This is a genomic window from Variovorax sp. YR750 (genome assembly GCF_900109805.1).
In the GTDB taxonomy this organism is placed as follows: domain Bacteria; phylum Pseudomonadota; class Gammaproteobacteria; order Burkholderiales; family Burkholderiaceae_C; genus Variovorax; species Variovorax gossypii.
Map to the genome: position 1 here is coordinate 1 of NZ_FOBJ01000013.1, position 113,045 is coordinate 113,045.

At 68.2% G+C, this 113,045-nt stretch carries 105 protein-coding genes (1 of these 105 running past the window's edge); 58 read left to right on the plus strand and 47 right to left on the minus strand.

Annotated elements, in window-relative coordinates:
* The coding region (locus tag BMY35_RS24540) for an autotransporter-associated beta strand repeat-containing protein (RefSeq protein WP_093204965.1) at positions 1 to 2,774 on the minus strand (2,774 nt) is incomplete at its 3' end.
* A 172-nt stretch (positions 2,775 to 2,946) separates the two neighbouring features.
* Here BMY35_RS24540 and BMY35_RS24545 point away from each other — a divergent pair.
* The 12 genes from BMY35_RS24545 (at position 2,947) to accD (ending at position 17,057) form a co-directional block, all read left to right on the plus strand.
* Positions 2,947 to 3,795 carry a helix-turn-helix transcriptional regulator gene (locus BMY35_RS24545; RefSeq protein ID WP_093204966.1) on the plus strand — a complete coding sequence of 283 codons (849 nt, stop codon included), beginning with the start codon at positions 2,947 to 2,949 and terminating at the stop codon, positions 3,793 to 3,795.
* A gap of 132 nt (positions 3,796 to 3,927) precedes the next feature.
* On the plus strand, positions 3,928 to 4,872 hold the full coding sequence (locus tag BMY35_RS24550) for a LysR substrate-binding domain-containing protein (protein ID WP_093204969.1): 945 nt from the start codon (positions 3,928 to 3,930) through the stop codon (positions 4,870 to 4,872).
* Positions 4,873 to 4,920: 48 nt separating this feature from the next.
* A complete protein-coding gene (gene leuC / locus BMY35_RS24555; RefSeq protein WP_093204970.1) occupies positions 4,921 to 6,342 on the plus strand; it encodes a 3-isopropylmalate dehydratase large subunit in 1,422 nt (473 codons plus the stop codon).
* Positions 6,343 to 6,362: 20 nt separating this feature from the next.
* Positions 6,363 to 7,013 carry a 3-isopropylmalate dehydratase small subunit gene (leuD, locus tag BMY35_RS24560; protein WP_019654089.1) on the plus strand — a complete coding sequence of 217 codons (651 nt, stop codon included), beginning with the start codon at positions 6,363 to 6,365 and terminating at the stop codon, positions 7,011 to 7,013.
* Positions 7,014 to 7,057: 44 nt separating this feature from the next.
* Entirely contained in the window at positions 7,058 to 8,146 is a 1,089-nt protein-coding gene (gene leuB, locus BMY35_RS24565) for a 3-isopropylmalate dehydrogenase (RefSeq protein WP_093204971.1), read from the plus strand.
* An 89-nt stretch (positions 8,147 to 8,235) separates the two neighbouring features.
* Positions 8,236 to 9,378, plus strand: a complete 1,143-nt coding sequence (gene asd, locus BMY35_RS24570; protein ID WP_019654091.1) for an aspartate-semialdehyde dehydrogenase — start codon at positions 8,236 to 8,238, stop codon at positions 9,376 to 9,378.
* A gap of 169 nt (positions 9,379 to 9,547) precedes the next feature.
* Complete coding sequence (locus BMY35_RS24575) at positions 9,548 to 12,433, plus strand: FimV/HubP family polar landmark protein (RefSeq protein ID WP_093204974.1); 2,886 nt, start codon at positions 9,548 to 9,550, stop codon at positions 12,431 to 12,433.
* Between the two features lie 36 nt (positions 12,434 to 12,469).
* The gene (truA, locus tag BMY35_RS24580; RefSeq protein WP_093204977.1) at positions 12,470 to 13,282 is read left to right on the plus strand and encodes a tRNA pseudouridine(38-40) synthase TruA; all 813 of its coding nucleotides are present in this window, start codon (positions 12,470 to 12,472) and stop codon (positions 13,280 to 13,282) included.
* Positions 13,279 to 13,980, plus strand: a complete 702-nt coding sequence (locus tag BMY35_RS24585) for a phosphoribosylanthranilate isomerase (protein WP_093204979.1) — start codon at positions 13,279 to 13,281, stop codon at positions 13,978 to 13,980. The genes truA and BMY35_RS24585 overlap by 4 nt, the downstream gene beginning before the upstream one ends.
* Before the next feature lie 48 nt (positions 13,981 to 14,028).
* Complete coding sequence (gene trpB, locus BMY35_RS24590) at positions 14,029 to 15,315, plus strand: tryptophan synthase subunit beta (RefSeq protein ID WP_093204981.1); 1,287 nt, start codon at positions 14,029 to 14,031, stop codon at positions 15,313 to 15,315.
* Positions 15,315 to 16,160, plus strand: a complete 846-nt coding sequence (gene trpA / locus BMY35_RS24595; RefSeq protein WP_093204983.1) for a tryptophan synthase subunit alpha — start codon at positions 15,315 to 15,317, stop codon at positions 16,158 to 16,160. Before trpB ends, trpA begins: the two co-directional genes overlap by 1 nt.
* A 24-nt stretch (positions 16,161 to 16,184) precedes the next feature.
* Positions 16,185 to 17,057 carry an acetyl-CoA carboxylase, carboxyltransferase subunit beta gene (gene accD / locus BMY35_RS24600; RefSeq protein WP_019654097.1) on the plus strand — a complete coding sequence of 291 codons (873 nt, stop codon included), beginning with the start codon at positions 16,185 to 16,187 and terminating at the stop codon, positions 17,055 to 17,057.
* A gap of 73 nt (positions 17,058 to 17,130) precedes the next feature.
* On the opposite strand, the gene BMY35_RS24605 is transcribed toward accD, so the two are convergent.
* The gene (locus BMY35_RS24605; RefSeq protein WP_093204985.1) at positions 17,131 to 17,691 is read right to left on the minus strand and encodes a YggT family protein; all 561 of its coding nucleotides are present in this window, start codon (positions 17,689 to 17,691) and stop codon (positions 17,131 to 17,133) included.
* Between the two features lie 49 nt (positions 17,692 to 17,740).
* Between BMY35_RS24605 and BMY35_RS24610 the strand changes: the two genes are divergently transcribed.
* The 6 genes from BMY35_RS24610 to BMY35_RS24635 all read left to right on the plus strand — a co-directional run bounded on the left by BMY35_RS24610 (position 17,741) and on the right by BMY35_RS24635 (position 24,502).
* Entirely contained in the window at positions 17,741 to 18,385 is a 645-nt protein-coding gene (locus BMY35_RS24610) for an LON peptidase substrate-binding domain-containing protein (RefSeq protein WP_240652131.1), read from the plus strand.
* A gap of 124 nt (positions 18,386 to 18,509) precedes the next feature.
* Entirely contained in the window at positions 18,510 to 20,048 is a 1,539-nt protein-coding gene (lysS, locus tag BMY35_RS24615; RefSeq protein ID WP_093204991.1) for a lysine--tRNA ligase, read from the plus strand.
* Positions 20,049 to 20,050: 2 nt separating this feature from the next.
* Positions 20,051 to 21,322, plus strand: coding sequence for an Hsp70 family protein (locus BMY35_RS24620; RefSeq protein ID WP_093205498.1), 1,272 nt, complete (start codon positions 20,051 to 20,053; stop codon positions 21,320 to 21,322).
* A 2-nt stretch (positions 21,323 to 21,324) separates the two neighbouring features.
* A complete protein-coding gene (locus BMY35_RS24625) occupies positions 21,325 to 21,861 on the plus strand; it encodes a YgjP-like metallopeptidase domain-containing protein (RefSeq protein ID WP_093204993.1) in 537 nt (178 codons plus the stop codon).
* Between the two features lie 72 nt (positions 21,862 to 21,933).
* Positions 21,934 to 22,560, plus strand: a complete 627-nt coding sequence (locus tag BMY35_RS24630) for a class I SAM-dependent methyltransferase (RefSeq protein ID WP_126470463.1) — start codon at positions 21,934 to 21,936, stop codon at positions 22,558 to 22,560.
* A gap of 19 nt (positions 22,561 to 22,579) precedes the next feature.
* Positions 22,580 to 24,502 (plus strand): glycosyltransferase family A protein, encoded by a 1,923-nt coding sequence (locus tag BMY35_RS24635; RefSeq protein ID WP_093204997.1) that lies wholly within the window; start codon positions 22,580 to 22,582, stop codon positions 24,500 to 24,502.
* Here BMY35_RS24635 and BMY35_RS24640 read toward each other — a convergent pair.
* From BMY35_RS24640 to BMY35_RS24750, 23 genes are all read right to left on the minus strand, one after another.
* Positions 24,499 to 25,848 carry a glycosyltransferase family protein gene (locus BMY35_RS24640; RefSeq protein WP_093205000.1) on the minus strand — a complete coding sequence of 450 codons (1,350 nt, stop codon included), beginning with the start codon at positions 25,846 to 25,848 and terminating at the stop codon, positions 24,499 to 24,501. The two genes, BMY35_RS24635 and BMY35_RS24640, sit on opposite strands and share 4 nt — an antisense overlap.
* Positions 25,849 to 25,854: 6 nt before the next feature.
* Positions 25,855 to 26,952 (minus strand): beta-N-acetylhexosaminidase, encoded by a 1,098-nt coding sequence (gene nagZ / locus BMY35_RS24645; RefSeq protein WP_093205003.1) that lies wholly within the window; start codon positions 26,950 to 26,952, stop codon positions 25,855 to 25,857.
* Positions 26,949 to 27,341, minus strand: coding sequence for a holo-ACP synthase (acpS, locus tag BMY35_RS24650; protein ID WP_093205005.1), 393 nt, complete (start codon positions 27,339 to 27,341; stop codon positions 26,949 to 26,951). The genes nagZ and acpS overlap by 4 nt, the downstream gene beginning before the upstream one ends.
* Positions 27,342 to 27,354: 13 nt before the next feature.
* The gene (locus tag BMY35_RS24655; protein WP_093205008.1) at positions 27,355 to 28,155 is read right to left on the minus strand and encodes a pyridoxine 5'-phosphate synthase; all 801 of its coding nucleotides are present in this window, start codon (positions 28,153 to 28,155) and stop codon (positions 27,355 to 27,357) included.
* A complete protein-coding gene (gene recO, locus BMY35_RS24660) occupies positions 28,152 to 28,922 on the minus strand; it encodes a DNA repair protein RecO (RefSeq protein WP_093205010.1) in 771 nt (256 codons plus the stop codon). The genes BMY35_RS24655 and recO overlap by 4 nt, the downstream gene beginning before the upstream one ends.
* Before the next feature lie 133 nt (positions 28,923 to 29,055).
* The gene (era, locus tag BMY35_RS24665; RefSeq protein WP_093205013.1) at positions 29,056 to 30,021 is read right to left on the minus strand and encodes a GTPase Era; all 966 of its coding nucleotides are present in this window, start codon (positions 30,019 to 30,021) and stop codon (positions 29,056 to 29,058) included.
* Between the two features lie 7 nt (positions 30,022 to 30,028).
* A complete protein-coding gene (gene rnc, locus BMY35_RS24670) occupies positions 30,029 to 30,715 on the minus strand; it encodes a ribonuclease III (RefSeq protein WP_093205016.1) in 687 nt (228 codons plus the stop codon).
* A gap of 17 nt (positions 30,716 to 30,732) precedes the next feature.
* Positions 30,733 to 31,101, minus strand: a complete 369-nt coding sequence (locus BMY35_RS24675; protein WP_093205019.1) for a DUF4845 domain-containing protein — start codon at positions 31,099 to 31,101, stop codon at positions 30,733 to 30,735.
* Positions 31,102 to 31,143: 42 nt separating this feature from the next.
* Positions 31,144 to 32,115 (minus strand): signal peptidase I, encoded by a 972-nt coding sequence (lepB, locus tag BMY35_RS24680; RefSeq protein WP_093205021.1) that lies wholly within the window; start codon positions 32,113 to 32,115, stop codon positions 31,144 to 31,146.
* Between the two features lie 7 nt (positions 32,116 to 32,122).
* Positions 32,123 to 33,934 carry a translation elongation factor 4 gene (gene lepA, locus BMY35_RS24685; protein WP_093205024.1) on the minus strand — a complete coding sequence of 604 codons (1,812 nt, stop codon included), beginning with the start codon at positions 33,932 to 33,934 and terminating at the stop codon, positions 32,123 to 32,125.
* Positions 33,935 to 34,456: 522 nt separating this feature from the next.
* The gene (locus BMY35_RS24690) at positions 34,457 to 35,935 is read right to left on the minus strand and encodes a DegQ family serine endoprotease (RefSeq protein WP_093205026.1); all 1,479 of its coding nucleotides are present in this window, start codon (positions 35,933 to 35,935) and stop codon (positions 34,457 to 34,459) included.
* A 107-nt stretch (positions 35,936 to 36,042) separates the two neighbouring features.
* The gene (locus BMY35_RS24695) at positions 36,043 to 37,122 is read right to left on the minus strand and encodes a MucB/RseB C-terminal domain-containing protein (protein ID WP_093205029.1); all 1,080 of its coding nucleotides are present in this window, start codon (positions 37,120 to 37,122) and stop codon (positions 36,043 to 36,045) included.
* A gap of 25 nt (positions 37,123 to 37,147) precedes the next feature.
* Positions 37,148 to 37,822 (minus strand): sigma-E factor negative regulatory protein, encoded by a 675-nt coding sequence (locus tag BMY35_RS24700; protein WP_093205033.1) that lies wholly within the window; start codon positions 37,820 to 37,822, stop codon positions 37,148 to 37,150.
* Positions 37,823 to 37,839: 17 nt separating this feature from the next.
* The gene (gene rpoE, locus BMY35_RS24705; RefSeq protein ID WP_093205035.1) at positions 37,840 to 38,511 is read right to left on the minus strand and encodes an RNA polymerase sigma factor RpoE; all 672 of its coding nucleotides are present in this window, start codon (positions 38,509 to 38,511) and stop codon (positions 37,840 to 37,842) included.
* A gap of 10 nt (positions 38,512 to 38,521) precedes the next feature.
* Complete coding sequence (locus BMY35_RS24710; RefSeq protein ID WP_093205038.1) at positions 38,522 to 39,004, minus strand: hypothetical protein; 483 nt, start codon at positions 39,002 to 39,004, stop codon at positions 38,522 to 38,524.
* A 13-nt stretch (positions 39,005 to 39,017) separates the two neighbouring features.
* The gene (fabF, locus tag BMY35_RS24715) at positions 39,018 to 40,262 is read right to left on the minus strand and encodes a beta-ketoacyl-ACP synthase II (RefSeq protein ID WP_093205040.1); all 1,245 of its coding nucleotides are present in this window, start codon (positions 40,260 to 40,262) and stop codon (positions 39,018 to 39,020) included.
* Between the two features lie 99 nt (positions 40,263 to 40,361).
* Positions 40,362 to 40,601 (minus strand): acyl carrier protein, encoded by a 240-nt coding sequence (gene acpP / locus BMY35_RS24720; protein WP_007830471.1) that lies wholly within the window; start codon positions 40,599 to 40,601, stop codon positions 40,362 to 40,364.
* Positions 40,602 to 40,700: 99 nt separating this feature from the next.
* Positions 40,701 to 41,444: a 3-oxoacyl-ACP reductase FabG gene (fabG, locus tag BMY35_RS24725; protein ID WP_093205043.1), complete on the minus strand. Its 744-nt coding sequence runs from the start codon at positions 41,442 to 41,444 to the stop codon at positions 40,701 to 40,703.
* Positions 41,445 to 41,471: 27 nt separating this feature from the next.
* A complete protein-coding gene (fabD, locus tag BMY35_RS24730; RefSeq protein WP_093205045.1) occupies positions 41,472 to 42,425 on the minus strand; it encodes an ACP S-malonyltransferase in 954 nt (317 codons plus the stop codon).
* A 58-nt stretch (positions 42,426 to 42,483) separates the two neighbouring features.
* Positions 42,484 to 43,461: a beta-ketoacyl-ACP synthase III gene (locus BMY35_RS24735; RefSeq protein ID WP_093205048.1), complete on the minus strand. Its 978-nt coding sequence runs from the start codon at positions 43,459 to 43,461 to the stop codon at positions 42,484 to 42,486.
* Entirely contained in the window at positions 43,461 to 44,558 is a 1,098-nt protein-coding gene (plsX, locus tag BMY35_RS24740; RefSeq protein WP_093205051.1) for a phosphate acyltransferase PlsX, read from the minus strand. Before plsX ends, BMY35_RS24735 begins: the two co-directional genes overlap by 1 nt.
* Positions 44,559 to 44,619: 61 nt before the next feature.
* Entirely contained in the window at positions 44,620 to 44,802 is a 183-nt protein-coding gene (rpmF, locus tag BMY35_RS24745) for a 50S ribosomal protein L32 (protein ID WP_007830466.1), read from the minus strand.
* Between the two features lie 170 nt (positions 44,803 to 44,972).
* On the minus strand, positions 44,973 to 45,530 hold the full coding sequence (locus BMY35_RS24750; protein ID WP_093205053.1) for a YceD family protein: 558 nt from the start codon (positions 45,528 to 45,530) through the stop codon (positions 44,973 to 44,975).
* Between the two features lie 83 nt (positions 45,531 to 45,613).
* Between BMY35_RS24750 and BMY35_RS24755 the strand changes: the two genes are divergently transcribed.
* From BMY35_RS24755 to BMY35_RS24765, 3 genes are read left to right on the plus strand one after another with little or no spacing between them, the layout of a single operon-like run.
* The gene (locus BMY35_RS24755) at positions 45,614 to 46,195 is read left to right on the plus strand and encodes a Maf family nucleotide pyrophosphatase (protein ID WP_093205056.1); all 582 of its coding nucleotides are present in this window, start codon (positions 45,614 to 45,616) and stop codon (positions 46,193 to 46,195) included.
* A complete protein-coding gene (locus BMY35_RS24760) occupies positions 46,192 to 46,965 on the plus strand; it encodes an SAM-dependent methyltransferase (protein ID WP_093205058.1) in 774 nt (257 codons plus the stop codon). Before BMY35_RS24755 ends, BMY35_RS24760 begins: the two co-directional genes overlap by 4 nt.
* A 2-nt stretch (positions 46,966 to 46,967) precedes the next feature.
* Entirely contained in the window at positions 46,968 to 48,122 is a 1,155-nt protein-coding gene (locus tag BMY35_RS24765; protein ID WP_093205060.1) for an MFS transporter, read from the plus strand.
* 98 nt (positions 48,123 to 48,220) lie between these two features.
* On the opposite strand, the gene BMY35_RS24770 is transcribed toward BMY35_RS24765, so the two are convergent.
* Genes BMY35_RS24770 through BMY35_RS24785 form a run of 4 tightly spaced genes read right to left on the minus strand, consistent with a single transcriptional unit; the run spans position 48,221 to position 51,388 of the window.
* Positions 48,221 to 49,237 carry a S49 family peptidase gene (locus tag BMY35_RS24770; protein WP_093205062.1) on the minus strand — a complete coding sequence of 339 codons (1,017 nt, stop codon included), beginning with the start codon at positions 49,235 to 49,237 and terminating at the stop codon, positions 48,221 to 48,223.
* Between the two features lies 1 nt (position 49,238).
* On the minus strand, positions 49,239 to 49,610 hold the full coding sequence (locus BMY35_RS24775) for a Rieske (2Fe-2S) protein (protein ID WP_093205065.1): 372 nt from the start codon (positions 49,608 to 49,610) through the stop codon (positions 49,239 to 49,241).
* 16 nt (positions 49,611 to 49,626) lie between these two features.
* Positions 49,627 to 50,298, minus strand: coding sequence for an HAD family hydrolase (locus BMY35_RS24780; protein WP_093205068.1), 672 nt, complete (start codon positions 50,296 to 50,298; stop codon positions 49,627 to 49,629).
* Entirely contained in the window at positions 50,291 to 51,388 is a 1,098-nt protein-coding gene (locus BMY35_RS24785) for an RluA family pseudouridine synthase (protein ID WP_093205071.1), read from the minus strand. The genes BMY35_RS24780 and BMY35_RS24785 overlap by 8 nt, the downstream gene beginning before the upstream one ends.
* 553 nt (positions 51,389 to 51,941) lie before the next feature.
* Between BMY35_RS24785 and BMY35_RS39070 the strand changes: the two genes are divergently transcribed.
* Positions 51,942 to 55,121 carry an Rne/Rng family ribonuclease gene (locus BMY35_RS39070; protein ID WP_093205074.1) on the plus strand — a complete coding sequence of 1,060 codons (3,180 nt, stop codon included), beginning with the start codon at positions 51,942 to 51,944 and terminating at the stop codon, positions 55,119 to 55,121.
* A gap of 56 nt (positions 55,122 to 55,177) precedes the next feature.
* Here BMY35_RS39070 and BMY35_RS24795 read toward each other — a convergent pair whose 3' ends face one another.
* Positions 55,178 to 56,044 (minus strand): LysR family transcriptional regulator, encoded by an 867-nt coding sequence (locus BMY35_RS24795; protein WP_093205076.1) that lies wholly within the window; start codon positions 56,042 to 56,044, stop codon positions 55,178 to 55,180.
* A gap of 118 nt (positions 56,045 to 56,162) precedes the next feature.
* Here BMY35_RS24795 and BMY35_RS24800 point away from each other — a divergent pair, with 118 nt between their 5' ends.
* Positions 56,163 to 57,725: an MFS transporter gene (locus BMY35_RS24800; RefSeq protein WP_093205078.1), complete on the plus strand. Its 1,563-nt coding sequence runs from the start codon at positions 56,163 to 56,165 to the stop codon at positions 57,723 to 57,725.
* Positions 57,726 to 57,741: 16 nt separating this feature from the next.
* On the opposite strand, the gene BMY35_RS24805 is transcribed toward BMY35_RS24800, so the two are convergent.
* Genes BMY35_RS24805 through hemC form a run of 4 tightly spaced genes read right to left on the minus strand, consistent with a single transcriptional unit; the run spans position 57,742 to position 61,825 of the window.
* Entirely contained in the window at positions 57,742 to 59,025 is a 1,284-nt protein-coding gene (locus BMY35_RS24805; RefSeq protein WP_093205080.1) for a heme biosynthesis protein HemY, read from the minus strand.
* 10 nt (positions 59,026 to 59,035) lie between these two features.
* Positions 59,036 to 60,133: a uroporphyrinogen-III C-methyltransferase gene (locus tag BMY35_RS24810; protein WP_093205083.1), complete on the minus strand. Its 1,098-nt coding sequence runs from the start codon at positions 60,131 to 60,133 to the stop codon at positions 59,036 to 59,038.
* A complete protein-coding gene (locus tag BMY35_RS24815) occupies positions 60,130 to 60,903 on the minus strand; it encodes a uroporphyrinogen-III synthase (RefSeq protein WP_093205086.1) in 774 nt (257 codons plus the stop codon). The genes BMY35_RS24810 and BMY35_RS24815 overlap by 4 nt, the downstream gene beginning before the upstream one ends.
* A 16-nt stretch (positions 60,904 to 60,919) precedes the next feature.
* A complete protein-coding gene (gene hemC, locus BMY35_RS24820) occupies positions 60,920 to 61,825 on the minus strand; it encodes a hydroxymethylbilane synthase (RefSeq protein ID WP_256229484.1) in 906 nt (301 codons plus the stop codon).
* A gap of 103 nt (positions 61,826 to 61,928) precedes the next feature.
* Between hemC and ppc the strand changes: the two genes are divergently transcribed.
* The 4 genes from ppc (at position 61,929) to BMY35_RS24840 (ending at position 67,257) form a co-directional block, all read left to right on the plus strand.
* The gene (ppc, locus tag BMY35_RS24825; protein ID WP_093205091.1) at positions 61,929 to 64,772 is read left to right on the plus strand and encodes a phosphoenolpyruvate carboxylase; all 2,844 of its coding nucleotides are present in this window, start codon (positions 61,929 to 61,931) and stop codon (positions 64,770 to 64,772) included.
* A 111-nt stretch (positions 64,773 to 64,883) separates the two neighbouring features.
* The gene (locus tag BMY35_RS24830; protein ID WP_093205094.1) at positions 64,884 to 65,285 is read left to right on the plus strand and encodes a GFA family protein; all 402 of its coding nucleotides are present in this window, start codon (positions 64,884 to 64,886) and stop codon (positions 65,283 to 65,285) included.
* Positions 65,282 to 65,827: a hypothetical protein gene (locus BMY35_RS24835; protein ID WP_093205097.1), complete on the plus strand. Its 546-nt coding sequence runs from the start codon at positions 65,282 to 65,284 to the stop codon at positions 65,825 to 65,827. Before BMY35_RS24830 ends, BMY35_RS24835 begins: the two co-directional genes overlap by 4 nt.
* 179 nt (positions 65,828 to 66,006) lie before the next feature.
* Positions 66,007 to 67,257 (plus strand): MFS transporter, encoded by a 1,251-nt coding sequence (locus BMY35_RS24840; protein ID WP_093205100.1) that lies wholly within the window; start codon positions 66,007 to 66,009, stop codon positions 67,255 to 67,257.
* 15 nt (positions 67,258 to 67,272) lie between these two features.
* On the opposite strand, the gene BMY35_RS24845 is transcribed toward BMY35_RS24840, so the two are convergent.
* Positions 67,273 to 68,199, minus strand: a complete 927-nt coding sequence (locus BMY35_RS24845) for a LysR family transcriptional regulator (protein WP_093205103.1) — start codon at positions 68,197 to 68,199, stop codon at positions 67,273 to 67,275.
* A gap of 49 nt (positions 68,200 to 68,248) precedes the next feature.
* Here BMY35_RS24845 and BMY35_RS24850 point away from each other — a divergent pair, with 49 nt between their 5' ends.
* The 3 genes from BMY35_RS24850 (at position 68,249) to BMY35_RS24860 (ending at position 70,597) form a co-directional block, all read left to right on the plus strand.
* A complete protein-coding gene (locus BMY35_RS24850; RefSeq protein ID WP_218153007.1) occupies positions 68,249 to 68,782 on the plus strand; it encodes a GNAT family N-acetyltransferase in 534 nt (177 codons plus the stop codon).
* An 11-nt stretch (positions 68,783 to 68,793) separates the two neighbouring features.
* Positions 68,794 to 70,047, plus strand: coding sequence for an MFS transporter (locus BMY35_RS24855; protein WP_093205106.1), 1,254 nt, complete (start codon positions 68,794 to 68,796; stop codon positions 70,045 to 70,047).
* Positions 70,048 to 70,135: 88 nt separating this feature from the next.
* The gene (locus BMY35_RS24860) at positions 70,136 to 70,597 is read left to right on the plus strand and encodes a winged helix-turn-helix transcriptional regulator (RefSeq protein ID WP_093205109.1); all 462 of its coding nucleotides are present in this window, start codon (positions 70,136 to 70,138) and stop codon (positions 70,595 to 70,597) included.
* Positions 70,598 to 70,619: 22 nt separating this feature from the next.
* Here BMY35_RS24860 and BMY35_RS24865 read toward each other — a convergent pair whose 3' ends face one another.
* From BMY35_RS24865 to BMY35_RS24885, 5 genes are all read right to left on the minus strand, one after another.
* The gene (locus BMY35_RS24865; protein ID WP_256229487.1) at positions 70,620 to 71,978 is read right to left on the minus strand and encodes an OprD family outer membrane porin; all 1,359 of its coding nucleotides are present in this window, start codon (positions 71,976 to 71,978) and stop codon (positions 70,620 to 70,622) included.
* Positions 71,975 to 73,156, minus strand: a complete 1,182-nt coding sequence (locus BMY35_RS24870) for an acetyltransferase domain-containing protein (RefSeq protein WP_093205112.1) — start codon at positions 73,154 to 73,156, stop codon at positions 71,975 to 71,977. Before BMY35_RS24870 ends, BMY35_RS24865 begins: the two co-directional genes overlap by 4 nt.
* Before the next feature lie 106 nt (positions 73,157 to 73,262).
* A complete protein-coding gene (locus BMY35_RS24875) occupies positions 73,263 to 74,534 on the minus strand; it encodes an AI-2E family transporter (RefSeq protein WP_093205114.1) in 1,272 nt (423 codons plus the stop codon).
* Complete coding sequence (locus BMY35_RS24880; RefSeq protein ID WP_093205117.1) at positions 74,531 to 75,277, minus strand: LytR/AlgR family response regulator transcription factor; 747 nt, start codon at positions 75,275 to 75,277, stop codon at positions 74,531 to 74,533. Before BMY35_RS24880 ends, BMY35_RS24875 begins: the two co-directional genes overlap by 4 nt.
* Before the next feature lie 157 nt (positions 75,278 to 75,434).
* Positions 75,435 to 76,520 carry a sensor histidine kinase gene (locus BMY35_RS24885; RefSeq protein ID WP_240652159.1) on the minus strand — a complete coding sequence of 362 codons (1,086 nt, stop codon included), beginning with the start codon at positions 76,518 to 76,520 and terminating at the stop codon, positions 75,435 to 75,437.
* A 56-nt stretch (positions 76,521 to 76,576) separates the two neighbouring features.
* On the opposite strand from BMY35_RS24885, the gene argH reads away from it, so the two are divergent.
* From argH to BMY35_RS24900, 3 genes are read left to right on the plus strand one after another with little or no spacing between them, the layout of a single operon-like run.
* Complete coding sequence (gene argH, locus BMY35_RS24890) at positions 76,577 to 77,974, plus strand: argininosuccinate lyase (RefSeq protein WP_093205120.1); 1,398 nt, start codon at positions 76,577 to 76,579, stop codon at positions 77,972 to 77,974.
* 28 nt (positions 77,975 to 78,002) lie between these two features.
* Positions 78,003 to 79,478, plus strand: coding sequence for a rhomboid family intramembrane serine protease (locus BMY35_RS24895; protein ID WP_093205123.1), 1,476 nt, complete (start codon positions 78,003 to 78,005; stop codon positions 79,476 to 79,478).
* 4 nt (positions 79,479 to 79,482) lie between these two features.
* On the plus strand, positions 79,483 to 80,151 hold the full coding sequence (locus tag BMY35_RS24900) for a hypothetical protein (protein ID WP_093205126.1): 669 nt from the start codon (positions 79,483 to 79,485) through the stop codon (positions 80,149 to 80,151).
* 12 nt (positions 80,152 to 80,163) lie between these two features.
* Here the strand turns inward: BMY35_RS24900 and BMY35_RS24905 are convergent, their stop codons facing one another.
* Complete coding sequence (locus tag BMY35_RS24905; RefSeq protein ID WP_093205128.1) at positions 80,164 to 81,486, minus strand: hypothetical protein; 1,323 nt, start codon at positions 81,484 to 81,486, stop codon at positions 80,164 to 80,166.
* A gap of 44 nt (positions 81,487 to 81,530) precedes the next feature.
* A complete protein-coding gene (locus tag BMY35_RS24910) occupies positions 81,531 to 82,070 on the minus strand; it encodes a hypothetical protein (protein WP_093205131.1) in 540 nt (179 codons plus the stop codon).
* Positions 82,071 to 82,225: 155 nt separating this feature from the next.
* On the opposite strand from BMY35_RS24910, the gene BMY35_RS24915 reads away from it, so the two are divergent.
* The 3 genes from BMY35_RS24915 (at position 82,226) to BMY35_RS24925 (ending at position 84,461) form a co-directional block, all read left to right on the plus strand.
* A complete protein-coding gene (locus BMY35_RS24915) occupies positions 82,226 to 82,801 on the plus strand; it encodes an RNA polymerase sigma factor (RefSeq protein ID WP_371287192.1) in 576 nt (191 codons plus the stop codon).
* A 34-nt stretch (positions 82,802 to 82,835) separates the two neighbouring features.
* Positions 82,836 to 83,588: an anti-sigma factor gene (locus BMY35_RS24920; protein ID WP_093205507.1), complete on the plus strand. Its 753-nt coding sequence runs from the start codon at positions 82,836 to 82,838 to the stop codon at positions 83,586 to 83,588.
* Positions 83,589 to 83,702: 114 nt separating this feature from the next.
* On the plus strand, positions 83,703 to 84,461 hold the full coding sequence (locus tag BMY35_RS24925) for an SGNH/GDSL hydrolase family protein (protein WP_093205136.1): 759 nt from the start codon (positions 83,703 to 83,705) through the stop codon (positions 84,459 to 84,461).
* A gap of 15 nt (positions 84,462 to 84,476) precedes the next feature.
* Here BMY35_RS24925 and opgC read toward each other — a convergent pair whose 3' ends face one another.
* Entirely contained in the window at positions 84,477 to 85,619 is a 1,143-nt protein-coding gene (opgC, locus tag BMY35_RS24930; RefSeq protein WP_093205139.1) for an OpgC domain-containing protein, read from the minus strand.
* Between the two features lie 186 nt (positions 85,620 to 85,805).
* Here opgC and BMY35_RS24935 point away from each other — a divergent pair, with 186 nt between their 5' ends.
* The 19 genes from BMY35_RS24935 (at position 85,806) to BMY35_RS25025 (ending at position 105,329) form a co-directional block, all read left to right on the plus strand.
* On the plus strand, positions 85,806 to 91,829 hold the full coding sequence (locus BMY35_RS24935) for an alpha-2-macroglobulin family protein (protein WP_093205142.1): 6,024 nt from the start codon (positions 85,806 to 85,808) through the stop codon (positions 91,827 to 91,829).
* A gap of 122 nt (positions 91,830 to 91,951) precedes the next feature.
* On the plus strand, positions 91,952 to 92,689 hold the full coding sequence (locus BMY35_RS24940) for a hypothetical protein (protein ID WP_093205145.1): 738 nt from the start codon (positions 91,952 to 91,954) through the stop codon (positions 92,687 to 92,689).
* A gap of 78 nt (positions 92,690 to 92,767) precedes the next feature.
* Positions 92,768 to 93,577: a class I SAM-dependent methyltransferase gene (locus tag BMY35_RS24945; RefSeq protein ID WP_093205147.1), complete on the plus strand. Its 810-nt coding sequence runs from the start codon at positions 92,768 to 92,770 to the stop codon at positions 93,575 to 93,577.
* Positions 93,578 to 93,638: 61 nt separating this feature from the next.
* Positions 93,639 to 94,022, plus strand: a complete 384-nt coding sequence (locus tag BMY35_RS24950; protein ID WP_093205150.1) for a 2OG-Fe(II) oxygenase family protein — start codon at positions 93,639 to 93,641, stop codon at positions 94,020 to 94,022.
* 43 nt (positions 94,023 to 94,065) lie between these two features.
* Positions 94,066 to 94,425 carry an NIPSNAP family protein gene (locus BMY35_RS24955; protein ID WP_093205152.1) on the plus strand — a complete coding sequence of 120 codons (360 nt, stop codon included), beginning with the start codon at positions 94,066 to 94,068 and terminating at the stop codon, positions 94,423 to 94,425.
* Position 94,426: 1 nt separating this feature from the next.
* Positions 94,427 to 94,957 (plus strand): MolR family transcriptional regulator, encoded by a 531-nt coding sequence (locus tag BMY35_RS24960; protein WP_093205154.1) that lies wholly within the window; start codon positions 94,427 to 94,429, stop codon positions 94,955 to 94,957.
* A gap of 75 nt (positions 94,958 to 95,032) precedes the next feature.
* Entirely contained in the window at positions 95,033 to 95,401 is a 369-nt protein-coding gene (locus tag BMY35_RS24965) for a nuclear transport factor 2 family protein (protein ID WP_093205157.1), read from the plus strand.
* Between the two features lie 132 nt (positions 95,402 to 95,533).
* Complete coding sequence (locus BMY35_RS24970; RefSeq protein ID WP_093205159.1) at positions 95,534 to 96,682, plus strand: serine hydrolase domain-containing protein; 1,149 nt, start codon at positions 95,534 to 95,536, stop codon at positions 96,680 to 96,682.
* A gap of 54 nt (positions 96,683 to 96,736) precedes the next feature.
* Complete coding sequence (locus BMY35_RS24975) at positions 96,737 to 97,654, plus strand: LysR family transcriptional regulator (RefSeq protein WP_093205162.1); 918 nt, start codon at positions 96,737 to 96,739, stop codon at positions 97,652 to 97,654.
* Positions 97,655 to 97,798: 144 nt separating this feature from the next.
* The gene (locus tag BMY35_RS24980; RefSeq protein ID WP_093205164.1) at positions 97,799 to 98,482 is read left to right on the plus strand and encodes a DUF4286 family protein; all 684 of its coding nucleotides are present in this window, start codon (positions 97,799 to 97,801) and stop codon (positions 98,480 to 98,482) included.
* Positions 98,483 to 98,537: 55 nt separating this feature from the next.
* Positions 98,538 to 99,866, plus strand: coding sequence for an MFS transporter (locus BMY35_RS24985; protein WP_176947578.1), 1,329 nt, complete (start codon positions 98,538 to 98,540; stop codon positions 99,864 to 99,866).
* Between the two features lie 3 nt (positions 99,867 to 99,869).
* Positions 99,870 to 100,613 (plus strand): DUF2848 domain-containing protein, encoded by a 744-nt coding sequence (locus BMY35_RS24990; RefSeq protein WP_093205167.1) that lies wholly within the window; start codon positions 99,870 to 99,872, stop codon positions 100,611 to 100,613.
* The gene (locus BMY35_RS24995; protein ID WP_093205170.1) at positions 100,610 to 101,962 is read left to right on the plus strand and encodes an amidase; all 1,353 of its coding nucleotides are present in this window, start codon (positions 100,610 to 100,612) and stop codon (positions 101,960 to 101,962) included. The genes BMY35_RS24990 and BMY35_RS24995 overlap by 4 nt, the downstream gene beginning before the upstream one ends.
* A gap of 48 nt (positions 101,963 to 102,010) precedes the next feature.
* A complete protein-coding gene (locus BMY35_RS25000) occupies positions 102,011 to 102,622 on the plus strand; it encodes a GNAT family N-acetyltransferase (protein ID WP_093205172.1) in 612 nt (203 codons plus the stop codon).
* Positions 102,619 to 103,110, plus strand: coding sequence for a GNAT family N-acetyltransferase (locus BMY35_RS25005; RefSeq protein ID WP_093205174.1), 492 nt, complete (start codon positions 102,619 to 102,621; stop codon positions 103,108 to 103,110). Before BMY35_RS25000 ends, BMY35_RS25005 begins: the two co-directional genes overlap by 4 nt.
* Positions 103,111 to 103,141: 31 nt before the next feature.
* A complete protein-coding gene (locus BMY35_RS25010; RefSeq protein WP_093205177.1) occupies positions 103,142 to 103,423 on the plus strand; it encodes a DUF2277 domain-containing protein in 282 nt (93 codons plus the stop codon).
* 55 nt (positions 103,424 to 103,478) lie between these two features.
* A complete protein-coding gene (locus BMY35_RS25015; protein WP_093205179.1) occupies positions 103,479 to 104,168 on the plus strand; it encodes a class I SAM-dependent methyltransferase in 690 nt (229 codons plus the stop codon).
* A gap of 77 nt (positions 104,169 to 104,245) precedes the next feature.
* On the plus strand, positions 104,246 to 104,647 hold the full coding sequence (locus BMY35_RS25020; RefSeq protein WP_093205182.1) for a GFA family protein: 402 nt from the start codon (positions 104,246 to 104,248) through the stop codon (positions 104,645 to 104,647).
* A gap of 55 nt (positions 104,648 to 104,702) precedes the next feature.
* On the plus strand, positions 104,703 to 105,329 hold the full coding sequence (locus BMY35_RS25025) for a LysE family translocator (protein WP_093205184.1): 627 nt from the start codon (positions 104,703 to 104,705) through the stop codon (positions 105,327 to 105,329).
* Between the two features lie 101 nt (positions 105,330 to 105,430).
* Here the strand turns inward: BMY35_RS25025 and BMY35_RS25030 are convergent, their stop codons facing one another.
* Positions 105,431 to 105,643 carry a thrombospondin type 3 repeat-containing protein gene (locus tag BMY35_RS25030; RefSeq protein WP_093205187.1) on the minus strand — a complete coding sequence of 71 codons (213 nt, stop codon included), beginning with the start codon at positions 105,641 to 105,643 and terminating at the stop codon, positions 105,431 to 105,433.
* Positions 105,644 to 105,922: 279 nt separating this feature from the next.
* Between BMY35_RS25030 and pbpC the strand changes: the two genes are divergently transcribed.
* Positions 105,923 to 108,184 (plus strand): penicillin-binding protein 1C, encoded by a 2,262-nt coding sequence (gene pbpC / locus BMY35_RS25035; protein ID WP_093205189.1) that lies wholly within the window; start codon positions 105,923 to 105,925, stop codon positions 108,182 to 108,184.
* A 15-nt stretch (positions 108,185 to 108,199) separates the two neighbouring features.
* Here pbpC and BMY35_RS25040 read toward each other — a convergent pair whose 3' ends face one another.
* Positions 108,200 to 109,093 (minus strand): LysR family transcriptional regulator, encoded by an 894-nt coding sequence (locus BMY35_RS25040; RefSeq protein WP_093205192.1) that lies wholly within the window; start codon positions 109,091 to 109,093, stop codon positions 108,200 to 108,202.
* Between the two features lie 349 nt (positions 109,094 to 109,442).
* On the opposite strand from BMY35_RS25040, the gene BMY35_RS25045 reads away from it, so the two are divergent.
* Both BMY35_RS25045 and BMY35_RS25050 read left to right on the plus strand, forming a co-directional pair.
* A complete protein-coding gene (locus BMY35_RS25045; protein ID WP_093205194.1) occupies positions 109,443 to 110,123 on the plus strand; it encodes a FadR/GntR family transcriptional regulator in 681 nt (226 codons plus the stop codon).
* Positions 110,123 to 111,415 (plus strand): CynX/NimT family MFS transporter, encoded by a 1,293-nt coding sequence (locus BMY35_RS25050; RefSeq protein ID WP_093205196.1) that lies wholly within the window; start codon positions 110,123 to 110,125, stop codon positions 111,413 to 111,415. The genes BMY35_RS25045 and BMY35_RS25050 overlap by 1 nt, the downstream gene beginning before the upstream one ends.
* 21 nt (positions 111,416 to 111,436) lie before the next feature.
* Here BMY35_RS25050 and BMY35_RS25055 read toward each other — a convergent pair whose 3' ends face one another.
* On the minus strand, positions 111,437 to 112,621 hold the full coding sequence (locus tag BMY35_RS25055; protein ID WP_093205513.1) for a M20 aminoacylase family protein: 1,185 nt from the start codon (positions 112,619 to 112,621) through the stop codon (positions 111,437 to 111,439).
* Between the two features lie 26 nt (positions 112,622 to 112,647).
* On the minus strand, positions 112,648 to 113,045 hold the end of the coding sequence (locus tag BMY35_RS25060) for a M81 family metallopeptidase (protein WP_093205199.1). 1,105 nt of this gene lie beyond the right edge of the window; the window shows 398 of its 1,503 coding nt (coding positions 1,106-1,503); the start codon falls outside the window, past its right edge; its stop codon occupies positions 112,648 to 112,650.

Here is a 113,045-nt window from a genome sequence, read left to right on the forward strand (position 1 = left end):
CCGCTGTCGCTGGTGTAGGTGCCGTACACGCCCAGGTACTGGCTGCGCAGGTCGTTGCGGCCCACGCCCAGGTTCTGGATGCCGCTGGCAAAGCCTCGCACGCTGGAGTCGCCGTCGAGCTGGCCGACGTAGACGCCCGCGCGCCAGTTGGGCATGGCCAGCAGGTCGGTGCCGGCCTGGAAGCCGGTGAGACGGCCCTTGCTCGACGGCGATACCGCGCCGCCCTGCTGGATGTCGATGTCGGTGGAGAGCACGCGGGCCCAGGCGCGGCGATCGGAGCCGGTCGGGGTGGTCGCTGCGCCCTTCACGTCGTCGTCGCCCACGCGCTTGCGCAGGTCACCCAGCATCGCGAGGTTGCCTTGGCGCAGCTGGCCGGGGAGCGCGGAATAGAGCGAGGCTTCGGCGCGATAGGTGATCACGGGCGTGGAGGGCGTGGGAGCCGCGGGCGGCACGGTGGTGCTCGAGCGCAGGTACCAGTTCTCGCCCGCACCGCTGGCATCGGCGGCGTACAGGCGGTACTCGTAGGCGCCGGCATCCACATGGCCGTTGGCCAGGCTGAACGCGTCCTTGGTAGTCTGGGCCGTCGTGGTGGCGCCGTTCTTCGCGGTGACCACCTCGATGCCGTTGCCGCTGGTGAGCGCGCCCAGGCCGCCGAGGTTGGTGATCTGCACCGTCGTCCTGCCGCTGGCGGAGGCGGTGGCGCCGTCGAGCACCAGGCGGTCCGATGGACCCGTGCCGTTGAGCACGGCGCCTAGCCTGAGCACGCCGTTGTTGCCGACGTATGCGCCTGTCACCGTGAGCGTGGTGCCCGCAGTCGCGCCCACGAGCGAGACGGTGCCGCTGTTGGCCAGCGAAGCGACTGTCTGGTTGAACCCCGCGAGGTCCAGCGTGGCGCCCGAGGCCACGCTGTGTGCGGAAGCCGCGCTGAAAGTGTTGGCGGCGCCCGCCTTGAGTGTGCCCTGCGCGACGTTGGTGGCGCCGGTGTAGTCGTTTGCGCCGGACAGCGTCAGCGTGCCCGTGCCTTCCTTCGTGATGAAGCCGCCACCGCTGATGGCCCCGCTCAGGGTCGCGTTGAACGCGCCGGTGTCGATGACCGGATCGGTGCTGCCCGTGAGCCGGATCGCGTTGGCGATCGTCAGCCCGTCTGCGCTGAAGCCCAGGGTGGTGTCGTCGTCCATCGACAGCGTGCCGGTGCCCAGCGCCTGGCTGTTGCCGAGGTTCAGGCGCCCCTGGCGCAGCGCGGTGCCGCCGCTGTAGGTGCTGGCGCCCGAGAGCGTCAGCGTGCCGGTGCCTTGCTTGACCAGCGAGCCGCCGGTGCCGGTCAGGCTGCCGCCGAAGGTCTGCGACGTGTTGTCGGTCAGGGTGAGGGAGTTGGCGCCGAGCGCCACCACGCTGCCCGCCACGCCCGACAGATGCGCCACCGACTGGCTGATGCCGGTCGACAGATCGAACACCGCGCTGGCGCCTGTCAGCGAGACACCCGTCGCCCCGGCCAGCGTGCCTGCGCCGGCCAGCTGCAGCGTGCCGTTGCCGACGATGGTCTCGCCCGTGTAGGTGTTCGCGCTCGTCAGCGTCAGGGTGCCGGCACCGGTCTTCGTCAGGCCGCCCGTACCGCTGATGCCGCTCGCCAGCGTCACGTTGTTGCCGTTGGTGTCGAAGGTGCCGCCGTTTGCGCCCAGCGCGTTCAACCGGCCGGAGATGTCCGTGGTGTTCGCCGCGGCCCATTGCAGGCCACCGCCGTTCAGGGTGATGTTGCCGGTGCCGAGGTTGGCGCCGTTGCTGAAGTTGATCAGGCCGGCATTGACGAGCGTGCCGCCCGAATAGGTGTTCGCGCCGGACAGGACGGTGATGCCGCTGCCGTTCTGCGCCACCGTGCCGGTGCCGGCGATGGCCGTGCCGAAGGTGTAGCTGGCGTCGGACTGGTTGAAGTTGATCCTGCCCGCGTTGTTGATGCTGCCGGCCAGCCCGGTGACGACGCCGGAGGTCGTGCCGTTGGCCGTCGCGTTGCCGATGTTGAGCGTGCCGCCTCCGTTGATGGTGAAGGCGGCGCCTGTCAGGTTCAGCGTGCTGCCGCCACCGAGATTGAGCACGCCCGCACCACCCGCACCGCCGTCGCCGGAGCAGCCGCAGTTGCCGCCCGTGCCGCCCAGACCGCCGATGTAGAGCTGCGTGCCAACCGTGATGGTCGCGCCACCGGTGGCCGTGAGAGTTCCGCTGCCGCCCGTGCCGCCGTTGCCGCCGCGCGTGGAGCCGGCGCCCCCGGAACCCCCTCCGCCACCGGCGCCGCCGATCAGCAGCGTGTTGGTGACGTTCAGGGTCGTCGCGTTGAGATCGAGCACACCCGCGCCCCCGTCCCCTCCGCGGATGCCGCCCAGGTTGGCCCCGTCCCCGCCACCGGCGCCGCCCCCGATCCCGACGTATTCATAGGTTGGCAGGAGGCTGCTGCCACTGGCCGGGCTCGCGAGGGTCTGCGTCGGAGCGGGAACGAAGCCGGCGCCGCCATAGCCCCCCAGGTAGAAGTCCTGCCCGCCATTGCCGCCGCTGATGCTTCCGTTGCCGCCGTCACCGCCGCCCACGCCGCCGGTACCGACGAGGAGCACGTCGGCCGCATGCGCAAACGGCGCGGCGAGGCCCAACGACAGCGCCAGCACCGCACTCGCCGTAGCACGGCCCCCATCCACGGCAGCGCCCTTGACGGCGGACACCGCCAGTTCCGAGACAGCCTGCCAGACGCCCAGCCGCCGGTTCCACACGACCCTGAAAGTGCGATTCATCCTGTTGATCCCGTATTGTTTTGGTGCATTCGGCTGCATGGCCGCAGCCGCGTCTCGCGGAATACCGCTCGGCGGAGGTACTGCCCGCGATGGCAATACCTGCTTTCCGGAGACATGGAGGAGGCACTGTAAGATTTGCAACAGGACGATTCAATTACCCGAAAGAGTAGTCATGAACACCGACCCGATCCTTCTGCAGGAGATCGTTCGCCTCTACGAGGCCGAGCCCGATCTGCTGACGCTGCCTCCCCTCCTCTTCGAAGGCGTTGTCCGCCTGACGGACTCCGACGTGGTCGGCTGGACGGAGGTGCACCACCGCAGCGGCGAGCTGCGCGCATTGCTGTCGGTGGAAGACGACCCGGCCCGCCGCGCGACTGCTTTCCAGGCCTATGCGCGCCACGCGGGCAGCCACCCTTTCTGGCAGAAGGACCCGGCCTTCTACGGCGAGCGCGCGGTGCGCGAGTCGGACGTCTTCACCGACGAGGAATTCATGGCGCTGCCCATGGCCCGCGAGGTGTTCCTGCCGTCGAACGCCCACCGCATCATGGGCGTGCTGATGCTGCACGGCGAGTACTCGCTGGACCTGAGCGCGCACCGCGTCGTCGGGCGGCCGGCCTACAGCGATGCGGAGCGCGACCGGCTCCAGGTCTACCGGGGGCATGTGCTGCGGGCCTACCGCCAGGCCCAGCAGCGCACCGTCGACAAGCTCCCCGCGGCCGACCGCCTGCGCTACGCCTTTCCGGAACTGACGCAACGCCAGGTCGAGGTTGCCGTGTGGATTGCCCAGGGCAACTCGAACGAGGCCATCGCCACCGCCATGAGCGTCAGCCTGGACACCGTCAAGGCGCACCTGAAGGCGATCTTCAGCAAGATCGGCACCGACAGCCGGCTCGCCCTGGCCAAGCTGGTTCATACCGTGCCTCCGTTCTCGCAGATGCCGCCCTTGTGGAGGCTGCCGCTGGAAACCTGGAAGACGCATACAGGGCCCGGCACCGGCGAAGCGCTCGCCGCCGCGCGGTAGGCGGGCAGGCGCCCTCAACGACATCCCGTCGCCACCTGGCAACGATGCCATCGCGCATCGCGATGGATGCTGCCCAAAAACAAGGGGAAAATAGCGACCTCATCGCAAAACGCGATGACTCCCCGCAACCCCATGAGCACGTCCGAACGCAACTTCGCCCGCCGCATCGACCTCACGTCGCTGCAGTTGTTCGTGGCCGTCTGCGAACTGGGCAGCATCGGGCGCGCGGCGGAGCGCGAATTCATCGCGGCCTCGGCCATCAGCAAGCGGCTGTCGGACCTCGAGGCCACGCTCGGCACCACCCTGCTCTACCGCCATGCGCGCGGCGTCGACCTCACGCCCGCCGGGGAAAGCCTGCTGCACCACGCGCGCTCGGTGCTCTACAGCCTCGAGAAGATGCAGGGCGAGCTCAGCGAATACGCCGACGGCGTGCGCGGCCACGTGCGGGTGCACGCCAACATCTCGGCGATCGTGCAGTTCCTGCCGGAAGACCTGGGCGTGTTCACGCGCGCCCACGAGGCCATCAAGATCGATCTTGAAGAACACCTGAGCAGCGAAGTGATCCGCGCGGTGCAGGAAGGCGCGGCCGACCTCGGCGTGTGCCACGTGGCCGGCGGTGCGGGCGAACTGCAGAGCCTCTCGTACCGGCACGACCGGCTCGCCCTGATCGTGCCCACGGGGCACGCGCTGGCGGCGCAGGGCAGCATCGACTTCGTCGATTCGCTCGACTTCGACCACGTCGGCCTGCACACCAACAGCTCCATCTACGTCGCGATGCACGAGGCCGCGCTGGACGCGGGCCGCAGCATCAAGCTGCGCATCCACGTGACGGGCCTGGACGCCATGTGCCGCATGATCGAGAACGGCCTGGGCATCGGCGTGATGCCGCAGCGCGCCTTCGAGCTCATGCGCAACGGCATCGGCCACGGCCTCGCGAGCGTCGCGCTCAACGACGCCTGGGCCGCGCGCGAGATCAGGCTGGTGGCGCGCGACTTCTCCACCCTGCCCGTGGCGGCGCGCTCGCTGGTGAATCACCTGCACGCGGCCGCGGATGCCGGCGAACAGCTCGCGGCCTAGGCCGCAACGACAGACAATTCCATTTCCCCACGAAAGACAGAGACCGACATGGCACGCACGCTCTACGACAAGATCTGGGACGAACACGTCGTCCACACCGAGGAAGACGGCACCGCGATCCTCTACATCGACCGCCACCTGGTACACGAAGTGACCAGCCCGCAGGCATTCGAAGGCCTGCGCGAGGCCGGCCGCAAGCTGTGGCGCATCAGCTCGGTGGTGGCCACCGCCGACCACAACACGCCCACCACCGGCTGGGAGCGCGGCTACGAAGGCATCGCCGACCCGACCAGCAAGGAACAGGTCACCACGCTCGACCACAACATCGCCGAATTCGGCGCCGCCGCGTTCTTCCCCTTCCTGAGCAAGCGCCAGGGCATCGTGCACGTGATCGGCCCCGAGTCGGGCGCGACGCTGCCGGGCATGACTGTCGTGTGCGGCGACTCGCACACCTCCACGCACGGCGCGTTCGGCGCGCTCGCGCACGGCATCGGCACCAGCGAGGTCGAGCACGTGATGGCCACGCAGACGCTGCTGGGCAAGAAGGCCAAGAACATGCTCGTGAAGGTCGAGGGCAAGCTGCCGCTGGGCTGCACGGCCAAGGACATCGTGCTGGCCATCATCGGCAAGATCGGCACGGCCGGCGGCACGGGCTACACCATCGAGTTCGCGGGCTCGGCCATTCGCGACCTGAGCATGGAAGGCCGCATGACGGTCTGCAACATGGCCATCGAGGCCGGCGCGCGCGCCGGGCTGGTGGCGGTCGACGAGAAGACCATCAGCTACGTGAAGGGCCGCCCGCTCGCGCCCACCGGCGTGGAATGGGACCAGGCCGTGACCTACTGGCGCACGCTGCAGTCCGATGCGGGCGCGAAGTTCGACGCCGTGGTCGAACTCGACGCGACGCAGATCCAGCCGCAGGTGACCTGGGGCACCTCGCCCGAGATGGTGGTAGAGATCAACGGCCGCGTGCCCGATCCCGACAAGGAAAAGGACGCCAACAAGCGCGGCGCCATCGAGCGCGCGCTGGTCTACATGGGCCTGGAGCCCAACAAGGCCATGAACGACATCTTCATCGACAAGGTGTTCATCGGCTCGTGCACCAACAGCCGCATCGAGGACATGCGCGAAGCCGCCGCCGTGGTGAAGAAGCTCGGCCAGAAGGTCGCGAAGAACGTGAAGCTCGCGATGGTCGTGCCCGGCTCGGGCGTGGTGAAGGAACAGGCCGAGCGCGAAGGGCTCGACCAGATCTTCAAGGCCGCGGGCTTCGAATGGCGCGAGCCCGGCTGCTCGATGTGCCTGGCGATGAACGCCGACCGCCTGGAACCCGGCGAGCGCTGCGCATCGACCAGCAACCGCAACTTCGAAGGCCGCCAGGGCGCCGGTGGCCGCACCCACCTCGTGAGCCCGGCCATGGCCGCGGCCGCCGCGGTGCACGGCCATTTCGTCGACGTGCGCACCTTCGCCTGAACAGAAGAAAAGAGATCCCCATGAAGCAATTCACCGTGCACAAGGGCCTCGTGGCCCCGATGGACCGCGAGAACGTCGACACCGACGCGATCATCCCGAAGCAGTTCCTCAAGTCGATCAAGAAGACCGGCTTCGGCGTGAACCTGTTCGACGAGTGGCGCTACCTCGACCCGGGCCTGCCCGGCCAGGACCCGGCCAGCCGCAAGCCGAACCCCGACTTCGTGCTGAACCAGCCGCGCTACGCGGGTGCATCGATCCTGCTGGCGCGCCAGAACTTCGGCTGCGGCTCGTCGCGCGAGCATGCGCCGTGGGCGCTCGACCAGTACGGCTTCCGCGCGATCATCGCGCCGAGCTACGCCGACATCTTCTTCAACAACAGCTTCAAGAACGGCCTGCTGCCGATCGTGCTGCCCGCGGCGCAGGTGGCCCAGCTGTTCGACGAGACCTTCGCCTTCCCGGGCTACACGCTGACCATCGACCTGGAGCGCCAGGTGGTCGTGAAGCCCGACGGCCAGGAATTCGCGTTCGACGTGCAGGCCTTCCGCAAGTACTGCCTGCTCAACGGCCTGGACGACATCGGCCTCACGCTGCGCCACAAGGACAAGATCAAGGCCTTCGAGGCCGAGCGCCTGGCTCAGAAGCCGTGGCTCGCGCATACGATGATCTCCTGATCGATCGCGCGCATATCCGTTTTCAAGAAACCTCAGACCAACTTATGAAAATCGCAGTTCTCCCGGGTGACGGCATCGGCACCGAAATCGTGGCGGAAGCCGTCAAGGTGCTCGACGTGCTCGACCTGAAGTTCGAGACGGAATCGGCGCTGGTCGGCGGCGCGGCCTACGAGGCGCACGGCCATCCGCTGCCGGAATCCACGCTCAAGCTCGCCAAGGAAGCGGACGCGGTGCTCTTCGGCGCCGTCGGCGACTGGAAGTACGACAAGCTCGACCGCCCTCTGCGGCCCGAGCAGGCCATCCTGGGGCTGCGCAAGAACCTGGGCCTGTTCGCCAACTTCCGCCCGGCCATCTGCTACGAGGAGCTGGTGGGTGCCTCGAGCCTCAAGCCCGAGCTGATCGCGGGCCTGGACATCCTGATCATCCGCGAGCTGACCGGCGACATCTATTTCGGCCAGCCGCGCGGCCGCCGCACCGCTGTCGACGGGCACTTCCCCGGTGCCGAAGAAGCGTTCGACACGATGCGCTACTCGCGCCCCGAGATCGAGCGCATCGCCCGCGTCGCCTTCGAGGCCGCCCGCAAGCGCAGCAAGCGCGTGACCAGCGTGGACAAGAACAACGTGCTGGAAACCTCGCAGCTGTGGAAAGACGTGATGCTCGACATCGCGAAGGAATATCCGGACGTCGAACTCGACCACATGCTGGTCGACAACGCGGCCATGCAGCTCGTGAAGGCACCCAAGAAGTTCGACGTGGTGGTCACCGGCAACATGTTCGGCGACATCCTCTCGGACGAGGCCGCGATGCTCACCGGCTCCATCGGCATGCTGCCCTCGGCATCGCTCAATTCGAGCAACCAGGGCCTGTACGAGCCCAGCCACGGCAGCGCGCCCGACATTGCCGGCAAAGGGGTTGCCAATCCTTTGGCTACAATCCTGTCCGCTGCCATGATGCTCCGTTTCTCACTCAACCAGCCCGAAGCTGCCGACCGTATCGAGTCGGCGGTCAAGAACGTGCTCGCCTCCGGGCTGCGCACGGGCGATATCTGGTCTGAAGGTACCAAGCGCGTCGGCACCCGCGAGATGGGCGACGCGGTCGTTGCAGCAATCACCAAAAAGACGATTACCGGCTAACCGCAGCCCGCTTCGTCACGCCCCTCCCCGGCTCGACGAGTCGGGCGCAAAAAAGACAACTTTTCTTTTTTTCATAAGGGCAAACTGAAATGGCGAACGCATCTCAACCTCTGGTCGGCCTCGTTGGCTGGCGCGGCATGGTCGGCTCGGTCCTGATGGACCGCATGCAGGCCGAAGGCGACTTCGGTCTCATCGAGCCGGTCTTCTTCTCGACCTCCAACGCCGGCGGCAAGGCCCCGGCCATGGCCAAGAACGAAACCGCGCTGAAGGATGCGAACGACATCGAGGCGCTGAAGAAGTGCGACATCGTCATCACCTGCCAGGGCGGCGACTACACCAGCGAGGTGTTCCCCAAGCTGCGCGCCGCCGGCTGGAACGGGCACTGGATCGACGCCGCCTCCACCCTGCGCATGAAGGACGACGCGATCATCGTGCTCGACCCCGTCAACCTGCCGGTGATCGAGAACGCGCTCGCCAAGGGCGGCAAGAACTGGATCGGCGGCAACTGCACCGTGAGCTGCATGCTCATGGGCGTCGGCGCCCTCTACAAGGCCGGCCTGGTCGAGTGGATGACCAGCATGACCTACCAGGCTGCCTCGGGCGGCGGCGCGCAGCACATGCGCGAGCTGCTGACCCAGTTCGGCACCCTCAACGCCGAAGTGCGTGCCCTGCTGGACGACCCGAAGTCGGCCATCCTCGAGATCGACCGCAAGGTGCTGCACAAGCAGCAGACCCTCAGCGCCGCCGAGACGGCCAACTTCGGCGCACCGCTGGGCGGTTCGCTGATCCCCTGGATCGACAAGGACCTGGGCGACGGCATGTCCAAGGAAGAGTGGAAGGGCGGCGCCGAGACCAACAAGATCCTCGGCCAGGGCGCGGGCTTCGGCACCGCCGCCGTGCCGGTCGACGGCTTCTGCGTACGCATCGGCGCGATGCGCTGCCACAGCCAGGCCCTGACCTTCAAGCTCAAGAAGGACGTGCCGGTGGCCGACATCGAGGCGATGATCGCCGCCGACAACCCCTGGGCCAAGGTCGTGCCGAACACGCGCGAAGCCACGGTGAAGGACCTGACGCCGGTGGCCGTCACGGGCACCATGGACATCCCGGTCGGTCGCATCCGCAAGCTGGCGATGGGGCCGGAGTACGTGGGCGCCTTCACCATCGGCGACCAGCTGCTGTGGGGTGCCGCGGAACCGCTGCGCCGCATGCTGCGCATCCTGCTCGAAGCCTGATGCGGGTTGCTCAGGCCCTTTTGAAACACGAATTGTTGCCATCTGGCAACAGAAGATGTGTGCGTAAGTATGCGCGCACTGGGTAGAACAAGCGCATTGCCTTGTCAGTGCCCAGTGATGATGCTAACGTCCTCTTACAAATTCCGGGCCTGAGCCGCCCCCTATCAGCATGACAAGACATCTGTTGCCTGCGGCCAGCCCATCGGCCGCTCGCCCGCCTCTTCCGTCGAACGGTTGGCGCCTTTCCATTCTCGGCGCGGCGGCAGCCGTGGCCCTGGGCCTCGCGAGCACCGATGCCAGCGCCTTCACGCTGGGCCAGCTGAAGGTGCAGTCGGCCCTCGGCGAACCCTTGCGGGCCGAGATCGATGTGACCGAGATGGCCGCCAACGAAGCGGAAGGCCTGAAGATCAACATCGCCACGGCCGAGGCTTTCAGGAACGCGGGTGTCCCGTACAACTCGGCGCTCAGCGACGTCAAGGCGACGCTGCAGCGCCGCGCCGGCGGCCAGTACGTGGTGCGCCTGAGCGGCAACCGCCCGCTGAACGATCCGTTCATCGACCTGCTGCTCGAAGCCAACGGCGCCTCCGGCCGCATCGTGCGCGACTACACGGTGCTGCTCGATCCGCCGGCCACGCGCCAGGCGGCGACCAGCACGCCGGCCGCCCCCATTTCCCCCCAGATCGCGACTCCGGTCGAACGCACGGCCCCCGCGGCCCGCGCTCGCCGCGAACGCGCCCCCGTGGTGGCCGCGCCTGCGGCTGCAGCCCCGGCACCGGCACCTTCCCCGGCACCCGCAGCTGCGGCACCCGCCCCTGTCACCGCTGCAGCCCCCGCTCGCAGTGCTGGCGGCGGCGAACAGGTCACGGTGCAGCGCGGTGATACCGCCGGCAAGATCGCGGCCACCTACAAGCCGGCCGACGTGTCGCTCGACCAGATGCTGGTCGCGCTGCTCATGGCCAACCCCGACGCCTTCGTCGGCGGCAACGTCAACCGCATGCGTGCCGGTGCGGTGCTCGATCTGCCGAGCTCCGCCGAGGCATCCGCCGTTCCGCCGGCCGAAGCCCGCCGCACGATCACCGCGCAAAGCCGCGACTTCGGCTCTTACCGCCAGCGTCTGGCCGACAACGCTCCGACCTCGAACGTCGCAGCAGCGGGCCGCAAGGCCTCGGGCAAGGTGCAGGCCAACGTCGAAGACCGCAATGCAGCGGCCAGCTCGCCCGACAAGCTCACGATCTCCCAAGGCAATGCGGCCACCCGCGCCGCCGACGAGAAGGTCGCGCAGAACCGCCAGGCGCAGGACAGCAGCAACCGCGTCGCGGAACTGTCGAAGAACATCAGCGAGCTGAACAAGCTCAAGACGGCAACGGGCACCGGCTCTTCCGCGGCCGCACCCGCCGCTGCACCGGCTCCGGCAACGCCGGGCATCCCGGTTCCGGCCCCCAACACCAGCGCGACGGTCGCGCCTCCGGCCGCGAGCCCCGCACCGGCTCCCGCGCCTGCAGCAGCTGCTCCGGTCGCCGCACCAGCACCAGCACCCGCTGCTGCGGCGGCACCTGCAGCGGCTCCCGCCGCTCCGGCTGCAGCCGCGCCCAGCACCCCGCCGACACCCGAAGCCACCCAGGCAGCTCCCGCTGCCGCGGCCACCCCTGCAGCCGATGCGCAAGCCGCGCCTGCCGGCACGCCGCCGGTGGCTGCAGACGCCACTGCTGCTCCCGCAGCTGCGGCAGCGAGCGCCGCAGCTGCCGCCGCGCCGAAGCCCGCCGTGAAGAAGGCAGCTCCGCCGCCCCCGCCGCCGGAGCCCACCTTCCTCGAAGAGCTGATGGACAACCCGCTGATGCTGGCGGGTGCCGCGCTGATCGCGCTGCTGGTCGGCTTCCTGCTGTACCGCGTGCTGGGCCGCCGTCGCGAGGAAATGAGCGAAAGCGTGTTCCTCGAAAGCCGCATCCCGAAGGATTCGTTCTTCGGCGCCAGCGGTGGCGAATCGGTGGACACCAAGCACCGCGGCGACTCCACCGTCTCGTCGCTGTCGTACTCGCCGAGCCAGCTCGACGCGGGCGATGTCGACCCGGTTGCCGAGGCCGACGTGTACCTGGCCTACGGCCGCGACCTGCAGGCAGAGGAAATCCTGCGCGAGGCGCTGCGCCTGAACCCCGATCGCACCGCCATCCACCTCAAGCTGCTCGAGATCCACGCCAAGCGCCGCGACGTGCGTGCCTACGAAAGCCTCGCCACCGAAGTGCACAAGCTGACCGGCGGCCTGGGTTCCGACTGGAATCGCGTGGTCGACATGGGCAAGGACCTCGATCCGGGCAACCCGCTGTACGAATCGGGCTCGCCCCGCAGCGGCGGTAGCGGTGGCGCCAGCGCCGCCGAAACGGCTGCCTTCGCCGGTGCCCTGGCGGCGGCCGCCAAGCCGGCAACGCCTGCTCCGGTGGTGGCGCCTCCGGTGGCCGTGGCACCGCCCGCCTTCGTGCCCTCGGTCGCACCGCTGGACTTCGACCTCGACTTGACCACCCCGCCGGCGCCCGCCCCGGCACCGGCGCCTGCCCCGCAGCACGCGCCCGTCGGCGCCAGCCTGCCGAAGTCGGCCTACGCGCCTGCTCCGACGACGGCACGCCCGGCCGCCCCGCTGTCGAACGGCCACGCCCATGCGACGCCCGTCGACCTCGAGAACGACTTCGACACCGCCCCCGGCGCCCTGTCGGCCGACACGCTCCCCGGCTCGCTGAGCCTGAGCGATCCGGAGCACAACACCCGCCCCGCCATGCTGCGCAACGCGCTGCCGGCCGACTCGGGCTTCATCGAGTTCGACATGAGCGCGCTGGCCGGCCTGCCGGCAGCCCGTCCGGCCGAAACCGCCAAGCCGGCGGCAACGGCTGCCGCGCAGAACGACGAAGGCGACGACAGCCCGCACGCCGTCAAGCTCTCGCTGGCCCGCGAACTGCAGGCCATCGGCGACGTCGAAGGCGCCCGCTCGCTGGTCGAGGAAGTCGAGGCCGAAAGCGCCGGCGATCTCAAGTCGCAAGCCCGTCAACTCCTTGCGGAACTGCGCTGAGCGAGCGTTGCCGCTTTTCCCGGGCTTTCTGAATTCGTGAGGCTGGCGCTAGGCATCCGGTACAACGGCCAGGCGTACGACGGCTGGCAGAGCCAGCCCTCCGGCCGCACGGTTCAGGACAAGCTCGAGGCGGCCCTCTCGAAGTTCGCCGACCAGCCCATCCGCACGCTGTGCGCCGGCCGCACCGACGCAGGCGTGCATGCGCTGATGCAGGTGGTGCACTTCGACACCGCCGTCAAGCGCGAGCCCTTCTCCTGGATGCGTGGCACCAACCGCTTCCTGCCCGATGACATCGCGGTGCAGTGGGCGCACCCGGTGCTCGACGAATTCCACTGCCGCGCCAGCGCCCTGGCGCGTCGCTACGTCTACGTGCTCTCGCAGTCGCCCGTGCGGCCCAGCCTCGATTCGGGCAGGGTCGGCTGGTCGATGCACCCGCTCGACGGCGATGCGATGCGCGCGGCGGCCGCGCTGCTCATCGGCCAGCACGACTTCAGCTCGTTCCGCGCCTCTGCCTGCCAGGCACGCTCGCCGGTCAAGGACCTGCGTCGCATCGAGATTACGCGCGTGGGCAGCGGCGAGCGCTGCCGCTGGCATTTCGAATTCGAGGCCGACGCCTTCCTGCACCACATGATCCGCAACCTGATGGGCTGCCTGGTGCGCATCGGCCGCGGCGACGAGCGGCCCGAATGGATCTCCGAAGTGCTCGAGGCGCGCAGCCGCAAGATTGCCGCGCCCACCTTCTCCGCCGACGGCCTGTATTTCATGGGCCCGTTGTACGACGCCAAGTGGGGTCTGCCGGACGAAGCCACGCTGCAGACCGGCGGGGCTCCGTATGATGGCCCGCCATGAGCGCGCCTCCCCTGCCCCGCACCCGCATCAAGATCTGCGGCCTGACCCGTGAAGCCGATGTCGACGCGGCAATCGAAGCGGGAGCCGACGCGATCGGCTTCGTCCTGTATCCGAAGAGCCCCCGTGCGGTGACGGCCGACCGTGCGGCCGCACTGGCCTCGCGCCTGCCGCCGTTCATCACGCCGGTCCTGCTGTTCGTGAACGAGGATGCTCCCAAAGTCATAGCATCGCTCGCCCAGGTGAAGGGCTCCATCGCGCAGTTCCACGGCGAAGAGACGCCGCAGCAGTGCGAGGAAGCCACCGGCCCGGGCCGCTTCCGCTACATGCGCGCCGCCCGCATTCCGCTGGGGGATGCCGGGGCCGGCTTCGACCTCGTAAAATACGCGTCCGATTACTCCCACGCCCAGGCCATCCTGCTCGACGCGCATGTCGACGGTTATGGCGGTGGCGGCAAGGCATTCGATTGGTCACTTCTTCCACCCGCCGTCGACGCTCACCTCGTCTTGAGTGGTGGGCTCACACCTGCAAACGTGGGCGATGGCATTCGCATCCTGCGGACGTGCTGCAAGACGCTGTCCGTTGATGTGAGCTCGGGCGTCGAAATCGACGGTCCCGGGAACAAGGGCCTCAAGGACGCCGGAAAGATCCGGCAATTCGTCGCAGCAGTCAGGGCTGCCGACGCGTCCTTCTCCAGTTAGCCGCCGCAGCCGATCGTTTGTCGGGCTGCGGCCCACCGATCGAGAACCATGCAAAGCCAATTCCAGGACTACCAGCAACCCGATGCCACCGGCCACTTCGGCAACTACGGCGGCACCTTCGCGAGCGAGACGCTCACCCACGCGATCAACGAACTGCGCGATGCATACGCCAAGTTCAAGGACGATCCGGCGTTCCTCGCGGAATTCCACTACGAGCTCAAGCACTTCGTCGGCCGTCCCTCGCCGATCTATCACGCGGCGCGCACCAGCCGCGAAATGGGCGGCGCGCAGATCTACCTGAAGCGCGAAGACCTGAACCACACCGGCGCCCACAAGATCAACAACGTGATCGGCCAGGCGATGCTCGCGCGGCGCATGGGCAAGCCCCGCGTCATCGCCGAGACCGGCGCCGGCCAGCACGGCGTGGCTACCGCCACCATCTGCGCGCGCTACGGCCTCGAGTGCGTGGTCTACATGGGCAGCCAGGACGTGAAGCGCCAGAGCCCCAACGTCTACCGCATGAACCTGCTCGGCGCGACCGTGGTGCCCGTCGAGTCCGGCAGCAAGACGCTGAAGGACGCGCTCAACGAAGCGATGCGCGACTGGGTCACGAACGTCGAGAACACCTTCTACATCATCGGCACCGTCGCCGGCCCGCACCCCTACCCGACCATGGTGCGCGACTTCCAGAGCGTGATCGGCACCGAGTGCATCGAGCAGATGCCGGCCATGCTCGCGGCCGACGGCATCACAGGCGAAGCCGAGGGCAAGCAGCCCGACGTGGTGATCGCCTGCGTGGGCGGTGGCAGCAACGCCATGGGCATCTTCCACCCCTACATCCCGTTCGCGGGCACGCGCCTGATCGGCGTCGAGGCGGCAGGCGAAGGGCTCGACAGCGGCAAGCACTCGGCTTCCATCCTGCGCGGCAGCCCCGGCGTGTTGCACGGCAACCGCACCTACCTGCTGCAGAACGAGGACGGCCAGATCACCGAAACCCACAGCATCAGCGCGGGCCTCGACTACCCCGGCGTGGGCCCCGAGCACGCGTACCTGGCCGACATCGGCCGCGCCGAGTACGTCGGCATCACCGACACCGAGGCGCTGGACGCCTTCCACTACCTGTGCCGCACGGAGGGCATCATTCCCGCGCTCGAATCCAGCCACGCCGTGGCCCACGCGCTGAAGCTCGCGAAGACCATGCGCCCCGACCAGTCGATCCTGGTGAACCTCTCGGGCCGCGGCGACAAGGACATCGGCACCGTCGCCGACCTGTCGGGCGTCGACTTCTACGACCGCCCCTCGATGCGCGGCCTGAGCGTGAAGGGAGGCAAGTGATGAGCCGCATTGCCGCCACTTTCGAGGCCCTGAAGAAGGAAGGCCGCCGCGCCCTCATTCCGTACGTGACCGCGGGCTTCCCCTTCGCCGACATCACGCCCGATCTCATGCATGGCATGGTCGAGGCCGGCGCCGACGTGATCGAGCTGGGTGTGCCCTTCTCCGACCCCATGGCCGACGGCCCCGTGATCCAGAAGGCCGGCGAGGCCGCGCTGGCGCTTGGCGTGGGCATGAAGCAGGTGCTCGCCATCGTCGCCGCCTTCCGCAAGGCCGACACGACCACGCCGGTGGTGCTGATGGGCTACGCCAACCCGGTCGAGCGCTACGACCTCGTGCACGGCAAGAAGTCCTTCATCCGCGATGCGGCCGCGGCCGGCGTCGACGGCCTGCTGGTGGTCGACTACCCGCCGGAAGAGTGCGAGGACTTCGCCGCCGAACTCAAGGCCGCCGGCATCGACCTGATCTTCCTGCTGGCCCCCACCAGCACCGACGAGCGCATGGCGCAGGTCGCGCGCATCGCCAGCGGCTACGTCTACTACGTGTCGCTCAAGGGCGTGACGGGCGCCGGTCACCTCGATACCGAGGCCGTCGGCCGGATGATCCCGCGCATCCGCGAGCACGTGAGCATTCCGGTGGGCGTGGGCTTCGGCATCCGCGACGCGCGCACGGCGCAGGCCATTGGGTCGGCCGCCGATGCGGTCGTGATCGGCACGAAGATCATTCAACTCATCGAAGACCAGCCCCGCGAAAAAGTCGTGCCGGCGGTGCGCGAATTCCTCGCGGGCATCCGCGAGGCGCTCGACGCCCTGCCCGCCGCGACGGCCAAGAACGCGGCTGGTCGATAATCACCGCCAACACAAGGAGCCCCCATGAGCTGGCTTGAAAAACTGCTACCCGCCAAGATCGCCCAAACCGACCCGTCCGAGCGCCGCCAGGTGCCCGAGGGCCTGTGGATCAAGTGCCCCGCCTGCGAGACCGTTCTGTACAAGACCGACCTCGAGCACAACCAGAACGTCTGCCCCAGCTGCAGCCATCACCACCGCATCGGCGCCCGCGCGCGGCTCGATGCGTTCCTCGACGCCGAGGGCCGCTACGAAGTCGGCCAGGAAGTGCTGCCGGTCGACGCCCTGAAATTCAAGGACAGCCGCAAGTACCCCGAGCGCCTGAAGGAAGCCCTGGAAAACACCGGCGAGACCGACGCGCTGGTCGTCATGGGCGGCTCGGTGCACAGCATCAGCGTGGTCGTGGCCTGCTTCGAGTTCGAGTTCATGGGCGGCTCCATGGGCAGCGTGGTCGGCGAGCGCTTCGTGCGCGGCGTCGAGACCGCCATCGAGCAGAAGGTGCCGTTCATCTGCTTCACCGCCACCGGCGGCGCGCGCATGCAGGAAGGCCTGCTCTCGCTGATGCAGATGGCCAAGACGAACGCCGCGCTCACGCGCCTGGCGAAGAAGGGTCTGCCCTACATCAGCGTGCTGACCGACCCGACCATGGGCGGCGTGTCGGCCGGCTTCGCCTTCGTGGGCGACGTGGTGATCGCCGAGCCCAAGGCGCTGATCGGCTTCGCCGGCCCGCGCGTGATCGAATCGACCGTGCGCGTGACGCTGCCCGAAGGCTTCCAGCGCGCCGAGTTCCTGCAGACCAAGGGCGCCATCGACTTCATCAGCGACCGCCGCGAACTGCGCAAGACGATCGCCAACACGCTGGCGATGCTGCTGCGCCAGCCGGCCGATGCTGTGAGCTGAAGAACGAACGGCAATCAAGGCAAAAGGGCCCGGGTGCGATGCATCCGGGCCCTTTTGTTTGGGGTTCAGGAACTCAGAAGGTCAGCTGATAAGCAAACACCAGCAGGTTGCCCAGCACGATCGCGATCACCTGCAGCACCACGATCGCAGCCAGGGGCGAGAGATCGACCCCGCCGATCAGCGGAATGAAGCGGCGGAACGGTCGCACCAGCGGCTCGGCCAGGCGGGAGATCAGGTCGAGCAGCATCGGCGACGCACCCGGAATCCACGACAGCACCGCATAGACCACCAGCAGCGCGGTCAGCCCCGAGATGGCCAGCTGCATCAATCCCACCAGCGACACCAGCGGCAGGGTCGCGATGCGCCCCAGGTTGCCGACCAGCAGCCACAGCAGCAGGAACTTCAGCATCACCAGCAGCCATGCCGCGATCAGGCTGGCCAGGTCCCAGCGCTTCACCGCGGGCACGATGCGCCGCAGCGGCAGCACGATCCAGTCGGTGATGGCGAACACGAAGCGCCCGAGCGGGTTGCCGAAGGGCACCCGGTGGTACTGCATGTACAGGCGCAGCAGGCAGGCGCCGCCGAGCAGACCGACGATCACGTCGAGAAGAAACGAGGGAATCTGGTAGAGCATGAGGCGCGGCCGTGAGGGGAATGCGATGATAGCCACGCAAGGCTTTTCGATGACGACACAACCCCTTTTGCATTCACTGCCATTGTTCCCGCTCGGTACGGTGCTCTTTCCCGGCGGCCTTCTTCCATTGCGCATCTTCGAGGTTCGCTATCTCGACATGATCGGCAAGTGCCGCAAGGCCGACGCCCCCTTCGGCGTGGTGAGCCTCACCAGCGGCAGCGAAGTTCGCAAGGCCGGCGCCGACGCCGAGAGCTTCGCCGCCATCGGCACGCTGGCCACGATCCGCGAGTTCGAGTCGCCGCAAAGCGGCCTGCTGCAGATCGAGTGCATCGGCACGCAGCGTTTTCGCGTTCGCAGCAACGAGCTGCAGAAACACGGCCTCTGGGTTGCCGAGGTCGAGGCCGTGAACGACGACGTCGCGCTCGAGATTCCCGACGACCTGCGGCACACGTCCACCGCGTTGCAGCGCCTGGTCGGCACCCTCGAGGAGCGGCGCCGCGCGCAAGGCGGATCGGTGCGGCTGCCCATCGCCGAGCCCTACCGCTTCGACGATTGCGGCTGGGTGGCCAACCGCTGGTGCGAACTGGTGCCGATGCAGCTCGAGCTGCGGCAGCGCCTGATGGAGCTCGACAGCCCGCTGATGCGACTGGAGCTGGTCAGCGATCTGCTCGCACGCACCGGCATCACTGAATAGATCGCTATCCTTTTTGTAGCTCATCCCGCAGGATTGACGGGCGCTGGGGGCGGGTTTTATTCGAACCCGATCGGCTAAAATGCCAGCCCCGCGCACGCTCCCGGTTGCGCGCCACCCGCCTCCCATGTCCGATCAAAAGAACTCCCCGCCTCCCCCGCCCCCCGTCGACGAAAACCAGCTCATCGCCGAACGTCGCGAAAAACTCAAGCTGCTGCGCACGGCACAGGCCGAGGGCAAGGGCGTCGCGTTCCCCAACGATTTCAAGCCAGGCCACCGCGCCGCCGCACTCGTCGAGGCGCACAGCGCCACCGAGTCCGAAGCGCTCGAAGCGCAGGCTGTCGAAGTCAGCGTGGCCGGCCGCATGATGCTCAAGCGCGTGATGGGCAAGGCCAGCTTCGCCACCCTGCAGGACGCCACCAGCCGCATCCAGCTCTACGTGACGCGCGACGCTGTCGGCGAGGAAACGTATGCCGAGTTCAAGCGCTGGGACCTGGGCGACATCCTCGGTGCGGAAGGCACGCTGATGAAGACCAAGACCGGCGAGCTGTCGGTCAAGGTCACGAAGCTGCGCCTGCTCACCAAGAGCCTGCGTCCGCTGCCCGACAAGTTCCACGGCATGGCCGACCAGGAGCAGAAGTACCGCCAGCGCTATGTCGACCTGATCACCGACGAGACAGCGCGAGTGCGCTTCACCGCACGCAGCAAGGCCGTGAGCGCCCTGCGCGAGTTCATGGTGGGCAACGGCTTCCTCGAAGTCGAAACGCCCATGCTCCACCCGATTCCGGGCGGCGCGAACGCCAAGCCCTTCAAGACGCACCACAACGCGCTCGACCAGGAGATGTTCCTGCGCATCGCGCCCGAGCTGTACCTCAAGCGCCTGATCGTCGGCGGCTTCGAGCGCGTGTTCGAGATCAACCGGAGCTACCGCAACGAGGGCATCTCGGTGCGGCACAACCCCGAGTTCACGATGATGGAGTTCTACGCGGCCTACTGGAACTACCGCGACCTGATGGACTTCACCGAGACGCTGATCCGCACCATCGCCGACAAGGCCGTGGGCACGCAGCAGCTCACCTACCAGGGCAAGCCGGTCGACCTGACGCAGCCCTTCGAGCGTCTGACGATCCGCGAAGCGATCCTGAAGTACACCGACGCGGGCGACGGTGTCGACGACGGCGCCTGGCTCATCAACGCCCTGCGCAAGATCGGCCTGAGCGAAGAGAAGGACAAGCTCTCGCAGCGCAGCCTCGCCAGCCTGCAGGTGATGTACTTCGAGGAAACCGTCGAAGAGAAGCTCTGGCAGCCGACCTTCATCATGGAGCACCCGACCGAGATCTCGCCGCTGGCGCGCGCCAACGACGAGCGCCCCGAGGTCACCGAGCGCTTCGAGCTGTACATCACCGGCCGCGAGTTCGGCAACGGCTTCAGCGAGCTGAACGACGCCGAGGACCAGGCCGCGCGCTTCAACGCGCAGGTGGCCGCCAAGGACAGCGGCGACGACGAGGCCATGTACTACGACCACGACTTCGTGCGCGCCCTCGAATACGGCATGCCGCCCACCGGCGGCTGCGGCATCGGCATCGACCGGCTGATGATGCTGCTGACCGATTCGCCGAGCATCCGCGACGTGATCCTGTTCCCGGCGCTGCGCAGGGAATCTTGATCGTGAAGGCACCGTCGTCGTTGCCGACGATCGGCATCGACTTCGGCACCTCCAACTCCGCCGTCGCCTGCCGGGTCGACGGCGAAGCACGCCTGCTGCCCATCGAGGGCGCGGCTACCACCCTGCCCACCGCGATCTTCTTCAACGCCGAAGACCGCACGACGCACTTCGGCCGCGACGCCATCGGCCAGTACCTCTCGGGCACCGAAGGCCGCCTGATGCGCTCGCTCAAGAGCCTGCTCGGCAGCGCGCTGATGCAGGAGAAAACGGCCATCCACGACGGCCTCGTGAGCTTCGAGGACATCATCGCCCGCTTCCTGCGCGAGCTGGCCGTGCGCGCCAGCCGCGAGCTGGGCCAGATGCCCGAACGCGTGGTGATCGGCCGCCCGGTGCATTTCGTGGACGACGACCCCAAGCGCGACGAGCGTGCCGAGGAAAGCCTGCGCGTCGCAGCGCGCGCCGCGGGCTTTCGCGAGATTGCGTTCCAGCTCGAACCCATCGCGGCCGCCTTCGACTACGAACAGCGCGTTGCCAAGGAGTCGATCGTGCTCATCGTCGACATCGGCGGCGGCACCTCCGACTTCACCGTCGTGCGCGTCGGCCCCGAGCGTGCCGCGCGAGAGGATCGCAGCGACGACGTGCTGGCCACCAGCGGCGTGCACATCGGCGGTACCGACTTCGACCAGCGCCTGAACCTCGAGCGCGTGATGCCGCAATTCGGCTTCCGCCACCACGGCCCGCAGGGGCGCGAGGTGCCCAGCAAGGTGTTCTTCGAACTGTCTTCGTGGCACCTGATCAACTGGCTCTACGCCGCCAAGGCAGTGAGGCAGGCGAAGGAACTGCGCACCAGCTACAGCGACACGCGGCTGCACGACCGGCTGATGGCCGTGCTCGAGGAACGCCACGGCCACCGCATCGCGAGCGCGGTAGAAACGGCCAAGATCGACGTGTCACTGAACGACGCGCCGACGGCCATCGACCTCGGCTGCGCCGAGCGCGGCCTGACGGTTTCGCTCTCCCCCGCCGACATGGCAGAGCAGCTGGCCTCCCCGCTGGAAAACGTGATCGCATGCGCGCACGCCTGCGTCAAGCGCGCGGGCCTGCGCAGCGGCGACCTCGACGCGATCTACCTCACCGGCGGTTCTTCCGCGCTGCGGCCGTTCCAGCACGCATTGCGCAGGAGCTTCGCGGGCGTGAACCTGGTCGAGGGCGACCTGTTCGGTGGCGTGGCCACGGGGCTGGCCTGCGCGGCCAGCACGCAGGTCGGGGCCTGACGGTGAAATACCTGGCGGGCTATCCGGCGCCCCTGCTGGAACAGGTCCGACAGCTGATCGCCGGGGACAAGCTCGGCGCCCTGCTCGGCCAGCGCTACCCGGAGGGCGTGCACGACATCCAGACCGACCGGGCGCTCTACGGGTACGTGACCGAGCTCAAGAGCGAGTTCATGCGCAAGGCCGAGCCGCTGTCGAAGGTAATGTTCGACAACAAGCTGCACGTGATCCGCAATGCCCTGGGCACGCACACCACGGTGTCGCGCGTGCAGGGCGGCAAGCTCAAGGCCAAGCGCGAAATCCGGGTGGCGAGCCTGTTCAAGGAGGTGCCGCTGGCGTGGCTGAGGATGATTGTTGTGCACGAGTTGGCACATATGAAGGAACGTGAGCACGACAAGGCGTTCTATGCACTGTGCATGCATATGGAGCCGGACTATCATCGCCTCGAGTTCGATCTCCGACTGTATCTGGAGCACTTGGGCATGGGCGGGAAGCGCTTGTGGGCGAATGCAGCAACTGCCTCCGCACCCGGCGAGGAATGACTTTGCGCAGCGGGTGTTCCGGCATGTTCCCCTTGCTTCAGCCGCAACGCCAATCCAACGCAGCCACGTTCCATGTCACATCCCCAACAAAGGTTCTTCGTCGCCGGCGTGAAGCAGTTCCTGCCGTCCTATTTCAGTGCGCGGGCGGTGATCGAGATCGGCAGCCTCAACCTCAACGGCTCGGTCCGTGAGTTCTTCCAGGACTGCAACTACCTGGGACTCGATGTAGGGGAAGGCCCGGACGTCGATCTCGTCTGCCACGGTGAAAACTATGGCGGCGCCGCGAACGGCACGGATGTCGTGATCTCGTGCGAGGCGATGGAGCACAACCCCCAGTGGAAGAAGACCTGGCTCAACATGCTGCGGCTGGTGAAGGAAGACGGCCTCGTCGTCATGACCTGCGCGACCCCGGGCCGGCGCCAGCACGGCACCGTGGAGTTCAACCCCTCCGATTCGCCGCTGACCATCGACAAGAGCCAGAACTACTACCGGAATCTCGCTGCCTCCGACTTCACGGACCTGCTCCAGCACGACGCCTGGTTCTCTGTGTGGGGATTCTTCGAAGACCGCAGCAGCCACGACCTTTACTTCTTCGGCGTGGGCAAGGAGGCTGGCGAAGAAACCCGCGCGCAGGCACTGCAGCTGCATGCCGCGTTGAAGGACCATTACCACAAGGTCAACGTGCTGGGCCACTACTGAACCGGACGGGCACCGCCCTATGACGACACTGCCCCGGCTCAATTTCACGTCGCTGTCCTCGCACGAGACCTGCGGCGACATCGTCGAGGCCTTCAGGTTGGCGGCAGAACGCCTCGGCTACCCGACCCGCTTCACCCACTGCTACATCGAGCCCGGGGAAATCAACATCCTGTTCTTTTTCTGGGATGTCCCGTGGGAGCACATCGAACAGCATCACCCTGATTGCATCGTCGTCAACTTCGAGCCGATGGTGCATGGCACACATGCATGGAACGATCGCTACCTCGACGTTCTCAAGCGCTGCTACCTCTGGGAATACAGCAAGACGAATTTCCAGCGGCATCGCCAGCTCGGCTATCGCAACGCGGACTATGTCGCGCTCGGCTGGGAGCCTGAAGCCGCGGCAATCCTGCCGCTGGAGGACATCCTTCCCGACGAGCAGCAGGACATCGACATCGTCTTCTTCGGCTCGCTGACGCGCCGGCGCATCGACATCCTCGAGGGCCTGATGGCGCGCGGACTGCGGGTCGAGGTCAACCGGGGCCGGGCCTGGACGCTGGAGGAACGCAACGGTTTCATGCGCCGCGCGAAGATCGTGCTCAATCTCCACAACTGGGAAGAATCACGCATCGTCGAAGTGCCACGGCTGTCGATCCTGTTGAGGCACCGCAAGGCCGTGGTCTGCGAGCTCTACCCCGACAGCGAGATCGAAGCCTCGATCCGCAAGGCGGTGGTTGGCGCGCCCTACGAAAAGCTCATCGAGACGATCGAGCAGTTGCTTGCCGATGCGCCTCGCCGCGCGAGGCTCGAACGTGAAGGCCTGGATGTGTTCGTCCGCGCCTTCGCGCCTCCGCTGGTAGGGCCAGCCATCGAGCGCTTCCTGAGCTGGCGCGCGCAACAACCCGACCGCTTCGTGCCCGCGCCGACACTGCCACGCGTCACCGTCTGCCTGTTGGCCGGAGATTCGCCGCAGAGCCTGGAGCAGAGCCTCCAGGCCTGGGCAGCCCAGAGCGCTGTGGCAATCCACCTCGTGCTGGTCGCCGAAGCTGGCGTCGATGGTCTTGAAGCCATGCTGGCGAGATCAGGCCTCGCCAGTTCCCGCCTGCTCTCGCTTCCTTTCGCATGCGACCGCTCCACCGCTCGCAACCTTGCATTGGCGCAGGCGCAGGGCGACTACATCGTCTTCGCCGACGTCGGCGACGTTCCCGCAGCGGAGCGCCTGCAGCGCCAGGCCGCCCTGCTCGAGGCTTGCTCCGACGTCGACATCGTCGGCAGCTGGTGCGAGACGCACGAAGGCCCGTTCGAGTTCTCCGAGCGGCATCAGGACATCCTCGTGGAGTTCTTCGGCTCGCGCCCGCTGCTGCTGTCGGCCTGCATGGTGCGTCGCAGTTTCCTGGAACGCAGCGGCGTGCGCCACGACCCCGAGTTCACGGTGCACGACGACTTCCACATGCTGTGCAAGAGTGCAGCCGCCGGTGCGCGCTTTGCCGTGATTCCCGAGCTTCTTCACAAGCCGGTCGCGCCGGCCACCATCGTCGACACGGCCCGCGCGGCAACCCTGGCCTCGCGGGCGCGCGCGCTGGTACTGGCCTACCTGCTGCCCCAATCGAGCGTCGAGCATGTGCAGGAGATCGCCAGGCTGTACGACCTGTACTGGCCACCGGTTCTCGACTTCGCCGAAAGACTGCTGCTGATCCTCGCGCGCGCAAGCTTCAGACCCTCCGCCGCGTCGGAGCTGCAACTGGTCGAGCATGAAACGCTGACACGCGCGCTGCGGCACGAAGCCTTGCGGCTGCTCCGGATCTTCTTCAATGCAGGCCTGGCGGACAAGGCATGGCTGGAGCGCCAGTTCACGGTGCCCGAGATCGCCCAGTTCCTCGCTCCCGCGTCCGGCGAGTTGCCGGTGCGGGTCTTCAGGCTGGAGCCGGCTGCGGCCAGCTAGCGCAGGCGCTGCGAGAGCGCATCCATCGAGGCCATGTAGGCCGAACGGTAAGGCTCGTCGAGATTGATGAAGTGCACCAGCAGAGTCTCGTCGGAGGCCAGGTGCGGCGGCGTGTTGATGCTCAGGTTGTCGACGACGGCACGCTCGTCCACCAGCCCTGCTCCGGACAGCACCTCATTGGTGTAGTACTGATCGCCCTGGCTGCTGTAGACCGCCGACTTGTCGTCGACCTCGCCGATGCGCTGCCAGATACGTGCCAGCAGTTCGGCGTTGCCCTCGGTGTTCAGGAAACCCATCACACCCGAATTGAAGGCCCAGCCGCCCACATCCTTCGCAAGCAGCAGTTCGCGCCCTTCGAGCAAGGCGTCGATCCGGCGACTCTGGTTGAGGAAAAGCACGTCGGCGTCGATCCAGATCACCCACTTGTGGTGCGCGATGTGCTGCTGCAGAAGCCAGCTGCGCACCCACGACCCACCGATGCCGGTGTCGATCGCCTCGGGAATGGCGCGGTACACGTGGTACGCGTAGCCGTGCCTGTCGCAGTAGCGCTTCACGTTGTGCTCGGACACTCGCGCGTAGCTGCCGACGTGATGCGTGTAGAGCGTGACGAAAGCTATGTCGGCGCCGGCGTTGTAGCTCGACATCGGCTCTTCCGACAACGCCGGATAGGCTGCGGGCTGCAACACGGGCTGGCCGTGGATCAGCGCATTGTTGACCTGCGCCACGAGCAGGTCCTGCAGGGTCTGGTCGTGAAGCAGCGCATCGCGCCACCCGCCTTCCGGCGCCACGATGGGCTGCGGCCCGAGATTGACGACGAAGACGCGCGCCAGGAACCACTGCGGAATGCGCCACGAGACATTGACATAGATGTCACCGGCCATCGCGTTGCATCCAAGCAGGCCGGCCGGGCGCAACCGGGCGGCTTCATCGATGGCGCGGCTCACCAGTGCGACGACATTGCCCGCATCGTCCATCAGTCCGAGCAGCATGGCCCGATTGGCGGGCGTATTGCGCAGCACCATCATGTTGGTCATTGCCGGACCGGGCCGATCGCCGCTGGGCGGGCCCTCGACGAAAAGCGAGTCCCGGCCTTGCATCAGCGCTTCGATGGCAACCGCGTGGAACACCACCGAATCGCCATCGAGGAACAGAAGCCAGTCGTTCTCGGGCAGCTCGCGCAGATGGCGAAGAATCTGCCCGTATTTCGTACTGTCACGCAACGCCGGGTGGCGAATGCGGTCGGCCTCGATCCATTGGTGCGGATAGCCGAACAGGCGGCAATAGTGCGCGTGATTGCGCAACACGGCCTCGTCCTTGCGCGGGAAGAAACTGAGGCACAGCGGCATGCGCGTCTATTCCGTCAGGCCATCGCGCGACAGGGTGCGCCTGGCGCCGCTGTACCGGGTCGAGCCTGCAAGAGCGTCCCATGACGACGGTGCGGCCGTATCGGGAAGCAAGGCCCGACGGCGCGTTTCGCTGTCCGGATTGCCAACCCAGCGCCCCGCATCCCTGGCCGCAGCGAAGCCCTGCAGCAATTCATCGAGCGGCGCGCCTTCGCCGATGCTCTGATTGCACAGCAGCGCCATGTCGCACCCGGCCTCCAGCGCCGCCAGCGCCGCATCGGTAAAACTGAGCAGCTCGCCATCGATGTAGCGCCCCGCTTCCATGCTCAGGTCGTCGCTGAACACTGCCCCATCGAAACCGAAGCGCTTTCGCAGGATCTCGCCGAGCCACTTCGACGAAAACCCCGCCGGCCGCTTGTCGACCTTCGGGTAGATCACGTGCGCCGGCATCACGGCCGCGAGCGAGCCCGACAGCCAGTCGTACGGCTTCGCATCGTCGGCCAGGATGGCCTTGAGGCCGCGCTTGTCCACCGGGATCTCGACGTGCGAGTCGGCCTGCACGAAGCCGTGCCCCGGAAAGTGCTTGCCGCAGTTGCGCATGCCCATCTGCAACATGCCGTGCATCACGCTCTTGGCCAGCAGCGCGACCACGCGCGGGTCGCGGTGGAAGCTGCGGTTGCCGATCACGCTGCTGCCGCCGTAGTCGAGGTCGAGCACCGGCGCGAAGCTGAAGTCGACGCCGCAGGCGCGCAGTTCGCCTGCGAGCACCTGCCCCACGGCCGTGGCGGCCTGGGTGGCGCGCATGGCGTCGCGCATCCAGAGCTCGCCGAGCGCGCGCATCGACGGCAAATGGGTGAAGCCGTCGGTGCGAAAGCGCTGCACCCGCCCGCCCTCGTGGTCGACGCAGATCAGCATGTCGGGTCGGATCGACTTGATCTCGGCGTTGAGCGCGGTCATCTGCGCGCGGCTTTGCCAGTTGCGGGTGAAATGGATCACACCGCCGACGAGCGGGTCCGCGAGGCGGCGGCGGTCGGCGGCGGTGAGCTCGGTGCCCGCGACATCGACGATCAGCGGCGCATGAGGGCGGTCGGCAAGCCCGGCGGTCATATCTTCTCCACCACCACGAAGCTCGCGGCGTATTCGGTTTCGTCGGTCACGGTCACGTGGGCGGTGAGGCCCTGGGCCTCGAACCAGTCCTTCAGGCCGCCATGCAGCACGATGACGGGCTTGCCGCTGCGCAGGTTGGCGATCTCGCACAGGCGCCAGCTCATGGGCATGCGCATGCCCAGCCCGATGGCCTTGCTGAAGGCCTCCTTGGCGGAGAAGCGGGTCGCCAGGTAGCTCAGGCCGCGCTTCGGCCAGCGCGCGCTGCGGGCCTGCCAGACCTTGAATTCGGCGTCGCTCAGCACCTTGCGGGCAAAGCGCTCGCCCTGGCGCTCGAAGGTCGCGGCGATGCGACGCAGGTCGCAGATGTCGGTGCCAATGCCGTAGATCATGCGGCGCCGGCGTTCATTGTTGTTGCTGCTGTTGCTGCTGCTGGCGCGCCTCGGCGATGCAGCGCAGGTAGTCGCGCGTGGCAGCCGTGTAGCCGAGCTCGAGTGCGTCAGCGACGAAGGCATGGCCGATGGACACTTCCTGCACACCCGGCACGGCGCGCAGGAAGGCCGTGAGGTTGTCCCGGCTCAGGTCGTGCCCGGCATTGACGCCCAGGCCCGCCGCGATGGCGGCGCGCGCCGACTCGGCATAGCGTGCGAGCACTGCCTGCTCGTTCGGGGTGCCGCGAGAGGCCGCGTAGCCTTCGGTGTAGAGCTCGACCCGGTCGGCGCCCACGGCCTTGACGGCGGCCATCATCTCGGGAATCGGGTCCATGAACAGGCTGACGCGCACGCCCAGGGCCTTGGCTTCGGCGATCAGGGGGCGCAGACGCTCGGCGTCGTCGGGGAAGGTCCAGCCGTGGTCGCTGGTCGACTGGGTCTCGCTGTCGGGCACGAAGGTGGCCTGGTGCGGCTTCAGCGTGCGCACGAAGTCCATCAGGTTCTGGAAGGGATTGCCCTCGATGTTGAACTCGACGCCCGGCCAGTCCTTCGCGAGCAGTGCGGAAAGGTCGCTCACGTCGTGCGCGCGGATGTGGCGGGCATCCGGGCGCGGGTGCACCGTGATGCCGTGCGCGCCGGCCGCCAGGCAGGCCTGCGCGGCCTTCACCACGCTCGGAATGCCCAGGTGGCGCGTGTTGCGCACCAGGGCGACCTTGTTGAGGTTGACGGACAGCGAGGTGGCGGCGGTGGTGCCGGCTTGGCCCGGAGTGCTCATAGTGCTTGCAGGTCTCTCATCATTTGCCGCGTGCGCAGCGTGGACACGCCGCAATGGTAGTTGAGCAGTGCGCGCAGCTGGTTTCTCAGGGCACTGTTGCCGCCGGCGCTCATGGTGGCAATTTCACGCAATGTGGCAGTAAATGGGGCGCGGTCGTCCAGCACGGCCTGCAGGGCGAGCCAGTCGGCACCGGCCAGCGCGGCCTCGTCGTCACCGGCCTGGCGCAGGCCGGCCTCGGGCACGAGGCTGTAGCGCTCTTCGGCGGCAAGCGGTTCCAGCGTGAGAGTCTGGGCGTCGAGCGAGGGCAGCAGGCCGACTTCGCGCAGCAGCAGCAGTTCGAAGGCCCGCAGCGCGGCCGCCTGGGTCGCGGCCTGGGCGCCGGCGTGCTCGCTCGCGAGCACCTGGACGACCCCGGCGTAGGCGTCGAACAGCGCCTCATGGGCATCGTCCCGCGCCAGCAGGCGCAGCAGCAGCTCGTTGACGTAGTAGCCCGACAGCAGCGCCTCGCCGGTCGGCATGACGTGCCCGCCCATCCATTCGGCGCCCTTGAGCGTGCGGATCTCGGCGTCGCCGCCGTAGTTGACCTGCAGGGGCTGCAGCGGCAGCAGCACCGGCCGGAAGTTGGAGCTCGGCCGCTTCGCCCCCTTGGCCACGAGCGCGATGCGCCCGTGGTGGCGGGTGAAGACTTCGAGGATCAGGCTCGACTCGCTCCAGTCGTAGCGGTGGAGGACGTAAGCCGGCTCGTGCGAAACGCGGTGGGTGGCCATGTCAGAGCGCAATGAGGCATCGAGGGTTGAGGCCGGCAAAAACTGCGGGACCGGCTTTGCCTGGCCGCGGGCGTTGCCCCCGGCAAGGGGGTTGGCGGCTACGCGAAGCGAGCAAGCCTGGGGGTTTGCCTATTCATTCATAGCCGAACGAGCGGACGCGGGCTTCGTCGTCGGCCCAGCCCGAGCGCACCTTCACCCACAGCTCGAGGAACACCTTGGCGTCGGCCAGCTTCTCGAGCTCGACGCGGGTTTCCATGCCGATGCGCTTGATGCGCTCGCCCTTGTCGCCGATCACCATGGCCTTGTGGCCGTCGCGCTCGACCACGATGGTGGCGGCGATGCGCAGCAGGCGCTTCTGGCCCTTCTTCTGCGGCGGCTCCTCCTCGAACTTGTCGATGACGACGGTCGAGGTGTAGGGCAGCTCGTCGCCGGTGAGGCGGAACAGCTTCTCGCGCACCAGCTCGCCGGCGAGGAACTTCTCGCTGCGGTCGGTCAGCTCGTCCTCGTCGTAGAACCAGGGCTGTTCGGGCAGGTACTTCTCGCAGATGCCGAACAGGCGCTCGACGTCCTTCGGGTTCTTGGCCGACATCGGCACGTATTCGGCGAACTCGTGCTTCTCCTGCATGCTCTTGAGCCAGGGCGCGATGTCGCCGCGACGGTGCACGTTGTCCAGCTTGTTGGCCAGCAGCACCGTGGGAATGCCCTTGCCGAGCAGCTTGAGCACGCGCTCGTCGGCCTGCGTGAAGCTGCCGGCCTCGACCACGAACAGGATCAGGTCCACGTCGCCGACCGCGCCCTGCACGGTCTTGTTGAGCGACTTGTTCAGCGCGTTGGCATGCAGGGTCTGGAAGCCCGGCGTGTCGACGAACACGTACTGGGTGGCGCCCAGCGTGCGCATGCCGGTGATGCGGTGGCGCGTGGTCTGCGCCTTGCGCGAGGTGATGCTGATCTTCTGGCCGACCAGCGCGTTGAGCAGCGTCGACTTGCCCACGTTGGGCTTGCCGACGATGGCGATGAGACCGCAGTGCTGGGGACCAGCGGCGCCCTCGCCGCTTGCGGCGTCTTCGGGTTCCGCTACGGGATTGATAGCATCGTTCATTCTGATTTCACGCGGCGCCGCGTGCCTTGAGCCGGATCAACATGGCAGCGGCCGCCGCCTGCTCGCCGGCGCGGCGCGAGCCGCCGATGCCGCGTTCGCGAAAGCCCAGCTCGGGCACTTCGCACTCGACATCGAAAGTCTGCTTGTGTGCCGCGCCCAATGTGGCGGCCACGCGGTACACCGGCAGCTTCATTTTGTGACCCTGCAGCCATTCCTGCAATTCGGTCTTGGGGTCCTTGGCCGCGGCTTCCATGCGCGGGTTGATCTCGACCGACTCGTAGAGCCGGTGCACCAGCGCCTGGGCGGCGGCAAAGCCGGCATCCAGATACACCGCGCCGATCAACGCCTCGAGCGCGTCGGCCAGGATCGACGGCCGGTTCGGCCCTCCCGAACGCGCCTCGCCCTCGCCGAGCCGCAGCAGCGGCGACAGCGCCAGCCCCACCGCCAGGCGGTGCAGGGTGTCCTGCTTGACGAGATTGGCCCGCACGCGCGACAGGTCGCCCTCTGGCAGGGCCGACAGGCGCATGTACAGCAGGTGCGATACCGCCAGGTTCAGCACCGAGTCGCCGAGAAACTCGAGGCGCTCGTTGTGATCGGCCGAGAAGCTGCGGTGCGTGAGCGCGAGCTGCAGCAGCCGCGGATCGGAGAAGGTGTGCTGCAGGCGCGCCTGCAATGCGGCGAGGCTGCCGTCCACCTTTTTAGGCGCCGTGTTCAGCGGGATTCGCCCTTGTACTTGAGCGTCAGGTAGGCCGGGCCGAAGAGCGGAATCTCGCGCTCGTACGAGTACGACACGACCACCTTGTCGCCGACCTTCTTGATTTCGAGGTCCTTGCCGCTGACCGACTTGAAGTCGTCGATGGCCTGGGCGCGATCGAAGATGGCGCGCACCTCGGGCACGGTCGTGCCTTCCTTGGCCTTGTTGGCGGCCTTATCGATGGCCTGCCACTCGATCAGCGTCGGGATGACCTGCGCGATGACCACGCCCAGGCACCCGAGCACGGCCGCGACGAACACCAAGCCGATGAACGAAATGCCACGTTGCTGCGCAGCCCTGCTGCGAACGGACCGATGTGCTCTCATGCCCTCATACCCCTCGAACTATGCTTGCCGATGAATGCTTGTTTATTGAAACGGACCGATGCGTCCCAGGTCGCCGAAGTTCATCCAGACGAAGAAAGCCTTGCCCACGACGTTCTTGTCCGGCACGAAGCCCCAGAAACGCGAGTCGGCCGAATTATCGCGGTTGTCGCCCATCATGAAATAGCTGCCGGGGGGTACTTTGCAGACCACCCCTTCGGCCGTGTAGCGGCAGTTCTCGATGCCCGGGAAGTTGAAGCCGCCGGCGCCGGGAATGAACGACGGCGTGGTTTCGTCGTTGAGGATCTTGTGCTCCTTGTCGCCCAGCTTCTCGTCGTACTGCTTGAGCAGGCGCATCGACTCGCTGTCGAGGTAGTCGGCGGCCGGCGCCTTGGAAACCGGCTGGCCGTTGATCGTGAGCTTCTTGTTCAGGTAAGCCACCTCGTCGCCGGGAATGCCGACCACGCGCTTGATGTAGTCCATGCTCGGCTTGGGCGGGTAGCGGAACACCACCACGTCGCCGCGCGCCAGCGGCGTGCCTTCGGTGATCTTGGTGTTGACGACCGGCAGGCGCAGGCCGTAGGTGAACTTGTTGACCAGGATCAGGTCGCCGGTCAGCAGCGTGGGCATCATCGAGCCCGACGGGATCTTGAAAGGCTCGTAGAGGAACGAGCGCAGCAGGAACACCACCAGGATCACCGGGAACAGGCCGGCGGTCCAGTCGAGCCACCAGGGCTGCATCAGCAGGCGCTCGCTCGCCTTCGCGTCGGCCGTGTCGACCTGCTTGATGCCCTGCTCGGCCAGGCGCGCATTGCGGTCGATCAGCGAGGACTCCAGCTTTGCGGCCGCCTGCTCGCGACGGGGCAGGAAGTAGAAGCGCTCGGCCAGCCAGTAGATGCCGGTGACAACCGTGGCAACGAACAACAGCAAGGCGAAGTTGCCTTCGATCATGTTGAAGTACCAGGCGCCGACATAGGCGGCGAAGGCCGCGAGGACCAAGGAGGTGATGAATGCCATTTTTCGATCAGTCTTCGACTTGCAGAATGGCGAGGAAGGCCTCTTGCGGGACCTCGACGGAGCCGATCTGCTTCATTCTTTTCTTGCCCGCCTTCTGCTTCTCGAGCAGCTTCTTCTTGCGGGTGATGTCGCCGCCGTAGCACTTCGCCAGAACGTTCTTGCGAAGGGCCTTGATTGTCTCACGCGCAATGATGTTGACCCCGATGGCGGCCTGGATCGCCACGTCGAACATCTGCCGCGAAATGATCTCGCGCATCTTCGAAGCCACCGCCCGGCCGCGGTACTGCGACTGGGAACGGTGCACGATGATCGACAGCGCGTCGACCTTGTCGCCGTTGAGCAGGATGTCGACCTTCACCACGTCGGAGGCGCGGTACTCCTTGAACTCGTAGTCCATCGAGGCGTAGCCGCGGCTCACCGATTTGAGCTTGTCGAAGAAGTCGAGCACGATCTCGCCGAGCGGCATCTCGTAGGTCAGCATGACCTGGCGGCCGTGGTAGGCCATGTTCATCTGCACGCCGCGCTTCTGGTTGGCCAGCGTCATGACGGAGCCCACGTATTCCTGCGGCATGTACAGGTGCACGGTGACGATCGGCTCGCGGATTTCCGCCATCTTGCCCACGTCGGGCATCTTGGACGGGTTCTCGACCATGATCACTTCGCCGTCGTTCTTGACCACCTGGTAGACCACGCTCGGCGCGGTCGTGATCAGGTCCTGGTCGAACTCGCGCTCCAGGCGCTCCTGCACGATTTCCATGTGCAGCAGGCCGAGGAAGCCGCAGCGGAAGCCGAAGCCGAGCGCCTGGCTCACCTCGGGCTCGTAGTGCAGCGAGGAGTCGTTGAGCTTGAGCTTCTCCAGCGCGTCGCGCAGCGAGTCGTACTCGCTTGCTTCGGTCGGGTAGAGACCCGCGAACACCTGCGGCTGGATTTCCTTGAAGCCCGGCAGAGGCTCGCTGGCGGTGGCGGCCGCACCGCCGGTGCCAGCGCGGATCAGCGTGACAGTGTCGCCGACCTTCGCCGCCTGCAGCTCCTTGATGCCGGCGATGATGAAGCCCACCTCGCCCGCTTCGAGCGACTGGCGCGGCTCGGTGTGGGGCGTGAACACGCCGAGGTTGTCGGCGTTGTACGTTGCGCCCGAAGCCATCATCTTGATGCGCTCGCCCTTGGCGAGGCGGCCGTCGACCACGCGCACCAGCATGACGACGCCGACGTAGGCATCGAACCAGCTGTCGATGATCATCGCGCGCAGCGCTGCATCGGGATTGCCGCGCGGCGGAGGCACCTTGGCGACGATCGCCTCGAGGATCTCGTCGATGCCCATGCCGGTCTTCGCGGAACAGGGAATCGCATCGGACGCGTCGATGCCGATCACGTCCTCGATCTCCGCCTTCGCGTTGTCGGGGTCGGCCTGCGGCAGGTCCATCTTGTTGAGCACCGGCACCACTTCGACACCGAGATCGAGCGCGGTGTAGCAGTTGGCCACCGTCTGCGCTTCGACGCCTTGCGATGCATCGACGACGAGCAGCGCGCCTTCGCATGCCGACAACGAACGGCTCACTTCATACGAGAAGTCGACGTGGCCCGGCGTGTCGATCAGATTGAGGTTGTAGACCTGCCCATCGCGTGCCTTGTACTGCAGCGCGGCGGTCTGGGCCTTGATGGTTATCCCACGCTCTTTTTCGATGTCCATCGAGTCGAGAACCTGCGCTTCCATCTCGCGCTCCGCGAGGCCGCCGCAACGCTGGATCAAACGGTCTGCGAGCGTCGACTTGCCATGGTCGATGTGCGCAATGATCGAAAAATTTCTGATGTGATTCATCAACGGGAACGCTTAAGTACTTGAATTGGCTCGTACGCAGAGTGCTACAGGCAAGAAAAAAGGGCGCGTCTTCTGGAGACGCGCCCTGAACCAACAAGCAATGGCAACTGCAGTAGTTGGAGCTTCATTGTAGGCAAAAAGGGAAGCGCGTACATCCGGGAACAGGGTCCAAAGGGGTCGTTGCAGGTCCACAACATCAAAGATATGAACAGGTTATCAACAGGATCAGTGAAGCAGTTACTGAACAACTTGTGGGCGATCTGTGGAGCACCGGTGGACTGCTATCTGACATCTCGCATGGTGAAGGTCGGGCGACTCCTTATGCGCCGACCAGCCGCCGAGAGTGCCCTATTCTACCGAAATCCGTCCTTAGCCCTTCTAAAAGTTAGTGATCGCAAACAAAAACCGGCGTTTTCGAGGCCTATGATTTTTTTAGAGGCCGGCGTCGGAACGTCGTAAACACCTCAAAAAAACGGCCCCAAACCCGACTGCCGGGTGGGGCCACTTGACGCCAGGGCCGGATCAGCGTGTCTGCCGGATCAGCGCGTACTGCGCCCAATCGCCGCGGCGGAACAGGATGCTGAGCGACTTGCTCTTGTCGGACTTGGCAACGGCGGACTCGAATTCGCGCGCATTCGACACGTCGGTATTGCCGACCGCCATGATGATGTCGCCCTCGCGCAGACCCGCACGGGCCGCGGCTTCGCTGGCGGCATCGACCTTCACGCCGCCCTTCACCTTCAGCTCCTTCTTCTGTGCATCGGTGAGGTCGCTCACGGTCAGGCCCAGCGACTTGGCGGCGGCGGATGCCGGCGGCTTCTGCGCCTGCTCGTCGCGATCGCTCGCGCGCTTGCTTGGCTTGTCGGGCTCGATCTCTGCAATGGTCACGTTGAGATCGCGCGAGGCGCCACGGCGGAACACCGTGAGCGTGCTCTTGGTGCCCGGCTTGGTGTTGCCCACCAGACGCGGCAGGTCGCTCGGCTTCTCGATGGGCTTGCCGTCGAACTTGGTGATGACGTCGCCCGGCTCGACACCGGCCTTCTCGCCCGGCGAACCGGCCTCGACGCCTCGCACCAGCGCGCCCTGCGCCTTGCCCAGGCCGATGGCCTCGGCCACGTCCTTGGTGACCTGGTCGATCTGCACGCCGATGCGGCCACGCGAGACGCGGCCCGAGGTGCGCAGCTGGTCGCTCACGCGGATCGCTTCGTCGATCGGGATCGAGAACGAGATGCCCATGAAGCCACCCGAGCGCGAGTAGATCTGGCTGTTGATGCCGACCACCTCGCCGCGCATGTTGATCAGCGGGCCGCCCGAGTTGCCGGGATTGATGGCCACGTCCGTCTGAATGAACGGCAGGTATTCGCCTGTGTCACGCTGCTTGGCGCTCACGATGCCGGCAGTGACGGTGTTCTCGAGGCCGAAGGGAGAGCCGATGGCCATCACCCACTCGCCCACGCGCAGCTTGGAGATGTCGCCGACCTTCACCGCGGGCAGCCCGGTCGCTTCGATCTTGACGACGGCGACGTCGGTGCGCTTGTCGGCACCGACGATCTTTGCCTTGAACTCGCGCTTGTCCGGCAGCGTGACCAGCACCTCGGACGCGTCCTCGACCACGTGCGCGTTGGTCATCACGTAGCCGTCGGGCGTGAGGATGAAGCCGGAGCCGACGCCGCGCGGGCGCTCTTCCTCCTGAGGCTGCGGACGATTCTGGCGCGGCCCCTGCCGCGGCTGGCCCGGCAGGGGCTGGCCGAAGAAGCGGCGGAAGAACTCCTGCATTTCCTCGTCCATCTCGCCGTTGCCGCCGCGCTGCGCGACCTTCTCGACAGTACGGATGTTGACCACGGAAGGGCCGACCTGATCGACCAAATCGGTGAAGTCGGGCAGCGTGCGTGTCTGCGCGTGGACCGGCTCGACCGGAAGGAAAGTGGCGCCAGCCGTCAGGGCGAGCGCGAAAGCCAGCAGACCGGAACGAAGCTTGTGTCCCTCGACTTTGAAGATCATCGGTTTTCTTTCAAAAGAACAGAGCGGCTGAAAAACAAGTGCTATGAGTCTGCGCCGAGTGCTTGGTTCAGCGCAATCGGCGCCCGTGCGATCTGCCTGCCGGCGAATCAGCGCGTTCGCGCGAGGCTCTGGGCGAATGCATTGAGCGTCTGCTGCGGCACCTCGCCGACTGCCGTCAGCCACCAGTCGCTGGCCGGCTCGGGCAGGCGACGGCGGATGGCGTTGGTCGCGCCGATGGTCAGCACGCCATCACGCGGCGCGCGCGCCGGGTCGTAGCGTTCGATGAAGAGCGACACCGAAGCGAGTCCGTCGGAGAAGGTCCACTGGACCGTGCCCGCATCCTGCTTCGACTTGCCGCCGCCGTCGTCACCTGCCACAGGGCGACGGAAGAAGCTTCGAGGCTTGAATCCGGCCACGGGCGTGCGCAGGGTCCAGCCTTCGTCCTGCGCGTTGCTGCGCTCCAGCTCGAGCTTCTCGATGCGGTAGCCCGACGTGTTGGACATCATCTGGGCGAGCGCCTGCGCCTTCACCGGCGCGTCGAGTTGCAGCTCGGAAAACGCCGACTGCTCCACCACGCGGGAGTCGCTGTCGACGGTCTGCAGCTTCACCACCAGGCCGGAGCGGCGCTCGCTCCAGATCCGGTAGCCGAAGCGCAGCCCGTCATGAGGCACCAATTGCACTACGTCGGCATCGAAGCCGGCGACACGGTCCTTGCCGATCGCGCGCACGTCGTAGAAATCGCCGATGGACGAATCGGGCTTGTCCGGCAGGTTGGGGAAGAGATCGAGGTTCTCGCGCTTCTCGACCTTCACCACCTTGGCCTCCGGCAGGAAGGTCATGACGTTGCGGTTGCGCCGGAAGGTCGAACGCGGCGGCCCCGACAGAGCCTCGATGCGCTCGATCTGGTGCTCGCCATCGCGCACGTGCCAGATGCGCGCGCTCGACAGATCCCCGCCCGGCGCCGACACGACGAAGGTGCCCACGTAGTTGCGCTGCCGTGCGCCGGTGTGCATGCGCTGCAGCCACTCGGTCACGCTCATCGCCGGCGGCTCGTCCGTCTGCGCCGTTGCCGCGCTCTTCGCATTCGCAGTGCTCGAGCGGGTCTGCGCGGTGGCAGCCTGCGCCAGGCAGAAAGCGGCAAACACAAGCACGAAGGCGCGTGCGGAGATCGGCATCGGAACGGTCATTACGGGCGGCTACGGGTGCGCGCGCTCAGCGCGTCGGGCCCTCGAAAGTGGCATTGCGCAGGAAGCCGGAAGGCATTTGCGAGGCACCGCCAGCCTGCTGGTGCGCTTCGAGAAGTTGATCGAGACGGGGATCACGCAGCATCACCTGCGGGTTGCCGTTGCCCACGATCACGCGCGTCGGGGTCAGCGTATTGCTCGCCGCCTGCGGACCATTGACCGCAGCCGCAGCCAGCACCGAATTGACGGCCGGCTGCTGTTGCTGCTGGACGGAAGCCAACTGCGCACCGCCCTGTTGCACGGCCGAGCCATTGCCGACCAGAGTCCAGCTGATGGCGGCAACGGCCATCAGCGATGCTGCGCCCGCCACCAGCTTCCAGCGGAACACCGGCTCGTTCGCCGCTTCCGCCCTGCGCTGCACGGGCACCGCCACCGGCACTGCGACGGGCTCCGATACCGGAGTCACCATCACCGGCTCCGCTGCCAGCCGCTGCTGGAAGCGCGCCAGGAACGCGGAGGTGTCGCTGCACGGCGAATGGGAACCGGAACGCAGCACGTCGCCCACCACGTGGTAGGCCTGCCAGGTCGCACGCGATTCGCCTTCGGCGCAGACAGCGTCGATCGCCTGCGCGAACGCCTCACCCTGCAAATGACCATCCGCAAGTGCGGACACCTGTTCCCGAACCGTCATCGTCTGATTCATTTCATTCACCTGCTTACTTACCAACGCTTGCCGGACTGGTTGTCCAGCAACGGCTTGACCCTGGCCGAAATGGCCTCGCGCGCCCGGAAAATACGCGAACGCACCGTGCCGATGGGGCAATCCATGACCTCGGCAATCTCTTCGTAACTCATGCCCTCGATTTCGCGCAGCGTGACTGCCTGCCGCAGCTCGGCGGGAAGCGCTTCCATGGCTGCCTCGACGGCACCGGCGATTTCGTTCGCCGCCATGACCGATTCGGGGGTTTCGTCGCTGGTTGGTTCGTTTCCAGGACGGTAAGTTTCATCATCGTCCTCGGAAGAAGGCCTCAGGGCCGCCTCGGAGACAGTCGGATCGCGCTTCATGTCCACCAGCGCCTTCTTTGCGGTGTTGACGGCGATCCGGTAGAGCCAGGTATAGAACTGCGCCTCGCCGCGGAACTGGTGCAGGGCCCGGTACGCGCGAATGAAGGTTTCCTGCGCGATGTCCTCGATCAGGTCGACATCGCGCACCATCCGCCCGATCAGGCGTTCGATGCGGCGCTGGTACTTGATGACCAGCAGCTCGAACGCCTTCTGGTCCCCGGCGACCGTGCGCTGGACCAGCTGGAAGTCGACCTCGCCCGGACGCGGCGCCACGGCGGGCGCGTCGGTCAGGCCGGAATCCGGCGGCACGGGCGGGGAAGTGGTCATCGACGAAGGTTCAGGGCGCGTCGGCCGGAGCGGTCGCACGCCAGGTGTCGGCCGCGGGTGCCGCGGACGGGGGGCGCGAATATACCGCGCGGCGCAGGTCGCGCCAGCGCTCCGGCATGGCCCGCTGCTCGATCCAGATCCAGCGGCGGGCACGCCCCGGCTCGTTGAGCCGCACCAGCATCAGGGACTGGAAATCGAGCGCCACGAATATCTGGGCGGCATGTACGGCGCGAGTGGCGCGGCCACCCGTCAGCGACCAGTAGAGGCCGTCGAAATGCAGGACGCCCGCACCCTCCTGCCGCAGACCGAAGCCCGCAGCCACACCCGCGAAACCGACACTGAGAACCAGCAGCAGCTGGCGCCATCCGACGCTATCGAAGAGATAGCAGGATGCGCCCGCACAGATGGCCCCGAGGGCCCAGAGAACGACAAGAATCCGGGTCGCGCCACGCGAGCGCCCCACCGGGTAGGTCACCGACGGCGCGCTGTGCATGGCAGAGCAATGCTCAAGCGCGCTTGAACACCAGCGTACCGTTGGTGCCGCCGAAGCCGAAGTTGTTCTTGACCGCGACGTCGATCTTCAGATCGCGCGCCTCGTTGGCGCAGTAGTCGAGATCGCACTCCGGATCCTGGTTGAAGATGTTGATGGTCGGCGGGCTCTTCTGCTCGTGCAGCGCCATCACCGTGAACACCGATTCGATGCCGCCCGCGCCGCCCAGCAGGTGGCCGGTCATGGACTTGGTCGAATTGACGACGAGCTTCTTCGCGTGATCGCCGAACGCCAGCTTGACCGCATTGGTCTCGTTGACGTCGCCGATCTGCGTGGAAGTGCCGTGCGCGTTCAGGTATTGCACCTGGTCGGCGTTGACGCCTGCGTTCGACAGCGCCATGGCCATCGAACGGCGCGGGCCGTCGACGTCGGGCGCGGTCATGTGATACGCATCGCCCGTCAGGCCGAAGCCGGCGACTTCGGCGTAGATCTTGGCGCCGCGCGCCTTGGCGTGTTCGTACTCCTCGAGCACCAGCACGCCGGCACCCTCGCCCAGCACGAAGCCGTCGCGGTCCTTGTCCCACGGGCGCGAGGCCGTTGCGGGATCGTCGTTGCGGGTGCTGAGCGCACGGGGCGCGGTGAAGCCGCCGATGCCGAGCGGGGAAATGGTCGACTCGGCGCCGCCGGCGATCATCACGTCGGCGTCGCCGTATTCGATCATGCGCGCCGAGGTGCCGATGGCATGCAGGCCGGTGGTGCAGGCGGTCACGACCGCGATGTTCGGGCCCTTGAAGCCGTACTTGATCGAGACATGGCCCGAGATCATGTTGATGATCGATGCCGGCACGAAGAACGGCGACACGCGACGCGGGCCGCGGTTTATCAGTTCACCGTGCGTTTCCTCGATCATCGGCAGGCCGCCGATGCCGGAGCCGATGTTGCATCCGATGCGCACGGCCTCTTCATAGGAAAGCGCTTCGCCGGTCGGCAGTCCGCTGTCCTGCACCGCCTGGATGGCGGCGGCAAGCCCCAGATGAATGAAGCGGTCCATGTGACGCGCTTCCTTCTCCGAGATGTATTGGGTGATGTCGAAACCCTTGACCTCACCTGCGAACTTGCAGGCGAAGGCGCTTGCATCGAACGCGGTGATGTTCGCAATGCCCGACTTCCCGGCCAACAGGTTGGCCCAGGATTCGGTTACGGAGTTTCCGACAGGAGCGATGCAACCGAGTCCGGTAACGACGACGCGGCGTTTGGTCATGCCGGCAAACCTTTCTGGAAGCGCTGAACAGTTGCCTGTCGGCGCGTGCGGTTCAAGAAAAAGCCGCCGGCCGCAGTTGCAATCTTGTCAGCTGGCCTATCAGGCCTTTTGATTCTTGGTGGCGTAGTCGACGGCGTTTTGCACCGTGGTGATCTTCTCGGCATCTTCGTCGGGAATTTCGATGCCGAATTCGTCTTCGAGTGCCATCACGAGTTCGACCGTGTCGAGAGAGTCGGCGCCGAGGTCGGCCACGAAAGCCTTTTCGTTCGTCACTTGGGACTCTTCCACGCCGAGCTGCTCGGCGATGATTTTCTTGACACGTGCTTCGATATCGCTCATTTGGTTCCCTCTGAGGGTTGTAGGTAATCGGTGGATTTTAGCCGGGCGCATTGTGGCATTTGCCGTGCCCCCGGGACGGAGAAAACTTGCGCCTTGCGGCTACATGTGCATGCCGCCGTTGACGTGCAGCTCCTGCCCCGTGACGTAAGACGCCTGGGGCGATGCGAGGTACGCCACTGCGTGCGCGATGTCGGCCGGCTTGCCCAGATGGCCCAGCGGGATCTGCTGGAGCAGCGCCTGTTGCTGGGCTTCGGGGAGGCTGGCCGTCATGTCGGTTTCGATGAAGCCGGGTGCGACGCAGTTGACGGTGATGTTGCGGCTGCCCAGTTCGCGGGCCAGCGCGCGGGTCATGCCCGCGACGCCGGCCTTGGCGGCCGCGTAGTTGGCCTGGCCGGCATTGCCGGAGGCGCCCACCACGCTGGTGATGCTGATGATGCGGCCATAGCGCTGCTTCATCATCGGGCGGATCACCGCGCGAGAGAGCGAGAAGACGGCCTTGAGATTGGTGTCGAGCACCGCATCCCAGTCGCTGTCCTTCATGCGCATGGCGAGCGTGTCGCGCGTGATGCCGGCGTTGTTCACCAGCACGTGGATGGCGCCGTAGGCCTGCACGATCTCGTCGATCAGGGCCTCGACGGCGGCGCCGTCGTTGACGTCGAGCGCACGGCCGCGGCCGTCGTATGCGCTCAGGGCCGCGGTGATCTTGGCCGCGCCATCGTCGGTGGTACCGGTGCCCACGACCTTGAGGCCGCGCTGCGCCAGCTCCAGCGCGATCGCCGCGCCGATGCCGCGCGTCGCGCCGGTGACCAGGGCAACCTGCCCTTCGAATTTGGGAATGCTCATAAGAAAAGTATGGGAGCCTTGCGCCGGTCAGCCGGCGAGCGATTGTCGGGTGTCCGCGAGCGTTGCCGGGTCGTACACCGACGCGGCCTCGAGATCGGGAGCGATGCGCTTCACCATGCCGGCCAGCACCTTGCCGGGGCCGCACTCGATGATGGCGGCTACACCGCGCAGTTTCAAGGCCTGCACGCTCTCGACCCAGCGCACCGGACCGGCGGCCTGGCGCACCAAGGCATCGCGGATGCGGTCGGCGTCGGTTTCGATGGCGACGTCGATGTTGTTCAGCACCGGGATCTGCGGCGCGGCCAGCGTGACGGAAGCCAGCTTCTCGCGCAGCGCTTCCGCGGCCGGCTTCATCAGGCTCGAATGGAACGGGGCGGAAACCGGCAGCAGCAGAGCGCGCTTGGCGCCGTTGGCCTTGAGCAGCTCGCAGGCCTTGTCCACCGCGGCCTTGCTACCGGCAATCACCGTCTGCACGGGATCGTTGAAGTTCACCGCCTCGACGATTTCCGTGCTGCCGGGGCCGAAACTCGCCGTGACCTCGGCGCAGCCGGCCACCACCTTGCCCGACTCCATGCCGAGCACCGCGGCCATCGCGCCGACGCCGACAGGCACTGCCTGCTGCATCGCCTGTGCCCGGAAACGCACGAGCGGCGCGGCCTGCGCGAGCGTCAGCACGCCCGAAGCAACCAGAGCCGAATACTCGCCGAGCGAATGCCCCGCCACGACGGAAGGCGTTGCACCGCCCTCGGCCAGCCAGGCACGCCATGCGGCGACACCGGCCACCAGCATCACGGGCTGGGTGTTCGTGGTGAGCGCCAGTTCTTCCTTCGGGCCGCTCTTGATCAGCGCGCCGATGTCTTCGCCGAGCGCCTCGGATGCTTCGCGCAGCGTTTCGACCACTGCGGGGTGATCGCCCCAGGCGTCGAGCATGCCGACTGCCTGCGAGCCCTGTCCCGGAAAGACAAATGCAAAGGATTTCATTGTTTTACGCGTCGTCTCGCATTGCGGGCGCCCTCCAGAGGGCACCGCAACGCACTCACTACAGATTCAATAGCACCGCGCCCCAGGTGAAGCCGCCACCCACGCCTTCGAGCATGAGCGTGTCGCCTTTCTTCACCTTGCCGGAGCGCACGGCCTCGTCGAGCGCCAGCGGGATCGACGCGGCGGAGGTATTGCCGTGCTCGTTGACCGTGACGATCAGCTTCTCGCGCGGAAGCTTCAGCTTCTTGGCCGTGCCTTCCATGATGCGGATGTTGGCCTGGTGCGGGATGAGCCAGTCGATGTCGGAGTCGAGCTTGCCGGCCTTGGCCAGCGTGGCGCGCGCCGCCTCCTCGAGCACGCGGACCGCGAGCTTGAAGACAGCCTGTCCATCCATGTGCAGCAGCGGCGTGCCCAGCACGTTGCCGCCCGACACATGGCCCGGCACGCAAAGAATGCCGACGTGCTTGCCATCCGCGTGCAGGTCGCTGGCCAGGATGCCGGGCTCCTCGCTCGCCTCGAGCACCACCGCGCCCGCACCGTCACCGAACAGCACGCAGGTGGTGCGGTCGTTGAAGTCGAGGATGCGGGAGAACACTTCGGCGCCCACCACCAGCGCGCAGCGCGCGGTGCCGGTGCGGATCATCGCGTCGGCAACGGTCAGTGCGTAGACGAAGCCGCTGCAGACCGCCTGGACGTCGAACGCCGGGCAGCCGGCAATGCCGAGCTTGTTCTGGAGAATGGCGGCCGACGACGGGAACACCATGTCGGGCGTGGAAGTGGCGACGATGATCAGGTCGACGTCGCTGGCCTTGCGGCCGGCGGCCTCCAGCGCGTGCCTGGCCGCATGAAGGCCAAGGTCGCTGCTGGTGACATCCGGCGCGGCGAAATGCCGGGCGTGAATACCGGTGCGCTCGACGATCCACTGGTCGGAGGTTTCGATGCCTCGCGTTGCCAGATCCTTGGCGAGATCGTCGTTGGTCACGCGGCGTGGGGGCAGGTAGCTGCCGGTGCCGGTAATGCGTGAGTAAGGAGTCATCAAACGTGAAGGGCCGTCGCGTCGACCGGCGCCGCCGGCTCCTGCCGCGCGAGCAAAGGCGCGGCGTGGGCGATGCGGGCCCGCACGCGATCGAGCAGGTTGTTGCGAGCGGCATCATAAGCGCGATCCAGGGCGTGGCCGAAAGCCACTTCGTCGGCCGAGCCATGGCTCTTGAAAACCAGCCCGCGCAGGCCCAGCAAGGCCGCGCCGTTGTATCGACGATGGTCCAGCCGACTTTTGAACGCTTTTAGAACCGGGTAGGCAACAATTGCCGCCAGTTTGGTGAAAACGCTTCGCGAGAATTCGACGCGAATAAACTCCCCGATCATCGAAGCCACGCCTTCACTGGCCTTCAACGCCACATTTCCGACGAAACCGTCACAGACGACGATGTCGGTCGTGCCCTTGAAAATATCGTTGCCTTCCACGTTTCCGTAGAAGTTCAGATCCTTGGAATTGGCAGCCGTACGCAGCAGTTGGCTTGCCTTCTTGATCGTTTCGCTGCCCTTGATGGCTTCTTCGCCAATATTGAGCAGGCCGACCGAAGGCGCCTCGTTGCCGGTCAGCGCCGACACCAACGCCGAACCGAGCACGGCAAACTGAAGCAGGTCTTCCGCGTCGCAATCGACGTTGGCGCCCAGGTCGAGCACGGTCGTCGCCCCGCCCTTGGCATTGGGAAGCTGCGGCGCAATGGCCGGGCGATCGATGCCCTCGAGCGTCTTGAGCAGATAGCGTGCGATCGCCATGAGGGCGCCGGTATTGCCGGCGGAAACGGCCGCCTGGGCGGCGCCGTCCTTGACCTGCTGGATCGCGACGCGCATCGAAGAATCCTTCTTCTTGCGCAAGGCGATTTCGACCGGATCATCCATGCCCACGACCTCGCTGGCTGCGACGATGCGGGCACGCGGATGCGAGGCGAACCCCGCCAGCGCGGCCGGCGCACCGACAAGCAGCAACGAGGCTTCGCTGTGCCGCTCGAGAAACGCGCGGCAGGCCGCGAGCGTGACGCGCGGCCCATGGTCACCCCCCATGCAATCCACGGCGAGCGTGATTGCGGAAGGCGCAGCAGTGATTTCGGGAGAAGAAGGCGTAGCCATCAAAACAAAGGCCCGACGCTACGACAAAAGTAGCTTCGGGCCTTGGCCTTGGGATGCGGGATCAGGCTTCGGACTTGTTCTTGAGCACCTGGCGGCCACGGTAGAAACCGTTGGGGCTGATGTGGTGACGCAGATGCGTTTCGCCCGTGGTCGGCTCGACGGCAATGCCGGGAACGACCAGTGCGTTGTGGGAACGGTGCATGCCGCGCTTGGAAGGCGACTTCTTGTTTTGCTGGACGGCCATGATGGCTCCTGGACTGTTAGGTTGGTGATTGGATGCGGGCTCAAGCGGTGGCAATACAAGAAACCGGGCGGCATGCATGGAATGCCTTTTTCCCCTTGGTCGTTTCTCGTATCGCTGCTCACGGCGGCGCGCGCGAAGCCCATGATTATAGCCCAGCCTGCGGGAAAGGGCTACTTTCCCTCTTCCGGCTTGCGCGAACGCAACGCGCCGAGCACTGCGAAGGGGTTCGGCTTGGCCTCTTCAGCCGCCTTGAAGTCCTCGTCGCTGGAAGAAAGCTGCACCGGCGTGGGGCAGACATCGTGGGCCGGCATGACGGGGATTTCCATCAGGAGCTCGTCCTCGATCAGCGCATGCAGGTCGAAATCCCGGCTCACGACGAGCAAGTCCTCCTCGGATTCCTCGTCTTCCGCCTCGGCGACGGCCTCGTTGGCCACGAAGCGGAACCAGCGGTCCACGGCGATCGGGGTGTCGACCGGCGACAGGCAACGCTGGCAAACCAGCGGCACGACAGCCTCTGCTTCCAGGTGCAGCCACGGCACGGGCTTGCCGTCAGCGCCGGGGCGATCTTCGCCATGGGCGGTCCAGTGGACCACCGCATCGGGCGCGGGAACCGCCAGTTCGGCGACCAGGCGTTCGTATTTCGGGACCGGATCGGCGGCTTCCAGCGTGGCGCCAGCGGCGGCGAAGCCGGGCACGTTGAGCCGTTCGGGGGCGAATTCTCTCTTCATCCGCGCCAGTCTAGCGCGCCGGCCGCTTCGCCGGGCATGGGGCATGCCTGAGGGTTTTAGGCGGCTCACGCACAATCGTCCCCATGCAACGCACCGTGATCCTTGCCTCTACCTCGCGCTACCGCCGCGAACTGCTCACCCGCCTGCGCCTGCCCTTCGACGTGCACTCGCCGGAGGTAGACGAAACCCCGCTGTCCGGCGAAACACCGCACGACCTCGCCCTGCGCCTCGCACTGGAGAAAGCCAACGCCGTGGCTGTCCGCTTCCCTGAAGCCGTCGTCATCGGCTCCGACCAGGTGGCCGACCTCGCCGGAGAAGCGCTCGGCAAGCCCGGCGACCACGCCCGGGCCACCGCCCAGCTGCGCCGCATGCGCGGCCAGACGCTGATCTTCCAGACGGCCGTGGCCGTCGTCTGCAAGGCCACCGGCTTCGTCCAGCGCGACATCGCGCCCGTGCGCGTGGTGTTCCGCGACCTCAGCGACGCGGCCATCGAGCACTACCTGCAGGCCGAGCAGCCCTACGACTGTGCCGGCAGCGCCAAGAGCGAAGGCCTGGGCATTGCCCTGCTGGACTCCATCGACAGCGACGACCCGTCCGCCCTGGTCGGCCTGCCGCTGATACGAACCAGCCGGATGCTGCGCGCCGCGGGAGTCGACCTCCTATGACCCAGCAGGAAAAAGGAAAGCTCTATCTCGTCCCCGCGCCGCTCGACTTCGGCTGCGAAGCGCAAGCCCCGCTGCAGGACGCGCTGCCGCTCGGCACGCTGCAGACGGCCGCCGGCATCACGCACTGGATCTGCGAGAACGCGAAATCCGCGCGCGCCTACCTGAAGCGCATCGACGCCGTCGCGCCGATCGCCGCGCCCCTGCAGGCGCAGAACATCCAGGAATTGCCGCGCGAAGTGCACAAGAAGGGCGACCACACCGGCCATTTCGACGCCCGCCCCCTTCTGGCCGCCGCACTCGAGGGCCACGACGTCGGCCTTCTGAGCGAAGCCGGCATGCCGGCCGTGGCCGATCCGGGCTCGTCGGTGGTGCGCGCCGCGCACGAACTCGGCCTTGTCGTGGTGCCGCTGACCGGCCCCGTCTCGCTGCTGCTCGCGCTGGCCGCGAGCGGACTCAACGGCCAGAACTTCGCCTTCGTCGGCTACCTGCCGCAGGACGCCGGCGAGCGCCAGGCCCGCATCCGCGAGTTGGAGGCGCTGGCACTCAAATCGGGCCAGACGCAGCTTTTCATTGAGACGCCCTATCGCAATGCAGCCCTGCTGCAGGCACTGGTGCAGACGCTGCAGCACAACACCCGCCTCGCCGTGGCGCGCGGACTGACGCTCGCCAGCGCCCACGTGCGCAGCGAGACGGTCAAGTCCTGGCGCGCCGCGAAGCCCCAGGCCACGACAGACGAACGCCTGCCCGCAGTGTTCGCGATCGGCCGCTGACGATGGTGGCCATTACCGCAGCCACGCGCTGGGCATCGCGCGCGCAGTTCTTCGCAGCCGGCTTCATCTTCGCGACCTGGGGCGTGCACGTGCCCACGGTCAAGGCGCACTACGGTATCGACGAGGCACAGCTCGGCCTGGCCATGCTCGCAGCCGGCGCCGGCGCCATGTTCGGCCTGACCAGCGCGGGCCGCTGGATCGGCCGCCACGGCCCGCGCCGCGTGGCCGGCATCTGCGGCACCGTCTATGCGCTGCTGCTGGCCGGCCTGATCGTCATGCCGGGCTATGCCGCCCTGCTGCTCCTGCTGGCCGCCTTCGGCCTCGTGACCAGCGTGTTCGACGTGTCCATCAACACCGAGGCGGCACAGCTCGAACTGCACGGCGACACGCCGCTGATGAGCGGCATGCACGGCATGTTCAGCCTCGGCGGCATGGCCGGCGCCGCCAGCGGCAGCGCCGCGCTCGCGGCCGGCCTGGGTGCGCAGGCGCACCTGCTGCTGGTCGCGGCCACGATGATGCTGCTCGTCGCCCTGGCCTCGCTGCGCATGCTGCCCAGGCCCGCCACCAGCGGCGCCACCGAAGTCGACCATGGCTTCCTGCTGCCCCGAGGCACGCTCGCGGTGCTGGGCGTGCTTGCTGCGCTCGGCCTGATCGCCGAAGGCGCGATCTACGACTGGAGCGTGCTCTACATGCAGCAGGAGATCGGCAGTCCGCAGCAACAGGCCGCGCTGGCCTACGCGAGCTTCTCGGCCGCGATGGCTGCCGCGCGCTTCGGCGGTGACGCGCTGCGCGCCCGCTTCTCGCCGGCTGCGTTGCTGCTCGGCAGCGGCTTGCTGGCGGCGGTGTCCATGGCGCTGGTGCTCATCACCGACCTGCCCTGGCTCGCGCTGGTCGGTTTTGCCGGCGTGGGTGTCGGCTTCGCGAACGTGGTGCCGATCCTGTTCTCCGCCTCGGCGAAGGTGCCAGGCATCGAGCCCGCGCGCGGCATCGCGTCAGTCTCGGCCGTGGCCTATCTGGGGTTCATGGCAGGCCCGGCCGTGATCGGGCTGCTGGCGCGGGCGACCTCGCTGACGGCCGCGCTCTATGTGGTCGTAGTGTTCGCCGCGGCGCTGGCGGCATCGGCGCGCTACACCGCCGGCAGCAACCACAGTAGATAAGAGAGACGCCGGATCTTTCTCGAAACACCGAGGAACCGGCTTCGCCGGGCCTCCGGTGTTGCCCCCTGCAAAGGAAAAGGCGTGCGAAACCTGGAGGCTTACCTCAGTGCCGGCGTGGTGTGCATCAAGCGCACAGTGGTCTCGGCCATCGCCGCGCCGAACTTCTTGGCCAGCTTCTCGGCCACGTTGTCGCGCCGGGTGTAGTCGATCACCTCTTCGGCCTTGATGACCTCGCGCGCCACGTAGTCGACATTGCCGAGCTGGTCGGCCAGGCCGTACTCGACGGCCTGCTCGCCGCTCCAGAAGAGGCCGCTGAACAGGCCGGGCGTGTCGAGCTTCAGGCGATCGCCGCGGCCGGTCTTCACCACGTTGATGAACTGCGCGTGGATCTGGTTGAGCATGGTCTGCGCGTGCGCGCGCTGCGCGTCGCTCATCGGGCTGAACGGATCGAGAAAGCCCTTGTTCTCGCCGGCCGTCAGCAGGCGGCGCTCGACGCCCACCTTTTCCATCACGCCGGTGAAGCCGAAGCCGTCCATCAGCACGCCGATGCTGCCGACGATGCTGGCCTTGTCGACGTAAATTTTGTCGGCCGCCGCGGCAATGTAGTACGCCGCCGAGGCGCAGGTCTCCTCGACCACCGCATACACCGGCTTCTTGTACTTGGCCTTCAGGCGCTTGATCTCGTCATTGATGATGCCGGCCTGCACCGGGCTGCCGCCGGGCGAGTTGATCAGCAGGACCACGCCCTTGGCGCCCTCGTCCTCGAAGGCCGTCTTCATCGCGGCGACCACGAACTCGGCACTCGCGTCGCCGCCGTTGGCGATTTCGCCCTTGATCTCGACGACGGCCGTGTGGGCCGTGCTCTTTGCCGCGCTCGGCGTGCTGCGTGAGAACGCGGCCCAGGCCAGGAAGACGAAGAAGGCCAGCCATGCCAGGCGCGTGAAGGTCTTCCAGCGGCGCGCGGCCTTCTGTTCATTCAGCGATGCGAAGGCGAGCTTCTCGAGGGTGGCGCGCTCCCAACCGGGACGCTGCGTGGGATCTTTGGCCATGTTCGTGGAAGGGGCCCGCTCAAATGGTTCGAATCCCGAGGGTTCGGTTCGGTTCGGGTCGGTCATGTCAGAAAGTCAGGGGGTGAAGGTTCCAGTCAGTATGCCAGTGCACCACGCCGTCATGCTCGCTCAGCGCGATCTTCACGAGGCCGCCGCGGCACGGGCCACCCGCGCACTCACCAGTGTCGGGCCTGTAGACCGCGCCGTGCGTCGCGCACAGCAGCCACTGGCCGGTGTCGTCGAAGAAGCGGTCGGGCTGGAAGTCGAGCTCCATCGCGACATGGCTGCAACGGTTCAGGAACGCATGCGGCTGGCCCTCGAAGCGTATGGCGAAGGCCCGGCAGGTCTCTCCGCCGTAGACCACGTCGAAAGGTACCGCCAGGCCGCCTTCGGCCAGGTCGGAGGCGTTGCACAGCGGAATGCGTTGCTGATCGCTCATGGCGGCATCTTCAGTTTCAGGCGTTGTCGAGGAGCCAGCTTTCCAGGTCGGCGACCGAGTGCGCGACGTGCAGCGGCTTGAATTCGTCGAAGCTCGCCGGCTCGTGCGCGCCGTAGCTCACGCCGACGCAGGCGCAGCCGGCGTTCTGCGCGAGCTGCAGGTCGTGCGTGGTGTCGCCGATCATCAGGGTGCGCTCGGGCGGCACGTCGAGTTCTTCCATCAGCTCCAGCAGCATGCGTGGATGCGGCTTGCCGAAGGTTTCGTCGGCGGTGCGCGAGGCGTCGAAGCGGTCGCGCAGCGCGACGGACTTCAGCGCCTCGTTGAGGCCGCGACGCGACTTGCCGGTGGCCACGGCCAGCTTGTGGTCGCGCGCGCGCAACGCATCGAGCATCTGCAGCACGCCGTCGAACAGCACGAGGTCGTCCTGGTGCTGCAGGTAGTGATAGCGGTAGCGCGCGCCGAGCTCGGGGTATTTCTCCTTCGGCACGTCGGGCGCCGCGCGCGCGAGAGCCTCTGCCAGGCCGAGGCCGATCACCCAGGCTGCGTCGTTCTCGCTCGGCTTGGCGCCGCCGACGTCGATCACCGCCGCCTGGATGCAGCGCACGATCAGGCGGGTGGAGTCATAGAGCGTGCCGTCCCAGTCGAATGCGATCAGGTCGAAGCGTAGGGGTCTGTTTGAATCAGTCATGGGCCGTGGGTGTGGGGTGTTGGGCCATCGCCTCGAGGGCGGCGGGAGGCATCAGCGCGAGCAGTTCGGGCGGCAGGCCGGCCTGCAGCGCCACGCGTTCGCCGCTGGCCGGGTGATTGAACTGCAGCCGCCAGGCATGCAGGAACATGCGCCGGAGCCCGAGCTTGTGAAACGCGCGCTGGCGTCCGGATTCGCCGTATTTGTCGTCGCCCGCGATCGGATGACCGGCCGAGGCGAGGTGGACTCTGATCTGGTGCGTGCGGCCGGTCTTGATCGTCACCGCCAGCAGCGACATCGGCGATGCGTCTCCCGGCAGCGAAAGCCGCGCCAGCACCCGCACCAGCGTGACGGCGCGCATGGCGTCGGGGTGGTCCTTGGCGACCACGCGCACGCGGCGCTCACCCGCGCCGGCCGAGCCGTCGGGCAGCAGGTACCTGGCGAGCGGGGCGTCGAGCACCTTCTTGTTGGCCGGCCAGTCGCCTTCGACCAGCGCCAGGTAGGTCTTGCCGGTCTCGCGCTCGCGGAACTGGTCCTGCAGCGAGACCAGCGCGCTGCGCTTCTTGGCCACCAGCAGGATGCCGGAGGTCTCGCGGTCGAGCCGGTGCACCAGCTCCAGGAATTTCGCCCCGGGCCGCGCGGTGCGCAGTTGCTCGATCACGCCGAAGCTCACGCCGCTGCCGCCGTGGACGGCCACGCCGGCCGGCTTGTCGACGGCCAGGAGGGCCTCGTCTTCGAGCAGCACCGGGAATTCGCGCGCCGGCGCGGGCGGGGCCGCGCCCTCCTCCGCGCGCTGGGAAATGCGGATCGGCGGCAGCCGCAGGACGTCACCGGCCTCGATGCGGGTCTCGGCCTGCACCCGGCCCTTGTTGATGCGCACCTCGCCCGACCGGATGATCCGGTAGACGTGCGTCTTCGGAACGCCTTTCAGATGGCGGAAAAGGAAGTTGTCCAGCCGCTGCCCGGCGGATTCGGCGTCGACCGTGAGGAATCTGATGGCCGAATGCGGCGCCACCGGCTCTCCGGAGGCCTCGGGGCCTGCGGGATTTCGAGCAGCCGCGGGGCTTTGCTTCGCACCTATAATGTTTTTCACCAGCGCGGTCGTGTAAGTGCTTGATTAGACAGAAGTTTAGTCCACTGCCATCAAATACCCAGGGCGGCGTTGGGAGGTCGATGCCGCTTTGGCGCCGAGCTGCAAACCCCGCGCAACCGCGCAAAGTGGCAGACCAGGCGTCCAAGTCAAGCCGACACCCACGAAACACCGATACGGAATACCCCAGCCTGCAGCTTCCAAGCTGCCGGCGGATCGAAGCGAGTCCCTTGTTGTGTTGATGCTGCTGATTCGAATGTGCCTGCACTGGCTCCTGCCAGTGGCTTCGGGCATTGGATCATCCGCAGCGCGAGTCATCCTCGCGCAACCTGCTATCGAAAAGATAGCCACCCAACACCGAATCTGGCTCGCGCCCATCCACGCGCCCCCACCCCGGCTGTCTTCTTGAGCTAACGCTCGAGGAGCCTGCCCGCGCCTTGCGCGGCAGTGACAGCATCCGGGGCCCAAGCGGCAATTCCCTGGTTTCGCGGGCGTCGTCCGTGCATCGTTGGCTCGTCAAGGGCCTGTAGAACGATACATATAAGGACAACGCATCATGAAGCGGATGCTGATCAATGCCACGCAGGCCGAAGAACGCCGCCTGGCAATCGTCGACGGGCAGAAACTGCTCGACTACGAAATCGAAATCGAAGGGCGCGAACAGCGCAAGGGCAACATCTACAAGGCGGTCGTGACCCGCGTCGAGCCTTCGCTCGAAGCCTGTTTCGTCGACTACGGCGAAGACCGCCACGGCTTCCTGCCGTTCAAGGAAATCTCCAAGCAGTACTTCGCCGAAGGCGTGTCGGCCAGCCAGGCCCGCATCCAGGACGCGATCCGCGAAGGCCAGGAACTCACCGTCCAGGTCGAAAAGGAAGAGCGCGGCAACAAGGGCGCGGCCCTCACCACCTTCATCTCGCTGGCCGGCCGCTACGTCGTGCTGATGCCGAACAACCCCCGTGGCGGCGGCGTCTCGCGCCGCATCGAGGGCGACGACCGCGCCGAACTCAAGGAGGCGATGGACCAGCTCGAGTACCCGAAGGGCATGAGCATCATCGCGCGCACCGCCGGCATCGGCCGCTCGGCGCCCGAACTCCAGTGGGACCTGAACTACCTGCTCAAGCTCTGGAGCGCCATCGACGGCGCCGCCAAGGGCGGCAAGGGCGCCTTCCTGATCTACCAGGAATCCTCGCTCGTCATCCGCGCCATCCGTGACTACTTCAATCACGACATCGGCGACATCCTGATCGACACCGACGACATCTACGACCAGGCGCAGCAGTTCATGGCGCACGTCATGCCCGAGCATGCCTCGCGCGTGAAGCGCTACCGCGACGACGCGGCGCTGTTCAGCCGCTTCCAGATCGAGCACCAGATCGAGTCGGCCTACGCCCGCACCGTGCAGCTGCCCTCGGGCGGCGCCATCGTGATCGACCACACCGAGGCGCTGGTCTCGGTCGACGTGAACTCGGCCCGCGCCATCAAGGGCGGCGACATCGAAGAGACCGCCACCCGCACCAACCTCGAAGCCGCCGACGAAGTGGCCCGCCAGATGCGCCTGCGCGACCTGGGCGGCCTGATCGTCATCGACTTCATCGACATGGACGAGTCGAAGAACCGCCGCGAAGTCGAAAGCCGCCTGCGCGACGCGCTGCGGCAAGACCGCGCCCGCGTGCAGTTCGGCTCGATCAGCAAGTTCGGCCTGATGGAAATGAGCCGCCAGCGCCTGAAGCCCGCGCTGAGCGAAGGCTCGTCGATCCCCTGCCCCCGTTGCGGCGGTTCGGGCCACATTCGCGACACCGAATCGAGCGCGCTGCAGATCCTGCGCATCATTCAGGAAGAGTCCATGAAGGACAACACCGCCGCCGTGCACGTGCAGGTGCCGGTGGAAGTGGCCTCGTTCCTGCTGAACGAGAAGCGCACCGAGATCGCCAAGATCGAGCTCAAGCAGCGCGTGAGCGTGCTGATGGTGCCCAACAAGACGCTCGAAACGCCGAACTACAAGCTCGAGCGCCTGAAGCACGACGACCCGCGCCTCGACCACATCGAGGCCAGCTACAAGATGGCCGACGAGATCGAGGATCCGACCTCGGTCACGCGCCGCTCGCAGGAGCCCACCAACAAGCAGACGCCTGTCATCAAGGGCGTGCTGCCCGACGCGCCGGCTCCCGTGGTGCCGCCCAAGCCCGAAGCCGTGCGCGCTCCTGCCGCACCGGCACCGGACGCACCGCCCGTGGTGAGCGCGCCGGTTCCGGCGCAGACCGGCTTCTTTGCCTGGATCAAGAACCTGTTCGGCGGCACGCCGGCTCCTGCCGCCGCGCCCGCACCGGCCCCCATCCCGGTCGAGGCACCGAAGCCCCGCCGCGACGGTCGCCCCGGCCGTGACGGCGAAGCACGCGGCGGCGCGCGCGACGGCGAACAGCGCCGTGGCGGCCGCAACGGCGAAGGCCGCGGTGAAGGCCGTGGCGAGAACGGCGGACGCCAGGGCGGCCGCGACGGCGAACAACGCCGCGGTGGCCGTGGCGGCGAGCGCCGTGAAGGTCGCGGCGAGGGCCGTGGCAACGAACAGCGCAACGAGCAACGCAACGAAGGCGCCAACAACCAGCAGCGCGAACAACGCGAGCCGCGTGAAGCGCGCGCCCCGCGCGACGGCGAGCAGCGCCGCAACGGACGCGGCGAGCGCCGCGAAGGCGAAGGTCGCGAAGGCCGCAACAGCGTGCTGCCGGCCGAGGCGCTCGACGGCGTCAACCTCGAAGCCCAGCAACTGGCCGGCGCCGCTGCAGGCGACGAAGGCAACACGGCTGAACGCGCACCGCGCGCCCGTGGCGAGCGTCGCGAACGCGGCGAGCGCAATGAGCGCAATGAGCGCGGCGAACGTGGCGAGCGTGGTGAGCGCAATGCCGCCGAAGCCGGCGAAGGCTCCCCACAAGGCGAGCAGCGCCAGCCCCGCAACGGCCGCGACGAGCAGCGCGGACCGCGTGGCGACCGCAACGACCGCAACGACGGTCGCCGCGAACGCCGCAACGACGCCGTGCAAGCCGAAGCGGATGCACGCGGCGCCGAAGCCGCCGCAGCCGATGTCGAACAAGGCAGCGAAGCTGCCATCAACGGCAGCGGCGAACAGGCACCGCGCCGCGACGGCGAAGAGCGCCGCGGCCGTTCGCGCGACCGCTACGGCCGCGACCGCCGCGAGCGTGGTCCGCGCGAAGAAGGCGATGCAGGCGCAGCAACGGCTGGCGAAGGCTTCTCTTCGCAAGAGCCCCAGCAGCAACTGCCGCTGGCGTCCGAGCGCGTCGAGGCTGTCGAAGCCGTTGCCGTCGCCACGGAAGTCCGCGAGGCACCGCAGCAGCAGGTTCGCGCCGAGCGCCCCGCGCCGGTCGTCGCAGTTGCAGCAACTGCCGAGCAGATCGTGGTCGCCGAAAGCGCCGCCGCTGCCAAGGCACCCGCAGTCGCCAACGGCCGCGCGCTGCCCAAGGTCCAGCCTTTCGAACTGCCGCTGGCCGAGCTCGCGCAGATCGCCGAGAGCTCGGGCCTGCAGTGGGTCAACTCGGACGCCGAGCGCATCGCCCAGGCGCGCGCCGCCATCGAGGCGGAGCCGAAGCCGGTGCACGTGCCGCGCGAGCGCCCGCCGGTGGTCGTGCTCGACGAAGGTCCGCTGGTGCTGGTCGAAACCCGCCGCGACCTCGGTTCGATGTCGCTGCCGTTCGAGCAGCAGCAACAAGGGCAGCGTCCGCTCTGAGCGACGCCCCCTCGCAAATGAAAACGGCGCCTCCGGCGCCGTTTTTTTATGCCCCGCTAAACCTTGTCGCGTGCCGGTAGCTCCGGCATCTCCAGGATCAGCTCGCCGAACCTGCAGGCGCACTCGGTCCTGCCGTTCTCGCTCCAGATCAGCGAGAAATCCACGCTGGGCAATGACGGCAATCCGTAGCGGCCGTCGACGATCTTCATGCCCGGTTCCACGTCCTCGCGCGTGAGCACCGTGACGGCCAGCCCCGCCAGCACTGCAGCGCGAATGCCGTGCTGGCTCGCCGAAGTGAAGACCACGTGCCAGTCGCGCGGCGTGGCGTCCAGCGCCCCGGCCGCCACCTCGCGGTTGACGCAAGGCTTCGGAAAGAAGGCCAGCGGCAGCGATGCGCCCGGCTTCGGCTCGAAGCATTCGGCCGCCGCCCACACCAGCTGCGTGCGACGCAGGCGCGTGCCCTCCTCGCAGCCGGGCGGCGACATCACCACCGCCAGGTCGAGCTCGCCCGCGCGGATCATGGCGCGGAAGTCGAGGTGCATGCTCACGCTGACCTCCATGCGCGTGGCGGGAAACGAGCGCGCGAACTGCGAGAGCAGCGGCGGCAGCCGCTCGCCCATGAAGGTGTCGGGCGCGCCGAAGCGCACCACGCCCGCGATCGGCGACGGCTGGAAGCGCCGCGTCATCGCGTCGAGCGTCTCGAGGATCTGCTGTGCGTAGCGGAGAAAGTCCTCGCCGTCCTCCGTCACCGTGAGGCGGCGCGTCGTGCGATGCAGCAGCGGCCGGCCCACCTGCTCCTCGAGCCGCCGGATCTGGTGGCTCACGGCCGACTGCGTCAGGTGCAGCCGCTGGGCGGCGCGCGTGAAGCCGCCGGTTTCCTTGACGGCAACGAAGGCGCGCAACAGTGCGGGGTCGAAATCCATGGCAACAGATAAATGATGACTGTTCATGGATTCTAGGAAATTAAATCATTTCCATCATGAAGAGGCTTTCCCCAGAATCGCCCGGACTTCCCGACCAGGGACTCTTCGAAAGACTCAGATGCCTCTCTCCCACACCGGCAAGAACCGCGTCGCGCTGGCCGCGATCTGCCTCATTGCCATGATGTTCGGCCTGGAGATCTCCAGCGTGCCGGTCATTCTTCCCACGCTCGAGAAAACACTGCATGGCGACTTCAGCGACATGCAGTGGATCATGAACGCCTACACCATCGCCTGCACCACGGTACTGATGGGCGCCGGCACGCTGGCCGACCGCTATGGCCGCAAGCGCATCCTCGTCGTCAGCGTGGTGCTGTTCGGCCTCACTTCGCTGGCCTGCGGGCTCGCGCAGAACGCAGCGGTGCTGATCGTCGCGCGCTTCCTCCAGGGCCTGAGCGGCGGCACCATGCTGATCTGCCAGCTCGCGGCGCTCTCGCACCAGTTCCAGCAGGGCAAGGAGCGCAGCCGGGCCTTCGCCACCTGGGGCGTGGTCTTCGGCATGGGCCTGGGTTTCGGGCCGATCATCGGCGGCGCGATCGCGGCGCTGTCGAGCTGGCAGTGGGTGTTTTTGGTCCATGCACCGCTGGCCGTGCTGGCGGTGGTCCTCGTGCTCGGCAGCGTGCAGGAGTCGCGCGACCCCGACGCGCAGCGGCTCGACCTGCCCGGCATCGTCACGCTGTCGCTCGCGGTGCTGGGCCTGACCTGCTTCATCACGCAGGGGCCGGGCCTGGGCTTCTCGAGTCCGCCGGCCATCGGCATCGCGGTCGCGTCGGCCGCGAGCTTCGTTCTCTTCCTGTGGGTGGAGAAGATCAACCCGCACCCGATGTTCGACTTCTCGGTCTTCAGGATCCGCAACTTCTCGGGCTCGATCATCGGCTCCATCGGCATGAACTTCAGTTTCTGGCCGTTCATGATCTACCTGCCGATCTACTTCCAGGGCGCGCTGGGCTACGACGCGGTCGTCGCCGGCTCGGCGCTGCTGGCCTACACGCTGCCCACGCTGGTGCTGCCGCCGCTGGCCGAACGGCTCTCGCTGCGCTACCGCCCGGGCATCGTCATTCCCGCGGGCCTGTTCGTGATCGGGCTCGGCTTCATCGCGATGCGCTACGGCAGCGGCATAGCCCACGCGAGCTGGATGACGATGCTGCCGGGCTGCCTGCTGGCCGGCATCGGGTTGGGCCTGACCAACACGCCCGTCACCAACACCACCACCGGCTCGGTGCCGAGCGCACGCGCGGGCATGGCGTCGGGCATGGACATGAGCGCGCGGCTCATCACGCTGGCCATCAACATCGCGCTGATGGGCTTCGTGCTGCTCGAAGGCGTTCATGCGCATCTGCGCGGCGCGCTTTCCGCATCGCTCGACGCGCTCCAGCTGCGCTCGCTGGCGGAGAAGATCGCGGCCGGCAGCTTCTCGTCGCTTGCGGATGGCTTCCCGGTGCTGTCGCAGGCCGACCCGTCGGGCGCCACGGTGCATGCGGCGCTGGTGCATGGCTTCGGGCTGGTGATGCTCTACGGCGGCGTCGGCGTGTGGGTGCTGGCCGGCATCAGCTGGCTCGTCTTCGGCAGCGGAAAGCAGTCGACGCAACCAGCGCCGGGCCTGAAAAAGCCCGCGTGCCCCTGAAGAGCCCGACGGAGACTCAGCTGTTCTCGACCTGAGCCGCGCGCTTCCAGGCCTCGGCTGCCTGCTCGGCGTCGTCGCGGTCTTCGGCCAGCTTGGCGAGCGCCAGCCAGGCACGGCGATACAGCTCCGTGTCCTGCAGCCCGAGCCCGGCCTGCATCAGCAGCTGCTGTGCCTTGCCCCAGAGCTGGCGCTTCATGCAGGCCATGCCGGCGAGGTACTGCAGATTCGGGTCGCGCGGGTTGTTGCGCTGCGCGGCCTCGATGCGCGCCAGCCATTCGGCGTCCACGGAGTCGAGCCCCGCTTCGAGCGCGCGCGCCAGCTTGACGCGCAATGCGTCGCCCAGGCCGCGCGGATTGGCCACCATGCGCTCCCACGCCGGCAGGAGCCAGCCGCGCGCAAGGGCGAGGTCTCCACGCAGGGCGACCATGCGCTGGGCAGCGTGGATCGCCACCTCGGGCATCTCGCGCTCGTTGGCGTCGAGTTCGCTCCACGCACGCAGCAGTTGCGCAGGGTCGTGCGCGCCCGACAGCAGCTCGGTGGCGAGGCCGCGCACGATGCTCTGCGCAGCCGCTTCCGAGAAGGCGCGGTGCTTGGCCAGCAGGCGCGCGGTTTCGAGTGCTTCGAGCGTGCGGCGATCCTGGCGAGCCGCCTTCAGACGCAGGCGCAATGCGAGCGTGCGGCGCTGCGCGCCCTGCGGCAGCTCTTCGAGCCGTGCGAGCGCGGCGGCCGCGTCGCGGTCTTCGAGCGCCCAGCGCGCCGCGCGCAGCTGCACGCCTTCGCGCGTCTCGGGGCTGGCGAGCACGGTGCGGTCCACGCTCTCGTTGAGGGCCTGCTGAAGATGCGCGTCGCGCGCCGCCTTGTCCTGCAGCGCCTGCGCGCTCTCGGCAGCGAGCAGGTGCGAAAGCACGCGCACCTGCTGCGCCTGCGGCAGGCTGGCGCCGAGCGCGGCCAATGTCTTTTCCTGCGTGAGCGCGGCCTGCGCAGCCTTGCGCGCACGCGAGAAGCGGCCGGAGATCAGCTGCACCATCGCGTCGAGCAGGGCCGCATGCAGCGTGCGTTCCTTCTGCTGCAGGCGCCACTGGCGCGCCTGCGTCGGCAGCGAGAACAGCGCCGCGAGCGCCCGCAATGCCGCATGCAGCAGCACGAAGGCCACCAGCAGGATCACGAGCACGAGGTTCAGCGAAAGATCGACGCGCCACGGCGGCCAGAACACGGTGATCGTGCCCTGGTTGTTGCCTGCGAACAGTGCGACTGCCGCTGCGACGGCGAAAAGGGCGAGGAGCCAGATTGCTGCGCGCATGGATGTCCGATCAGCGTCCTGCCGCTGCGGTGGCAAGTGCCGACAGCGTGTCGTCGATGCGGACCGGCTCGGTCGTCTTCACCAGGGACTGCAGCTGCTGCAGCAGCGTGGCCGCGGCCTGGGTGCGGCGCGACGCGGGGTCGAAATAACGGTTGAGCGAAGCCGTTACCTGCGACAGCTCGCTGCGCGTGGCTTCCATCTGCCGCGACAGCAGCGACAGGCGCGCATTGAGCAGCTTGAGCTTGAGGTTCTCGCGCAGGAAATACGACTGCTCGGGCGCCAGCAGGATCGCCTCGGGGCTCTGGATGCGGCCCACGCGCACCAGCGAGCGCGCCTCGCCGCGCACCGTGAGCAGCACGCGGCGCCACCACGGCGCGTCGGCCGGAATGGGCTCGGCCTGCCAGGCGTTGGTGCCGGTGCCGCGAACGGCCACCGCGTTGAGCGTGGGCAGGTCGTCCACGTTGCGCATCAGCTCGTCGAGCTTCTGCAGCGCCTCGCCGCCGTCGTTGCTGGTGCTGACCCGCAGACGATCCGCGTCGCGCTGCATGGCCCGCTGCAGGGGTGCGAGCCGCGGCTGCGCGGCGCGTGCGATGCGGGTGTCGCCGGCCTTCAGCGCGGCCAGCAAGGGCTCGACGCTGCCGGTGACCTGCGCCTGCTGCAGGGCCAGGCGCACGGCCGAGTCGATGTCGACCACGAGGTTCTCGTCGCGCGAACGCGAGAGGCTTTGGATGAGTTCCTCGAGCTGCGAGCGCTGCAGCGCGATCTCGGTCACGCGGGTCTCGACCAGCGCCACGCGGGCCGATGCGTCGCGCACCGTGTCGCTCGCCTGGCGTGCCAGCGTGCGCGCCTCCATCGACTGCGCGATGGCGTCGGCGCTCTGGCGCGCGAGCTGTTCCTTCATGCCGCCGACCTTCTGCCACAGCGCGATCGACATCAGCAATGCGGCCAGCGCCACGAGGGCGACGAGGGCGAATCCGATGCGGGAGAGAAGCAGTGCTCCGGCGGCCTGCGCGGCAGGTGTCTGGTGGGGTGCCAGCGGGGCTGGCACCGGCGCCGTGGCAGCGGATGGGGAAGATGGAAGATCGTCTGTGGGGGACGCGGCGCTCATGCCAAGGATTCTATAGACGCGACCAACGCCTCCAGCAGCGGTGTGCATACACGCAACGTCCCGAAACCCGCTGCCCGCGCGGCTTCGCCGATGCGCGCATGCGTGGCGACCGCGCTCGCGGCATGCCACTGCACGCCGGGCATCGCGCGCTGCAGATTGCCGATGGCTTCGGAGCTGCTGAAGAGCCAGATCGCGCGGCCTTCGGCGCCGTCGATGGCGAGCTTGCGTTGTACGACGTCCAGCGACGGCTGCAGCCGGCGATAGGCCACCACCGTGTCGCGACGACCGCCCGCGGCATCGACCTCATTGGCCAGCCAGTCGCGTCCCGCGGGTCGCCCGGCTTCGTCGCCGCCGCGCACGATCAGCACGCGAACGCCCGTCGACACCTGCGCGTGGACGCGTTCCCACAGCGCCTCGGAATCGAAGCGCGTGGCCTCGGGCGGCGGCGCGTCGATGGACTCCGGCGGCACGCCGGCACGCAGCAAGGCGCGCTTGGTGCCAGGGCCCGTGGCCCAGAAGCGGCAACCGGCCTGCGAATCGGCGGTGCCCCTGTGCTGGAAGAAATGCTCGACGGCCGTGGCGCTCACGAACATCAGCGCGGCGTAGTCCGCGAGCTTCCGCCATGCCGTGCGCAGCGGCTCGATGTCCGTGGCGGGCTCGATCACGATGAGCGGCAGCGCCACCGCATCGAGCCCCGCACCGCGCAGGTCGCTCACCCATTGCGCGGCCTCGCGCGCCGGCCGCGTGACGATGACGGGACGGCCGGTCATACGATGACCACCGGTATCAGTGGGCCCCGGCGGCACGCAGCAGCGCCGCGGCATGCTCGCCGAGCGCGTCGGCTTCGGCGAAGTCGCCGGCCTGCGCCAGCGCATGCACCTTCACCAGCGGCACATTGCCTTCCGGGTCGCCCCAGGCGGCATCGATGCGCAGCGCACCGTCGGCCTGCCAGCGGGCATGGGCCGCCAGCGGCATGGAGCAGCTGCCGCCCATGGCTCGGCTCACGGCGCGCTCGGCGGCGGTGGAAAGCCAGTCGCCCCTGTGGGCCAGCGAGCCCAGCAGTTCGATGAGGTCCTTGCGGTCGGCGCGCACCTCGATGCCGAGCGCGCCCTGCCCGGCGGCGGGCAGCATGGTGTCGGCGTCGAAGGCCACGCGGATGCGGCTTTCCAGCCCCAGCCGCTTGAGACCGGCAGCGGCCAGCACGATGGCGTCGTACTGCCCTTCGTCGAGCTTGCGCAGCCGGGTGTCGAGGTTGCCGCGCAGCGGTTCGATGCGCAGGTCGGGCCGCAGCGCGCGCAGAAGCGCCATGCGGCGCAGGCTGGAAGTGCCGACGACAGCGCCCTGCGGCAGCGCGTCGAGCGATTCGTAACGGGGAGAGACGAGCGCGTCGCGCGGGTCCTCGCGCTCCAGCACGCAGGCCAGCACGAAGCCTTCGGGCAGGTCCATCGGCACGTCCTTCAGCGAATGGACGGCGATGTCGGCGCGCCCTTCCTCGAGCGCCAGTTCGAGCTCCTTCACGAAGAGCCCCTTGCCGCCCACCTTGCTGAGCGTGCGATCGAGGATCTGGTCGCCGGTGGTCGTAAGGCCCAGCAGGCTGACGGTGTGGCCTCTTTCTTGCAAAAGCGACTGCACGTGTTCGGCTTGCCACAGTGCCAGGCGGCTTTCGCGCGTGGCGATGACGATATTGCTCAAGACCGGTCCCAAAAGTACGTGTTCCAAACCGCGGGAATGCTAGCATGTTGCGCCGCAACAACGAAGACGGCACTCCATTCAAGAAGTCCAGGACAAACATCGAATGAAAGCCAGCAAGACACCTGCTCCGCCCAAGCGCCGTCAGGCCGAAGACCAGCCTCTGATCGAAGACATCCGGCTGTTGGGCCGGATCCTCGGCGACGTGATCCGCGAGCAGGAGGGAGACGAGACTTACGCACTGGTCGAGAAGATCCGCACCCTGTCCGTGGCTTTCCGCCGCGATGCGGACCACGCGGCCGACCGGGCGCTGAAGAACCTGCTCAAGGGCCTGAGCGCGGTGGAGACGGTGCGCGTCATCCGTGCCTTCACCTACTTCAGCCACCTGGCCAATCTTGCCGAAGACCGCCACCAGATCCGCCGCCGCACCGAAACCGAGCGCGCGGGCGAAAGCGTGGAAGGCGACCTGCAGACCGCGCTCGCGCGCATCCGCAAGGCCGGCGTGAAGCCCGACGACATCGTCTCTTCGCTGGCCCACAGCTATGTTTCGCCGGTGCTCACCGCGCACCCGACCGAGGTGCAGCGCAAGAGCATCCTCGATGCCGAGCGCGCCATCGCGCAGCTGCTCACCGTGCGCGACGAGATCCGGCTGCGCCAGAGCGCCTACGCGGGCGGCAAGGACACGCTCACCCCGCTCGAGTTCGCCGAGAACGAAACGCAGATGCGCATCCGCGTCACGCAGATCTGGCAGACGCGCATCCTGCGCTTCTCCAAGCTCACCGTGGCCGACGAAATCGAGAACGCGCTGAGCTACTACGAAGCCACCTTCCTGCGCGAGATCCCGCGCGTGTACGCCGACCTCGAGAAGGCGCTGGCGCAAGGCGGCCAGGCGCCGTCGGTCGCGCCCTTCCTGCGCATGGGCCAGTGGATCGGTGGCGACCGCGACGGCAACCCCAACGTGACGGCCCAGACGCTCGAATACGCCCTGAGCCGCCAGTGCGAGCTGGCGCTGCGCCATTACCTCACCGAGGTGCACTACCTGGGCGGCGAGCTCTCTCTCTCAGCCACGCTGGTCGACGTGTCGGTCGAGATGCAGGCGCTGGCCGAGCGCTCGCCCGACACCAACGAACACCGCAAGGACGAGCCCTATCGCCGCGCCCTCACCGGCGTGTACGCGCGTCTTGCCGCAACGCTGCGCGAGCTCACCGGCGGCGAGGCCGCGCGCCACGCCGTCGCGCCGCAGAACCCGTACGCCAACGCCGAGGAGTTCCTGGCGGACCTGCGCACGGTGGCCGAGTCGCTCGAGGAAAAGCACGGCAGCGTGCTCGCCGCGCCGCGCCTGCTGCCGCTGATCCGCGCCGTGGAGGTGTTCGGCTTCCACCTCGCCACGGTCGACCTGCGCCAGAGTTCCGACAAGCACGAGGCCGTCATCGCCGAGCTGCTGGCCACCGCGCGCATCGAGCCCTCGTATGCATCGCTGGCCGAAGAGGCCAAGCAGACGCTGCTGCTGAGGCTGCTCGACGACGCCCGCCCGCTGCGCGTGCCCGACGCCGACTACTCGCCGCTCGCGAAGAGCGAGCTGGCCATCTTCGCCGCCGCACGCACCGCGCGTGCGCGCTACGGCGCAGCGGCCATCCGCCACTACATCATCAGCCACACCGAGACGGTGAGCGACCTGCTCGAAGCCCTGCTGCTGCAGAAGGAAGTGGGCCTGCTGCGCGGCGCGATGGACAGCAACGCCACCTGCGACCTGATCGTGGTGCCGCTGTTCGAGACCATCGAAGACCTGCGCAACGCCGCACCCATCGTGCGCGCCTTCTATGCGCTGCCGAACATCCAGGCGCTCATCGAGCGTTCGGGTGCCGAGCAGGACGTGATGCTGGGCTACTCCGACAGCAACAAGGACGGCGGCATCTTCACCAGCAACTGGGAGCTGTACCGCGCGGGCATCGCGCTGGTGTCGCTCTTCGACGAGCTGAACAAGAAGAAGGCCAAACCGATCCGCCTGCGCATGTTCCACGGCCGCGGCGGCACGGTGGGCCGCGGCGGCGGTCCGAGCTACCAGGCCATCCTGGCGCAGCCGCCGGGCACGGTGCGCGGGCAGATCCGCCTGACCGAGCAGGGCGAAGTCATCGGCTCGAAGTACGCCAACCGCGAGATCGGCCGGCGCAACCTCGAGACGCTGGTGGCCGCCACGCTGGAAGCCACGCTGCTGCCGCAGGGCAAGTCGGCGCCCGCCAATTTCCTCTCGGCCGCGAGCGAGCTGTCGGCCGCGAGCATGGCGGCGTACCGCAAGCTGGTCTACGAGACACCGGGCTTCGGCGACTACTTCTTCGGCTCCACGCCGATCCGCGAGATCGCCGAGCTCAACATCGGCTCGCGCCCTGCCTCGCGCAACCCCAGCCACAAGATCGACGACCTGCGCGCGGTTCCATGGAGCTTCAGCTGGGGCCAGTGCCGCCTCACCATTCCGGGCTGGTTCGGCTTCGGCTCGGGCGTGGAGCAGTTCCTGGCCGCCGCCGGCAATGCCGCGGGCAAGAAGGAACGGCAGGCGCTGCTGCAGCACATGTACGCGCAGTGGCCCTTCTTCCGCACGCTGCTGTCGAACATGGACATGGTGCTGGCCAAGAGCGACCTCGCGCTGGCTTCGCGCTACGCCGAGCTGGTCACCGACCGCAAGCTGCGCCAGAAGGTGTTCTCGATGATCGATGCCGAATGGCACCGCACCTCGGACGCACTCACGCTCATCACCGGCGCGAAGCAGCGACTCGAAGGCAATGCCGAGATGCAGCGCTCGGTGCGCCACCGCTTCCCATACATCGACCCGCTGCACCACCTGCAGGTCGAGCTGATGCGGCGCTACCGTGCGGGCGACGGCGGCGAGCGGCTGCAGCGCGGCATCCACATCTCGATCAACGGGGTGGCGGCGGGGCTGCGCAACACCGGCTGACGACGCGCCGCACGGCGATGTGAAGACGGGCCCTGAACGGGCCCGTCCTTTCTTGCGGCGGGCATAGACTCGCAGCCCCGCTCACCCATCGCGAACGAAAAAGGAAAAGCCATGAAAGGCTCCTGCCTCTGCGGCACCGTCCGGTACGAAGCCGCGCGCCTCGCCGGCCCCGTCATCCACTGCCATTGCCAGACCTGCCGCAAGGCGCACAGCGCGGCCTTCACGACGACCGCGCGCGCCGACAGGGCCGACTTCCGCTGGACCGCAGGCGAGGAAGCCATCGGCTCCTTCGAGTCGACGCCCGGCAAGCTGCGCCACTTCTGCACCCGCTGCGGCACGCACCTCGTGGCCGAATGGGTGGCGCAGCCGCAGGTGATCCTGCGCCTGGGCTCGCTCGACGACGACCCGGGCCAGCGCCCCACGGCGCACATCTGGACCTCGCACGAAGTGCCGTGGCTCGACCATGCCACGGCCATCCCCTCGTTCCCCGAAGCGCCGCCGCCGAAGGCATGAGCACCACGAAGATCCAGTCCAGGCGCAGGCTCATCGTGGCTGTGCTGCTGTGCGTGGCCGTCGGCGGCGCGGTCGTGCGGCACTACGCGGCGCCCGGCTCGACCACGCGCGACATCGCCACGCTGCTGATGGTGCTGTGGGTGCCGATCATCGGCAACGTCATCGCATGGCTCATCGGCAAGCGGCCGCGCCGGGCTCCTCCGCCGGCACCGCCGGGCTTCGACGACCTGGGCGCCTTCACGCCCAGCGTGCTCGCCGAGATCACCTTCCGCAAGCCGGCCCTGCCCTCGCAGGACATCCCCATCGCGCCGGGCGAGTACCGCTGCGCGCTGGTGCTCGACAAGGAAGGTTTCTCGGCGCGCTGGGTCGTGCCGCCGGGCGATGCGCTGGAGCGCGGCAAGCCCGCTACGCTGGAGATCGAGTTCCTCTCGCCTGCCGTCGCGCTGCCGCGCTTTCCGGTCGGTGAATCCTTTCGTGTGCTGATCGGCGATTCGTTCGTCGCCGACGGGCGGATATTGCAGCTGCGGCCAGCACCGGCGTAACGGGCATCAGGGGCGCATTGATGGCGATGGCCATCAAAAGGGCCGATTGTTCGCCCCAGGGAAACTGACTACTGCTCCCCGGTCTCTTTGTCGCGGAGGCGATGGCTCGCACACTTCGATGCCTCTTCAACGGCATCGGTGCGCGTCGCCTCCGGTGCTTCCAAGGACCGTTTCCCACCATGATGAATTCCCCAAGCAGCAACCCGTGCATCGACGACCTCGGCGCACCGGTGCAGGCCTCCGCGCCGGCGCCTGCGTCCCGCTCCGCATGGCTCGCCGTCGGCTCCATCGCCGTCGGCACCTTCGCGATGGTCTCGACCGAGTTCATGCCCATCGGCCTTCTCACCGACATCGCGCGCGGCCTCAACGTGTCCGACGGCACGGCCGGCCTGATGGTCACCATGCCCGGCGTGCTGGCCGCGTTCGCGGGCCCGGCACTCATCGTGGCCTCGGGCAAGCTCGACCGCCGCACCGTGCTGATCGCGCTCACCACGCTGCTGATCGCTTCGAACCTGCTGGCGGCCTTCGCGCCCAACTTCGCCACCATGCTGGTGGCCCGACTGCTGCTCGGCCTGTGCGTGGGCGGCTTTTGGACCTTCGCGCCCGCTGCCGCCACGCAGCTGGTGCCGCATGCCTCGCAGGCGCGCGCCATGTCGATCGTGCTGGCCGGCGTGTCGGCCGCCACGGTGCTCGGCGTTCCGGCCGGCTCCTTCCTGGGCACGCTGTTCGGCTGGCGCGCATCGTTCGCCGTGACGGGCGCGCTCGCCGCCGCGGTGCTGGTGGTGCAGCTGTGGTTGCTGCCCGCGATCCCGCCGGTGCGCGCCATCGGCGCCCGCGACCTGCTCACGCCGCTCACGCGCCGCATGGCGCAGGTCGGCCTGCTCGCGGTGCTGTTCTTCATCGCCGGCCACTTCGCGGCCTACACCTACCTGAAGCCGCTGCTGCAGCAGGTGTTCGGCCTCGCGCCCAACTCGGTCTCGACGCTGCTGCTGGTCTACGGCGCCGTGGGCTTCATCGGCACCTTCCTCGGCGGCAGCCTGGTGGCTCGCAGCGTGCGCACCACCACCCTGCTGGCAGCGCTGATGCTCGCCACCGCCCTGCTGCTGACGACGGTGATCGGCTCCGGCTTCGTGCCCGGCGCGGTGGTCGTCGTGATCTGGGGCGTGGCCTTCGGCCTGATCCCGGTGGCGCTCACCGGCTGGATGATGGAAGCCGTGCCCGACGCGCCCGAGGCCGGACAGGCCCTGCTGGTGAGCGGCTTCCAGGTGGCGATCGCCTCCGGCGCGCTGATCGGCGGCGTGACGGTCGACAGCTTCGGCATCTCCAGCGCGATGGTGCTCAGCGGCGTGCTGGTGCTGATCGCGGCGCTGATCGTCGGCACGCTGGGCCGCGCACGCGGTGGTGCAGCGCTCGCGGCGGTTCCGGAATAACGCGGCAATGATCGATCAGCGGCTGCCGGGCTTCTTCCCGGCAGCCACGATCGCATCGAGCACCACGCGCAAGGCCTTGTTGACGGGCTTGTCCCGCCGGATCACGACGGCCAGCGTGCGGTGCATGCGGGGATTCAGCCGGCTTGTCTTCAGCTCGGGATGGGCGCCCCGCCCCACCATCGACATGCCCGGCACGATGGCATAGCCCAGCCCCGCGGCCACCATCTCCTTCATCGCCTCGACGCTGCCCAGCTCCATCACGGGCTGCGGATGCAGTCCCTCCGCGGCGAACCAGCGGTCGACCAGCTTGCGCGTGTTGGCCGCGGGCTCGAACAGCACCAGCGGCAGCGCGCCCAGGTCGGCCGGCGTCACCCTGGCCTTCAGCGCTTCGAGGTCCGTCCGCCCGATGGCCACGAACTCGTCGTCGAGCACCGGCATCACCGTCAGCGAACGCCCGGCCGCCGGCAGCGTGACCAGCGCGAGGTCGAGGCTGTTCTCTTCCACCTTGCGCGCCTGGTCCTCGGTATTGCCGGTGCTGACCACCACGCCGAGTTCGGGAAAGCGCTCGCGCAGTCCGCGCAGCACGGCCGGCAGGAAATGCAGGCAGGCCGTCGCGCCCGTGCCCAGCCGCACGCGGCCCGCGACGCCGCTGGCGTGATCGGCGAGCGCGTCGATGGCGTTCTCCACCGCGGTCTCGATGCCCTGCGCGTGGCGCAGCAGTTCCATTCCGGCTGGCGTGGCCTGCGCGCGCTTGCCGACGCGCTCGACGAGGCGCACCGACAGGCGGCGTTCGAGCTGCCGGATCTGCAGGCTCACGGCCGGCTGCGAGACGCCGAGCCTGTCAGCGGTGGCGGAGAAGCTGCCCGTTTCGATCACCAGCGCGAAGGACCTGAGCTGGTCGAGATTCAGCGATTTACCCAAAGTCTTCCTTATGCCTTGCATAGGCAGGCCAAGCTTCACTTATCGATGGTGCATCGTCAAGATCGGGGCCATGTCATCGCATTCCCCTGCTCCGCTCGCTTCCGCCACGGTCGAGGTCCTCGACGCCATGCCGCATCACATGGCCGCCGTGCAGTCCATCTACAGCCACTACGTGCTGCACGACCTGTGCTCCTTCGAGGAAGAAGTGCCTTCCGTCGACCAGATGCAGCAGCGCCGCGCCGACGCGATCGCGCGCGGCATGCCCTACCTCGTGGCGATGCTCGATGGCGAGGTCGCCGGCTATGCCTATGCCACCGCCTACCGCGCCCGCTCGGCCTACCGGCACTCGGTGGAAGACTCGGTCTACGTCGCGCAGGGCATGCACGGCCACGGCATCGGCAAGGCGCTGCTGGGCGAGGTGATCCGGCGCTGCACCGAAGCCGGATTCACCCAGATGGTCGCGTGCGTCGGCAACAGCGCGAACACGGGTTCGCTGCGGCTGCACGAGAGCCTGGGCTTCCGGCAGGTCGGCGTGCTGAGCGACATCGGCTTCAAGTTCGGCCGCTGGGTGGACACCGTGCTGATGCAGCGCGCCCTGCGCTGAGGCCCGTCGTCATGTCGGGCAACACCGCCGGCCCCGCGCGCGGCTGGCTGGCGCTGCTGTGCGCGAGCCGGCTGCTGCAGTCGATGATCGTCACCGCCTACTCCGGCGTGCTGCCGTTCGCAATGGCCGACTGGCACATGACGGCCGCGCAGGCCGGCTCGATCCAGAGCGCCTGGCACGTGGGCTACATGAGTTCGCTCTTCGCGGTGGGCCTGCTGGCCGACCGCTACGGGCCGCAGCGCATCTTCTTCGCGGGCAGCGCGGTGAGCGCGGCGGCGGCGCTCGCCTTCGCGCTCTTCGCACGCGACCATCTCTCGGCGATGCTGCTCTACGGCCTGGCCGGGCTGTGCGCGGGCGCCTCGTACACGCCGGGGCTGCAGCTGCTGGCGCACAACACCGAGCCCGCCGTACGCGGACGCGCGATGGGGCTCTTCATCGGGTCGTCGTCGATGGGCTATGCGCTCTCGCTCGCGGTGGTGGCGACTTTCAGCCATCTGCAGCACTGGCGGCTGGGCCTGCTGGTGGCGGCCGGCTGCACGGTGGCGGGCGCGCTGCTGACGATGCAGGCACTGCGGCGCATGCGGCCGCCCTCGCCCCCCGTGCCGGGCTCGGCGCGCGAAGGCACCTTGCACGCACTGGCCGCCACTGTGCGCGACAAGCCCGCCATGGCAGGCAACTGGGCCTACGCCTTCCACTGCTGGGAGCTGATGGCCCTGTGGGCATGGCTGCCGGCGTATCTGGTCGCCTCTTCGGGCGCGGCAGCATCGTGGCAGGGTGCGGGCATCGCGCTGGCGGCGCTGGCGCATCTGGTCAGCGTGTTCGGCAGCATCGCGGGCGGCGCGGCTTCCGACAGGCTCGGCCGCGCGCGGGTGATGATGATCGCGACCGTCGCGAGCCTGTGCATGTCCTTCGCCTTCGGCTGGATGTGGAGCTGGCCGCTGTGGCTGCTGGCGGCGGCCGCCGCCGTCTACAACCTGCTGGCCATCGCGGACTCGTCGGTCTATTCGACCGCGCTGGCCGACGTGGTGGCGCCGCACCGGCTTGGCGTGGCCTTCTCGGTGCGCTCGGTGATGGGCTTCGGCGCGGGCGCGCTCAGCCCGTGGGTGTTCGGCCTCGCGCTGGACTGGGGGCAGATGCGCTTCGGCCTCGGCAGCACGCACGCGTGGGTGGCGGCATGGAGCTCCGCCGGGCTGGGCGCGCTGCTCGGGCCGTTGATGATCGCGCGCTTCTCGCGGCTGCACCGTGCGCACATGGCGGCCCGCTGAGTGCACGCCCGGTCCTGGGTTTTAAAATAAAACTGACATCGGCAACCGCTGCCGAACCCACCCCGATCCGGAAAGAACACCGCCCCTCATGGCCCAACGAAAAAGCCTCAAGGCCGACACATGCCCCATGGCACGCGCGCTCGACATCGTCGGCGACCAGTGGTCGCTGCTCGTGATCCGCGATGCCTTCGACGGCATGAAGCGTTTCGGCGAGTTCCAGCAGAGCCTGGGCGTCGCCAAGAACATCCTGTCGGACCGGCTGAAGAACCTGGTGCAGGAAGGCGTGCTGGAGCTCGTGCCCGCCTCCGACGGATCGGCCTACCAGGAATACGTGCTGACGGCCAAGGGCAAGGGGCTGTTCCCGGTGGTGGTGGGCCTGCGGCACTGGGGCGAGGCGCACCTGTACGCCAGGGGCGAGCCTCACTCGGTGCTGCTCGAGCGCGACAGCGGCAAGCCGGTGCCGAAGATCGAGCTGCGCACGCGCGACGGCAAGCAGCTCGACCCGGACGCGACCTTCGTGAAGAAGCTGCCGGCCAAGGCCGCGCGCTGACGAAGCCGCGCCGCCCGCCCCCTCAGTTGCCCAGCGGGTACTCCATGGCCACGCGGATCTGCCGCGCATTGAGTTCGGCCTGCGCCTTGTTGTTGCGGTGCTCGCCGTAGCGCAGCAGGAAGGCCAGCCCCTTCGCGCTGCCATGCCGGACCGTGTAGCGCAGCCAAAGGTCGCGCTCCCAGTGCCTGCCGTGCTCGCCGTAGCCCAGCCAGGCATAGCCTCCGCGTGCCGGCACGCGGCTGCCGTCGATGCCGCTGCCGCGGATGTAGGCAGCCCCCAGCGAGAGCCCCGGCACGCCCCAATGCGCGGCGTCGACTTCGTAGCGCAGTTGCCATGACTGCTCGTGCGGCGCGTTGAAGTCGGAAAGCTGCGCCGCATTGCCGAGCCAGACGGCGCCGCGCGTGACGTAGTCGAACGGGGTGTCGCCGGCCACCTTCTGCCAGCCGAGGCCGACGCGGTGCGGACCGTGGCTGTAGGTGCTCATCAGGCTGGCCGTGGTGTTGTCGACCGGTCCCGCCAGCGCGCGGCCCGTGTCCCTGCTGCGATAGAGCTGCAGGTCGAAGGAGAGCGCGCGCTTCTGCTCTTCGTGGAGCGGCACCGTGTAGTGGGCGCCCAGGTAGCCGGTGCGCCAGGTGTCCTTCAGGCGGCCGAGATAGGCCGTGAGCGAGAGCGAGGGAGTGCTCTTCCAGGTTCCGCCGACGAAGTCGAACGCGTCTCCGCGAGGCGACTTCGGATCGAGGTAGTTCACGACCAACGGATTGTTCGTGCCGCGCGCGTTGCGGTCCGTCGAGCCGGTGAAGCGGCCGGCCTGCAGCGTGAGTCCGTCGAACTCGTTGCTGGTGACGAGCCAGCCGCGCATGGTCTCGGGCAGCAGGCGCGTGTCGGACGAACTGAAGATCGGCGTCTTCACGCGCTGCTCGCCCACTTTCAGCACGGTGGAGGAAACGCGCGCCTTCAGCGCGATGCCGCCGCGCGCGATGCCTTCCTGCGCGTAGCCGGCGGCATCCACCGGCAGCATGCGGATCTTGCCGACACGGAAATCGTCGCCGTCGAGGTTGCGCGCTAGCGAGACATGCGCGTCGGCGCCGAAACCGATCGGGCCCGGCGTGAACCCGGATTCGACCGTGCCCATGAGGCCGTAGCCCCATTCGCGCGCGTAGTCGCTGCGTTGTGCTCTCGGCAGCGTGGCATTGCGTCCGCCGTTGCTACGGTCGCCATGCAGATAGGTGCGGTTCTCGTAGACGCTGCGCTGGAGCAGGCTCCAGCGCGTGTCCTCGACGAAGCCGCCGGCCTCGCCCGCCATCGATGCGCCGCCCAGCATGGCAAGGGCCGCACCGAAGAACCGGCCCGCGGCCGGCACCCGAGTCTCGACGGCGCTCACAGGTACTTGAGCCAGGCGATGTCGCGGCGCCGCGCCTTCAGCGCCGCGAACGCACGCACCGCGGGATACAGCGCGAAGGCCAGCACGATGGCCGCGAGCCACACGGCCCAGACGGCATCGAAGCCGAAGAACTTGCCCTGGTTGGCGCCCCAGGCAGCTTCCCCGCCAAGGTAGAGGAACTTGAGCACGTAGAGGTGCAGCACGTAGAAGAACATCGGCGCCGCGCCGTACACGGCCAGCGGCGCGAGCCAGGCGGCTCCCTGCCTACGCTCGAAGGCGCGCAACAGCAACAGGCCGACTCCCAAGGTCAGCGCAATGAAGAGCAGCGACGGCGGGTACTTGGTGATGTTGAGGAAGGACATCAGGGTGGCCAGGCCGCTGTCGCCGGCCGCCCACGGCCCGTCTCCATAGACGTTCGCGGCCCGCAGCAGCACGAAGCCGGCCAGCAGCGCCAGGCCCCAGGCGAGCAGCAGCCGCTGCCGCCGCGCCTCGTCGGCGCCCTGGCGGAACCACGGGCCGGCGGCATAGCCCAGCGCGATCACGCCGATCCACGGCAGCAACGGATAGGAGGTGCGCAGGCGCAGCGCGTCGGACACCTCGATCCAGCCCCTGTCGTGCAGCACGGCCCAGGGCACGTGCAGCACATGGCCTGCGGGAAAGTGCACGCCGTCGAGCAGGTTGTGCCCCGCCACGAGCACGACGCCCAGCGCGAACAGCGCCTTGCGCGGCAGCCACACCAGCGCGGCCAGCGCCAGCATCGACAGGCCGATCACCCAGATCACCTGCAGGAACACCTTGGCGGGCGGGAACTGGAAGGTCCACGCGAAATTGATGACCGTGACCTCGAGCACGACCAGGAAGAGCCCCCGCTTCCACAGGAACGACGACGCGGCCGCCCGGCCGTTCGCATGCTTTGAGCCGTAGAGGAAGGCCGACAGCCCCGTGAGAAAGACGAACACCGGCGCGCACAGGTGAGCCAGCAGGCGGCTGAAGAAGAGCTCCGGCGGTGTCTCGGCCACCACCATCGGGTCGGGTACCTGACGGTGCAGGTAGAAGGTTTCGCGTACGTGGTCCAGCAGCATGAACAGGATCACGAGGCCGCGCAGCGCGTCGATGGAAAGCAGCCGGCCGCGTGAGTCTGCGCGAGGCGGCAAGGGAATGTTCGGGGATTCGGTCATACGGTTATTGAGAATCGAATCCCAATATCGTATCGACCGAAAAGACACCCTTTGTTAATGTCCTTGCCGATCCGAGCCCATGGCCAGGACCGGCGAGGCAGGCGCCCTACTCGCCCAGCAGTTCCCCGATCGGCTGCAGGTCTTCCACCCGGTCGCAGATCGACTTGATCACCATCGTGATCGGAATGCCCAGCAGCAGGCCCCAGATACCCCAGAGCCAGCCCCAGAAGATCACGCCCACGAACACCGCCACCGGGTTCATGCGGCTGGTGCGGCTGGTGAGCCAGGGCATCAGCAGGTTGCCCACGATGGTGTGGATGCCCAACGAGATGCCAGCCACCACGAGCCCCATCTGCAGGCTGTTGAACTGCAGGAAGGCCACCAGCCCTGCCGCCGCCAGCACGATCACCGAGCCGATATACGGAATGAGGTTGGTCACGGCCGCGATGATTCCCCAGACGGCCGCGTTCTCCATGCCGATGGCCCAGAACGCGAGGCCCGTGGTCACGCCGACGATGGCGCTCACCAGTATCTGCACCAGCAGGTAGCGCTCGATGTTGCGCGTGATGTCGTCGAGCACGTGCACCGTCACCTTCTTGCGCTGCAGGCTGGAGCCGGTGATCTTGATGAGCTTGCGCCTGAAGGTGTCGCCCGAGCACAGCGCGAAGTACGTGAGGAAGGCCACCAGCGTGAGCTGCCCCATCGCGCTCAGCAGCCCGACGGTGCCGCTGAGCAGGTAGTCGCGCACGTTGAAGCTCGGGCGCTCGATGATGACGCGCGCCACGCCCTTGCGCGATGCGACGCGGGCCGAGTTCTCCTCGGCCGCCTTCTCGAGCTGCGCCGCGGCCTGCTGCACATTGTCCAGCGGCGTGGCGCTGGCGCCCTTGTCGCGACGCATGGCCTGGCCCAGTTTCTGCGCGGCCACCGGCAGCGAATCGAGCAGCTGCGTGGCGCTGCCGGAGAGCGAATAGCCGGTCCACCCCAGGCCGCCGAACAGCCCCGTGAGAATCAGCGCCGCGCCGATCCAGCGCGGCAGCTTCCAGCGATGGAGCAGGTCCACCAGCGGCGACAGCGCATAGGTCAGCAGCAGGCTCAGCATCAGCGGGATGAAGACGGCCTGCCCCCATTGCAGCGCGAACACGCTGGCCAGCACCGCGAGCACCACCAGCGAGGCGCTGCGCACGTCGACGGGCATGTGCAGCAGCAGGCGCTCGCGCGCCGGCGCGGGCGGCTCCGGTTCGGGCTCGGGCTCAGGCGGCCCCTCGGGAACGGACGCCGGCGCGGGCTCGGATTCGGGCGCGACCGGATGCGGCTGCGGCTCCTCGGCCGCCTGCTCCGGCGGCGGGGCTTGAGTGGGCGCGGGCTTGTCGTCGCTCATCGCGATTCCTTCAGCACCTCGCGCACGGCCGCCAGCTGGCGGCGCGACACGGCCACCGGTTCGGGAATGGCGTCGAGCCGCAGGGCCCAGCCCTCGGCGTCCTCGCCGTCGTCGTACTTCTCCAGCGCGCGGATCGCCGAGCGCGCCACCAGCGCGTTGCGGTGCACGCGCAGGAAGCGGTGCGGATAGCGCTCCTCGAACTCGTTGAGCGAGCCGTCGAGGATGTGGCTGCGCGTGGCGGTGCGCACCGTGAGGTACTTGTATTCGGACTTGAGGTAGAGCACCTCCGACAGCGGCACCCGCTCGGCGCGGCCCCGGTCCTGGATCAGCACCGTCTCGGGCACGGCCTCGGCCTGCAGCGCTCGGCGCTCCTTCAGGAAGCGTTCGGCCTTCTGCAGCGCCTGCTGCAGGCGCTCGGCGCGCACGGGCTTGGTGAGGTAGTCGACCGCTTCGAGGTCGAAGGCCGTTACCGCATGCGCCGCGTGCGCGGTCACGAACACCACGGCCGGGGCGTCGGAGCGGGCGCGCAGCTCGCGCGCCACCTCGATGCCGTCGATGCCGGGCATGTGCACGTCGAGCAGCACCAGGTCGAGCGCCAGCTTGCCCAGCTGCTGCAGCGCCTCGGCGCCCTGCGAGGCCTCGGCCACCACTTCGGCTGGGGGCGAGGTGCAATCGCGCAGCAGCGTGCGCATGCGGGAGCGCGCCAGGGCTTCGTCGTCAACGATGAGTGTCCTCAGGGTCATACGGGTTCTTTTTTCTCAACCGGAATTCAACTAACTCGGCATGCGCCTTTTCGGGGAACACCGCGGAACCGGCTTTGCCGGGCCGCAGGTGTTGCCCCCGGTAGGGGGTTGGCGCAGCGACACGAAGTGCGCGAAGCCTGGGGGCGAGCCTGGTCCGTCATGGTGATTCGGCGGGTATCGCAATGCGCACCCGGTAGCTTTTCTGATCCATGCCCGCGCTGAACTGCATCTGCATGTCGTGCAGCAGCCGCAGGCGGTCTCGCACGTTGGCCAATGCGATGCCGTGGCCGCGCGGCAGCGGCTCGTCGGCCCAGCGCAGCGGCGGAAGGCTGTTGACCACCTCGATCACCACCATGCTGCCGCGCCGCTCGGTGCGGATGCGCAGCTTGGCGCCCTCGGGGCTGGGCTCCACGCCGTGCTTGATGGCGTTCTCGACCAGCGGCTGCAGCAGCAGCGGCGGCAGCCGCGCGTTGCTGGCGGCGGCATCGAGGTCCCAGCGGATGCGCAAGCGGTCGCCGAAGCGCACCTGCTCGATGGCCAGGTAGCGCTCGGCCAGCGCGATCTCGTCGGCCAGCGTGCCCGATTCGCCGGGGTCGGCCAGCGCCTGGCGGAACAGCTCGGCCAGGTCTTCGAGCATGGTCTCGGCCTTGGCCGGCTCCTCGCGCACCAGGGCGATGGCGCTGTTGAGGGTGTTGAAAAGAAAGTGCGGGCGGATGCGCGACTGCAGTTCCTCCAGCCGCGCCGTAGTGGCGGCCGGCGTCTGGCCCCGGGCGCGCAGCACCATCGCGGCCATCACGAGCCCCGCGAACAGGGCGCCGGCCAGGGCGCTGGCCAGCCACGGCGCGCTGGCCAGCACGCCCGTCAGGCGCAGCAGGCCGCAGCCGTAGATTGCCGACAGGGAGCCGAGCAGCGCGCCGGCCGTGTACTGCCAGTGCTTCGGCAGCCGCCGCAGCGGCTTCTTGAGGCCGCAGGCGCTCACCAGCCACAGGAGCGTGGCGGGCAGCGCCCCGCCGGTGATGGTGGCCGTCTGCACCAGCCATTCGCCGGGCGTGGAGACCACGAAAAGAGCGGCGATGGCCACCACCGCCTCGACGAACACCACCGTGCGCAGCACCACGCCGATCTGGCAGGCGTCGAAGATGGACGGGTCGCCGCGCGCGGAGGACACGGCCGCGCGCGCCCTTTCCGACGACGGCGGGGGCGTGGGGGAAGAGCTGGCCGATAAAATCGCCGGGTTGCGCATCGCAGACATCTGATCCATCGGGTAACCAACCCATTATTGCCTCCAGGACGGCTCCCATGACCCAAAACCAACTCGACAAGAAATCCGAAGCCTGGTCGGCCCTTTTCTCCGAACCGATGAGCGACCTCGTGAAGCGCTACACCTCCAGCGTCTTCTTCGACAAGCGCCTGTGGCAGGCCGACATCCAGGGCTCGCTGGCGCATGCCGGCATGCTGGCCGCACAGGGCATCATCAGCGTGCAGGACCACGCCGCCATCGAACGCGGGATGGCGCAGATCCGCTCCGAGATCGAATCCGGCGCCTTCGAGTGGAAGCTCGACCTCGAGGACGTGCACCTGAACATCGAGGCCCGCCTGACCCAGTTGGTCGGCGACGCCGGCAAGCGCCTGCACACCGGCCGCAGCCGCAACGACCAGGTCGCCACCGACGTGCGCCTGTGGCTGCGCGGCGAGATCGACCTGATCGGCGACCTGCTGGTCGAGCTGCAGAAGGAGCTGGTGAACATCGCCGAGAAGAACGTCGACGTGATCCTGCCGGGCTTCACCCACCTGCAGGTGGCGCAGCCGGTGAGCTTCGGCCACCACATGCTGGCCTACGTCGAGATGTTCAGCCGCGACGCCGAGCGCATGAGCGAGATCCGCAGGCGCGTGAACCGCCTGCCGCTGGGCGCCGCCGCGCTGGCCGGCACCAGCTACCCGCTCGACCGCGAGCTGGTCGCGAAGACGTTGAACATGGACGGCGTCTGCCAGAACAGCCTGGACGCCGTGAGCGACCGCGACTTCGCCATCGAGTTCACCGCCGCCGCCAGCCTGTGCATGGTGCACGTGAGCCGCATGAGCGAGGAGCTCATCCTCTGGATGAGCCAGAACTTCGGCTTCATCCAGATCGCCGACCGCTTCACCACCGGCTCGTCGATCATGCCGCAGAAGAAGAACCCCGACGTGCCCGAGCTGGCGCGCGGCAAGACCGGCCGCGTGGTCGGCCACCTGATGGCGCTCGTCACGCTCATGAAGGGCCAGCCGCTGGCCTACAACAAGGACAACCAGGAAGACAAGGAGCCGCTGTTCGACACCGTCGACACGCTCAAGGACACCCTGCGCATCTTCGCCGAGATGATCGGCGGCATCACCGTGAAGCCCGAGGCCATGGAGGCCGCCGCGCTGCGCGGCTACGCCACCGCCACCGACCTGGCCGACTACCTGGTGAAGAAGGGCCTGCCCTTCCGCGACGCGCACGAGACCGTGGCGCACGCCGTGAAGGCCGCCACCTCGCACCAGGTGGACCTGTCCGAGCTGCCGCTGGCCGTGCTGCAGCAGTTCAACCCGAACATCGAGAAGGACGTGTACGACGTTCTGAGCCTGCGCGGTTCGCTGAATGCGCGCAACGTCCTGGGCGGCACCGCCCCGGCGCAGGTGAAGGCGCAAGTGGCGCGTCACCGCGCACGCCTCGGCTGAGCGCGGCGGCAACAGCGGCAGCCGCACCGTGTTCTACGCCATCCCGCTCGAGAACAAACCGAGCTGGCGCAATCCGCCGTGGATGACGGTGCTGCTGATCCTCGTGAACATGATCGTGTTCTGGGGACCGCAGAGCAGCGAGGAGAAAGGGCAGGAACGCGCCGCGGCCTTCTACGTGAAGAGCGCGCTGCCCGCCCTGGAACTGCCGCCCTTCGTCGAGTGGCTCGAGAAGACCGATCCCAAGCGCGGAAAGCTGGCCCGCCGCATGCTGCGGCACGAGGAGGCCTATCCGCAGCTTCTCGAGGGCCTGCAGAACGAACGCAAGTTCCTGCAGAAGCTGCGCGCCGACGAGGTCATCACGCCCGCCAATCCGCAGTACGGCGACTGGAAGCGCGCCCGCCAGCAGTACGAGGCGATGCTGCCCGCGCCCTTCACCGAGCGCTGGGCGCAGAGCTACGCGACGGACGCCGAGTTCAGGCCCTGGACCTGGATCACCAACGCCTTCCTTCACGGCAGCACCGGCCACCTGCTGGGCAACATGCTGTTCCTCTTTCTGTTCGGCTTCTCGGTCGAGCTGGCACTGGGCCGCGGCACCTACCTGGCCTTCTACCTGCTGGGCGCCGTCGGCGCCTCGGTGCTGGCCGGCTGGGCCTATGCCGGGGGCACCTACGGGCTGGGCGCCTCGGGCGCGGTGTCGGCGCTGATGGGCATGTACGCGGTGATGTACCGCCTGCGACGCATCCGCTTCTTCTACCAGCTGCTCTTCTATTTCAACTACGTCTCCGCGCCGGCCCTGCTGCTGCTGCCGGCCTGGATCGCCAACGAGCTGATGCAGCACTGGCTGGGCGGCAAGGGCATCGCCTACATGGCCCACCTCGGCGGCCTGCTGACGGGCGCGGCGCTGATGGCCGGCGCCATGCTGCTGGGCCGGGTGAAGACGCCCGAGACCGTCAAGTCGGAGATGGCGAACGACGACGACGGCTTCGACGAGCACGTGGCCGCCGCCCGCAAATACGGCGCCGCGATGAAGTTCGACCGTGCCTGCGCCGAGTGGCGCGCCGCCGCCGCGCTGCGCCCCAACGACGCCGACACCCTGCGCGCCTGGTTCAACACCGCGCGCCTGCAGCCCGCGAGCGACGACTTCCACCAGGCCGCGCGCCGCATCTTCCGCCTGCCCGCCACCGACCCCGACACGCTGGCGCTGCAGCACGCCAGTTTCCAGACCTACCTCGACCAGGCCCGGCCCGGCGTGCGGCTCAAGCCCGAGGACATGGCCCGCCTCGCGCGCCGCTTCGCCCGCATCCGCCAGTTCGACGACGCCGACCGGCTGTGCCGCATCCTGCTGAAGACCGCGCCCGACCACCCCGAGCTGGCCGACACGCTCTCGACCTTCGCCAACGGCCTGCTGCATGCTGGCCTGCGCGACAAGGCGCTCCATCTGCTGCCCGAGCTGCTGCGCCTCGCGCCGAACGACATGGTGACGCGCGCGCTGCAGAAGGCCTGAGGAAATGCTTTCGCCCGAACAGCGGAACTGGCAGCGCCACTGGCACGAAGTCTTCGACGCGGCGCTGGGCCCCGACAGCCCGCCCGGAGAGCCCCTGCCCGACGACATCGACACCGATTTCAGGCTGCAGTTCGAACTCTGGGACCTGCCCGCCGAGGCCCGTGCGCGGGCTTTCTCGGTCTTTCCGAATGCCGCGGGAATGCTCGCGAGGATCGACGCGCACCGCTCCGCCCCGCCCTCGGCCATCGATGCCGATGAAGCCACCCGCATCCTGCGCGATGGGCTGAAGCTGCTGCGGCGGCTCGGCATCGAGTCACCCGAGCCCGATGCCGCCGTGGCCGTGCTCGACACAGGCAAGGTTTCGCTGCACGACGCCTTCTCCAGGGCCGACAGCCCCTTCATCGAGCTCCACGACGCCCTGCACGACATGGCCCTGCGGGAAACCGGCGAAGCCGGCAAGGACGCGTACTTCTTCCTGTCGGAGCCGCTTTACCGCCTGGCGGCCTCCTACGCGGTGGCCCACTGGATCTGCTGGCCGCTGTGCGCGCAGCCTGGCGCGCCTGACGCCACCGAAGCCGAGTACCGACTCTGGCGAGGCGGCTGGTCGTCCGGGTGGAGCGAGGAAGGCGTGTTCCTCTTCGATCGCAGGGAAGAATTCGGCCTGACGGGCTGACCCGCCGGCTCCTCAGGCCGTCTGGGCCGGCGGCGCCGCCGGGCGCAGCAGCCAGCGCACTTCCTGCGTCTGCTCGCTGTCGGGGTAGCGCGCTTCCATCGTCGTCAGGATGGGCTGGGCCATGTCGGCGCGGCCAAGCCCCTGCACCAACGCGCGCGCCGCGAGCTCATAGGCCTGCGGGATCGCCTCGTTGCCGCGGAAGCGCTTGTCGAAACCCGACAGCAGCGCCAGCGTGGCGTGCGCATCGCCATTGCGCCATTCGGCGCGCGCCATGGCGATCACCATGGCCGGGTCGTCGAGCGCGAAGGCCTTGTCGCGCTCCTTGCAGGCCTTGAAGACCTTCAGCGCCTCCGAAGCCAGGTCGCGGCGCATCAGCAGCGGAATGAAGCGCTTCGCCTGGTCGAGCATGGTGTCCTTCTTCTCGGGCATCAGCGCCAGCACGCGGTGGTAGCGGCGCTGCGCGGCGAGGTCGTTGGAATCGGCCGTGCGCTGCGCCTCGTAGGCCGTGCCCAGCGCGGCGGCGAGGTCGCCTTCGGTGACCAGCTGCGCCACTTCCGCGTCGATGCGCTGCGCCTCGATCTGCGCGGGCGTGCGGCGGTCGACCGGCGCGCCGTCGGGCAGCTCGCTGCCCGGCACGGCGTCGAAGCCGAAGGCGTCGTGGTGCTGGAACATCACGTAGCCCAGCAGGCTGGCCATCACCCAGCCGAAGTAGATGAAGGCGAAATTGATGATCGGCAGCACGATGCGCCCGTCGAACATCGGCAGCACCATCGCCAGCGCCACCTGCGCGCCGGTGCTCAGCAGGAACAGGAAGAAGCACAGCAGCGCATACGGCCAGCCGATGGTGCGCATCGCGTCCATCACGTGGCCGGGGTTCATCGCCTGGAAGAAGCTGGCCGACTGCACCAGCACGATCACCGCCGCCGGGAAGGTGAAGGACATGACGAAGAGCCCCACCGTGCCCAGGATGGGCGCGTACCAGGCGAGCCAGCCAATCAGGAAGGCCTGCACCAGCGAGATGGCGAACAGCTTCCAGGGCATGTAGGTCCAGTCGTCGCTGGACTCGCGGCCGAAGTCGGCCGAGTCGCGGATGCCGCGCGCGCCCAGCGCGATGATCTTGAAGCCGTAGCGGCTTGCCGCCAGCATGATGCCGACCTCGATGACGAACAGGGCCAGCCCCTGGGGCAGGAAGAAGATCGCGTCGAACAGCAGGCTGCAGAAGGACAGCAGCAGGCCGTAGGCGAACGGCCGCATCTGGAACGGAAATGCGAAGAAGCTGTTCAGGCGGTGCCAGAACGGCGGTGGCGGCGGCAGCGCATCCTTGGTGGCGATCATGTCGGCTCCCCAGTCTCTTTTCTCTTGTTTTCCTGCTCTTCTTCCTACTTGCGGAAGAACTCGCTCTGGCTCATGGCGCCGCGCCCGCCCAGACGGACGACGGAGGCCTCCTGCGCGTGCACCAGCCGCATCTGGCCGAGTTCGCGCTCCAGGCGCTGGGTGAAGCTGGTCTTCACCTGGAAGGCCGAGTCGCCCATCTGAAGCACGCTGGTGCCCTTGACGACGGCGCTCTTGCGGTCGGGCGCCACTTCGACGGAGTCGATGTGGTAGTCGTAGCCGAAGGAAAGGACCGCGCCCATGCGGTCGCCCACCATGCGCAGGGTCTCGAAGGTCTTGCGCTGCGCCTCGCAGGCTTCTTCGCGGTTGTGCGAAGCCTCCTCGGTGCGTCCCATCATGGTCGTCTTGCTCTCGATGACGGCGTTGCGGGCGAGCTGCTTGCACAGCTTGTCGGCGTCGCGGTCGGAAATGGCGCGCGCCTCCTTGCGGTAGTAGTCGTGGACCATCGGCTCGTCGAGCTTGCGCCCGCCGACAAAGAAGTACCACGCCCCCACGCAGAGCACGATCGCGATCGCAATTTGCTTCATTCTTCCCGTCCGCGCGGTGCGCGGTCCCTCGTTTTATGCGCGGCAGTATACGTTCACAAATGTTTCCAAAAGACTTCATTCGAGCGATGCATTGAATCCGGCGGGCGGGCCGCCCCGTATACCGGGCATGCGCATCGATGCCCCACAATCCGCGGATGCCAGCACCCAGCCCCGACGCCGAATTGATGGCGCTGATCGACCGGATCGGCCATCGCGACGAAGCCGCCTTGCGCCTGCTGTACGACCGCACCTCGCCCCGCCTGATGGGCCTGGCGATGCGCGTCGTCCGGCAGCGCGAATGGGCCGAAGACGTGCTGCAGGAAAGCTTCCTGACCGTCTGGCGGGTGGCCGGCGACTACCGCGCCTCGCTGAGCCCGCCGCTGGCCTGGCTCGGGCTCATCGTGCGCAGCCGGGCACTCGACCTGCTGCGCCGCCGCACCGCCGACCGCGCACAGCTCACGCAGGAATTCGACGAGCAGATGGCCGACCAGCTCGAATCGGACGCGCCCGACCCGGCCGCCAGTGCCGATGCCAGCGAGCAGGCCTGGGCGCTGCACCAGTGCCTGAGCCAGCTCGAGGGCCGCCAGCGCGAGGTGGTCAGCCTGGCCTACCTGCGCGACATGAGCCACGGCGAGCTGGCCGAGCAGCTCAAGCTGCCGCTGGGCACGGTCAAGACGTGGATACGGCGCGGGCTGGAAAAGCTGCGCGTCTGCATGGGGCGCTTTGCGTGAGAGCGGTGACGACGAAGAAGGCGGTTTCCCCATCATGAATCTCATCGCACATCCCGAACTGCTCGAACTGCTGGCCGCGAGCCATGCGCTCGGCACCCTGCGCGGCGGCGCCCGCCGCCGCTTCGAGGCCCTGGCGCGCGAACAGGCGCCGGTGCGTGCCGCCGCGCTGGTCTGGCAGGGCCGGCTCGCGAGCATGACCGAGCTGCAGCCCTCGGTCACGCCCGACCCGGCCGTGTGGACCCGCATCCGCAACATGATCGACGCCGAGCAGTCGGCGCTCGCGCTGGAACGCCAGCGCGAAGCGGCACGGGCCGCCGGCGAGTCCCGTCCGGGCGGCTGGCTGCGCAGCCTCGCGCTGTGGCGCACCGCCACCGCCGCCGGCGCGCTGGCCACCGTGCTGGCCGTGACGGTCGGCCTGAACCTGCGCGACCAGCTGCAGAACGCGCCCGCGGTGCAATACGTGGCCGTGCTGAGCGACGACAAGGAAGCGGCCTCGATGCTCGTGACCTTCGATCCGAAGAAGAAGCAGCTGGTGCTGCAGCGCGTGGGCGGCTACAGGGAAGGCGACGACAAGTCGCTGCAGCTCTGGGCCCTGCCCCCGGGCGGCGCGCCGCGTTCGCTGGGCGTGCTCGGCAACGCGCCGGGCCTGCGCCTGGCGGCGTCGGCCTCCGACGTGGCCGTGCCTGCCCTGGCGATCTCGCTCGAGGCCAAGGGCGGCGTGCCGCCGGGCAGCGGGCCGAAGGGGCCGATCCTGTTCAAGGGCGCGCTCATCGAGAAAACACTCTAGGCGAGGCCCGGCTGTCAACGATCGCGGCTGCTGGAGCGTCGTGAGGGAAAATCCGCCCAACCGCCGCCTTCCCGCCACCTTCAGCCCTTCTTTTCCGTCCTTCCGATGCATCCGATGAAAACCGCGCTCGCCGCGGTCGCACTGCTGACCGCGGCGCTGGCCGCGAATGCCCAGTCTTCCTTCTTTCCCCAGGAATCCGAGACGGCTGCCGCCGAGGCAGCGGCCGCGCGCGACTACCTGGCCGCCAAGGATCGCTGGCACAACGAGCTCGCGGCCTTCGCCCGGGCCGACCAGGAGCGCTTTCCGGCGCCCGGCGGCGTGGTGTTCGTGGGCAGCTCCACGGTGCGCATGTGGAGTCGGCTGCAGCAGGACTTCGCGCGCGTGCCCGGCGGCGTGGTCAACCGCGGCTTCGGCGGCTCCACGCTGGCCGACTGCGCCCTGTTCGCGCGCGACCTGGTGGTGCGCTACAAGCCGCGCCAGGTGATGGTCTACGCGGGCGACAACGACCTGGCCGAGGGCCGTACGCCGCTGCAGGTGCTCGACAGCTTCGCGCGCTTCGCCAACGCGGTGCGCGCCGAGCTGCCCGACACGCGCATCAGCTTCATCTCGGTCAAGCCCAGCCCTTCGCGCGAGCAGCTGATGCCGCAGATCCGGGAGACCAATCACGTCGTCGCGGCCTACCTGAACCTGCTGCCCAACAGCGAGTTCATCGACATCTACACGCCGATGCTGGGCGCCGACGGACGTCCGCGGCCGGAGCTCTTCCGGGGCGACAGGCTGCACATGACCGACGAAGGCTACCGGCTGTGGCAGTCGGTGATCGCGCCGCACCTGCCGGCCCCTCCGGCAACGCCGACGGCCGGCCTGCCCTGATCCTGACGAGTCCGATCAGGCAGGCGCGGGCTCGGACGGCACGTCGTCCGCCGGCGGCGGAACGTCGGCGCCGCGCGTGAAACGCGCCACGAAGTACATCCCCGAGAACACCACCGCCAGCAGCAGGCCGTCGCCCCACCAGGGCCGCGCCGTCTGGCTGTCGCCGTAGAAGGCCAGCACCAGCAGCACCGCGACGAGGTGCGCGCAGAACACCGGCAGCGAGGCCGATCCCATCGCCTCCAGCCAGCGCAGTCGCGGAATGCGGCGCATCAGCCAGGGCCCGAAGCGCACCGCCAGGATGCCCAGCGCCACCAGATTGACCAGGCGCAGCGGGCCGAGCTGCCATTTGTCGAACAGCAGGTTCAGCTCCACGTCGCCGCCGAACGGCGCCTGCCCGTTGATGCCGGTGTGGCGCCAGTAGAAGCCGTACAGCGCGATGCCCGCGGCCAGCGCCACAAGCCATGCCGGAAAGCGCAGCGGCCGCGCGTCGGGGTCGTTGCGGGTCGCGCCGATGCACAGCCCCGCGAACCACAGGAACTGCCAGGCGTAGGTGTTGAACGCGCCCATCTCGTGGAACGGCACCGGCACGCCGAGATAGCGCACCGCCAGCCCGTAGACCCATTCGCTGATGCCGAACTGAGCCGCCGCCCACACGGTGGCGCTCGCCGCCATCACCCAGGTCCAGCCGTGGCGCATGGCGAAGGCCAGCACCCAGGGACTCATGAGCATGAAAAAGATGTACATCGGCAGGATGTCGAGCAGCGCCGGCTCGTAGATGAGCAGCAGCCCGTAGATGAAGCCCTCGCGCGGCTCCGCCAGGTAGTACGACACCAGGTTCTTCACCGCCGGCTGGTCGATGTGCAGGCCCACCGCGGTGATCACGGTGAACAGGAAAAGCAGGGTCGCCGCCTGGGCCAGGTAGACCTTCAGCACGCGCCGCCAGAAGGCCTGGCGCATCGAGTCGACGCCGCGTACATGCCCGATGCGGCTGTACACCAGCCCGGCGACGAAGGCAGAGAGCAGAACGAAGCCCTCGGCGGCCGAGACGAAGCCGAAGGGCTGGCCCAGCGGGTCGGTCAACCGGGTCGGCAGGTGGGTGACGGTCATCAGCACGAGCATCAGCCCGCGCAAGGCGTCTATTTCCCAGTAGCGTTTCATCGGTCGGCGGCGAGGTCTTGATTGCGGTCCGCGCGGCGCACGCACGACGGCGTCGATTGTAAGAAGAGCTGTGTAAAGCCCGCCGCGCCCGGCGGCCGGGCCAACGGCCTATGACTGTTGGCACTCCCGAACCGTCGTGCAAATCGGCTACGCTGCGCGCTGCCTCTCAGGTGGAGATACAAAAAAGTGAATCGTTTCCTTCCAACATTGCTCCTTGCCGGCGGCGTTCTTGCGTCCGGCGCGGGCCATGCCCTCCAGATCGTCAGCCTCTCGCCACAGGGCGAAGTGGCGCGCGTTCGCCAGGTGGTCGCCAAGTTCGACCAGCCCGCCGTCAACTTCGGCGACCCCAAGGCCCCCGCTCCGCTCACGGTGAGCTGCAACGACGCCCAGGCAGCCAAGGGCACCGGCCGCTGGACCGACGCCAAGGCCTGGGTCTACGACTTCGAGAACGACCTGCCGCCCGGCGTGCGCTGCACGGTCACCCGCATTCCCACCTTCAAGCCCGCCAGCGGCGAGCTGACCGGCCCCGAGCGCTACCAGTTCAACACCGGCGGTCCGTTCGTGCGCAACTACATGCCGGGCAACTACAGCCGCATCGACGAGCAGCAGATGTTCATGCTGGAGCTCAACGGAGCGGCCACGCTGGAGAGCGTGCGCCAGAACGTCTGGTGCACGGCCGACGGTGTGGGCGAGCGCATTCCCGTCAAGCTGCTCGACGGCGAGCAGCGCACCGGCCTGCTCAAGGCCTTCGGACGCGACAAGTCCGCCGAGAAAGACCCGCTGCGCTTCATCACGATGCAGTGCAACCGCACGCTGACGCCCGGCGCCAAGGTGCAGATCGTCTACGGCAAGGGCGTGGCCACGCCCTCCGGCGTGGCCAACAACGTGGAGCGGCGCCTCGAGTTCCAGGTGCGCGAGCCCTTCGCCGCCTCCTTCACCTGCGAGCGCGAGAACGCGCAGGCCGCCTGCCTGCCGCTGCGCCCGATGCAGCTGCAGTTCAACGCGCCCGTCACGCGCAAGCTGGCCTCGCAGATCCAGCTCAAGGGCGACAAGACCATCAAGGCCAAGCTCGACAACGAAGGCGGTTCGCAGAGCGACGACGACGTGGTCAACAGCGTGAGCTTCGAGCCGCCGCTGGCGGAGAGCGCGCAATACAGCATCGAGCTGCCCTCGAAGTTCGAGGACGCCTCGGGCCGCCCGCTGGCCACGCCCGGCAACTTCCCGATGAAGGTGGCCACCGGCGCGATGCCGCCGCTGGCCAAGTTCGCCGCCTCGCCCTTCGGCGTGGTCGAGCGCCTGGCCGAGCCCGACACCCCGGCCATGATGCCGGTCACCGTGCGCCGCGTGGAGCCGAAGCTGATGGTGAACGCCCTCACGCCCGGCAAGGTGAGCGACATGAACCCGAAGACCGACGCGGAAATCATCGCGTGGTTCCGCAAGGTGCGCCGCTACGACAACTTCACCGTCTCGCGCGAACAGGCGCGCAAGGACGTGAAGGGCCCGCTGCCCCCGGTCATCGACAAGGACGACCGCACCACGCTGCAGACCCGCATGCTGTCGCTGCTGGCCGGCCAGCCGGGCGTGAAGGCGCTCGACATGCCCAAGGCCGACAGCGGCGATCCGCGCCCCTTCGAAGTCATCGGCATTCCGCTGACGCCCGGCTTCCACGTGCTCGAGATCGCCTCGCAGAAGCTGGGCGAGGCCCTGCTCGACGAGCGCTACAACGCAGGCCGCACGATGTACGTGCGCACCACCGCGCTGGCCACCAACCTGGCGGTGCACTTCAAGCTGGGCCGCGAGAACTCGATGGCCTGGGTGACGACGCTGGACAAGGGCAAGGTCGTGGCCGGCGCCGAAGTGCGTGTCTCCAGCTGCGACGGCAAGGCCGTGGCCAGCGGCACCACCGACGCCAACGGCGTCGTCATGCTCAGCGGCGTCTCGCCGCAGGCGCCCTCGTGCAACGGCCCGAACGAATACGACAGCGGCGCATGGTTCGTCAGCGCCCGCGCCAAGGACGAAAAGGGCGTGGAAGACCTCGCCTTCACCTGGAGCGACTGGCAGCGCGGCATCGAGCCCTGGCGCTTCAACGTGCCGACCAGCCTGCAGGCCGAGGCCGACCGCGTCGCCCACACCATCTTCGACCGCACGCTGCTGCGCGCCGGCGAGACGGTGTCGATGAAGAGCCTGATCCGCACGCAGACCAGCAAGGGCTTCGGCTTGCCCGAGAACCGCCCCGACACGCTGGTCATCACCCACGTGGGCAGCGGCCAGCGCTTCACGCAGCCGTTGAACTGGCGCAAGACCGCCACCGGCGGCCTGAGCGCCGAGAACAGCTTCGCCATTCCGCCGGCCGCCAAGCTCGGCGTGTACGAGGTGATGCTGCGCACAGGCGGCAAGGACGCCAACGGCGAGGGTGAAGGCGATGGCGACGACGGCTACGGTCGCAGCTTCTCCACCGGCAGCTTCCGCGTCGAGGAATTCCGCCTGCCCGTGCTCGAGGGCCGCATCGCGCCCACCGACAAGAAGCCGCTGGTGGCGGCCACCAGCGTGCCCACCGACGTGCAGATCAACTACGTCTCCGGCGGCGGCGCGGCCAACCTGCCGGTGCGCGTGTCGGCCATGGTGCGCGGCAAGAGCCTGAGCTTCTCCGACTACGACGCCTTCAGCTTCAACCCGCCGCGCTCCACGCAGGGCGACGGCAGCGAGGCAGCCACGGCCGTCACCGCAGCGGCCGAGGCCGGCTCGGGCGAGGAAGACCTCAACAGCGTGAACGACACCCGCGTGATCGCGGACAAGCTGCCGCTCACGCTGAACAAGGACGGCGCCGGCAAGGTCACGATCGACAAGGTGCCGAAGGTGAAGGCCGCGCGCGAGCTGCTGCTCGAAGCCACGTATGCCGACCCGAACGGCGAGGTGCAGACCATCCGCAGCACGCAGACGCTGTGGCCGGCCTCCGTCATCGCCGGCATCAAGACCGAAGGCTGGGTCTCCACCGCCCAGAAGCTGAAGTTCCAGGCGCTCGCGCTCGACCTCTCGGGCAAGCCCCAGGCCAACGTGACGCTCAACGTGCGCGCCGTGGCCCGCATCACCACCACCAGCCGCAAGCGCATGGTGGGCGGCTTCTACACCTACGACAACAAGACCGAGACCAAGGACATCGGCACCGTCTGCAGCGGCAAGAGCGACGCGCGCGGCCTGCTGCTGTGCGAATCGGAGCTGAAGGAGGCCGGCGAGGTCGAACTCATCGCCAGCGCCACCGACGGCGAAGGCCGCGACGCCCGCGCCGTGAGCTCGGTCTACGTGACGAAGCAGGGCGAGCTCTGGTTCGGCGGCGAGGACAACGACCGCATCGACGTGCTGCCCGAGAAGAAGAGCTACCAGCCCGGCGAGATCGCCAAGTTCCAGGTGCGCAGCCCCTTCCGCTTCGCGACCGCGCTGGTCGCGGTGGAGCGCGAGGGCATCATCGAGACGCACGTGGTCAAGCTCGACGGCAAGGACCCGACCGTCACCCTCGAAGTGAAGCCCGAGTGGGGCCCGAACGCCTACGTGAGCGTGCTCGCGCTGCGCGGCCGCCTGCGCGAGGTGCCCTGGTACAGCTTCTTCACCTGGGGCTTCAAGTCGCCGCGCGAGTGGTGGACGGCCTTCTGGTACGAAGGCAAGGAATACGTGGCGCCGACCGCCATGGTCGACCTGAGCAAGCCCGCCTACCGCCTCGGCATGGCCGAGATCCGCGTCGGCACGCGCGCCCACCAGATCGACGTGACCGTCACCAGCGACAAGCCCAGCTACCCGATCCGCAGCAAAGCGCAGGTCACCATCAGCGCCAAGCTGCCCGACGGCAAGCCGGCCGCCGGCGCCGAAGTGGCGCTGGCAGCGGTCGACCAGGCCCTGCTCGAGCTGATGCCCAACGACAGCTGGAACCTGCTGAACGCGATGCTGCAGCGACGCAGCTGGGGCGTGAGCACCTCCACCGCGCAGATGGAAATCGTCGGCCGACGCCACTACGGCCGCAAGGCCGTGCCCGCGGGCGGCGGCGGCGGCAAGGGCCAGACGCGCGAACTGCTCGACACCCTGCTGGTGTGGAACCCGAAGGTAGTGCTCGACGCCAACGGCCAGGCCATGGTGACGGTGCCGCTGAACGACGCGCTCACCACCTTCAAGATCGTGGCCGTGGCCGATTCGGGCGCCAACCTGTTCGGCACCGGGCAGGCCAGCATCCAGGCCACGCAAGACTTGCAGATCATCAGCGGCCTGCCGCCGCTGGTGCGCGAGGACGACCAGTTCCGCGCCCAGGTGACGCTGCGCAACACCACGCAGAAGCCGATGAAGGTCGAGGCCACGCCGCGCGCCACCCTGCTCACGCTGGAGCCGCAGACGGTCGACATCCCGGCCGGCGAGGCGCGCGAGGTCGCATGGACCGTGACCGCGCCCGCGCAGCTGGCGCAGACGCGCGCCGAAGCCATCATCTGGGAGATCGAGGCGAAGGACACCATCGGCGGCGCGCGCGATGCACTCAAGGTGCGCCAGCGCATCGTGCCCTCGGTGCCGCTCACGGTGCAGCAGGGCACGCTGGTGCAGGTCGACGGCCCCTTCACGCTCGACGTGGCGCCGCCCGCCGACGCCCTGCCCGGCCGCGGCGGCCTGAAGCTCTCGATGCAACCCAAGCTGGCAGAAGGCCTGCCGGGCGTGCGCGACTGGTTCGCGAACTACCCCTTCATCTGTCTCGAGCAGAAGACCAGCAAGTCGGTCGGCCTGCGCGACGCGAAGATGTGGCAGGGCGTGCTGGCCCAGTTGCCCACCTACCTCGACAGCGACGGCCTGGCCAACTACTTCCCGCCGCGCGACGGCGAGGCCAATCGCGGCAGCGACATCCTCACCTCGTACCTGCTCGCGGCCACGAACGAAGCGGCCCAGCTCAACCCCGCCTTCGCGCTCGCCGACGACGTGCGCGCGCCGATGGAGTCGGGCCTGATCGCCTTCGTCGAAGGCCGCATCACGCGCGAGTTCTGGAGCCCGCGCAAGGACCTCGACGTGCGCAAGCTCGCCGCGCTCGAAGCGCTCTCGCGCTACGGCAAGGCCAAGGGCAGCATGGTCGGCAGCATCACCATTGCGCCGAACCAGTGGCCCACCAGCGCGGTGATCGACTGGCTCAACATCCTGAAGCGCGTGAACGACGTGCCGCAGCGCCAGCAGCGCCTGGACGAGGCCAACAACGTGCTGAAGGCGCGCCTGTCGTACCAGGGCACGAAGCTGATCTTCAGCACCGAGCAGGACGACTACTGGTGGTGGCTGATGACCAACGGCGACGTCAACACCGCCCGCCTGCTGCTCAGCGTGATGGACGACCCGGCCTGGAAGGACGACATCGGCAAGCTGGCCAACGGCTTCATCGGCCGCCAGCAGAACGGCGCCTGGCACACCACCACCGCCAACCTGTGGGGCGGACTGGCGCTGGAGAAGTTCAGCAAGGTGTTCGAGAGCACGCCGGTGGCCGGCGTCACCGCCGCCACGCTCGGCGCGGTGAAGGCACAGGTCGACTGGAGCAAGGTCGAGCGCGTGAAGACCAGCGACGCTGCCGGTGCGCCCAACCAGACCACCTTCTTCGGCGCGCCCGCCTCGCCGGGCAACCTGAAGAACAACACGATGTTCCTGCCGTGGGCCGCTTCGCCGTCGGGCGCACCGGTGCGCGACACGCTGCTGGTGACGCAGCAGGGCACCGGCAAGCCGTGGCTCACGCTGCAGTCGATCGCCGCCGTGCAGCTGAAGGCGCCGTTCGCGGCCGGCTACGCCATCAAGAAGACCATCACCCCGGTCGAGCAGGCCACCGCCGGCAAGTACACCCGCGGCGACGTGCTGCGCGTGACGCTGGAGGTGAACGCCAGCGCCGACATGACCTGGGTCGTCATCAGCGACCCGATCCCGGGCGGCGCCACCATCCTCGGCGGCGGCCTCGGCCGCGACTCGCAGATCGCCACCCAGGGCGAGAAGAAGAGCGGCTCCGGCTGGCCGGCCTTCGAGGAACGCAGCTTCGAGGCCTTCCGCAGCTACTACGAGTACCTGCCCAAGGGCGTGGTGAAGATGGAATACACCGTGCGCCTGAACAACGTCGGCGACTTCGCGCTGCCGCCCAGCCGCGTCGAGGCGATGTACGCGCCCGAGATGTTCGGCGAGGCGCCGAATGCGCGGGTGAAGGTGGAAGCGGCCAAGTAGGCAGGCAGACAGAGGCAGGCAGACAGGCCTGCCGGAAACGGTGAAGGAGCGGCTATCGGTCATCGCTCCTTCACCGGCCGCCTTCACCATCGCGGCGAACCCACAACCTGGAGGAAAACACCATGGGCCTGGCTGTCTGCGTCGGCATGCTCGCCGAACTGCTCGAGGACGATCCCGAGAGCGCCGAGGGCTTCGAGGAGGAACTGGCCGAAGTCAACCGCGTGCTGGCCGCCGCGGGGCTTCCCCCGCACACCGAGCCGCGCGGACCGCTCGAACTCGACTCGCGCGCGTCGATCGACGGTTTTCCGTACTCCTTCATCCACTACCTGCGCCGCGCCTACGCGCACCGCGTGCTGTCGCCCGACTGGGTGGCCACGCCGCTGGCCGACGACGTCGATCCAACTGCCGATCCGAAGATCCAGTCGCTGCTCGACGGCTCCGAAAGCCACCTGCTGTGCCATTCGGATGCGGAAGGCTTCTACGTTCCAGTCGATTTCGACGAGGTGCTGTTCGACGAGGAATGCGACGGCGAGGAGGACGGGGAGGACGGGGAAGACGAGGAGGAAGACGGCAAGGACGAGGACGACGACCGGGACGAGGACGAGCTGGAAGAGCCAGCCGGTGGCCTGCCCGGCGGCATGCTCGGCTCGTCCTACCGCCTGCTCGACGAACTCGTGTTCGTGGCCCCCGCCCTGGGCATCCGCCTCGAGAACGGCAAGCTCTCCGACGAGGAAGCCGAACGCATCGACGCGCTCGTCGACGACGACAACGGCCTGTACCGCGAATACGTGTCCTGGCTGCTGCTGTACGAATCGGCGCGGCTGAGCATCGAGCACAGGACGGCGATCGTCTTCTGCTGAGCGGCACCGATCCCGCGAGGGCCAGCGTCCTCGCGGCGTCTGCGGCAACATGTGGGCCCTGATCGAGCCACCAGACACATGAGCGAATCCGGAAGCAATCCCGTCGACTTTCTTTCCCACAACCGCGCCGCCTGGGACCGCCAGGCCGCCGAAGAGCGCGAATGGTCGCGCCCCGTGAGCAGCGAACTGATCGCCAGCGCCCGCCGGGGAGACTGGCGCGTGCACCTCACGCCGCGCCCCCTGCCCGCGCACTGGCTGGGCGACGTGCGGGGCCTGCGCATCCTCTGCCTCGCCTCGGCCGGTGGCCAGCAGGCACCGGTGCTCGCGGCTGCCGGCGCACAGGTCACGGTGTTCGACCTGTCCGACGAGCAGCTGCGGCAGGACCGCCGCGTCGCCGAGCGCGACGGCCTCGAGCTCGAAACGGTACAGGGCGACATGCGCGACCTCGGCGCCTTCGCCGATGAGCGCTTCGACATCGTCTTCCACCCCATCTCCAACCTCTACGTGCCCGACGTGCGCCCGGTCTGGCGCGAATGCCATCGCGTGCTGAAGGCCGGCGGCGCGCTGCTCGCGAGCTTCTACAACCCGGTGGTTTTCATCGGCGACCGCGATCCGGCCCTTGCCGGGCAAGGGCTGCTGCGACCAACCTACAAGCTGCCGTATTCGGACATGAAGGATCTCCCGGCGGAAGCGCTCGAACGCAAGCGCCAGGGCGGCGAGGCCCTGGTGTTCGGCCACTCGCTGATCGACCTGATCGGCGGACAGCTGGACGCGGGTTTCGTCATCGACGGCTTCCTCGAAGACGACCAGCCGAACCCGCGCTTCCTCGTCGATCGCTTCATGCCGACCTTCCTGGCGACGCGTGCGCTGAAGAAGAACCCCGCATGAGCACGGCACCGGGCAGTTCCAGGCAGGCTCGCGCGGCGGCGAGAGGCGCAGGGGTTGTCCGGTGAGCTTCGTCGCATCTGTCCGCGCCTACCTCTCGCTGGCCTTCCGCTGGCAACGCGGCCGCCAGGGCACGGGCTACGACAAGATGCTGCTGCTCACGGCGCGGTGGCCGCTGCCGTTCGACAGCTATCTCATCCGCTACCCCGAGGGCTCGGAGATTCCGCCGCACACCGACCCGGTGCAGATCGGGCGGCACTACCGGCTCAACATCGTGCTGAAATCGCCGCGTTCGGGCGGCGAGTTCGTGTGCGCCGATCCGATCTTCGCGACGCGGCGCATCAAGCTGTTCCGCCCCGATGCCTGCGAGCACAGCGTGACGCGGGTGGTGGGTGGCAGCCGCTATGTCTTCTCGCTGGGGTGGGTGCTTGCCGGCAAGTCCGGCTGACCACGCGCACGCCCGGAACCATCGACCCGAAGGAGGCCTTGCCATGACCCGACTGATCGAGATCCGCACCTACAGGCTCAAGCCCGGCACGCTCGCCGCCTTCCACGAGGCGATGCACACGCGTGCCGTGCCGATGCTGCGCAGCAAGGGCATGGACGTGGTCACCTATGGCCGATCGGACCACGAGGAAGAGAGTTACCACCTCGTGCGCGCGTATGCGGACCGGCAGGCGCTGGATGCGCAGCAGTCCGCCTTCTACGGATCGGCCGAGTGGCGCGAAGGCCCGCGCGGCGCGCTGGTCGACCGCATCGAGACTTACCTCAACACGCTGCTGCGGGTTTCGGACGAGACCATCGCCAGCATGCGTTCCCTGAACCCCACCGACGAACCAGGAGCCACCTGAGATGCCCCTTCATTTCGACGACCCCGAGGAAGGCCTCGCGCGCGAGACCAGCCACCCGCGCTTCGTGCAGCTTGCCGGCGACGACTTCTACTACGACGTCGGCGACGACTTCAGCCCCTTCGGCAACGACGACGGCAGCGACACGCTCGCGGCGCTGGAAGACTGGTATCGCGACGAAGGCGGCAACGGCAAGGTCGCCGGGTTCCTGCAGGAGATGCTCGCCGACTGGGACTTCGGCGTGCCCGCCTCCATGCATCGCGCCGATGCCGACGTGCGCGAGAAGTGGCTCGCGGAAGACGACATGCACGAGACCTACCTGCAGTCCGAATGCCGCGCGCGCGTTGCGACGGCCTTCGGTCAGCTCAAGATCGCGGGCGAGATCGACGCGGACGTGCGCGACGAAGCACTGGCCGCGATCGCCTGCCAGCTCGCGCTGAACGAGCGCGCCCGCACGCACTACCCCGACTGGCCCTACGCCGACCAGAACCAGTCGCGGCTGACCGCGATGCGGGAAGTGCTGAGCGCCGCCTGAAACAACGCCTTCCGGCCTAAACTGCCCTCCCCTCCGTTCCCTCCCTTCCACCCTTTTCTCGTCAGGAGACAACCCATGACCACGCTGGCAATCGCAAACAAGCTCGTCGCGCTGTGCAAAGAAGGAAAGTTCGATGAATGCGAGTCGCTCTACACGGCCGACGCGGTGAGCGTCGAGGCCAGCGCCCCTCCCGGGCAGGCACGCGAGGCTGTGGGCCTGGCGGCGATCAGGGCCAAGGGCGAGTGGTGGGTCGCCAACCACGAAGTGCATTCGATGCAGGTCGCGGGCCCCTGGCCGCACGGTGACCGCTTCATCGTCGGCTTCCGCTTCGACGTGACGATGAAGGCCACCGGCCACCGCTTCACCATGGAAGAAATGGCGCTCTACACCACGAAGGACGGAAAGATCGTGAAGGAAGAGTTCTTCTACGACACCGGCGAATAAGCACCGGCGGCCGGCGTCGCGTGACGGTCGTTACGGCCGTGACGTGGCGCGCCGCCGCCGCGCTTGCCGCCATGGCGAGCGCCCCCGGATCATTCGCGGCCTTTGCACTCCACAACGCAAGGAGCCGACCGGATGATTCTTCACTTCACTTTCCTCTCGCACGCCTCTCATCGACCGCATCGGTTGCGCCGCCTGCTAGCAGGCTGCTGCATCGCAGCGATCTCCGCCTTCACCCACGCCCACGCCGAACCCATCGGCTTCGCCACCGCGCCGGCCGCCATCGTGGCGCGGGTGATGAACGGCGCGCCGGGCAGCATCGTGGTCGGCATCTCGCGCGAAAACCGCACGCAGTTCGCGATGCAGCGCAACGCCATCGGGCAGCCGGGCCGGATCGTCGAGACGACGCAGGCCGATGCGCAGCCTCTCTTCGAGACCGGCTCGATCAGCAAGGTGTTCACCGGCGTGCTGCTCGCGCAGGCGGTTGAGCGCGGCGATCTCTCGCTCGACGACACGCTGGGCAAGCTGCTGGCCGGCCAGACCACGATGCCGCCGCAGGTCGCGGCGATCACGCTGCGGCAGCTCGTCACCCACACCGCCTGCCTGCCGGGAATGCTGCCGGACGCACCGGGCCTGGCCAGCAGCCAGCCCTTCGCGCGGCCCGACCGGCCGCAGCTGCTCGCGGGTCTCTCGACGCTCAGGCTCGAACACGCGCCGCCCTGCAGGGGGCCCTACAGCAGCCTGGGCCTGGGCCTGCTCGGCCAGCTGCTTGCCGACCACTACGGCAAGCCGTGGGACCTGCTGGTGCAGGAGAACATCGCCGTGCCGCTGGGCATGAAGGACACGCTGCAGCACCTCGACGGCGAAGCAGGCAGGCTCGCACCCGGCTACGAGCACGACGCGCCGCGCACGCCCTGGGACTTCGACGCACTCGCAGGCGCGGGCGCCTTGCGCTCGACGGCGGCCGACCTGCTGGTGTTCGCACGCGCGCTCATGGCCGGCCGCAACGGTCCGCTGGGTGCCGCGGCCGAACGCGCGCTAACGCCGCTCGGCCATGACGGCACCTACGAAGTGGGCTACGCCATCCGCATGCGCGGCGCCGCCGGCCACCGGAGCTATTTCCACACGGGCCAGACCGGCGGCTACCGCGCGCTGCTGGTCTTCGCCCCGGCGAAGCAGCAGGCCGCGGTGATGCTCGCGAGCAATTCGTCGGCGGCTGCCGCGCGCATGGTGGACGACATCACCCTCCCCGCCTCGCCGGCATCCGCACGGCGGCACCGGTAGGAAGCAAGTTCTCATGCAGGCGCGATGCGGGCAGAATGGCCCGCAGGTGCCCTCATGAACACAAGATTTGTAGAAGCCTTTCTCTGGGCCGCGCGACTGGGCAGCTTCCGCGCCGCGAGCGACCGGCTCCACATCACGCAGGCGGCGGTGTCCAACCGCGTCGCCTCCCTCGAAGAAGACATCGGCGCGCGCCTGTTCGAGCGCGACGCGCGCGAGCTGCGGCTCACGCCCGTCGGCGTGCGGCTGATGGACTACGGCGAACGGCTGCTCGAGCTGCGCCGCGAGATCGTCTCGCTCGGCCGCCCGCGCGGCGACATCCTCGGGCTGGTGCGCATCGGCGCCATCGAGACCGTGGTCCACACCTGGCTGCTGGGCTTTCTCACCAACCTGCGCTCCACCTATCCGGGCATCGAGGTACAGCTGACCTCCGAGACCACGCTGGCGCTGCATCGCGGCCTGCGCGAGGGCGCGCTCGACATTGCGCTGCAGACCGACCACATCGCCGGCGCGGGCATCGTGAGCACGCCCTGCCTGCCGATGCCCATGGGATGGGTCGGGCCGCAGGGCGCCGAGGGCACGCAGACCGTCGAGCAGCTGCTGCGCCAGCCCGTGCTCACGATGAGCCCCGGCTCGCAGCCGCACGAGGCGCTCAAGAACCTGTTCCGCGCGGCTGGCATTCCGCTGGGCAAGGTGCACTGCGTGAGCTCGATCTCGGCGCTCGCGCGGCTGGTGAAGGCCGGCTTCGGCAACGCCCTGGTGCCGCTGCCGCCCTGCTACGAATACGTGGCCACCGGCGACGTGAAGATCATCGAGTGCGACGCGCTCATCTCGCCCCAGCGCATCGTGGTGAGCCACCTGGAAGCCGCCGACTCCGACGCCATCCGGCTCGTGGCCGAACTGGCGTGCCGGGCCTCCGACCAGTTCACGACATCGGCCGTCGCACCAACATGGAGCGCCTCGACAGAGGGTTAACCCTCGGAATGGCGCATCCGGGCCCCGAAAAGGGGCCAGTAATTCTTGTGGCTGTCGCCCAGAAAAACTCGTTTGTGACAGTCCGACCCTGCGACGGAAGATCGCGCCTTCATTTTTTCGAAGGCCCGACTCTCTTCCGCCGCCATGAACACACCTGACTCCTCTTCTTCCGCAGCAACGACGGCAAACGGCATGCTGTTCGTCGCATCCGACGTGGAGCCGGCCGACGAGGCCGACTTCAACCGCTGGTACGACCAGGAGCATGTGGAAGAGCGCGCACGCATTCCCGGCTTTCTCTCCGGTGCGCGCTATTTCTCGCTCGAAGGCGGCCGCAAGTACCTGGGGCTGTACCGCACCGAATCGCTGGCGGTGTTCGGCTCGCCCGGCTATCGCGCCGCATTCGAGAAGCAGACGCCGTGGTCGGTCGCCAACCTCGACCGCATGCGCCGGCCCGTGCGCCGCGTGTGCGCCGTGCGCGCCGTGACGGGCTTCGGCAGCGGCAGCCACGTGGTCGTGCTGCCGCTGCCCGTGGCTGCCGATGCCGAGGCGCTGGTGCAAGGCGCCGCGCGCATCGGCCAGCAACTGAAGAAGGAACAGGCAGGCTTCGTGCAGTCGTACCTGCTCGTGCCCGACACCGCGCTCAGCACGCCGCTGCCGCGCGAATCCACCGAAGGCCGCGTGCTGCAGCCGATGCTGGTGATCGAGACCAGCAGCGAAGCCTCGGCCCGCTCGGCGCGCGCCACGGCCGCCGCCGCATTCGACGCCGATCCCGCCGGCGGCTGGCTGTTCGCGCTCGGCTGGAAGCTGACCGCCGCCGAGCTGGCCTGACGCGGCAGGCATCCGCCCCCACTCACCTCCATCCCTCACCGAACAAAGGCTTCCAATGACCGAACATGTTCTTCCCGCCGCGGGCTCCGCGGCACCCGGGCAGGCCGCGCCGGCCTCCGCGAAGATGGGCCGGCTGGCCATGGCCAGCTCCATCGGCACCACGCTGGAGTGGTACGACTTCACCGTCTACAACATCATGGCGGCGCTGGTCTTCAACGCGGTGTTCTTCCCCTCGTTCGACCCGCTCACCGGCACCATCCTCGCGTTCTCCACCTACGCGGTCGGCTACATCTCGCGCCCGCTGGGCGGCGTGGTGTTCGGCCACCTCGGCGACCGGCTGGGCCGGCGCTTCGTGCTGGTGGCCACGCTGGTCATCATGGGTGTCTCCACCGGCCTGATGGGCCTGCTGCCCACCTACGCGAGCTGGGGCATCTGGGCGCCCGTCGCGCTGGTGGCGCTGCGCTTCGTGCAGGGCGTGGCGCTCGGCGGCGAATGGGCCGGCGCGGTGCTGCTGTCGATGGAGCACGGCAAGCCCGACGAGCGCGGCCGCAATGCCTCGTTCACGCAGGTGGGCCCCTCGTGCGGCACGCTGATCGGCACCGGCTTCATCGCCGCCGTGTCGGCCTGGCTGAGCCCGGAAGATTTCCAGAGCTGGGGCTGGCGCATTCCCTTCATCTCCAGCGTGGCGCTGGTGCTGTTCGGCCTGTGGCTGCGCCGCGGCGTGGACGAGACGCCCGTCTTCCGCGAGATGGAAGAGAAGAAGTCCACCGCCAAGACGCCCATCAAGGAAGTGATCACCCAGCACTGGCGCCGCCTGCTGGTGGCCGGCGGCTCGCGCATCGGCTCCGACGTGCTGTACGCGCTGGTGGTGGTGTTCACGCTGACCTACGTGACCACCGTGCTGCACCTGTCGCGTCCGCTGGCGCTCACCGCCACGATGATCGGCGCGGCCTGCAACGCGATCGCGGTGCCGTGGTTCGGCAGCCTGTCGGACCGCATCGGCCGCCGCCCGGTGTACATCGCCGGCGCGCTGCTGGGCATGGTCTGGGCCTTCGTGTTCTTCGTGCTGATGGACAGCGCGCACCCGGTCGCGATCTGCGCGGCGGTGGTAGTGGGCCTGCTGATCCACGCGATGATGTACGGCCCGCAGGCCGCCTTCGTCACCGAGCAGTTCCCCGGCCGCGTGCGCTATGCCGGCGCCTCGCTGGCCTACACGCTGGCGGGCATCGTGGGCGGCGGCTTCGCGCCGCTGATCATCGCGAGCCTGTTCAAGTCCTGGGGCAGCACGGTGGCCGTGTCGTTCTACGTGGTGGCCGCGCTGGGCGTGACGCTGATCGCCCTCGCGGTGGCCCGCGAAACCGCCAAGCGCCCGCTGGAGAGCTGATCGATGGCAAGCACGAGCAACACGAACACCAATTCCCGCCTGCGCTTCGCCTGCGAGAGCATCGCCGACGATGGCACCCGTTCCACGGCCCTGCACCTCCTCGCACCCCGCGCGCTGGTGGTGGCGGGCTGGACCGGCCGCGACATCGCGGCCATCGAGCACCACATCGAGGAGCTGGCTGCGCTCGGCGTGCCGCGCCCGTCGAGCGTGCCGCTGTACTACCGCGTGGCGGCCCAGCTGCTGACGCAATCTCCCGCCATCGAGGCGCTGGGCGACCAGAGCTCCGGCGAGGCCGAGCCGGCGCTGTTCTTCTCGCAGGGCGAGTGGTGGCTGAGCGTGGCCTCTGACCACACCGACCGCCACGTCGAGAGCTACTCGGTGGCCGTGTCGAAGCAGATGTGCGCCAAGCCCGTGGCCGAGACCGCATGGCGCTGGAGCGACGTGCAGGCGCATCAGGACACGCTCGAGCTGCGCTCGCGCATCCTGGAAGACGGCCGCTGGATCGACTACCAGCGCGGCACGCTCGCATCGATCCGCCCGCTGGCCGGACTGCGCGACGGCATGCCCGGCGCCGGCTCCGCGCCCGAAGGCCTCTTCATGACCTGCGGCACGCTGGGTGCGCTGCCCAACGCGAAGGGCGAAGGCATCCGGCCCGCCGCGCAGATGGAAATCGAACTGCACGACCCGAAGCTTCGGCGCCGCATCGTGCATCGCTATGCGGTGGAAGCACTGCCGGTGGTGGCATGACGATGAAGAACGGCAACACCATCAAGGCACTGCGCGATCGCATTGCGCGCGGCGAGCTCTCGCACGAGGCGCTGATCGACGAAGTGCTCGAAGCGGCCGAACAGCCTGCTGCGCAGTATGTCTTCACGCGCCTCTACGCCGACGCGGCCCGCGCCGCCGCGCGCCATGCCGATGCCGCGCGCAAGGCCGGCATCGAACTCGGCCCGCTCGCCGGCCTGCCCGTTTCGGTGAAGGACCTGTACGACGTGGCCGGCGAGACCACCATGGCAGGCTCTGCCGTCTGCGCGGGCGAACCGCCGGCCGCGCACGATGCAGTTGCCGTGGCGCGGCTGCGCGCGCAGGGCGCGGCCATCGTCGGCAAGACCAACATGACGGAGTTCGCGTTCTCGGGCGTGGGCATCAATCCGCACTACGGCACGCCACGCAACCCGGCCGATGCGCAGATCGCGCGCATTCCGGGCGGCTCGTCGTCTGGCGCGGCGGTGTCTGTCGCGCTTGGCCTCGCCGTGGCGGGGCTGGGCTCGGACACGGGCGGCTCCATCCGCATTCCCGCCGCGCTGTGCGGGCTGGTCGGCTTCAAGAGCACGCAGTCGCGGGTGCCGCGCACGGGCGCCTTCGAACTCGCGCGCTCGCTCGACACGGTGTGCGCCATGGCGCGCAGCGTGGAAGACTGCCTGATCGCCGATGCGGCCATTGCCGACTCGCCGCTCACGGTGCGCCGCCGCCCGCTGCAGGGCATGCGCCTGGCCGTGCCGCGCACGCTGATGTTCGACGACATCGAACCCGCTGTCGCGAAAGCCTTCGACCGCGCGCTGCAGGCTCTCTCGGCAGCGGGCGCGCAGATCGTCGACATCACCCTGACCGAGCTCGCCGAGATTTCGACCGTCAACGCGCCCGGCGGCTTCTCGCCGGTGGAGGCGGCAGCCGTGCATCGCGAACGCTTCGCCGCGAAGCGCGACGGCTTCGACTCGCGCGTGGCCGCCCGCATCGCGCTCGGTACCGAGGTGCGCGCCGCCGACTACATCGCCATGCAGGACCGCCGGCGCGACTGGATCGGCCGCGTCGAACGCGCCATCGAAGGCTTCGATGCGCTCGTGTGCCCGACCGTGCCGATCGTCGCGCCGCCCATCGCGGCGCTGGCGGAAGACGCGGCCTTCTTCAGGGCCAACGGCCTGCTGCTGCGCAACACCTTCGCGATCAACCTGCTCGACGGCTGCGCCTTCAGCCTGCCGTGCCAAGCGCCGGGCGAACTGCCGGTGGGCTTGATGCTGGCCTCGGTGCGTGGCGACGACGCGCGGCTGGCAGCGGTGGCGCTGGCCGCTGAACCGGTTCTGCAGCGCGCGGGTTGAGCGACGGCCGGTGACGCCGCGCTGGCGTCATCGGCTATCGTGCGGCTCATGTCGCTAGTGCAATCGCAACCCTCGCTCACCGGTCCCCGTCTCCTGCTTCGCCCGCTGCTGGCTTCCGACGCCGCGGCGCTCGTGGAGGCAGCCTCCGACGGCGAACTCTGGAAGCTGCCGTTCACCGTCGTGCCTTCCGCCGAAACGGTCGATGCCTACATCGGCAATGCCATCGCGGGGCGTGAAGCCGGCACGGTGATGCCCTTTGCCACGGTGCTGCGCGAGACGGGCAAGGTCATCGGCTCCACGCGCTTCTGGAAGATCGACCGCGTCAACCGCAAGCTCGAAATCGGCAGCACCTGGATCTCGGGCTCGTGGCAGAAGACCTTCGTGAACACCGAGGCCAAGCTGCTGATGCTGCGCTACGCCTTCGAGGAGCTGCAATGCGTGCGCGTGCAGCTCACCACCGACGAGATCAATGCCAGGTCGCGTGCCGCCATATTGCGGCTGGGCGCGAAGCAGGAAGGCGTCGTGCGAAACGAACGCATCATGCCGGACGGCCGCAAGCGCAATTCGGTGCGCTTCAGCATCATCGACGACGAGTGGCCCGAGGTGAGGCGGAACCTCGAGGCACGGCTGGCCACGACAGCACAGAGGTCCACGGGATGAATTGCACCGTAGAGCCCACGGCCGAGCCCCACTTCGAAAGCCTGCACTGGGCTCTCGACGTCGTCGCTCGCGAGCAGAAGTACCTCGCGCTGACGCAGGCGCCGCCCCTGGCGCAGTCGATCGACTTCTACCGCGGCCTGATCGCCGGCGGCTTTCCGCACTTCGTGGCGCTCGACGGCGACCGGGTGGTCGGATGGTGCGACGTGTCGCCGGTGTTCGGCCACTCGCGCGCCCATGTCGGCGTCCTGGGCATCGCGCTGCTGCCCGAGGCGCGCGGCCGGGGCCTGGGCAGGCGGCTGCTGCAGGCGGCCATCGACAAGTCGTGGGAACGCGGGCTGACGCGCATCGAGCTTTCGGTGCGCACCGACAACGCCAATGCCAGGGCGCTCTACGAGCGGCTCGGCTTCGAGCACGAGGGCCTGCTGCGCCGCACCACGCTCATCGACGGCAACTACCACGACTCCTACGCGATGGCCCTGCTTCGCTAGACTGGGCGGCGTCGTCGACTGGAGAGCGCCCATGTGCCGCAGCATCAAGACCCTCTACAACTTCGAGCCGCCCGCCACCGAGCAGGAAATCCGCGCCGCCGCGCTGCAGTTCGTGCGCAAGCTCAGCGGTTTCAGCGTGCCGTCGAAGGCCAATGAAGAAGCCTTCGGCCTAGCGGTCGACGAAGTGGCCGCCACCGCCGCGCGGCTGATCGACTCGCTGGTCACCACGGCCGAGCCGCGCGACCGCGCCGTGGAAGCGGAGCGCGCAAAAGCCCGCGCCGCCATCCGCTTCGGCAGCGACAGGGCCGCATGACACGGGCTTGACCCCTGGTGCCGATGGCATCCATCTCGCGTGCCATCATCTTCGGATGAGCAACAACACTCCACATAGCGCATTCAGCACCTCGGACGCAGTCGCCAAATACGCCGAAGGCCCCAAGCGCAACGTGCCCGGATACAGCGGCCTGTTGCCGATGACGCGCATCCTGCTAGCCGAACACGTGCCCCGCGAAGGCCGGGTGCTGGTGGTCGGCGCCGGCGGCGGCCTGGAAGTCGAAGATCTCGCGCAGGCCAACCCGGCATGGACGATCGACGGTGTCGATCCGAGCGGGCCGATGCTGGAACTCGCGGCGCAGAGGCTGGGCCCGCTGATGTCGCGCGTGGCCTTGCACGAAGGCTATGTGCAGGACGCTCCCGCGGGCCCTTTCGATGGCGCCACCTGCCTGCTGACCTTCCACTTCGTGCCGCGCGACCAGCGGCTGCCGACGGCGAAGGAAATCCACCGCCGCCTGAAGCCGGGCGCGCCCTTCGTCATGGCGCATCTCAGCGTAGAAGACGGCCCGGGCGAGCGCGAAACATGGATGTCGCGGTACGCGGCCTTTCTCGTCGCATCGGGCTCCGATCCGCGCCAGGCGGCGGCAACCCGCGAGAAGGTCGAGAAGGAGCTGACGATCCTGTCGCCGGCGCAGGACGAGGCCATGCTGCGCGACGCGGGCTTCAGCGACATCCGCCTCTTCTTCACGGGATTCACGTTCAGGGGCTGGGTCGCCCGCGCATGACGCATGACCACAGCGCAGCGCTGCCGCGCGGCCTTTGATATGGTGCTTTCCAGCACCACCATGCGAATTTCGAGCGTATGAAAAAGACCTATACAGGAGGCTGCCACTGCGGCGCCGTGAGATTCGAGGCCGACATCGACCTGAGCCTGGGCACCCTGCGCTGCAACTGCTCGATCTGCACCCGGACCCGCTTCTGGCCCGCCATCGTCGCGACCGATGCCTTCCGGCTGATCGAAGGAGAATCCGAACTCAGCGAGCAGATGCTCGACACCCGCAACAGCCACTACATCGTCTGCAGGCATTGCAGCGTGCGCTCCTTCGGCGTGGGCCACTCGCCCGAGACCGGCGCGAGCGCCTATGGCGTGAACGTGACCTGCCTGGACGACGTGGATCTCGACGACCTTGCCCGCTCGCCAATCAGCTACGTGGACGGACACCGCGGCACCTGGCACGTCGCGCGCACGGCCATCGGCATCTGACGACGAGAATCGCTTTCGGCAACAACCACCATCCGACCATCTGGAGACAAAGCACATGCCCATCGAACTCTGGCTCGCCTTCGTCGCGGCCTCCGCCGTCATGCTGATCATTCCGGGGCCGACCATCCTCACGGTGATCAGCTACTCGATGTCGCACGGGCGCCGCGCCAACCTGCCGCTGGTGGCCGCGGTCGCGCTGGGCGACTCGACGGCGCTGGTGGTGTCGCTGCTGGGGCTGGGCGCGCTGCTCGCCACCTCGGCCTTCTGGTTCACGGTGGTGAAGTGGGTGGGCGGGCTGTACCTGCTGTACCTCGGCATCAAGCTGCTGCGCGCGGGCATCTCGTCGGCCGAGATCGCCACGCCGGCCGCACCGGCCTCGCGGCTGCGCCTGTTCGCCAACACCTACCTGGTGACTGCGCTGAACCCCAAGGGCATCGTGTTCTTCGTGGCCTTCCTGCCGCAGTTCATCAGCCCGGCCGCCGACGTGACGCGCCAGCTCTGGGTGCTGGCCGTGACCTTCGTGGTGCTGGCCGCGACCAACGCCACGCTGTATGCGGTGTTCGCGGGATCGGCGCGCAGGCTGCTGTCGTCGCCGCGCGCGCAGCGGCGCTTCAACTTCGCGGGCGGCTCGCTGCTGAGCGCGGCCGGCGTCTGGGCGCTGATGGCGCGCCGGCCGGGCTGAAGAACACCCGAACATCCGCGCCGCCTCGTCAAGAAAGAAAAAGGGCCGCGAAGCGCAATGCTTCGCGGCCCTTTTTCTGTTGTGCCACCGATCAGGCGCGATCAGTAGCGGTACGGGTTGTTGGGGCTGCGGTCGTAGCGGTTGGGAACGCCGTCGTTGTCGCGGTCCCTGTCGTAGCGGTTCGGCACGCCGTCGCGGTCGCGATCGCCGTAGCCATAGTGCGGGCGCGGCGGCGGCGGGCGGTCGTAGGGTGCGACCACGCAGCCGGCCAGGATGGCCGATGCGGCCAGCAGGATCGCCAGTGTCTTCGTCATGCGAGTTCTCCTTGGAGTGTTTGTGAAACCGGGGTTCGCCTCCTGCGAGCCGGTAGTGCATTGAAGTCCACGCCGGTACGCGTCGGGTTTCCACATTGAAGCCCTCGCGTGAAGTTCGTTACCGGATGTGGTCCCGGCTTGAACTCTGACCCGTGGCCGCGCCGCGGCAAGGCGGCCGGCGGCGCATTGCGCGGTAGGCGAGGTTCCCGTGGTGCGTCGCCGAGGGAGAATGCCGGCACCCGAGCTTTTGCTTTTGGATACCGGTTTTCTTTTCTTCCGATGCAGTCCGCGCCCTTCTTTTTCTCCCGCAAGACCCTCGCAGCCCTGCTGATCGTCGCGGCATGGTCGCACCCGGCCCGGGCCGTGGTGAGCTTCGAGGAAGTGAAGCGCGACTTCCGCTCCTCCGACACCGCCGTGCTCGACCGCAACGGCGAGCTGCTGCAACGCGTGCGCACCGACCCCACCGTGCGGCGCGGCCAGTGGACCGCGCTGGCCGACGTGTCGCCCGCGCTGCGCACGGCCATGGTGCTGAGCGAGGACAAGCGCTTCTACGAGCACAGCGGCATCGACTGGCGCGCGGTCTCGGCCGCTGCATGGGGCAACCTCTGGAACACGCGCACGCGCGGCGCATCGACCATCACGATGCAGCTGTCGGGCCTGCTCGACGAAGACCTGCGCCGCAATTCGGGCAGGCGCAGCTTCACGCAGAAGATCGGGCAGACGGTGGCGGCCGCGCAGCTGGAGCGCAACTGGCGCAAGGACCAGATCCTGGAGGCGTACCTCAACACCGTGCCGTTCCGCGGCGAGATCGTCGGCATCGATGCGCTCTCGCGCACGCTCTTCGGCAAGGCCCCCAGCGGCCTCGATGCGCGCGAGGCCAGCGTGGCGGCGGCGCTGGTGCGCGCGCCGAACGCCAAGCCCGCGGTGGTGGCCCAGCGCGCCTGCGAGGTGCTGCGCACGATGGAGCCGCAGCAGAAGACAGACTGCGAGGCGCTCGACATGTTCACCAGCGCGGCCGTGCAGCGCCGGGCCTTCGAGCCGAACGAGGGCATCGCGCCGCATGCTGCGCGCCGGGTGCTGCGCGAGATCCGGGACGCGAACGCGGCTGCTCCCGTTGCAGCAACCGTCGCCGGCCCCCCGTCGAAAGGCAAGGAGAAGGAATCCGGCGTGCGCACCACGCTGCGCGCATCCCTGCAGCGCTTTTCGCTCGACACCCTGCAGCGCCACCTGCGCGAGCTGCGCGACCGCCACGTGGAAGACGGCGCCCTCGTCGTGCTCGACAACACGACGGGCGAGGTGCTCGCGTGGGTCGGCTCCTCCGGCCCGCTGAGCCAGGCGGCCGAGGTCGACGGCGTCACCGCGCTGCGCCAGCCCGGCTCCACGCTCAAGCCGCTGCTCTACGCGCAGGCGATCGCCGAGCGGCGCATCACGGCGGCTTCGCTCATCGAGGACTCGTCGGCGCAGATCAGCACCGCCAGCGGCCTCTACATTCCGCAGAACTACGACCGGCGCTTCAAGGGCCCGGTATCGGCGCGCACGGCGCTGGCCGCCTCGCTCAACGTGCCCGCTGTGCGCACGCTGGTGATGGTGTCGCCCGAGGCCTTCGCGCGCGAGCTGCGCGCCGCGGGCCTGCCGCTGCGCGAGAGCGGCGACTACTACGGCTACAGCCTCGCGCTCGGCAGCGCGGAGGTGTCGCTGCTGTCGCTCACCAACGCCTACCGCATGCTGGCCAACGGCGGGCGCTACGGCGCGACGACGCTGACGGCGCTGCCACCCGCCAAGCCGGCGGACAGGAACAAGACGCCCGCCCCGCCGCTGCTCGATCCGCGCGCCGCCTTCATCGTCGGCGACATCCTCTCCGACCCCAACGCGCGCACTCGCACATTCGGGCTCGACAGCATTCTTTCCACCCGCTTCTGGACGGCCGTGAAGACCGGCACCAGCAAGGACATGCGCGACAACTGGGCCGTGGGCTGGTCGCAGCGCTACACGGTGGGCGTGTGGGTGGGCAACGCCAGTGGCGAATCGATGTGGGACGTGAGCGGCACCAGCGGCGCCGCGCCGGTGTGGGCCGAGGTGATGCGCTTCCTGCACTCGCGCGAGCCGAGCCGCGCGCCCGCGCCGCCGCCGGGCCTTGTCGAGACGCGCGTGAGCTTCGGACCGGGCGCCGACGGCAACCCGCTCGAAGCGGCGCGCAGCGAATGGTTCCTGCAGGGCACCGAGCAGCCGCTCTTCGCGCTCGACACCGGCATGGCGACCGACGCCGCCCCGGCGCGCATCACCGCGCCGGCCGACGGCACCATCATCGCGCTCGACCCCGACATCCCGCCGCAGCGCCAGCGCGTGCGCTTCGACTCGGAAGGCCGCGGCGTGCAGTGGCGCGTCGACGGCAAGCCGCTGGCGCGCGGCAACACCGTGCAATGGTTTCCCTGGCCGGGGCGGCATGTGATCGAACTGGTGGACGCGAGCGGCAAGGTGGTCGACCAGCGCAGGCTGGAGGTGCGCGGCGCGGGCGTGGTGGCGAAGAACACCCGGCGCTGAGGCCGTCGGCGGGTTTCAGGCCGACCTGAAGACGGCCAGGAAGTAGTCGACGAAGGTCTTGATCTTCGGCGTGTTGCGACGCGCGGGCAGGTAGCTCAGGTCGATGTCGTGCGGCTTCAGCGCCAGCGACGGCAGCACCGGCACCAGCGTCGCGCCGTCGATCTGCGGCCGCGCCAGCGACACCGGCAGCAGCGCGATGCCACGGGCCGACAGCGCCAGCCGCAAGACCATCTCGGGGTCGTCGGAGCGGAACACGCTTTCCACGCGCATCTGGTGCGTCTTCTCGACGGTCGCGAGGCTGATCTCGCGCTTGCGCCCACCGGCATCGGTGGTCAGGAAGCGATGCACGGCCAGGTCGGGCAGGCCCTGCACCGGGGCGTGCCGCGCGAGGTACGCCGGCGCGGCGCACAGCATGAGCGGCTCCTGCTTCAGGTGGCGCACCACCAGCTCGTCGCTGCCCTCGCGCCCGCAGCGGATGGCCACGTCGGCTCCGTCGTGGAACAGGTCCGCGCGATCCCTGCCGGTCTCGACCGTCACCTCGAGCCGCGGGTAGGCGGTCATGAAGGCCGGGAGATGGTTCATCAGCAGCTCCCTGCCGTAGTAGTGCGGCACGGCGATGCGCAGCCGCCCGGTGACGGCATCGCCTTCCGACGACAGGTCGAGCATGACGTCGTCGAGGATGGTCAGTGCGTGCTGGGCCGCCGCGAGGAACTCGCGGCCCTCCTCGGTCAGCGCGAAGCGGGTGGCGCCGCGATGCAGCAGCAGGTGCCCGACGGTGGCTTCGAGTCTCTGGAGCTGGCGCGACGCGGAAGCCTTGGGGACATTCAGCACCTCGGCTGCCGGAGTCAAGCCTCCGAGCTGCGCGGCCTTGGTGAAGAGCCGCACGTCCGACAAAGAAAAGTCCTTCATTTCGCTTCGACGGGGGTTCGTTTTTTCTTGCTCTCCCTGAACGCTCCGTCCAGCGGTCGGGGAAGGGAGTGCCGAACCACGGAGCAGGACAACTTGCGGATTCACAAGCTACCTTTAGTTTCATTCTCTGACATGACGCCTCGGGCAGGCAACACTTTGGGTAACACCTGCCGAATGCAGGGAAAAATTCACCTTATCGGCAGAAATCCGCGATATCGCCTTGCAAACCGCCTCGTAGAGGGGTTGCGGTTTTTTGTAAGAGCACTGCCCGAATCGGCCGCCGGATGTACAGTCCGGGCTCTGTTTGGCGACAAAATTCGTCCAATCATTGAATGACCAGGCTCACCCGATGCTCGCCCAAGCTCCCCGCACTTCCCTTGCAGACACCGCCGCCGACAGCATCCGCGCCGAAATCTCCGCCGGCCGCTGGGCCGTCGGCTCCCGCATTCCGATCGAGCCGCAGCTCGCGCAGCTGCTGGGCGTGAGCCGGGGCACGGTGCGCGAGGCGGTCAAGACGCTGGTGTCGCGCGGCCTGCTCGAAGTGCGCCAGGGCTCGGGCACCTATGTTCGCTCCGGCTTCGATCCTTCGTCCAGCCTGCAGAAGATGCGCCTGGCCAGCCTGCGCGACCAGTTCGAGGTGCGCCAGGCACTCGAAGTGGAAGCCGCCCGGCTCGCGGCGGTGCGCCACACGGCGCGCGACCTGCGCCGGCTGCACACCCTGCTCGACAGGCGCGGCGTGCCCGACGAGGCCGACAACGGCGCGGCCTTCATCGAGCGCGACCTCGCGTTCCATCTGGCCATCGTCGACGTATCGGGCAATCTCGCGCTGGCCGAGACCTGCCGCTTCGTCACCGGCTACATCAAGGAAACCATCGCCAGCTCGATGACGGGCAACACCCTGCCCGAGCCCGACGAGGCCGCGCACCGCGCCATCGTCGAAGGCATCGCCAGCCGCAACCCCGAGACGGCCGCCGCCGCCGTGCGCGCCTTCATGGCACCGATGATCAGCGCGCTGGCGCTGGGCACGTGATGAGCACGGCCACCGCCGCCACGGCGCGTCATTCCGGCGACGAACTGCTGATCGACGCCGAAGCCGACACCCTGCCCGTTCCGCGCCCGACGCCGGCGCCCACCCTCGCGCGCCGCATCCTGCTCGGCGCCAGCGTGGTGCTGATCGCCTTCAACCTGCGCCCGGTGTTCGCCAGCCTCTCGGTGGTGCTGCCGGAAATCATCAAGGCCACGGGCCTTTCCGCCACCGCGGCGAGCCTGCTGACCACGCTGCCGATCGTCTGCCTCGGCGTGTTCGCGCCGCTCGCGCCCGGCCTGGGCCGCCGCTTCGGCACCGAGCGCACGCTGCTCGGCTGCATGGTGCTGATCCTGGTCGGCACGGTGCTGCGCGGCACCGGCAACATTCCGCTGCTGTTTCTGGCCTCGGCCATCGCGGGCAGCGGCATCGCGGTGTCGAACGTGCTGCTGTCGGGCCTGGTGAAGCGCGACTTCGCCTCGCAGGCGGCGCTGATGATGGGCCTGTACACCATGGCCGTGTGCGGCGGCGCGGCCAGTGCAGCCGGCCTCACGGTGCCCATCGAGCACGCGCTGGGCGGCGGCTGGACCATGGCGCTCGCGATGTGGGCGCTGCCGGCCGCGCTGGTCACGCTGATCTGGGCACCGCAGGCGCTGCCGCTGAAGCCGGTGCCGAGCGAGTCGGGCTTCACGGTGCGCGGCCTGTGGCGCGACCGCCTGGCCTGGCAGGTCACCTTCTTCATGGGCCTGCAGTCCGCCCTCGCCTACATCGTGATGGGATGGCTCGCGCCGATCCTGCGCGAGCGCGGGCTGGGCAGCGAAACCGCGGGCTACGTGGTGTCTCTGTCGGTCATGACGCAGGTGGTCACCTGCCTCGTGGTGCCGGCGCTGGCGGTGAAGCTGCGCAACCAGCGCGGCCTCGCCGTCGCGCTGGCGATGCTCACGGTGGGCGCGATGCTGGCGATGCTGTTCGCGCCGCTGGATGGCGTGTTCGGCGTGTGGGCCTGGGCCGTGCTGCTGGGCATCGCGCAGGGCGGCACCTTCGCGCTGGCGCTCACGATGATCGTGCTGCGCTCGCCCGATTCGCACGTGGCCGCGCATCTCTCGGGCATGGCGCAGGGCGTGGGCTACATGGTGGCGGCCTTCGGCCCGCTGGTGGCCGGCCTGCTGCACGGCTGGACGGGGAGCTTCCGCGCCTCGTCGTGGCTCTTCATCGGGCTTGGCGTGGCGCTCGTGATCGCGGGGCTGGGCGCGGGCCGCACGATGCACGTGGGCACGACGACCGTGCCGCGGCACTGACGCACCCGCCGGACCGCCCTGCTACTGCAGGTAGGTCTCCGCCAGAAGCGCCCAGTAGGCCGCGCCGATCGGCAGGTTGCTGTCGTTGAAGTCGTAGCCGGGGTTGTGCACCATGCAGCTGCCGTGCTCGCCCGGGGCGCCGTTGCCGATGCGCAGGTAGCTGCCGGGACACTTCTCGAGCATGAACGCGAAGTCTTCGCTGGCCGTCACGGCCGGGCCTTGCGGCTCGACGTGCGCATCGCCCACCAGTTCGCGGCCGATGCGGCGCGCGAACTCGGTTTCTTCCGGCGTGTTGACCAGCACGGCGTAGCCCTTGCGATAGTCGATGTGCGCCTTAACGCCGAAGCTCTCGGCCTGCGCGTTCACGATGGCCTTCAGGCGCTTCTCGATCAGCTCGCGCACCTCGCGGTCGAGCGAGCGCACGCTGATCTCGAGCGTGCAGGTTTCCGGAATCACGTTGTTGGCCTGACCGGCATGGATGGCCCCCACGGTGACGACCGACATCTGCTGCGGATCGGCGTTGCGCGACACGATGGTCTGCAGCGCCATCACGATGCTCGCCGCCGCCACGATGGGGTCGGCCGTGCTCTGCGGCCTGGCGCCGTGGCCGCCCACGCCGGTGAGCGTGACGGTGGCGTAGTCCGACGAGGCCATGGCTGCGCCTTCACGGAACACGAGGTCGCCCTGGCGGCGCCCCGGGGAGTTGTGCATGGCATAGACCGCATCGCACGGGTACTTCTCGAACAGGCCGTCCTCGATCATCCTCGCCGCCCCGCCCATGCCCTCTTCCGCCGGCTGGAAGATCAGGTTCAGCGTGCCCGAGAACTCGCCGTGCTGCGCCAGGTACTTCGCCGCGCCGAGCAGCATGGCCGTGTGGCCGTCATGGCCGCAGGCGTGCATGATGCCGGGCCTTCCACTGCGGTACGCGAGCCCCGTCTTCTCCTCGATCGGCAGCGCGTCCATGTCGGCGCGGATACCGATCGAGCGCGTGCCGCTGCCGCGCTTCAGACGCCCCACAAGGCCTGTCACGCCAAGGCCGCGCTCCACCTCGTAGCCCCAGGCCTCGAGGCGCCCGGCGACCAGGTCGCTGGTGCCGAACTCCTCGAAGCCGAGCTCGGGGTTCTGGTGGATCTGCCGGCGCACCGTGACGAATTCGGCGGCGTGCCTTCTCATGTATTCGAGGTAGTGCTGTGCGTTTCGTGGCATCGCGTGCTCCGTATGCAGGGAAAGGCTCAGGGCCGCAGCGCCATCGTGGCCGGCAGCCGCGTCCACGGCAGGTCGGCCGGGTCTGCCGCCATCGGGCCCGAGGCCTTGGCCACGAGGATGCTGCTGGCGATGGGCGCGAAGTCGGCGCGGAAGTGCACCGAGCTCTTGTTGACCAGCACCTTCATCGCCTCGGGTTCGATGCCCAGGTAGCGGAAGAACTCGCGGTCGAGCATCTGGCTCTTGCCGCTGGCCACCGCGATGCGCACGCCGTCGATCTCCAGGCAGGCGCTGGGGCCCAGCGAGACCACGCCGCCGCGCGACATCGGCCCCTTGCCTCGCACCTGCCCGTCGCTGAGCGCGGTCACGGTGAACGTGCCTTCGACCGGCGCGTCGCTGAACCGTCCGCCCCAAGTCGGCACCGAGG

Bases quoted from the DNA above. Each gene is read 5' to 3' on its own strand.
- BMY35_RS24545 (WP_093204966.1), top strand. From the start codon at position 2,947: ATGAACACCGACCCGATCCTTCTGCAGGAGATCGTTCGCCTCTACGAG.
- BMY35_RS24550 (WP_093204969.1), top strand. From the start codon at position 3,928: ATGAGCACGTCCGAACGCAACTTCGCCCGCCGCATCGACCTCACGTCG.
- leuC (WP_093204970.1), top strand. From the start codon at position 4,921: ATGGCACGCACGCTCTACGACAAGATCTGGGACGAACACGTCGTCCAC.
- leuD (WP_019654089.1), top strand. From the start codon at position 6,363: ATGAAGCAATTCACCGTGCACAAGGGCCTCGTGGCCCCGATGGACCGC.
- leuB (WP_093204971.1), top strand. From the start codon at position 7,058: ATGAAAATCGCAGTTCTCCCGGGTGACGGCATCGGCACCGAAATCGTG.
- asd (WP_019654091.1), top strand. From the start codon at position 8,236: ATGGCGAACGCATCTCAACCTCTGGTCGGCCTCGTTGGCTGGCGCGGC.
- BMY35_RS24575 (WP_093204974.1), top strand. From the start codon at position 9,548: ATGACAAGACATCTGTTGCCTGCGGCCAGCCCATCGGCCGCTCGCCCG.
- BMY35_RS24585 (WP_093204979.1), top strand. From the start codon at position 13,279: ATGAGCGCGCCTCCCCTGCCCCGCACCCGCATCAAGATCTGCGGCCTG.
- trpB (WP_093204981.1), top strand. From the start codon at position 14,029: ATGCAAAGCCAATTCCAGGACTACCAGCAACCCGATGCCACCGGCCAC.
- trpA (WP_093204983.1), top strand. From the start codon at position 15,315: ATGAGCCGCATTGCCGCCACTTTCGAGGCCCTGAAGAAGGAAGGCCGC.
- accD (WP_019654097.1), top strand. From the start codon at position 16,185: ATGAGCTGGCTTGAAAAACTGCTACCCGCCAAGATCGCCCAAACCGAC.
- BMY35_RS24605 (WP_093204985.1), bottom strand. From the start codon at position 17,691: ATGCTCTACCAGATTCCCTCGTTTCTTCTCGACGTGATCGTCGGTCTG.
- BMY35_RS24610 (WP_240652131.1), top strand. From the start codon at position 17,741: ATGACGACACAACCCCTTTTGCATTCACTGCCATTGTTCCCGCTCGGT.
- lysS (WP_093204991.1), top strand. From the start codon at position 18,510: ATGTCCGATCAAAAGAACTCCCCGCCTCCCCCGCCCCCCGTCGACGAA.
- BMY35_RS24630 (WP_126470463.1), top strand. From the start codon at position 21,934: ATGTCACATCCCCAACAAAGGTTCTTCGTCGCCGGCGTGAAGCAGTTC.
- BMY35_RS24635 (WP_093204997.1), top strand. From the start codon at position 22,580: ATGACGACACTGCCCCGGCTCAATTTCACGTCGCTGTCCTCGCACGAG.
- BMY35_RS24640 (WP_093205000.1), bottom strand. From the start codon at position 25,848: ATGCCGCTGTGCCTCAGTTTCTTCCCGCGCAAGGACGAGGCCGTGTTG.
- nagZ (WP_093205003.1), bottom strand. From the start codon at position 26,952: ATGACCGCCGGGCTTGCCGACCGCCCTCATGCGCCGCTGATCGTCGAT.
- acpS (WP_093205005.1), bottom strand. From the start codon at position 27,341: ATGATCTACGGCATTGGCACCGACATCTGCGACCTGCGTCGCATCGCC.
- BMY35_RS24655 (WP_093205008.1), bottom strand. From the start codon at position 28,155: ATGAGCACTCCGGGCCAAGCCGGCACCACCGCCGCCACCTCGCTGTCC.
- recO (WP_093205010.1), bottom strand. From the start codon at position 28,922: ATGGCCACCCACCGCGTTTCGCACGAGCCGGCTTACGTCCTCCACCGC.
- era (WP_093205013.1), bottom strand. From the start codon at position 30,021: ATGAACGATGCTATCAATCCCGTAGCGGAACCCGAAGACGCCGCAAGC.
- BMY35_RS24675 (WP_093205019.1), bottom strand. From the start codon at position 31,101: ATGAGAGCACATCGGTCCGTTCGCAGCAGGGCTGCGCAGCAACGTGGC.
- lepB (WP_093205021.1), bottom strand. From the start codon at position 32,115: ATGGCATTCATCACCTCCTTGGTCCTCGCGGCCTTCGCCGCCTATGTC.
- lepA (WP_093205024.1), bottom strand. From the start codon at position 33,934: ATGAATCACATCAGAAATTTTTCGATCATTGCGCACATCGACCATGGC.
- BMY35_RS24690 (WP_093205026.1), bottom strand. From the start codon at position 35,935: ATGATCTTCAAAGTCGAGGGACACAAGCTTCGTTCCGGTCTGCTGGCT.
- BMY35_RS24695 (WP_093205029.1), bottom strand. From the start codon at position 37,122: ATGACCGTTCCGATGCCGATCTCCGCACGCGCCTTCGTGCTTGTGTTT.
- BMY35_RS24700 (WP_093205033.1), bottom strand. From the start codon at position 37,822: ATGAATCAGACGATGACGGTTCGGGAACAGGTGTCCGCACTTGCGGAT.
- rpoE (WP_093205035.1), bottom strand. From the start codon at position 38,511: ATGACCACTTCCCCGCCCGTGCCGCCGGATTCCGGCCTGACCGACGCG.
- BMY35_RS24710 (WP_093205038.1), bottom strand. From the start codon at position 39,004: ATGCACAGCGCGCCGTCGGTGACCTACCCGGTGGGGCGCTCGCGTGGC.
- fabF (WP_093205040.1), bottom strand. From the start codon at position 40,262: ATGACCAAACGCCGCGTCGTCGTTACCGGACTCGGTTGCATCGCTCCT.
- acpP (WP_007830471.1), bottom strand. From the start codon at position 40,601: ATGAGCGATATCGAAGCACGTGTCAAGAAAATCATCGCCGAGCAGCTC.
- fabG (WP_093205043.1), bottom strand. From the start codon at position 41,444: ATGAGCATTCCCAAATTCGAAGGGCAGGTTGCCCTGGTCACCGGCGCG.
- fabD (WP_093205045.1), bottom strand. From the start codon at position 42,425: ATGAAATCCTTTGCATTTGTCTTTCCGGGACAGGGCTCGCAGGCAGTC.
- BMY35_RS24735 (WP_093205048.1), bottom strand. From the start codon at position 43,461: ATGACTCCTTACTCACGCATTACCGGCACCGGCAGCTACCTGCCCCCA.
- plsX (WP_093205051.1), bottom strand. From the start codon at position 44,558: ATGGCTACGCCTTCTTCTCCCGAAATCACTGCTGCGCCTTCCGCAATC.
- rpmF (WP_007830466.1), bottom strand. From the start codon at position 44,802: ATGGCCGTCCAGCAAAACAAGAAGTCGCCTTCCAAGCGCGGCATGCAC.
- BMY35_RS24750 (WP_093205053.1), bottom strand. From the start codon at position 45,530: ATGAAGAGAGAATTCGCCCCCGAACGGCTCAACGTGCCCGGCTTCGCC.
- BMY35_RS24755 (WP_093205056.1), top strand. From the start codon at position 45,614: ATGCAACGCACCGTGATCCTTGCCTCTACCTCGCGCTACCGCCGCGAA.
- BMY35_RS24760 (WP_093205058.1), top strand. From the start codon at position 46,192: ATGACCCAGCAGGAAAAAGGAAAGCTCTATCTCGTCCCCGCGCCGCTC.
- BMY35_RS24765 (WP_093205060.1), top strand. From the start codon at position 46,968: ATGGTGGCCATTACCGCAGCCACGCGCTGGGCATCGCGCGCGCAGTTC.
- BMY35_RS24770 (WP_093205062.1), bottom strand. From the start codon at position 49,237: ATGACCGACCCGAACCGAACCGAACCCTCGGGATTCGAACCATTTGAG.
- BMY35_RS24775 (WP_093205065.1), bottom strand. From the start codon at position 49,610: ATGAGCGATCAGCAACGCATTCCGCTGTGCAACGCCTCCGACCTGGCC.
- BMY35_RS24780 (WP_093205068.1), bottom strand. From the start codon at position 50,298: ATGACTGATTCAAACAGACCCCTACGCTTCGACCTGATCGCATTCGAC.
- BMY35_RS39070 (WP_093205074.1), top strand. From the start codon at position 51,942: ATGAAGCGGATGCTGATCAATGCCACGCAGGCCGAAGAACGCCGCCTG.
- BMY35_RS24795 (WP_093205076.1), bottom strand. From the start codon at position 56,044: ATGGATTTCGACCCCGCACTGTTGCGCGCCTTCGTTGCCGTCAAGGAA.
- BMY35_RS24800 (WP_093205078.1), top strand. From the start codon at position 56,163: ATGCCTCTCTCCCACACCGGCAAGAACCGCGTCGCGCTGGCCGCGATC.
- BMY35_RS24805 (WP_093205080.1), bottom strand. From the start codon at position 59,025: ATGCGCGCAGCAATCTGGCTCCTCGCCCTTTTCGCCGTCGCAGCGGCA.
- BMY35_RS24810 (WP_093205083.1), bottom strand. From the start codon at position 60,133: ATGAGCGCCGCGTCCCCCACAGACGATCTTCCATCTTCCCCATCCGCT.
- BMY35_RS24815 (WP_093205086.1), bottom strand. From the start codon at position 60,903: ATGACCGGCCGTCCCGTCATCGTCACGCGGCCGGCGCGCGAGGCCGCG.
- ppc (WP_093205091.1), top strand. From the start codon at position 61,929: ATGAAAGCCAGCAAGACACCTGCTCCGCCCAAGCGCCGTCAGGCCGAA.
- BMY35_RS24830 (WP_093205094.1), top strand. From the start codon at position 64,884: ATGAAAGGCTCCTGCCTCTGCGGCACCGTCCGGTACGAAGCCGCGCGC.
- BMY35_RS24835 (WP_093205097.1), top strand. From the start codon at position 65,282: ATGAGCACCACGAAGATCCAGTCCAGGCGCAGGCTCATCGTGGCTGTG.
- BMY35_RS24840 (WP_093205100.1), top strand. From the start codon at position 66,007: ATGATGAATTCCCCAAGCAGCAACCCGTGCATCGACGACCTCGGCGCA.
- BMY35_RS24845 (WP_093205103.1), bottom strand. From the start codon at position 68,199: ATGCAAGGCATAAGGAAGACTTTGGGTAAATCGCTGAATCTCGACCAG.
- BMY35_RS24850 (WP_218153007.1), top strand. From the start codon at position 68,249: ATGTCATCGCATTCCCCTGCTCCGCTCGCTTCCGCCACGGTCGAGGTC.
- BMY35_RS24855 (WP_093205106.1), top strand. From the start codon at position 68,794: ATGTCGGGCAACACCGCCGGCCCCGCGCGCGGCTGGCTGGCGCTGCTG.
- BMY35_RS24860 (WP_093205109.1), top strand. From the start codon at position 70,136: ATGGCCCAACGAAAAAGCCTCAAGGCCGACACATGCCCCATGGCACGC.
- BMY35_RS24870 (WP_093205112.1), bottom strand. From the start codon at position 73,156: ATGACCGAATCCCCGAACATTCCCTTGCCGCCTCGCGCAGACTCACGC.
- BMY35_RS24875 (WP_093205114.1), bottom strand. From the start codon at position 74,534: ATGAGCGACGACAAGCCCGCGCCCACTCAAGCCCCGCCGCCGGAGCAG.
- BMY35_RS24880 (WP_093205117.1), bottom strand. From the start codon at position 75,277: ATGACCCTGAGGACACTCATCGTTGACGACGAAGCCCTGGCGCGCTCC.
- BMY35_RS24885 (WP_240652159.1), bottom strand. From the start codon at position 76,520: ATGCGCAACCCGGCGATTTTATCGGCCAGCTCTTCCCCCACGCCCCCG.
- argH (WP_093205120.1), top strand. From the start codon at position 76,577: ATGACCCAAAACCAACTCGACAAGAAATCCGAAGCCTGGTCGGCCCTT.
- BMY35_RS24900 (WP_093205126.1), top strand. From the start codon at position 79,483: ATGCTTTCGCCCGAACAGCGGAACTGGCAGCGCCACTGGCACGAAGTC.
- BMY35_RS24905 (WP_093205128.1), bottom strand. From the start codon at position 81,486: ATGATCGCCACCAAGGATGCGCTGCCGCCGCCACCGCCGTTCTGGCAC.
- BMY35_RS24910 (WP_093205131.1), bottom strand. From the start codon at position 82,070: ATGAAGCAAATTGCGATCGCGATCGTGCTCTGCGTGGGGGCGTGGTAC.
- BMY35_RS24915 (WP_371287192.1), top strand. From the start codon at position 82,226: ATGCCAGCACCCAGCCCCGACGCCGAATTGATGGCGCTGATCGACCGG.
- BMY35_RS24920 (WP_093205507.1), top strand. From the start codon at position 82,836: ATGAATCTCATCGCACATCCCGAACTGCTCGAACTGCTGGCCGCGAGC.
- BMY35_RS24925 (WP_093205136.1), top strand. From the start codon at position 83,703: ATGAAAACCGCGCTCGCCGCGGTCGCACTGCTGACCGCGGCGCTGGCC.
- opgC (WP_093205139.1), bottom strand. From the start codon at position 85,619: ATGAAACGCTACTGGGAAATAGACGCCTTGCGCGGGCTGATGCTCGTG.
- BMY35_RS24940 (WP_093205145.1), top strand. From the start codon at position 91,952: ATGGGCCTGGCTGTCTGCGTCGGCATGCTCGCCGAACTGCTCGAGGAC.
- BMY35_RS24945 (WP_093205147.1), top strand. From the start codon at position 92,768: ATGAGCGAATCCGGAAGCAATCCCGTCGACTTTCTTTCCCACAACCGC.
- BMY35_RS24955 (WP_093205152.1), top strand. From the start codon at position 94,066: ATGACCCGACTGATCGAGATCCGCACCTACAGGCTCAAGCCCGGCACG.
- BMY35_RS24960 (WP_093205154.1), top strand. From the start codon at position 94,427: ATGCCCCTTCATTTCGACGACCCCGAGGAAGGCCTCGCGCGCGAGACC.
- BMY35_RS24965 (WP_093205157.1), top strand. From the start codon at position 95,033: ATGACCACGCTGGCAATCGCAAACAAGCTCGTCGCGCTGTGCAAAGAA.
- BMY35_RS24970 (WP_093205159.1), top strand. From the start codon at position 95,534: ATGATTCTTCACTTCACTTTCCTCTCGCACGCCTCTCATCGACCGCAT.
- BMY35_RS24975 (WP_093205162.1), top strand. From the start codon at position 96,737: ATGAACACAAGATTTGTAGAAGCCTTTCTCTGGGCCGCGCGACTGGGC.
- BMY35_RS24980 (WP_093205164.1), top strand. From the start codon at position 97,799: ATGAACACACCTGACTCCTCTTCTTCCGCAGCAACGACGGCAAACGGC.
- BMY35_RS24985 (WP_176947578.1), top strand. From the start codon at position 98,538: ATGACCGAACATGTTCTTCCCGCCGCGGGCTCCGCGGCACCCGGGCAG.
- BMY35_RS24990 (WP_093205167.1), top strand. From the start codon at position 99,870: ATGGCAAGCACGAGCAACACGAACACCAATTCCCGCCTGCGCTTCGCC.
- BMY35_RS24995 (WP_093205170.1), top strand. From the start codon at position 100,610: ATGACGATGAAGAACGGCAACACCATCAAGGCACTGCGCGATCGCATT.
- BMY35_RS25000 (WP_093205172.1), top strand. From the start codon at position 102,011: ATGTCGCTAGTGCAATCGCAACCCTCGCTCACCGGTCCCCGTCTCCTG.
- BMY35_RS25005 (WP_093205174.1), top strand. From the start codon at position 102,619: ATGAATTGCACCGTAGAGCCCACGGCCGAGCCCCACTTCGAAAGCCTG.
- BMY35_RS25010 (WP_093205177.1), top strand. From the start codon at position 103,142: ATGTGCCGCAGCATCAAGACCCTCTACAACTTCGAGCCGCCCGCCACC.
- BMY35_RS25015 (WP_093205179.1), top strand. From the start codon at position 103,479: ATGAGCAACAACACTCCACATAGCGCATTCAGCACCTCGGACGCAGTC.
- BMY35_RS25020 (WP_093205182.1), top strand. From the start codon at position 104,246: ATGAAAAAGACCTATACAGGAGGCTGCCACTGCGGCGCCGTGAGATTC.
- BMY35_RS25025 (WP_093205184.1), top strand. From the start codon at position 104,703: ATGCCCATCGAACTCTGGCTCGCCTTCGTCGCGGCCTCCGCCGTCATG.
- BMY35_RS25030 (WP_093205187.1), bottom strand. From the start codon at position 105,643: ATGACGAAGACACTGGCGATCCTGCTGGCCGCATCGGCCATCCTGGCC.
- pbpC (WP_093205189.1), top strand. From the start codon at position 105,923: ATGCAGTCCGCGCCCTTCTTTTTCTCCCGCAAGACCCTCGCAGCCCTG.
- BMY35_RS25040 (WP_093205192.1), bottom strand. From the start codon at position 109,093: ATGAAGGACTTTTCTTTGTCGGACGTGCGGCTCTTCACCAAGGCCGCG.
- BMY35_RS25045 (WP_093205194.1), top strand. From the start codon at position 109,443: ATGCTCGCCCAAGCTCCCCGCACTTCCCTTGCAGACACCGCCGCCGAC.
- BMY35_RS25050 (WP_093205196.1), top strand. From the start codon at position 110,123: ATGAGCACGGCCACCGCCGCCACGGCGCGTCATTCCGGCGACGAACTG.
- BMY35_RS25055 (WP_093205513.1), bottom strand. From the start codon at position 112,621: ATGCCACGAAACGCACAGCACTACCTCGAATACATGAGAAGGCACGCC.